General features: G+C 70.7%; 107 protein-coding genes and 6 pseudogenes (2 of these 113 running past the window's edge). 59 read left to right on the forward strand and 54 right to left on the reverse strand.

Annotation, left to right across the window (positions count from 1 at the left end):
• Positions 1-95, reverse strand: partial view of a MarR family winged helix-turn-helix transcriptional regulator gene (locus ABFX55_RS18540; RefSeq protein WP_346122633.1) — the start only. The gene continues 370 nt to the left of window position 1, outside the view; the window shows 95 of its 465 coding nt (coding positions 1-95); it begins with the start codon at positions 93-95; its stop codon lies off the left edge, out of view.
• Positions 96-181: 86 nt separating this feature from the next.
• Here ABFX55_RS18540 and ABFX55_RS18545 point away from each other — a divergent pair, with 86 nt between their 5' ends.
• Entirely contained in the window at positions 182-748 is a 567-nt protein-coding gene (locus ABFX55_RS18545; RefSeq protein WP_346122635.1) for an NADPH-dependent FMN reductase, read from the forward strand.
• 75 nt (positions 749-823) lie between these two features.
• Positions 824-1309 carry a redoxin domain-containing protein gene (locus ABFX55_RS49830; protein WP_379478981.1) on the forward strand — a complete coding sequence of 162 codons (486 nt, stop codon included), beginning with the start codon at positions 824-826 and terminating at the stop codon, positions 1307-1309.
• A gap of 523 nt (positions 1310-1832) precedes the next feature.
• Here the strand turns inward: ABFX55_RS49830 and ABFX55_RS18560 are convergent.
• Complete coding sequence (locus ABFX55_RS18560; RefSeq protein WP_183644839.1) at positions 1833-2699, reverse strand: exodeoxyribonuclease III; 867 nt, start codon at positions 2697-2699, stop codon at positions 1833-1835.
• A 170-nt stretch (positions 2700-2869) separates the two neighbouring features.
• Between ABFX55_RS18560 and ABFX55_RS18565 the strand changes: the two genes are divergently transcribed.
• A complete protein-coding gene (locus ABFX55_RS18565; protein ID WP_346122639.1) occupies positions 2870-3436 on the forward strand; it encodes a hypothetical protein in 567 nt (188 codons plus the stop codon).
• A gap of 94 nt (positions 3437-3530) precedes the next feature.
• Here ABFX55_RS18565 and ABFX55_RS18570 read toward each other — a convergent pair whose 3' ends face one another.
• Positions 3531-4133, reverse strand: a complete 603-nt coding sequence (locus ABFX55_RS18570; RefSeq protein WP_346122641.1) for a CGNR zinc finger domain-containing protein — start codon at positions 4131-4133, stop codon at positions 3531-3533.
• 66 nt (positions 4134-4199) lie between these two features.
• On the opposite strand from ABFX55_RS18570, the gene ABFX55_RS18575 reads away from it, so the two are divergent.
• Positions 4200-4592, forward strand: coding sequence for a RidA family protein (locus tag ABFX55_RS18575; protein ID WP_346122643.1), 393 nt, complete (start codon positions 4200-4202; stop codon positions 4590-4592).
• A 157-nt stretch (positions 4593-4749) separates the two neighbouring features.
• Here the strand turns inward: ABFX55_RS18575 and ABFX55_RS18580 are convergent, their stop codons facing one another.
• Positions 4750-5532, reverse strand: a complete 783-nt coding sequence (locus tag ABFX55_RS18580) for a DUF899 domain-containing protein (protein WP_346122645.1) — start codon at positions 5530-5532, stop codon at positions 4750-4752.
• 179 nt (positions 5533-5711) lie between these two features.
• On the opposite strand from ABFX55_RS18580, the gene ABFX55_RS18585 reads away from it, so the two are divergent.
• The 6 genes from ABFX55_RS18585 to ABFX55_RS18610 all read left to right on the forward strand — a co-directional run bounded on the left by ABFX55_RS18585 (position 5712) and on the right by ABFX55_RS18610 (position 10413).
• Entirely contained in the window at positions 5712-6071 is a 360-nt protein-coding gene (locus tag ABFX55_RS18585; RefSeq protein WP_346122646.1) for a 5-carboxymethyl-2-hydroxymuconate Delta-isomerase, read from the forward strand.
• An 86-nt stretch (positions 6072-6157) separates the two neighbouring features.
• A complete protein-coding gene (locus ABFX55_RS18590; protein WP_346122648.1) occupies positions 6158-6757 on the forward strand; it encodes an RNA polymerase sigma factor in 600 nt (199 codons plus the stop codon).
• Positions 6750-7781, forward strand: a complete 1032-nt coding sequence (locus ABFX55_RS18595) for a CU044_5270 family protein (protein ID WP_346122650.1) — start codon at positions 6750-6752, stop codon at positions 7779-7781. The genes ABFX55_RS18590 and ABFX55_RS18595 overlap by 8 nt, the downstream gene beginning before the upstream one ends.
• A 273-nt stretch (positions 7782-8054) precedes the next feature.
• Positions 8055-8336 (forward strand): alpha/beta hydrolase fold domain-containing protein, encoded by a 282-nt coding sequence (locus ABFX55_RS18600; protein ID WP_346122652.1) that lies wholly within the window; start codon positions 8055-8057, stop codon positions 8334-8336.
• Between the two features lie 511 nt (positions 8337-8847).
• Complete coding sequence (locus ABFX55_RS18605) at positions 8848-9729, forward strand: glycosyltransferase family 2 protein (protein ID WP_346122654.1); 882 nt, start codon at positions 8848-8850, stop codon at positions 9727-9729.
• Between the two features lie 45 nt (positions 9730-9774).
• On the forward strand, positions 9775-10413 hold the full coding sequence (locus ABFX55_RS18610; protein WP_346122656.1) for a nucleotidyltransferase domain-containing protein: 639 nt from the start codon (positions 9775-9777) through the stop codon (positions 10411-10413).
• 205 nt (positions 10414-10618) lie between these two features.
• On the opposite strand, the gene ABFX55_RS18615 is transcribed toward ABFX55_RS18610, so the two are convergent.
• The 4 genes from ABFX55_RS18615 to ABFX55_RS18630 form a co-directional block, all read right to left on the reverse strand.
• Complete coding sequence (locus tag ABFX55_RS18615; protein ID WP_346122657.1) at positions 10619-12409, reverse strand: ABC transporter permease; 1791 nt, start codon at positions 12407-12409, stop codon at positions 10619-10621.
• A gap of 5 nt (positions 12410-12414) precedes the next feature.
• Positions 12415-13155 (reverse strand): ABC transporter ATP-binding protein, encoded by a 741-nt coding sequence (locus ABFX55_RS18620; RefSeq protein ID WP_346122659.1) that lies wholly within the window; start codon positions 13153-13155, stop codon positions 12415-12417.
• A complete protein-coding gene (locus tag ABFX55_RS18625; RefSeq protein WP_346122661.1) occupies positions 13152-13685 on the reverse strand; it encodes a PadR family transcriptional regulator in 534 nt (177 codons plus the stop codon). The genes ABFX55_RS18620 and ABFX55_RS18625 overlap by 4 nt, the downstream gene beginning before the upstream one ends.
• Before the next feature lie 139 nt (positions 13686-13824).
• Positions 13825-14091 carry a hypothetical protein gene (locus ABFX55_RS18630; protein ID WP_346122663.1) on the reverse strand — a complete coding sequence of 89 codons (267 nt, stop codon included), beginning with the start codon at positions 14089-14091 and terminating at the stop codon, positions 13825-13827.
• Between the two features lie 86 nt (positions 14092-14177).
• On the opposite strand from ABFX55_RS18630, the pseudogene ABFX55_RS49835 reads away from it, so the two are divergent.
• A pseudogene (locus ABFX55_RS49835) lies at positions 14178-14321 on the forward strand (helix-turn-helix domain-containing protein); the annotation flags it as partial.
• Between the two features lie 187 nt (positions 14322-14508).
• Here ABFX55_RS49835 and ABFX55_RS18635 read toward each other — a convergent pair.
• A complete protein-coding gene (locus tag ABFX55_RS18635) occupies positions 14509-14694 on the reverse strand; it encodes a hypothetical protein (protein WP_346122664.1) in 186 nt (61 codons plus the stop codon).
• Positions 14695-14914: 220 nt separating this feature from the next.
• On the opposite strand from ABFX55_RS18635, the gene ABFX55_RS18640 reads away from it, so the two are divergent.
• Positions 14915-15589: a phosphotransferase gene (locus ABFX55_RS18640; RefSeq protein WP_346122666.1), complete on the forward strand. Its 675-nt coding sequence runs from the start codon at positions 14915-14917 to the stop codon at positions 15587-15589.
• On the opposite strand, the gene ABFX55_RS18645 is transcribed toward ABFX55_RS18640, so the two are convergent.
• Together ABFX55_RS18645 and ABFX55_RS18650 are read right to left on the reverse strand one after the other, a co-directional pair.
• Positions 15580-16467, reverse strand: a complete 888-nt coding sequence (locus ABFX55_RS18645) for an MBL fold metallo-hydrolase (RefSeq protein ID WP_346122667.1) — start codon at positions 16465-16467, stop codon at positions 15580-15582. The genes ABFX55_RS18640 and ABFX55_RS18645 overlap by 10 nt on opposite strands.
• A gap of 124 nt (positions 16468-16591) precedes the next feature.
• Positions 16592-17416, reverse strand: a complete 825-nt coding sequence (locus tag ABFX55_RS18650) for a helix-turn-helix domain-containing protein (RefSeq protein ID WP_346122669.1) — start codon at positions 17414-17416, stop codon at positions 16592-16594.
• Positions 17417-17496: 80 nt separating this feature from the next.
• Here ABFX55_RS18650 and ABFX55_RS18655 point away from each other — a divergent pair, with 80 nt between their 5' ends.
• Complete coding sequence (locus ABFX55_RS18655; protein ID WP_346122671.1) at positions 17497-17913, forward strand: VOC family protein; 417 nt, start codon at positions 17497-17499, stop codon at positions 17911-17913.
• Positions 17914-17926: 13 nt separating this feature from the next.
• Here the strand turns inward: ABFX55_RS18655 and ABFX55_RS18660 are convergent, their stop codons facing one another.
• Positions 17927-18892: a TetR/AcrR family transcriptional regulator C-terminal domain-containing protein gene (locus ABFX55_RS18660; RefSeq protein WP_346122673.1), complete on the reverse strand. Its 966-nt coding sequence runs from the start codon at positions 18890-18892 to the stop codon at positions 17927-17929.
• A gap of 137 nt (positions 18893-19029) precedes the next feature.
• On the opposite strand from ABFX55_RS18660, the gene ABFX55_RS18665 reads away from it, so the two are divergent.
• The 4 genes from ABFX55_RS18665 (at position 19030) to ABFX55_RS18680 (ending at position 21504) form a co-directional block, all read left to right on the forward strand.
• Positions 19030-19323 carry a hypothetical protein gene (locus ABFX55_RS18665; RefSeq protein WP_346122674.1) on the forward strand — a complete coding sequence of 98 codons (294 nt, stop codon included), beginning with the start codon at positions 19030-19032 and terminating at the stop codon, positions 19321-19323.
• A gap of 80 nt (positions 19324-19403) precedes the next feature.
• Positions 19404-20381, forward strand: coding sequence for a hypothetical protein (locus tag ABFX55_RS18670; protein ID WP_346122676.1), 978 nt, complete (start codon positions 19404-19406; stop codon positions 20379-20381).
• A 294-nt stretch (positions 20382-20675) separates the two neighbouring features.
• The gene (locus ABFX55_RS18675; protein WP_346122677.1) at positions 20676-21236 is read left to right on the forward strand and encodes an RNA polymerase sigma factor; all 561 of its coding nucleotides are present in this window, start codon (positions 20676-20678) and stop codon (positions 21234-21236) included.
• Positions 21229-21504 carry a hypothetical protein gene (locus ABFX55_RS18680; RefSeq protein ID WP_346122679.1) on the forward strand — a complete coding sequence of 92 codons (276 nt, stop codon included), beginning with the start codon at positions 21229-21231 and terminating at the stop codon, positions 21502-21504. The genes ABFX55_RS18675 and ABFX55_RS18680 overlap by 8 nt, the downstream gene beginning before the upstream one ends.
• Positions 21505-21509: 5 nt before the next feature.
• Here ABFX55_RS18680 and ABFX55_RS18685 read toward each other — a convergent pair whose 3' ends face one another.
• From ABFX55_RS18685 to ABFX55_RS18695, 3 genes are all read right to left on the reverse strand, one after another.
• On the reverse strand, positions 21510-23120 hold the full coding sequence (locus ABFX55_RS18685) for a hypothetical protein (protein ID WP_346122681.1): 1611 nt from the start codon (positions 23118-23120) through the stop codon (positions 21510-21512).
• Positions 23121-23433: 313 nt separating this feature from the next.
• The gene (locus ABFX55_RS18690; RefSeq protein ID WP_346122683.1) at positions 23434-23742 is read right to left on the reverse strand and encodes a hypothetical protein; all 309 of its coding nucleotides are present in this window, start codon (positions 23740-23742) and stop codon (positions 23434-23436) included.
• Positions 23743-24411: 669 nt separating this feature from the next.
• The gene (locus tag ABFX55_RS18695) at positions 24412-27444 is read right to left on the reverse strand and encodes an ATP-binding protein (protein WP_346122685.1); all 3033 of its coding nucleotides are present in this window, start codon (positions 27442-27444) and stop codon (positions 24412-24414) included.
• A 312-nt stretch (positions 27445-27756) separates the two neighbouring features.
• Here ABFX55_RS18695 and ABFX55_RS18700 point away from each other — a divergent pair, with 312 nt between their 5' ends.
• Complete coding sequence (locus tag ABFX55_RS18700) at positions 27757-29304, forward strand: MFS transporter (protein WP_346122687.1); 1548 nt, start codon at positions 27757-27759, stop codon at positions 29302-29304.
• Here the strand turns inward: ABFX55_RS18700 and ABFX55_RS18705 are convergent.
• Entirely contained in the window at positions 29282-31888 is a 2607-nt protein-coding gene (locus tag ABFX55_RS18705; RefSeq protein WP_346122689.1) for an ATP-binding protein, read from the reverse strand. The two genes, ABFX55_RS18700 and ABFX55_RS18705, sit on opposite strands and share 23 nt — an antisense overlap.
• Positions 31889-31962: 74 nt before the next feature.
• Here ABFX55_RS18705 and ABFX55_RS18710 point away from each other — a divergent pair, with 74 nt between their 5' ends.
• From ABFX55_RS18710 to ABFX55_RS18725, 4 genes are all read left to right on the forward strand, one after another.
• Positions 31963-33039, forward strand: a complete 1077-nt coding sequence (locus tag ABFX55_RS18710) for an alkene reductase (protein WP_346122691.1) — start codon at positions 31963-31965, stop codon at positions 33037-33039.
• Complete coding sequence (locus ABFX55_RS18715) at positions 33036-34217, forward strand: MFS transporter (RefSeq protein ID WP_346122693.1); 1182 nt, start codon at positions 33036-33038, stop codon at positions 34215-34217. The genes ABFX55_RS18710 and ABFX55_RS18715 overlap by 4 nt, the downstream gene beginning before the upstream one ends.
• 17 nt (positions 34218-34234) lie before the next feature.
• Positions 34235-35314: an LLM class flavin-dependent oxidoreductase gene (locus tag ABFX55_RS18720; protein WP_346122695.1), complete on the forward strand. Its 1080-nt coding sequence runs from the start codon at positions 34235-34237 to the stop codon at positions 35312-35314.
• Between the two features lie 683 nt (positions 35315-35997).
• On the forward strand, positions 35998-36687 hold the full coding sequence (locus tag ABFX55_RS18725) for a hypothetical protein (protein WP_346122697.1): 690 nt from the start codon (positions 35998-36000) through the stop codon (positions 36685-36687).
• A 68-nt stretch (positions 36688-36755) separates the two neighbouring features.
• On the opposite strand, the gene ABFX55_RS18730 is transcribed toward ABFX55_RS18725, so the two are convergent.
• Positions 36756-37034, reverse strand: coding sequence for a hypothetical protein (locus ABFX55_RS18730; RefSeq protein ID WP_346122699.1), 279 nt, complete (start codon positions 37032-37034; stop codon positions 36756-36758).
• Positions 37035-37606: 572 nt separating this feature from the next.
• A complete protein-coding gene (locus tag ABFX55_RS18735; RefSeq protein WP_346122701.1) occupies positions 37607-37732 on the reverse strand; it encodes a chromate resistance protein ChrB domain-containing protein in 126 nt (41 codons plus the stop codon).
• A 270-nt stretch (positions 37733-38002) separates the two neighbouring features.
• Between ABFX55_RS18735 and ABFX55_RS18740 the strand changes: the two genes are divergently transcribed.
• Entirely contained in the window at positions 38003-38311 is a 309-nt protein-coding gene (locus tag ABFX55_RS18740; protein WP_346122703.1) for a carboxymuconolactone decarboxylase family protein, read from the forward strand.
• Here ABFX55_RS18740 and ABFX55_RS18745 read toward each other — a convergent pair.
• Entirely contained in the window at positions 38280-38663 is a 384-nt protein-coding gene (locus tag ABFX55_RS18745) for a hypothetical protein (protein ID WP_346122704.1), read from the reverse strand. The two genes, ABFX55_RS18740 and ABFX55_RS18745, sit on opposite strands and share 32 nt — an antisense overlap.
• Before the next feature lie 298 nt (positions 38664-38961).
• Between ABFX55_RS18745 and ABFX55_RS18750 the strand changes: the two genes are divergently transcribed.
• Positions 38962-39309, forward strand: a complete 348-nt coding sequence (locus tag ABFX55_RS18750) for a hypothetical protein (protein WP_346122706.1) — start codon at positions 38962-38964, stop codon at positions 39307-39309.
• 98 nt (positions 39310-39407) lie between these two features.
• Here ABFX55_RS18750 and ABFX55_RS18755 read toward each other — a convergent pair whose 3' ends face one another.
• The 4 genes from ABFX55_RS18755 to ABFX55_RS18770 form a co-directional block, all read right to left on the reverse strand.
• Positions 39408-40406 carry a DUF6924 domain-containing protein gene (locus ABFX55_RS18755; RefSeq protein WP_346122708.1) on the reverse strand — a complete coding sequence of 333 codons (999 nt, stop codon included), beginning with the start codon at positions 40404-40406 and terminating at the stop codon, positions 39408-39410.
• 78 nt (positions 40407-40484) lie between these two features.
• Positions 40485-40886: a hypothetical protein gene (locus ABFX55_RS18760; RefSeq protein ID WP_346122709.1), complete on the reverse strand. Its 402-nt coding sequence runs from the start codon at positions 40884-40886 to the stop codon at positions 40485-40487.
• 191 nt (positions 40887-41077) lie between these two features.
• Positions 41078-42247 carry a PQQ-binding-like beta-propeller repeat protein gene (locus tag ABFX55_RS18765; protein WP_346122711.1) on the reverse strand — a complete coding sequence of 390 codons (1170 nt, stop codon included), beginning with the start codon at positions 42245-42247 and terminating at the stop codon, positions 41078-41080.
• Positions 42248-42321: 74 nt separating this feature from the next.
• Positions 42322-43272: a fumarylacetoacetate hydrolase family protein gene (locus tag ABFX55_RS18770; RefSeq protein ID WP_346122712.1), complete on the reverse strand. Its 951-nt coding sequence runs from the start codon at positions 43270-43272 to the stop codon at positions 42322-42324.
• Positions 43273-43346: 74 nt separating this feature from the next.
• Between ABFX55_RS18770 and ABFX55_RS18775 the strand changes: the two genes are divergently transcribed.
• The 5 genes from ABFX55_RS18775 to ABFX55_RS18795 are packed head-to-tail and all read left to right on the forward strand — an operon-like array spanning position 43347 to position 48875.
• A complete protein-coding gene (locus tag ABFX55_RS18775; protein WP_346122714.1) occupies positions 43347-44660 on the forward strand; it encodes a carboxylesterase family protein in 1314 nt (437 codons plus the stop codon).
• Positions 44657-45268, forward strand: coding sequence for a nuclear transport factor 2 family protein (locus ABFX55_RS18780; RefSeq protein ID WP_346122716.1), 612 nt, complete (start codon positions 44657-44659; stop codon positions 45266-45268). Before ABFX55_RS18775 ends, ABFX55_RS18780 begins: the two co-directional genes overlap by 4 nt.
• Positions 45261-45947, forward strand: coding sequence for a GntR family transcriptional regulator (locus ABFX55_RS18785; protein WP_346122718.1), 687 nt, complete (start codon positions 45261-45263; stop codon positions 45945-45947). Before ABFX55_RS18780 ends, ABFX55_RS18785 begins: the two co-directional genes overlap by 8 nt.
• A complete protein-coding gene (locus ABFX55_RS18790) occupies positions 45940-47445 on the forward strand; it encodes a class I adenylate-forming enzyme family protein (RefSeq protein ID WP_346122720.1) in 1506 nt (501 codons plus the stop codon). The genes ABFX55_RS18785 and ABFX55_RS18790 overlap by 8 nt, the downstream gene beginning before the upstream one ends.
• Before the next feature lie 35 nt (positions 47446-47480).
• Entirely contained in the window at positions 47481-48875 is a 1395-nt protein-coding gene (locus ABFX55_RS18795) for an AMP-binding protein (protein WP_346122722.1), read from the forward strand.
• Between the two features lie 26 nt (positions 48876-48901).
• Here the strand turns inward: ABFX55_RS18795 and ABFX55_RS18800 are convergent, their stop codons facing one another.
• The 3 genes from ABFX55_RS18800 to ABFX55_RS18810 form a co-directional block, all read right to left on the reverse strand.
• The gene (locus tag ABFX55_RS18800; protein WP_346124091.1) at positions 48902-49123 is read right to left on the reverse strand and encodes an integrase core domain-containing protein; all 222 of its coding nucleotides are present in this window, start codon (positions 49121-49123) and stop codon (positions 48902-48904) included.
• Positions 49124-49557: 434 nt separating this feature from the next.
• A complete protein-coding gene (locus ABFX55_RS18805) occupies positions 49558-50733 on the reverse strand; it encodes a hypothetical protein (RefSeq protein WP_346122723.1) in 1176 nt (391 codons plus the stop codon).
• 312 nt (positions 50734-51045) lie between these two features.
• A complete protein-coding gene (locus ABFX55_RS18810) occupies positions 51046-51678 on the reverse strand; it encodes a LysE family translocator (RefSeq protein ID WP_346122725.1) in 633 nt (210 codons plus the stop codon).
• Between the two features lie 9 nt (positions 51679-51687).
• Between ABFX55_RS18810 and pdxR the strand changes: the two genes are divergently transcribed.
• Positions 51688-53166, forward strand: coding sequence for a MocR-like pyridoxine biosynthesis transcription factor PdxR (gene pdxR / locus ABFX55_RS18815; protein WP_346122727.1), 1479 nt, complete (start codon positions 51688-51690; stop codon positions 53164-53166).
• Between the two features lie 342 nt (positions 53167-53508).
• Here the strand turns inward: pdxR and ABFX55_RS18820 are convergent, their stop codons facing one another.
• A complete protein-coding gene (locus tag ABFX55_RS18820; protein WP_346122729.1) occupies positions 53509-54027 on the reverse strand; it encodes a cupin domain-containing protein in 519 nt (172 codons plus the stop codon).
• A gap of 120 nt (positions 54028-54147) precedes the next feature.
• Between ABFX55_RS18820 and ABFX55_RS18825 the strand changes: the two genes are divergently transcribed.
• Complete coding sequence (locus tag ABFX55_RS18825) at positions 54148-54699, forward strand: TetR/AcrR family transcriptional regulator (protein WP_346122731.1); 552 nt, start codon at positions 54148-54150, stop codon at positions 54697-54699.
• A gap of 109 nt (positions 54700-54808) precedes the next feature.
• Here ABFX55_RS18825 and ABFX55_RS18830 read toward each other — a convergent pair whose 3' ends face one another.
• The 3 genes from ABFX55_RS18830 to ABFX55_RS18840 form a co-directional block, all read right to left on the reverse strand.
• Positions 54809-55273 (reverse strand): PQQ-binding-like beta-propeller repeat protein, encoded by a 465-nt coding sequence (locus tag ABFX55_RS18830; RefSeq protein ID WP_346122733.1) that lies wholly within the window; start codon positions 55271-55273, stop codon positions 54809-54811.
• 273 nt (positions 55274-55546) lie between these two features.
• The gene (locus ABFX55_RS18835) at positions 55547-56380 is read right to left on the reverse strand and encodes an aminotransferase class V-fold PLP-dependent enzyme (protein WP_346122735.1); all 834 of its coding nucleotides are present in this window, start codon (positions 56378-56380) and stop codon (positions 55547-55549) included.
• Positions 56381-56664: 284 nt separating this feature from the next.
• Positions 56665-57936: a monodechloroaminopyrrolnitrin synthase PrnB family protein gene (locus tag ABFX55_RS18840; RefSeq protein ID WP_346122737.1), complete on the reverse strand. Its 1272-nt coding sequence runs from the start codon at positions 57934-57936 to the stop codon at positions 56665-56667.
• Positions 57937-58315: 379 nt separating this feature from the next.
• Here ABFX55_RS18840 and ABFX55_RS18845 point away from each other — a divergent pair, with 379 nt between their 5' ends.
• From ABFX55_RS18845 to ABFX55_RS18875, 7 genes and pseudogenes are all read left to right on the forward strand, one after another.
• Positions 58316-59110, forward strand: coding sequence for an inositol monophosphatase family protein (locus ABFX55_RS18845; RefSeq protein ID WP_346122738.1), 795 nt, complete (start codon positions 58316-58318; stop codon positions 59108-59110).
• A 64-nt stretch (positions 59111-59174) separates the two neighbouring features.
• A pseudogene (locus tag ABFX55_RS49840) lies at positions 59175-59339 on the forward strand (helix-turn-helix domain-containing protein); the annotation flags it as partial.
• A gap of 238 nt (positions 59340-59577) precedes the next feature.
• Positions 59578-59988: a transposase family protein gene (locus ABFX55_RS18855; protein WP_346122740.1), complete on the forward strand. Its 411-nt coding sequence runs from the start codon at positions 59578-59580 to the stop codon at positions 59986-59988.
• Between the two features lie 229 nt (positions 59989-60217).
• Positions 60218-60736, forward strand: coding sequence for a protein kinase domain-containing protein (locus ABFX55_RS18860; protein WP_346122742.1), 519 nt, complete (start codon positions 60218-60220; stop codon positions 60734-60736).
• A 185-nt stretch (positions 60737-60921) separates the two neighbouring features.
• Positions 60922-61776 carry an SCO6745 family protein gene (locus tag ABFX55_RS18865; RefSeq protein WP_346122744.1) on the forward strand — a complete coding sequence of 285 codons (855 nt, stop codon included), beginning with the start codon at positions 60922-60924 and terminating at the stop codon, positions 61774-61776.
• A gap of 49 nt (positions 61777-61825) precedes the next feature.
• Positions 61826-61984, forward strand: coding sequence for a hypothetical protein (locus tag ABFX55_RS18870; RefSeq protein ID WP_346122746.1), 159 nt, complete (start codon positions 61826-61828; stop codon positions 61982-61984).
• 207 nt (positions 61985-62191) lie between these two features.
• Positions 62192-62431 carry a hypothetical protein gene (locus ABFX55_RS18875; protein ID WP_346122747.1) on the forward strand — a complete coding sequence of 80 codons (240 nt, stop codon included), beginning with the start codon at positions 62192-62194 and terminating at the stop codon, positions 62429-62431.
• 207 nt (positions 62432-62638) lie between these two features.
• On the opposite strand, the gene ABFX55_RS18880 is transcribed toward ABFX55_RS18875, so the two are convergent.
• From ABFX55_RS18880 to ABFX55_RS18895, 5 genes and pseudogenes are all read right to left on the reverse strand, one after another.
• Positions 62639-63232, reverse strand: coding sequence for a TIGR03086 family metal-binding protein (locus tag ABFX55_RS18880; protein ID WP_346122748.1), 594 nt, complete (start codon positions 63230-63232; stop codon positions 62639-62641).
• A gap of 188 nt (positions 63233-63420) precedes the next feature.
• Positions 63421-63732, reverse strand: a pseudogene (locus ABFX55_RS49845) (SRPBCC family protein); the annotation flags it as partial.
• On the reverse strand, positions 63729-64070 hold the full coding sequence (locus ABFX55_RS18885) for an ArsR/SmtB family transcription factor (RefSeq protein ID WP_346122750.1): 342 nt from the start codon (positions 64068-64070) through the stop codon (positions 63729-63731). The pseudogene ABFX55_RS49845 and the gene ABFX55_RS18885, both read right to left, overlap by 4 nt.
• A gap of 7 nt (positions 64071-64077) precedes the next feature.
• On the reverse strand, positions 64078-64239 hold the full coding sequence (locus ABFX55_RS18890) for a VOC family protein (protein WP_346122752.1): 162 nt from the start codon (positions 64237-64239) through the stop codon (positions 64078-64080).
• 269 nt (positions 64240-64508) lie between these two features.
• Positions 64509-64730 carry a hypothetical protein gene (locus ABFX55_RS18895; protein ID WP_346122754.1) on the reverse strand — a complete coding sequence of 74 codons (222 nt, stop codon included), beginning with the start codon at positions 64728-64730 and terminating at the stop codon, positions 64509-64511.
• Between the two features lie 149 nt (positions 64731-64879).
• Here ABFX55_RS18895 and ABFX55_RS18900 point away from each other — a divergent pair, with 149 nt between their 5' ends.
• A complete protein-coding gene (locus tag ABFX55_RS18900) occupies positions 64880-65257 on the forward strand; it encodes a hypothetical protein (protein WP_346122756.1) in 378 nt (125 codons plus the stop codon).
• Between the two features lie 183 nt (positions 65258-65440).
• Here the strand turns inward: ABFX55_RS18900 and ABFX55_RS18905 are convergent, their stop codons facing one another.
• Positions 65441-66508 (reverse strand): hypothetical protein, encoded by a 1068-nt coding sequence (locus ABFX55_RS18905; RefSeq protein ID WP_346122758.1) that lies wholly within the window; start codon positions 66506-66508, stop codon positions 65441-65443.
• Positions 66509-66611: 103 nt separating this feature from the next.
• Here ABFX55_RS18905 and ABFX55_RS18910 point away from each other — a divergent pair.
• A pseudogene (locus ABFX55_RS18910) lies at positions 66612-66751 on the forward strand (IS630 family transposase); the annotation flags it as partial.
• A gap of 43 nt (positions 66752-66794) precedes the next feature.
• On the opposite strand, the gene ABFX55_RS18915 reads toward ABFX55_RS18910, so the two are convergent.
• Positions 66795-67742 carry a LysR family transcriptional regulator gene (locus ABFX55_RS18915; protein ID WP_346122760.1) on the reverse strand — a complete coding sequence of 316 codons (948 nt, stop codon included), beginning with the start codon at positions 67740-67742 and terminating at the stop codon, positions 66795-66797.
• A 102-nt stretch (positions 67743-67844) separates the two neighbouring features.
• Here ABFX55_RS18915 and ABFX55_RS18920 point away from each other — a divergent pair, with 102 nt between their 5' ends.
• On the forward strand, positions 67845-68228 hold the full coding sequence (locus tag ABFX55_RS18920; protein ID WP_346122761.1) for a nuclear transport factor 2 family protein: 384 nt from the start codon (positions 67845-67847) through the stop codon (positions 68226-68228).
• A gap of 470 nt (positions 68229-68698) precedes the next feature.
• Here ABFX55_RS18920 and ABFX55_RS18925 read toward each other — a convergent pair.
• Positions 68699-68854, reverse strand: a pseudogene (locus tag ABFX55_RS18925) (IS5/IS1182 family transposase); the annotation flags it as partial.
• Positions 68855-68906: 52 nt separating this feature from the next.
• Between ABFX55_RS18925 and ABFX55_RS18930 the strand changes: the two are divergent.
• Positions 68907-69206: pseudogene (locus tag ABFX55_RS18930) on the forward strand (transposase); the annotation flags it as partial.
• Positions 69207-69340: 134 nt separating this feature from the next.
• On the opposite strand, the gene ABFX55_RS18935 reads toward ABFX55_RS18930, so the two are convergent.
• Both ABFX55_RS18935 and ABFX55_RS18940 read right to left on the reverse strand, forming a co-directional pair.
• A complete protein-coding gene (locus tag ABFX55_RS18935; RefSeq protein WP_346122763.1) occupies positions 69341-70453 on the reverse strand; it encodes a hypothetical protein in 1113 nt (370 codons plus the stop codon).
• Between the two features lie 228 nt (positions 70454-70681).
• Positions 70682-71149, reverse strand: coding sequence for a winged helix-turn-helix transcriptional regulator (locus tag ABFX55_RS18940; protein ID WP_346122765.1), 468 nt, complete (start codon positions 71147-71149; stop codon positions 70682-70684).
• A 62-nt stretch (positions 71150-71211) separates the two neighbouring features.
• Here ABFX55_RS18940 and ABFX55_RS18945 point away from each other — a divergent pair, with 62 nt between their 5' ends.
• Positions 71212-72111 carry a diacylglycerol/lipid kinase family protein gene (locus ABFX55_RS18945; RefSeq protein ID WP_346122766.1) on the forward strand — a complete coding sequence of 300 codons (900 nt, stop codon included), beginning with the start codon at positions 71212-71214 and terminating at the stop codon, positions 72109-72111.
• Here ABFX55_RS18945 and ABFX55_RS18950 read toward each other — a convergent pair.
• A complete protein-coding gene (locus tag ABFX55_RS18950; protein WP_346122768.1) occupies positions 72101-72451 on the reverse strand; it encodes an ArsR/SmtB family transcription factor in 351 nt (116 codons plus the stop codon). The genes ABFX55_RS18945 and ABFX55_RS18950 overlap by 11 nt on opposite strands.
• Before the next feature lie 337 nt (positions 72452-72788).
• Between ABFX55_RS18950 and ABFX55_RS18955 the strand changes: the two genes are divergently transcribed.
• The 3 genes from ABFX55_RS18955 (at position 72789) to ABFX55_RS18965 (ending at position 75020) form a co-directional block, all read left to right on the forward strand.
• Positions 72789-74015, forward strand: coding sequence for an MFS transporter (locus ABFX55_RS18955; RefSeq protein WP_346122770.1), 1227 nt, complete (start codon positions 72789-72791; stop codon positions 74013-74015).
• A 125-nt stretch (positions 74016-74140) separates the two neighbouring features.
• Positions 74141-74515, forward strand: coding sequence for a hypothetical protein (locus tag ABFX55_RS18960; RefSeq protein ID WP_346122772.1), 375 nt, complete (start codon positions 74141-74143; stop codon positions 74513-74515).
• Between the two features lie 190 nt (positions 74516-74705).
• Positions 74706-75020, forward strand: coding sequence for a TraR/DksA family transcriptional regulator (locus ABFX55_RS18965; RefSeq protein WP_346122774.1), 315 nt, complete (start codon positions 74706-74708; stop codon positions 75018-75020).
• A gap of 70 nt (positions 75021-75090) precedes the next feature.
• On the opposite strand, the gene ABFX55_RS18970 is transcribed toward ABFX55_RS18965, so the two are convergent.
• Positions 75091-75924 (reverse strand): PhzF family phenazine biosynthesis protein, encoded by an 834-nt coding sequence (locus ABFX55_RS18970; protein ID WP_346122776.1) that lies wholly within the window; start codon positions 75922-75924, stop codon positions 75091-75093.
• A 191-nt stretch (positions 75925-76115) separates the two neighbouring features.
• Here ABFX55_RS18970 and ABFX55_RS18975 point away from each other — a divergent pair, with 191 nt between their 5' ends.
• Positions 76116-78092 carry a glycosyl hydrolase family 18 protein gene (locus ABFX55_RS18975; protein WP_346122778.1) on the forward strand — a complete coding sequence of 659 codons (1977 nt, stop codon included), beginning with the start codon at positions 76116-76118 and terminating at the stop codon, positions 78090-78092.
• 55 nt (positions 78093-78147) lie between these two features.
• Here ABFX55_RS18975 and ABFX55_RS18980 read toward each other — a convergent pair whose 3' ends face one another.
• The 3 genes from ABFX55_RS18980 to ABFX55_RS18990 all read right to left on the reverse strand — a co-directional run bounded on the left by ABFX55_RS18980 (position 78148) and on the right by ABFX55_RS18990 (position 81532).
• Positions 78148-79077 carry a discoidin domain-containing protein gene (locus ABFX55_RS18980; protein WP_346122780.1) on the reverse strand — a complete coding sequence of 310 codons (930 nt, stop codon included), beginning with the start codon at positions 79075-79077 and terminating at the stop codon, positions 78148-78150.
• 13 nt (positions 79078-79090) lie between these two features.
• Positions 79091-80656 carry an alkaline phosphatase D family protein gene (locus tag ABFX55_RS18985; RefSeq protein WP_346122782.1) on the reverse strand — a complete coding sequence of 522 codons (1566 nt, stop codon included), beginning with the start codon at positions 80654-80656 and terminating at the stop codon, positions 79091-79093.
• Between the two features lie 90 nt (positions 80657-80746).
• Complete coding sequence (locus ABFX55_RS18990) at positions 80747-81532, reverse strand: DeoR/GlpR family DNA-binding transcription regulator (protein ID WP_312895394.1); 786 nt, start codon at positions 81530-81532, stop codon at positions 80747-80749.
• Positions 81533-81698: 166 nt separating this feature from the next.
• Between ABFX55_RS18990 and ABFX55_RS18995 the strand changes: the two genes are divergently transcribed.
• The 6 genes from ABFX55_RS18995 to ABFX55_RS19020 are packed head-to-tail and all read left to right on the forward strand — an operon-like array spanning position 81699 to position 92175.
• Positions 81699-84227: a glycoside hydrolase family 78 protein gene (locus ABFX55_RS18995; protein WP_346122784.1), complete on the forward strand. Its 2529-nt coding sequence runs from the start codon at positions 81699-81701 to the stop codon at positions 84225-84227.
• Positions 84224-85534 carry an extracellular solute-binding protein gene (locus ABFX55_RS19000; protein ID WP_346122786.1) on the forward strand — a complete coding sequence of 437 codons (1311 nt, stop codon included), beginning with the start codon at positions 84224-84226 and terminating at the stop codon, positions 85532-85534. Before ABFX55_RS18995 ends, ABFX55_RS19000 begins: the two co-directional genes overlap by 4 nt.
• Complete coding sequence (locus ABFX55_RS19005) at positions 85531-86400, forward strand: carbohydrate ABC transporter permease (protein WP_346122788.1); 870 nt, start codon at positions 85531-85533, stop codon at positions 86398-86400. Before ABFX55_RS19000 ends, ABFX55_RS19005 begins: the two co-directional genes overlap by 4 nt.
• A complete protein-coding gene (locus ABFX55_RS19010) occupies positions 86397-87209 on the forward strand; it encodes a carbohydrate ABC transporter permease (protein WP_346122790.1) in 813 nt (270 codons plus the stop codon). Before ABFX55_RS19005 ends, ABFX55_RS19010 begins: the two co-directional genes overlap by 4 nt.
• On the forward strand, positions 87206-90787 hold the full coding sequence (locus ABFX55_RS19015) for a hypothetical protein (protein WP_346122792.1): 3582 nt from the start codon (positions 87206-87208) through the stop codon (positions 90785-90787). Before ABFX55_RS19010 ends, ABFX55_RS19015 begins: the two co-directional genes overlap by 4 nt.
• Positions 90784-92175, forward strand: coding sequence for an L-fucose/L-arabinose isomerase family protein (locus ABFX55_RS19020; RefSeq protein WP_183644976.1), 1392 nt, complete (start codon positions 90784-90786; stop codon positions 92173-92175). The genes ABFX55_RS19015 and ABFX55_RS19020 overlap by 4 nt, the downstream gene beginning before the upstream one ends.
• Before the next feature lie 60 nt (positions 92176-92235).
• Here ABFX55_RS19020 and ABFX55_RS19025 read toward each other — a convergent pair whose 3' ends face one another.
• Positions 92236-95616, reverse strand: coding sequence for a phosphodiester glycosidase family protein (locus tag ABFX55_RS19025; protein WP_346122794.1), 3381 nt, complete (start codon positions 95614-95616; stop codon positions 92236-92238).
• Positions 95617-95777: 161 nt separating this feature from the next.
• Between ABFX55_RS19025 and ABFX55_RS19030 the strand changes: the two genes are divergently transcribed.
• Positions 95778-96479, forward strand: a complete 702-nt coding sequence (locus tag ABFX55_RS19030) for a hypothetical protein (protein WP_346122796.1) — start codon at positions 95778-95780, stop codon at positions 96477-96479.
• A gap of 36 nt (positions 96480-96515) precedes the next feature.
• Here the strand turns inward: ABFX55_RS19030 and ABFX55_RS19035 are convergent, their stop codons facing one another.
• Positions 96516-96866 carry a spore germination protein GerW family protein gene (locus ABFX55_RS19035; RefSeq protein ID WP_346122798.1) on the reverse strand — a complete coding sequence of 117 codons (351 nt, stop codon included), beginning with the start codon at positions 96864-96866 and terminating at the stop codon, positions 96516-96518.
• A 10-nt stretch (positions 96867-96876) separates the two neighbouring features.
• Positions 96877-98985, reverse strand: coding sequence for an alpha-galactosidase (locus tag ABFX55_RS19040; RefSeq protein ID WP_346122800.1), 2109 nt, complete (start codon positions 98983-98985; stop codon positions 96877-96879).
• A 66-nt stretch (positions 98986-99051) separates the two neighbouring features.
• Between ABFX55_RS19040 and ABFX55_RS19045 the strand changes: the two genes are divergently transcribed.
• Complete coding sequence (locus ABFX55_RS19045) at positions 99052-100170, forward strand: ROK family protein (protein WP_346122802.1); 1119 nt, start codon at positions 99052-99054, stop codon at positions 100168-100170.
• Between the two features lie 7 nt (positions 100171-100177).
• On the opposite strand, the gene ABFX55_RS19050 is transcribed toward ABFX55_RS19045, so the two are convergent.
• On the reverse strand, positions 100178-101347 hold the full coding sequence (locus tag ABFX55_RS19050) for an MFS transporter (protein ID WP_346122804.1): 1170 nt from the start codon (positions 101345-101347) through the stop codon (positions 100178-100180).
• Positions 101348-101419: 72 nt separating this feature from the next.
• Here ABFX55_RS19050 and ABFX55_RS19055 point away from each other — a divergent pair, with 72 nt between their 5' ends.
• On the forward strand, positions 101420-102451 hold the full coding sequence (locus ABFX55_RS19055) for an ROK family transcriptional regulator (protein WP_346122806.1): 1032 nt from the start codon (positions 101420-101422) through the stop codon (positions 102449-102451).
• Between the two features lie 3 nt (positions 102452-102454).
• Positions 102455-103141 carry a phosphotransferase gene (locus ABFX55_RS19060; RefSeq protein WP_346122808.1) on the forward strand — a complete coding sequence of 229 codons (687 nt, stop codon included), beginning with the start codon at positions 102455-102457 and terminating at the stop codon, positions 103139-103141.
• A gap of 12 nt (positions 103142-103153) precedes the next feature.
• Here ABFX55_RS19060 and zwf read toward each other — a convergent pair whose 3' ends face one another.
• The 5 genes from zwf to ABFX55_RS19085 form a co-directional block, all read right to left on the reverse strand.
• Complete coding sequence (gene zwf, locus ABFX55_RS19065; protein ID WP_346122809.1) at positions 103154-104488, reverse strand: glucose-6-phosphate dehydrogenase; 1335 nt, start codon at positions 104486-104488, stop codon at positions 103154-103156.
• A gap of 3 nt (positions 104489-104491) precedes the next feature.
• The gene (pgi, locus tag ABFX55_RS19070) at positions 104492-106117 is read right to left on the reverse strand and encodes a glucose-6-phosphate isomerase (protein WP_379478959.1); all 1626 of its coding nucleotides are present in this window, start codon (positions 106115-106117) and stop codon (positions 104492-104494) included.
• Positions 106118-106186: 69 nt separating this feature from the next.
• A complete protein-coding gene (locus ABFX55_RS19075; RefSeq protein WP_346122811.1) occupies positions 106187-107143 on the reverse strand; it encodes an acetylxylan esterase in 957 nt (318 codons plus the stop codon).
• A 24-nt stretch (positions 107144-107167) separates the two neighbouring features.
• A complete protein-coding gene (locus ABFX55_RS19080; RefSeq protein WP_346122812.1) occupies positions 107168-107887 on the reverse strand; it encodes a PDC sensor domain-containing protein in 720 nt (239 codons plus the stop codon).
• Entirely contained in the window at positions 107884-108639 is a 756-nt protein-coding gene (locus ABFX55_RS19085; protein ID WP_183645004.1) for an FCD domain-containing protein, read from the reverse strand. Before ABFX55_RS19085 ends, ABFX55_RS19080 begins: the two co-directional genes overlap by 4 nt.
• 73 nt (positions 108640-108712) lie before the next feature.
• Between ABFX55_RS19085 and ABFX55_RS19090 the strand changes: the two genes are divergently transcribed.
• Positions 108713-109897, forward strand: a complete 1185-nt coding sequence (locus ABFX55_RS19090; protein ID WP_346122814.1) for a (Fe-S)-binding protein — start codon at positions 108713-108715, stop codon at positions 109895-109897.
• A protein-coding gene (locus ABFX55_RS19095; protein WP_346122815.1) for an FAD-binding oxidoreductase crosses the window boundary here: on the forward strand, positions 109894-111334 show its 5' portion. Its footprint extends 68 nt past the window's final position; 1441 of the gene's 1509 nt are visible here — the first part of the coding sequence; its start codon is at positions 109894-109896; its stop codon lies off the right edge, out of view. The genes ABFX55_RS19090 and ABFX55_RS19095 overlap by 4 nt, the downstream gene beginning before the upstream one ends.

Genomic DNA, 111334 nt, shown 5'->3' on the forward strand with positions numbered 1-111334 from the left:
TCGCGGGAGATCTGGGCGTCGAGCAGCAGGCGCATCCGGCGGTAGCCGAGCCAGGCCCGGAACTGTCGATCGTCGAGCCAGCGTGGTTCGGCCATGGCGTCCACCCTAGCGCTCGTTGACATGTAAACCAAGTTAGTGGCAGTGTGGTTTACACGTAACCAAACATGGAGGAGCGCAGGTCATGCCGAGCCTGAAGATCATCGTCGCCAGCACCAGGCCGACCCGCATCGGACGCACCATCGGCGACTGGGTCAACGCCCACGCCGTCCGTCACGGCGGCTTCGACGTCGAACTCCTCGATCTGGCGGAGGTCGGGCTGCCGTTCCTCGACGAGCCCGAGGACGCCACCACCGGGCGGTACGTGCACCAGCACACCAAGCTGTGGAGCGCGGCGATCGACGCCGCCGACGCGTTCGTGTTCGTGATGCCCGAGTACAACTACTGTTTCAACGCGCCGCTGAAGAACGCCCTGGACTTCCTCTACAGGGAATGGGCGCACAAGCCCGTGGGCTTCGTCAGCTACGGAGGCATGTCGGGCGGCATGCGCGCGGTCGAGATGATCAAGCCGGTGGTGGTCAAGCTGCGCATGGTCCCCGCGGGCAACGCCGTGACGATCTTCCGCCGCACGATGCTGGACGCCGAGGGCCGGATGATCGCCGATCAGAACCTGGCGGACTCGGCCGACGGCATGCTCGACGAGCTCGGCCGGCTCACCGCGGCGCTCTCGGCGATGCGCGTCCCCGCATGACCAGGCGCGGCCGTCCCCTCCGCCCTCGACTTCTCGGCGACGACGCTGAAGGGGCAGCGCTTCGACGGCGCGAGCCTGGCGGGCAAGCCCGTGGTCTTCTGGTTCTGGGTGCCGTGGTGCCCCAGGTGCCGTTCGGAGGCGCCCGCCGTCAAGGCAGCCGCCGCCACGTACGACCACGTCGCGTTCGTCGGCGTGGCCGGGCTGGACACCGAGGCGGCCCTGCGGGAGTTCGTCCAGCGCACCGGCACAGGCGACGTCACCCACCTGGCGGACGCCAAGGGCGCGGTGTGGACGAGGCTCGGCGTCAGCGAGCAGCCTGACGGCTCCACGACGAAGGCCACGGGCCCCTCAGCCAGGGCGACCTGGACGGCCACGTGCAGCGACTCCTCGGCCGTTAGGCGCGAGACATGCCGGTATCCGAGCTTCCACTGGCCCTGGCGTTCGCCGCCGGCACGGTGGCCGCCTTCAACCCGTGCGGTTTCGCGATGCCGCTGGCCTATCTCGCCCTGCTGGTGGCCGACGGCGGAACGGCGCGCGGCGGCCCCTTCACCAGGGCGCTGAGCCTGTCGGCCGCCATGACCGCAGGATTCGTCACGGTCTTCGGCCTGTTCGGGCTGCTGATCACGGCGCTGGCGGTGTCGGTCGGCCGCTACCTGCCCTGGGTGACGCTCGCCGTCGGAGCGCTCCTGATCGGGCTGGGCCTCTGGTTGCTGACAGGGCGCGAGCTGCTGCTGCGCCTCCCCGGCCTGGGCACGGGCCGTCCCACCACCTCACCGCTGTCCCTGTACGCCTACGGCGTGTCGTACGCGGTCGCCTCCCTGTCGTGCACGGTCGGGCCGTTCCTCGCGGTCACCTCGGCCTCCCTGTCGGGGGCAGGGGTGCTGGGCGGCGTGGCGGCCTTCGTCGCCTACGCGCTGGGCATGGGCGTGGCGGTCGGCGTGCTGTCCATGGCGGTGGCGCCGGCTGGGTGGCGGTCGGCGTGCTCCTGCTCGCCGGCGGCGCGCTCGCGCTGCGCGGGGTACGGCGGCGCGCCCGGTCCACCCGCTGAGCCCCGGCCCCGAGGCGCGCTCAGGCGCGGGTCGGGTCACGGCGACTGCGGCAGCTTCCTGCCGGAGCCTCTCCTGCCGGCGGGCGCGGACGGCGGCGGCACGACGGGCCCGATGTCCCCGTCGGGCGCCACGTCGAGATCGACGATGACGGGGGCGTGGTCGCTGGGCCCCGTGCCCTTGCGCGCGTGCCGATCGACCCATGCCGCCCGCACTCTGTCGGCCACCGGGCCCGAGGCCAGCACCAGGTCGATCCGCATGCCGAGGTCCTTGTGGAACATGCCGGCCCGGTAGTCCCAGTAGGTGAACACCCGCTCGGCCGGCCAGCGCTCCCTCACGACGTCGCGCAGGCCGAGCGCCTCCAGCTCGGCCAGGGCCGCCCGCTCCCTCGGGGTGACGTGGGTCTGGCCGATGTAGGCGTCGGGGTCGAAGACGTCCGCGTCGGCGGGGGCGATGTTCACGTCCCCGCACACGAGCGCGCTCTCGGGACCCGCGCTCACCACGTCACGCAGCGCGGCCAGCCAGGCGAGCTTGTAGTGGTAGTGGTCGGAGTCGGGCGTGCGCCCGTTCGGCACGTACACCGAGTGGACCCTGACCCCGCCGCACGTCGCGGCCACCGCCCGCGCCTCGGGATGGGGGAACCCCGGCGCGTCCGCGAGGCCCTTCACCACGTCGTCGAGCCCGACCCTGGAAAGGAGCGCCACCCCGTTCCACTGCACCTCGCCGTGGAGGGCGACCTCGTAGCCCCTGCGCCCGAGCTCCTGCCCGAGCAGCTCGGTGAACGCCTGGTCGGCCAGCTTGGTCTCCTGCAGGCAGAGGACGTCGGGCTGCCGCTCGTCGAGCCACGGCAGCAGCCGCGGCATCCGCTGCTTGACCGAGTTCACGTTCCAGGTCGCTACCCGCACCAGCCCCACAATAGCCGCAGGCCGATCGGAGCGGTGGAGCCACGGCCCAGGCCGGCCGAGACCTCCCCGTGGGCTCCGGTCACTCGACCGAGCGGACGGCACCGCCGTCCCCTCCCGGGCATACGATCACTGACGCACCCACCACGGCTCTCCAGACGGGATGCGGTCACATGAGGCGCGTCAGAGGAAGGCCCGCGGCGATCGTCGCGGCAGTCGTGGCGGTCGCCGCGCTCGTGGGCTGGCAGGAGTCGTGGCGGTTCTGGCCACGGCCGCCCCACATCGACGGCGCGCTCGCCGCGACGGCCGTCCCGATCATCGACAGGCACCTGGAGACCTCACCCGAGCTCACCTGGAAGACCATCCCCGGCGAACTGGGGCCACGCTGGTTCTGCACCGAGAGCGTCATCGAGACCACGCGGGCCGGCTCTTCCACGCGGATCGGCCTCGTGGCCGCCTGCGGGGAGTACGCCAGGCGCGGCGGCGACCTGCTGATGGGCGGCGGCCGATCGGGCCCCCTCGTCGTGACGCTCGACAGCGGAAAGGTCACCGGCGTCGAGCAGCCTGCCGACGGGGCGGGTTTCGCGCCCTCGGTGAATCGGATGCTCTCCGAGAGGGGCGCCGCCGAGTACTGGCGCCGTTCTCGCCTGCGCAGCGACGACCTGGCCGACCCCGAGGACGAGGCCCGCCGCGCGTTCGGCCTGCCGCCGGGCACCGAAGCCGAGCCCTTTACAAAGTAGATCAACTACCGTCACCCCTCTGCCCGACGGGCACGGGTGGGTGCACTCGTTCGCCTTCACCCCTGCAGCAGGCGCGGGAACGGGCGGGCGGGCGTCACGGGTCCGTCGCCTGCCGGGCGCGGAGAGCCCGGAGCTTGTGGCGGTTGCCGCAGCGCTCCATCGCGCACCAGCGCCGGGCGCCGGGACGGGACGTGTCGACGAACACCAGCGGACAGTCGTCGCTCGCGCACTCACGGATGCGCGCGGCGAGCGGCCCGGACAGCAGCTCGATCACCTCCCGCGCCAGCGTCGACAACGCCTGCGTCGCCCGCACCGGCGGCGCCCATCGCGCGGTCGCGCCGTCGGCGGCGAGTTCGGGGACCAGCGGCGCCACGGCCGCGGCCCGGTTGATGGTCGCGACCGCTTCGTCGGGCAGGGGGCGACGCGCAGCCTGGGCGTGCGCCGCGTCCCAGATCGCCTGGCGGAGGGCCTTGGCCGCGGTCAGCTCGCGGGCCGTCACGGGGACCGTCATGACCGCGGCCAGCGGCGGCTGGGCCAGCCATTCGCCGAGGTCGGCAGGCTCGTGGAGGGTCTCGAACACCGCGTACCGGCCCTCGCCGCCCGTGTGGGCGAAGTCCAGGCAGACGGCGCCGGCGTCGAACCTGAACGACCCGCCCTTGGGATCGTGCAGTACCCGTCCGATTGCGTTCGCTCGCATGAAACCAGTATAACTGGTGTCGTGCGAAACCGCTTTAACAGGTTTCATCATCGGAGGAGGCAGCACATGGGTGTACGGCACATCAACCCCGAGGGGCTCCATCGCAGCCCGGCTTTCAGCCAGGCCGTCGTGGTCGAACAGCCGACGAAGACGATCTACGTCGGCGGGCAGAACGGCGTCGGCGCCGACGGTAAGGTCGTCGGTCCCACGGTCGGCGAGCAGGCCAGGCAGGCGTTCCGCAACCTCGCGGCCATCTTGGAGAGCGAGGGGGCGAGCCTGGCGAACATCGTGCACTGGCGCATCGCCGTGGTGGACGGCAACACCTTCGACGAGGGCGTGGCCGCCTTCCAGGAGGTGTGGAACCGGGCCGACCCGCCCCCGGCCATCACGGTCCACGTCGTGGCCGGCCTGGGCGGCCCCGGGTTCCTCGTCGAGATCGACGCCGTCGCCGTCGTGTGACTCCCCTGCCCGGTCGTCGCTGTCGGGTCGCACCCAGCGTCAAGGCGGGCCAACCCGACGACCGGTGGACGGGCCCGCCCGCGCGGGCGGGCGCGCATCGTCCTGAGGCTCCGCCCGGGCACCTGACACCTTTGCCGACGCCGTCGACGAAGGCTGGTCAGTGGTGGTCGCCGTGCCGGCCGAGGGTCTCCACGGGGGTCGCGCCGGGGCGGGTCCACTGCGGCACGGGGCGGCTGGTCGGGCCCCAGGTGGCGTTCCCGTCCGCGTCCGAGCGCCAGAACCAGCACGAGTGGCGCCCCTCGGGCCAGCCCTCGGGGTTGTCCTCCCAGGCCTCACCGCGGCCGTAAGGCGTCATGTCGAGCAGGCCGAGGGAGCCGTTGACCGGCTCGTTGCCACGGCCCGTCGTGGAGTAGGTGAGGAACACGCGGTCGCCGTCGCGCAGGAAGCAGGTGATGAAACCCATGCTGCCGCCGACCGGCGCCCCCACGTCACGCACCGAGTACCAGGGCTGGGTGTAGCCCACGAACTCGACGTAGGAGGCCACCTCGTCCCACCGGCCCGTGGTCAGGATGGCGAACGAGACGCCGCGGGCGTTGAGGTAGACGGCGTCCTTCATGTGCCAGGCCGTGGTGGTGCAGCCCTCGCACTGCCCCTGGTGCGGCGCGCCGTCGTACCACATGTGCTTGTAGACCACGAGCTCGTCGCGGCCCTGGAACAGGTCCAGGAACGGGACCGGGCCGTCGGGTCCGACGACCTCGACCGTTCCGTCGAGCTCCACCATCGGCAGCCGGCGGCGGGCCGCGGCGAGGGCGTCGCCCTCGCGGGTGTGGGCCTTCTCGCGGACCAGAAGCTCGTCACGGGCGGCCTGCCAGGTGGCCAGGTCGACGACGGGCGGGCGGCCGGGCAGCGCGGTGGTCGGGTCGTCCGGCGTGGTCGTCATGGTGTCCTCCGTGGTGTCGCCACGATCGATCTCCTGCTGTCTCGATCCAACCATCTCGACGTGCTGTAGACCCGGCATGGCGGCGACGCTCGTCTAGGCCCGCCCTTTTCGACACCTGCCCGAGACCCTGCGTCCGCTACGGTGCCGAGCAACCATCCGCCACCTGACAAGGACCGCCCATGCCACAGATCACCGTCGAGTACTCCGCGGCGCTGGACGACGCGTTCGAGCGCCGCGCGTTCGCGCTCGCCGTCCACACGACGGCCGGCGCGCTCATCGACTCCGACCCCGACAGCTTCAAGACGCGCTTCCACCGGATCGACGAGGGCGTCATCGGTGACGGGGCGGCCTCCCACACCATGATCCACGTGGAGGTGGCGATCCTCCCAGGCCGCAGCGAGGAGACCAGGAGGCTGCTGGGTCAGACCGTTCTCGACCTGGCCGTCCGGCATCGCAAGGACGTCGAGGAGACCGTCCAGACGACGGTGGAGGTCCGCGAGCTCACCGCCGGCCACTATCACAAGCACGTCTCTCCCTGAGGCCGGCCGCTCCCTGTGGTGGAGGGAACCACTCACGCTCGAATCGGCAACAACGGGTGACCCGATCCAGAGCCGAGAGGCCGAGAATGAGTGAAACGAGCGGGCCCGAGGGCGATGACGCCTCCGTCATCGCCAGGTCCCTGCACGAGCCTGAGGCCTTCGCCGAGGTCTTCCGCCGGCACGCGCCGGACATCACCCGCTATGTCACCCGCAGGCTGGGCGAGGACGCGGCCGACGACGTGGCGGCGGAGACCTTCCTCGCGGCCTTCAGGCAGCGGAACTCCTACGACCTGGCGCGCCCGAACGCGCGGCCGTGGCTGTACGGGATCGCGACCAACCTGATGAGCCGGCACGTGCGCACCGAGGTGCGCCAGCTGCGCGTGGTGGAGCGCACCGGGGCCGACCCGGTGACGGCCTCGTTCGCCGACCGCAGCGACGAGCGGGTCAGCGCGGAGGCCGCCCGCCGCAATCTGGCGGGCGCGCTGGCGGCGCTGCCCAAAGGGCAGCGCGACACGCTGCTGCTGGTGGCGTGGGCGGGCCTGAGCTATCCCGAGACGGCCGAGGCGCTGGGCGTCCGCCTCGGCACGGTGCGCTCGCGCGTCAACCGCGCCCGGCTCAGACTCCGCAAGGCGCTCGGCGAGCTCGACCCGATGGCCACCGTCAGTGAGGAGCCGGTCTATGAATGAGATGACCCAGCTGGAGAGGTTCCGCTCGGAGATCCCCCTGCCCCGCCTGGACGACCTCCGTGGTCAGGAGGACCGGCTGCTGGCGGCAATCGCCGATCCGATCCCGTCGGGCCCTGCGCGGAGACGGCGCGTCCCCGGCAGGCTCAGGCTCGGACTCGCGGCGGGGCTGGTCGCCGTCGCGGCGAGCGCGGCGGCCGTGGCCGTCATCACGCCCGAGCCGAGCGCGCCAACAGTGATCCACACCATGCCCGCGAGCGCGGAGGAGGTGCTCACCACGGCCGCGAGGCGGGTGGACGAGTTCCCCGAGCTGCGCCCGAAGCCAGGACAGTTCCTGGTCTTCGAGTCGCGGACGATGGATCCCGCCGAGGTCAACGACGCCGGCGGCCATCACCGGTACCTGTCGCGCTCTGAGCGCAAGGTGTGGCTTCCCGTGGAGGGCGACTCGACGGGCGGCTTCATCGAGAGCGAGGCCCTGGAGCCCCGGCCCTACCCGGGCTGGCCGATCCCCTCGCACGCCGTGGCGAGCCCTGGCCGCAGCGGGCCCGAGAAGCTCGCCGACTTCGACCAGCGCGCCGAGCACCTGCGCACCGACTACGCCTATCTGAGCCGCCTTCCCACGCAGCCCGAGCAGATGTACCGGCACCTCTACACCGGGCTCGGCAGCGGCCCCGAGGCCGACGCCGAAGCGTGGAACCGGGTCGGCGGCATGCTCGCGGAGGCGTACCTGCCCAAGGCGCAGCGCGCCGCGCTGTTCAGGGCGGCGGCGGCCATCCGGGGGGTCACCACCGTCGACAGCGCCGTCGACGCGGCGGGCCGCACGGGGGTCGCCGCGGCGCGGGCCAACCCGGGGCTCGGCATCCAGGAGGAGTACATCTTCGACCCCTCGACCTACCGCTACCTCGGCAGGCGCAGCGTCGTCTCGGACGCCGCCGCGGCCGAGGCGCCACTGGGCACCGTGCTGACCTCCTCCGCGCTGCTGAAGGTCACGGTCGCCGGCCAGGCTCCGGAGGTGGCGGGACAATGAGCCCGGGGAGGGCCGCGCGGACCGGACGGCTCGCTGGCGATCCCCTCGGACACCGCAACGAGGGAGGACGGACATGTCGGTTCTCGGCACGCCATGGGTCGCCGCCGCTGTGGCGCGGGTGATGCAGGGCCTCGCCACGGTCACCTCCGACATGGTCGCCCGGCGCAGGGGGATGATGTTGCCGGAGTTCGCGGGGAACACGGACGACATCACGATCCCGACGTCGATCGCGCCGGCGCGTGCGGTCGTCTACCGCCCTGCCGGCCAGGACCCGTGCCCCGCCTGGTCTCGCCCGCCAACCCGGCGGACACGGCGGACCTTACGGGGATCGCGCCCGCTCTGGTCCTCACACCCGAATTCGACCGCCTCCGTGCGGAGGGCGAGCGGTACGCGCAGCGCCTGCGGCAGGCCGGCGCGCTGGTCGAGCACCGTGACGTGCAGCAGGCCGACCACGGCTACGACATGAACGACGCCGGCAAGGCCCGCCAGACGTACGCGGTGATCGCCCGCTGCGTCAGGCAGGCCACGCAGTCCTCGCCACCGGTGCCTGACTAGTACGGCCACCGAGGACCGCACCAGGGCTTTCCGGCTCTCGGACACCTCAGGTGCCGAGAGCTACGCGGCGGCAGTGTCGCGGGCCCCGCCCAGCGCGCGCACCGCGCCGGACGGAGGGGCATAAGGCGGGCAGCGGCTCCCGATGGGTCCTCGAGCCGCTACCCGCCACATCGCGTCTGGCCTCTGCCAACCCCGGAAAGAGTGGCCACGTCGTCCGCTCGCCGAATCTCGCCGGTCAGTCGTTCCCACACTGGGACAGGCGCGACAGGCCTCACCGTACGGGCACATCCAGGTATCCGTCACCGATCGTTACGGCGTGTCTTGCTGCCGTTGGCCCGCGCTGATCAGCGGTCGCGGCCCGTCCGCGCACCGTTCCTGCGGCGACCTGGCTGGTCCGACGTTAGGGTGATCCAAATTAAGGCGACGAGAACAGCACGCGAAGAGACCACCTCCCTCGTCCCCAGCAGGTGGCGCCGCTCCCGCCTGCGGAGCGTTACACCCGGGAGACACGATGACTGCAAAACCCACCATCGACGTGGTGGTCCTCACCATGAATGACCGCCCTGCCGACTTCCCGCGCGCCATGGCGTCCCTCCTTGAGCAACAGAACGTCGAACTGCGGGTGGTCATCGTGGGCAACGGGGTGGAACCCGATCATGTGCCCGCCGGCGTGCGAGCCGTGACGTTGCCGGTCAACGAAGGCATCCCGCAAGGCCGCAACGCCGGCGCCGACGCACTGGCCGGCGCCGACGCCGGCGAGTTCATCTTCTTCTTCGACAACGACGCCGTCCTCCCGGCTCCAGATACTCTTGCCCAGCTCGTCGAGGAAGGCCGTCACCACCCCGAAGCGGCCTACATCCAGCCTCGTATCGCCGACCCTCTCACCGGCATCACCATGCGCCGCTGGGTTCCACGCCTACGCGCCGGCGACGCCACCAGGCCCGGCACGATCACAGTCATGGCCGAGGGCGTGGTTCTTGTGCGCCGTGCCGATTACGAGCGGGCCGGTGGCTGGCCTGGCCACTTCTTCCTCTTTCACGAGGGCATCGACTTGAGTTGGAGGCTGTGGGACCTCGGTCGCACCGGCTGGTACGCGCCCGACATCGTCATTCACCACCCCGCGACCGACCCCGCACGACACGCGGGCTTCCACCGGCTCATCGCACGCAACCGTGTCTGGCTCGCCTACCGCCGCCTGCCTGCACCTCTGATCCCCATCTACCTTGTGATCTGGACGCTGCTCAGCGCCGCTCGGATCCGCTCCCGCGCCAACCTGGCCGTCTGGTTCGCTGGTCTTCGGGAAGGGCTCAAAGGCGGCCATGGACAGCGCCGGCCGATGTCGTGGAGCACCGTGCTGCGGCTGACTCGTGCCGGCCGCCCGCCAATCGTTTGAGAGCTCTGGCGTTGCGGCGTCGGGTCGCGGCAGTAAGTTGTGCCGATGACCGAATATCTGCCACCCGGCGGCGCCGTGCTCGATGCCGACGAACTGCATACCCGGTGGGCGGACGCCTGGCGGCCGGAACAGGTCACGGAGCGGTTGGGTGAGATCGGTGCACCCTGGTGCGTCGCGGCCGGGTGGGCGCTGGATCTGTTCTGCGGGCGGCGATCACGGCCGCACGGCGATCTGGAGATCGCCGTGCCCGCGGCGGGCTTCCCTGAGATTCGGGACTGCTTCCCCGAGTATGTGTTTGACGCGGTGGGTTCGGGACGGGTCTGGCCCGGGGCGGGAGCTGAGGCGCTATCGGCCACGCACCAAACCTGGCTACGGGATCCGGCGAGCGGTCAGTTCCTGTTCGACGTCTTCCGCGAACCACATGAGGGCGAGACGTGGATCTGCCGACGTGACGAGGGGCTGCGGCTGCCCTACGACGCGATCATCGAGCGGACGGCAGACGGGATCCCGTACCTGGTGCCGGAGTTGGTGCTGCTGTTCAAAGCCAAGGCATCGCGGCCCAAGGATCAGGCGGACTTCGACCGGGTGTTGCCGCTGCTGGGCCGGGCACGGCGGGACCTCCTTGGTGAGTGGCTGGAGCGCGTGCACCCCGGGCATCCGTGGCTGGCGGAGCTGGCGGGGTGAGTGCGCGGGCCACTTACGTTCGCCTCCCTGCCCCACGGCGGGCCGTGCACTTCCGCTACGTGGCCGCCTGGTCGCGGCGGACCTTCCTGCTGCTACTGACCTACGGCTGGGGCTGCTCGGCGGCGTCTGCGGCCTCCCGGAGGACCGTCTACACCGCCCCGGCGGTACGCCGCTCCCCCGGAAAAGGTCCGCGGAGCGGGGCCGCTCACGCTGTTTCGGCGCTGAGGGCCTGCGCCACGGGCCGGCGCGCCGCCAGGCGTGCGGGCAGGGCGGTGAGTGCCGCCGTCGCCAGCAGAGTCGCGAGCGCGGCGCCGAGCAGCCAGGAGGAGGGGGGTTCCGCCGAATTCCTGGCGGCGAAGAGCGAGAGCAGGCCGATGCCCAGAGGGACGCCGATGATGGCGCCGGGCAGGCTGGGCAGGAGCTGGGCGGTGGACAGCCCCGCGGAGATCTGCCCTGGGGTGGCGCCGAGCGTACGTGCGATGGCCATGTTCTCCCGGGCCTCTACGGCAGTGGTCCAGGTCAAGGTGATGGTGTTCACGACGGCGAGTGCGATCAGCAGGATGGTGACGGCGAGCATCAGCCGGCGGTCGTGCTCGCCCCGCAGGTTGGGCAGGGCGGAGGAGCCGTCCAGGCCGTAGCCCCTCTCCTGCTGGGCGTGGAGGGTGAGCAGGGCGACGATCGCGATCATGGTGGTGGCGGTGGAGCACGCCTGCAGCACGGCGCGGCCGGGCCGGCGGGCGGTCAGCCGCAGCCCGAGCAGCAGCGGCGTGGGCAGCAGCGCGGACAGCGCGGTGAGCCAGGGTCGGTGACGGGGCTGGTGCGCGGTGGCGGACAGCGCCGTGACGGTCGCCGTACGCATGGCCCACAGTGTGGGACGCAGCGTGGACAGCACCGCCACCGCCACGGCGAGGACGGTCGCCGCGGCAACGGTGGCGCCGCCGGGTCCGACCGCGTCGCCGATCCGGCTGGCGGTGGGGCTGGCGATGGCGGGCACGGTCAGGCGGGCGATCACCAGCCCCAGCGCGTCGCCGGCCAGCGCCAGCGCCAGGTACTCGGTGAGCAGGACGGCGGCGATCAGACCCGGGGCGGCGCCGACGGCCTTGAGCAGCCCGGCCCGGCGCGTCTGCTCGATGGAGCGTCCGGCGGCCAGCGCCGCCACTCCGGTGATGGCCAGGAAGCTGAGCAGCCAGCTACCGACGACCAGGATCGGCTGGGTGTTCCTGAGGATGACCATGTCGTGCTCGGCCATGAACTGCCAGGTATGGAAGTTCACCCTGAGGGTGGAGACGCGGTGGGCGTCCAGGAAGGCCTGCGCCGTGGCGGGGTCACGCAGCTTGAGGTCCAGGGCCAAGGTCACTGGGAGATCGTGGGACGACGCCAGGGCCCGGGCATCTGATCGGGTCATCCAGGCCAGGCCGCTGTAGTCGCTGGGGCCACCGCCCGGCCCGATCTGCGCCGCCCAGGGGTAGATGGAGGTGGCCGCGGTCACGGCGATCCCGACGACGGGGTACGACCGGCCGGCGATGGTGACGCGGTCGCCGACGCCGACGCCCAGCGCTGTGGCGAAGCCGCGTTCGAGGACCGTGCCGCCGGAGCGTACCCACTGACCCGAGGTCAGCAGCGGCCGGTTGACCGCGCCGGGCGTCTCGCGGAAACCTTGCACCACCACCGGGGACGACGTGGAATCGCGCGTGGTGAGGTCGGCATAGACGATGCGATAGGGGCCATGGTGGGCAATGACTTCTGGCTCGTTCGCCAGCGAGGCCAGGGCCGAGGTCACGGCGGAGCCCGTGTCGCCGGAGAGTGCCACCACGTCCGGCCCGGCGGTGGCCGCGCGGGTCTGCTCGTACAGCGCGTCGCTCACGCCGCGCAGGGACAGGCCCAGTGCCATCGTGGCGGTGGCCACGGTCACCGCGAGCAGGAGCATCACGGCCTGGACCTTGTGCCGCCGCACGTCAGCCAGCACCAGACGCATGACGAGCACGATGGAGCTCATGACGTTCAGCCCTCCAGCCCGATCAGCCCGCCGAGCCCGCTCGGGTGGGAGCCGGCCAGCCAGGTGTCGTCGACGAACATCCCGTCGCGCATCGACACCAGCCGATCCGCCGTGGCCGCCACCCGCTCGTCATGCGTGACGATCACGAAGGTCTGCCCCGCGGAACGCAGCTCCTCGAAGATCCTCAGCACATCGAGGGTCGCCGCGGTGTCGAGGTTGCCGGTCGGCTCGTCGGCCAGGACGACCAGCGGGTCGTTGACCAGCGCGCGAGCGACGGCGACCCGCTGACGCTGCCCACCCGACAGTTGCGACGGCAGGTGCCGGGCGCGAGCGGCGAGCCCGACCCGTTCCAGCAGCATGCTCGCGCGCCGCCTGGCCTGGCGGCGCGAGCGCCCGGCCAGCAGCGCGGGAAGCTCCACGTTCTCGGCCGCCGACAACTCCTCCATCAGATGGAAGGCCTGGAAGACGAACCCCACCGACCGGCGCCGCATGCGCGCCAGAGCTCGCTCGCTCAGCGTGTCGATGCGCCGCCCGGCCACCCACACCTCTCCATCGCTGGGCCGCTCCAGGCCGCCCAGCAGGTGCAGCAGAGTGGATTTCCCGCAGCCGCTGGGCCCCATCACCGCCAGCATCTGCCCCTGAGGCACCTCCAGGTCGACCTCGTCCACCGCGCGGACCCGGCTCTGCCCCTGACCATGCGTCTTCACCAGGCCGCAGGCTCGGATCGCGGCACTTGACACGTTCATCCACCCTCGACTTCGTCATCGACCTTGGACCAGGCCCGCTCACAGGCATCCAGCCAACGCAGGTCCGCCTGCAACCGCAGCACGACCCCTTCCAGCAGCAGGCCGGCGCCCGACCCCGCCGGCTCGGCCAGCGCCGCCTGCTGCGCCTCACGCAAGCGGCGCAGCAGCTCACGGCGCTGCGCCGCCACCAGCTCCACCGGGTCGGCCAGCCGGGCCGCGGCGGCAGCGGCGAGCTTGAGATGAAACTCCGCCAGGTCCGGTTTCGGCCAGCCCACCTCGGCCAGCCAGGCGGCCACCCGTTGCTGCCCGGCAGGCGTCAGCGCATAGACCTTGCGCTCCGGCCGCTCGGGCAGGCCGTCCGCCCGCTCACAGACAACGAGCCCCGCGCGCTCCAACCGGGCCAACGTCACATAGATCTGACCACGGTTCATCGACTCGCCCAGCGGACCAAGACTCCGCCGCAGCCGAGCGTGCAAGTGGTACCCGTGCGACGGCTCCTTTGCGAGCATCGCCAGCACTGCGTCCTGCATTCCACCCCCTAACGGTTGGCCAATAGATAGCGGTTACCCATGGGAGGTGTCAAAACGCTTACCCTGGCGATCTCCGGGGACGAGCCGGTGGACCTGTCCCGGCGAGGACGGTGAACCCGCGTGGAAGGCTCCATGATTCTCATGAACGGACGTCCCCCGGCCCGGCGAAACCGGCATGTCCGCCGCTGATGCCGGCACCGCCGACGACGTCACCAGTGACCGCGGTGAGGTGGAACGTCAGGAACTCCAGTCCGAGCTGGACGCCCCGGAGGCGCACGACACTCCACCCGCCGTCGAGGGGCGCTGTCGACGTGGATTCGCTGCCTTTCAACGGCAGCGAGAAGGTGGACAAGCTCGCCGGCGCGCTCGGCCTTCGCGCTGACCGCGCCCCGGTGTTGCCGATCACCCAGTATGTGAGAGCGCCAGGTCACGCACACCGTCGTCGTGTGATGATCGTGCCTCGGCGGATCACCACGGAGGTAGGGGCGGACAGTGACCGGGCAGGAGTTCGGCTCCCTACTGCGGCAGCTTCGCACGGCTGCGCGGATGACGGTAGAGGACCTGTCGGAGTCCTCCGGGGTGAGCGTGCGGGCGATCGGCGACATGGAACGCGGCAGGTTCAGCTCGCCGCAGCGCCAGACCGCCGAGCAAGACGACGCTCGCCCTGCGCTGGGCTCACCGCGTCGCCGCCCACGGCGCCCGCAGCCTGACGCTGGATGTCTGGACACCCGCCGAGGCCCGGACAGCCTTCTCCTGGTCCTACCGGGCCCTGACCATGGACGCCCGGACGACCCGGAGCCCCGACGGGGCTCCGGGTCATCGATCACAGGTAGTGGCCGCACTGGCCGAAGAAGCCGTCCTCCCAGTCGAAACACCACTCCCAGACGATGTAGCCGTCGTTGGGCTGCGCATGGGCGGGGGCGGCGGTGGCGCCGCTGATCATGACCGCGGCGACAGCGCCGAGCATCACGGCCACGGCCCGCTTACCCGCCCTGGAGAAACGCGACATCGATGACTCCTCCTCGTTCGTCGGAACGTTGATGAGTCCATCGCGACGGGCCTGTGTATCACCTGGAGCCCGGCTGTAGGTCAGTTGGAGGTGGATATGACCCGAGGTGGGCCAGGATGGGACCGTGATGGAAGAACAACGCCTCCCCGGCGGGAACACAGGCGGCGCGGTTCGGGCAGGCGACACCGTCCGCCGTACCCGTGGCCCGTGGGCGTCCTCGGTGCATGCGCTTCTCCGGCACCTGGAGGACGTCGGCTTCGACGGAGCTCCACGCGCGCTGGGGTTCGACGACCAGGACCGAGAGGTGCTCTCGTTCCTGCCAGGCGACGTGGTCGGGACCGCGCGGCCATGGCCCACGTGGGTACACAGCCAGGACGCGCTGTGCCAGGTGGCTCGTTGGCTGCGCGACTTCCACGCCGCCGTGGCGAGTTTCGTCCCCCCTGCGGACGCGGTGTGGCGCGAGGGAGGGACCTGGCGACCCGGCCTCATCGTCGGCCACAATGATGCCGCCCCCTACAACGCGGCCTGGGCCGACGGACGCCTCGTCGGCTTCTTCGACTGGGACTTCGCCGCTCCGGTGACCCTGGAGTGGGACCTCGCCTTCACCGCCTTCGCCTGGGTGCCGCTGCACGCTCGCCACGTCGTGGCGGCGGAAGGATTCACCGCGCTCGCCGACCGACCCGAAAGACTGCGGCTGTTCCTCGACACCTACGGCTGGAGCGGCCCCGTCGGGCAGTTCGTCGAGATCGTCCGCGAACGCGTCAGCGCCTCGGCCGAAGGCATCAGGCGCACTGCGGCAGCAGGCGACCCGGCCTATCAGACCATGGTCGAACGCGGCGTCGATGCGGCACTGGAGACGGCCGTGGACGAGCTGGCCGGCTTCGCTCAGTCGTGAACCGATCCGTCCAGGGGCCGCCAGGCGGGGCCGTCGCCGTCCCGGTGGACCTGCCCGAACACGACGTCGGCGAAATGGATGCCGAAACCGATCGTGTCCGGCTCCTCCAGTTCGGCGACGAGACGATGGCGGTGGTCGGCGGCGCCGGCACGGTCGTGGTCGTAGACGCAGGACCATTCGGGGTGGTCCACCTGGATCGGTGAATGCAGGGCATCGCCGAAGGCGATCAGCCGGGTTCCGCCCCCTGTGATGACGCACTGCGCGTGCCCGGCCGTGTGGCCACCGGTGATCTGTACCTCGACACCGGGGAAGATCTCCTGGCCGCCGCTCACCGTACGGATGCGCGGTGCCAGCGCGGCGACGACCTCGTTGGCCGTGTCCCTCGCCTCGGCCCATTCCAGCTCGGTCACCACATACTCGGCTTGGGCGAACACCGGCCGGTCACCGCCAGGGGCGGGCTGCAGGGCCCAGCCGTGGTGGTCGGGATGCAGGTGGGTGAAGGCCGCGGCCTCGATCTCCTCTGGCCTGCGGCCGAGTGCGGCCAGACTGTCCAGCAGCGCGCCACCGTAGATGGCGCCGTTCGGACTCCCCGGCTCGGCCGGCAGCGACTGCGGGCCGAACCCCGCGTCTATCAGCAGCGCGCGGCCGCCGTTCTCCACCAGGAGGCCGCCGATGCTCGCCACAAGATGGCCGGAGGCATCCAGGTACTCCGGATGAGCGGCCCAGATCTCATCGGTGGTGTCGGGCAGCCAGTCGCGCGGCCTGCCCTGCACAGCCCCGTCCGGCACGAAGGACACCTTCGTGTCGCCGAGGCGTACCGAGCGGATACCCGCAGGCCGCCGCAGCCGCTCGTCCCGTTCTGCCGCGAAGTGCGCCATGGTTCCCTCTCCCTTTCACTCCGTCAGGTCGTCACCGCCGTCCCGCGCCGGCGACACGGCAACGACGAGCGCGGCGAGGTGTGTGAGGTGACCGCCGGCTCGCCGCCGACCCCACCCGGCAGGATCAGCTGATGAGCGCGGTGAGCGCCTCGCGGCTGCGCTCGTCGGCGGGGGTGTGCGCGAAGACGTAGAGGCCGTGCTCGGCGACGGGCCGCAGCAGGGAGAAGGTCAGCCGCAGGCCCGGCTGTGCCCCCTCGACGGCGGCGGTGATCGGCGCGAAGTCCTGCACCGCCCTGCACTCCCACCAGTGCGCCGCGTCCGGGCGCTCCTTGGTGAGCAGGGCGACGATCTCGGCGGCGCGCTCGTCGTCGGGCCAGTGCGCGGTGTCGGCGCGGAACTGCTCGTACAGCCCGCGCAGCAGCGGCTCCTCCTCCACCACCCGGTACGGCCCGCCGCCGACGTGTGGCGCGGCGAGCAGCAGCAGGGCGTTGCGCCATTGGGCGGGCGCCGCATCGGGATCGCCCCAGACGAGACGGTAGGCCCGGTTGGCGGCCAGGACGTCGAACCGCTCGTCCAGGACGGCCGCCGGAGTCGTCGCCCAGCCGTCGACCAGCGCCCGCGTCGCCTCCCCCACCACGATCGGCGCCCGGCCCGCTCGCGGCGCCGCCGGCAGAAACCCGGCCAGCGACAGCGTGTGCCGGTGGGCCGCCGCGTCCATGACGAGCACGCGGCAGATCGCGTCGAGCACCTGCCTGGTCGTGCTCGCCCTGCCCTGCTCCAGCCACGTGTACCAGGCCACGCTCACCCCCGCCAGCGCCGCGACCTCCTCGCGGCGCAGCCCGGGTGTGCGCCGCCTGCCGCCGCCGCCCAGCCCGGCCTGTGCGGGGGTGACCTGCTCTCTGGCCGCGCGCAGGTGCGCGCCCAGCTCGCGGCGCAGTGAGGCGTCCATGGGCAGGAATCCTATGAGTACGGCTACCACCATCGATCCTCACCTGCCTGCGCCCGCGGTTCTCCGCGATGCTCGATCACATGACACGGCTATGGCGAAAGCAGACCGACTCCTCCACCCTCACCGAGCCCCGCGTGCTGATCCGCGTGTTCGTGCCGCAGGGGAGGCTGGAGGCGAGCGTCGAGTTCTACCAGCGGTTGCAGCACGTCGAGGCCGACGCGCGCTTCGACTTCCCCGAGGCGGGCCTGTGCCTCGCGACGGTCGGGGCGTTCCTGGTCATCGAGGGCGACGCCGAGGCGCTGGCCCCCTTCCGCAGCACCACGGGCACGCTGCTGGTCGACGACGTCGTGCCGTACCACGACAGGCTGGTGGCGGAGGGCGCCGAGATCATCTTCCCGTTGCAGCAGGTGCCCACAGGCGCGGGCTTCAACGCACGCCACCCGGACGGGACGGTCGTGGAGTACGTGCACCACCGTCCCACCTCCGAAGGCCGTTGACGGGCGGCGCCGATCATGACCGCGTTCGGGATCCTCCCTCCACCATGGCGGCGAAACCGTCGAGATGGCGAGCGAGGCTGTACTCGAACAGTCCGTCCAGGTCCGACACCGTTTCTTCGGAAACCGTGGCCAGTAGGGGGAATCGTCCGCTGCCGAGAAGTTCGTCGGCCCGTTCCCGCTGGGCGAGCCACCATCCGGTGAGCGTCACACCGGTCTCCTGCTCGGCTTCGAGTTCGTCGGCCATGGACAGGGCAACGGTGACGACCAGGGCGTGCAGTGTGAGCGCCTCTCGAATCCGTGTCGCCATGGGCAGCCCGAGCCCGTCGAGCGCGCGCAGGGTCCACTCGGTGTGGGCCATCATGTTGGGGACGAGCAACGGGCGGGTGAACGAGACGGCTCTGGGCAGCCACAGGTGTCGCCGCCCCAGCTCCCATTGCCGGCGGGAGATCAGTTCGAGCTTGGCTCGCCACCCCTCCGGCCCGGGGGTGGGCAGCTCCTGTCCGCCGAAGACCTCGTCGACCATCTGCGTCACCAGTTCGTCCTTGTGGGCCACGTGCCGGTACAGCGACATGGGGCCGACGCCGAGTTCGGCCGCGAGCCGTCGCATGGACACGGCGTCGAGCCCCTCGGTGTCGGCGATCGCGATGGCGGCGCGCAGCACGTGCTCGCGCCGCAGTGCCCGCTTGGGGACGCCGGCCTGCCGCGGTCTCGGTGACGTGGCAGGGCCGGCCGGCTGCCTGTGACCCGCGCGGGCGCTGACCACCGTGCCGGCGCCGACCTTCGCCTCGACCAGCCCCTCGTCACGCAGAGCCGCCATCACCTTGGTCGCGGTCGCGACCGCGACGCCCCGTCGCTGGGCGATCTGCCGGATGGAGGGCATGCGATCGCCTGGCCGCAGGTCGCCGGCGAGAATCCGCGCACGGAACTCCGCGGCGATCCGCCGGTACGGCGGATCCGGCCGTTGCGTTGACGACGGCATGGGAGCCCCCGATTCCTTGGTGGTGTCGTCTGCCGACCGCAAGTGTACTAGTTCAATTTCGGCAGTACTAGTTCACTTTGTCAGCCTCACAGCCCCATTCACCATGACTTGTTTCATGGTCTGGCTACGATGGGCGCATGACATTAGATACACCGTACGCGTCCATTCGGCGGGCGGTTCTGAGCGTCTTCACCGACGCGTTCACGACCGGTCCCGTCGGTGTTGAGCTCTTGCTCGAAACGGGCGACCACCGCCGCCAGTTCGATTTCACCCGTCCCGCCGACGAGGCCGACATCGCCGGACGTCACCAGGGCGCCTCGGCATGGCCGGCGTGGGCCGCAGGCCGGGTGCCCCACGAGGAGTGGCTCGCTCCCATGATGCTCGGCACAGCCTCCACCAGCGTGGGCGGCGCGGGATCGGAGATCGCATGAGCCGGCGGGGCGACTCGTGGTCCATGTCGTCCGCCGAAGTGCGGTCGTGGCACCGACCGTTGATGACCATGGTGGCGGCGATGTCCGCGCTCGTCGTCGTCGCGAGCTTCGGTCTCCTCATGGACGGTCGTGAGCTCATGCAGCAGTCGATCTGGGCGAAGCCGTTGAAGTTCGGAGTGTCGTTCGTCATCTACGGCGCGACGCTCGCATGGCTGTTGCCGAAGCTGCGCCGGGCGAGGCGCACGATGTGGACCCTCGGAACGGCCTTCGCCGTCGCCGGGCTGGTCGACGTCGGGTTCATCACGGTGCAGGCCGCCCGCGGCACCTACAGCCACTTCAACGCCGACACCGATCCGTTCAACCAGATCGGCCAGCAGGTCTTCTCCTCGGGCGTGATCGGGTTGTTCGGGGTGAGCCTGGTCATCGCCGTCATGCTGCTGTTCCAGCGGGTCGGTGACACGGCACTCACCTGGGCTCTGCGGGCCGGGATCGGGCTGGCCGTCCTCGGCATGGCGTTGGCGTCCTTCTGGGTCGGGTGGGCCGCGAGCGGACCCCGGACGGTCGAGGACGCCTACGGCAACCCGGTCTCGCTGGTGGGCCAGCACGGGGTGGGGGCACCGGACGGCGGCGGCATGCCGATCACGAACTGGAGCACCGTGGGTGGCGACCTGCGCGTTCCGCACTTCATCGGCTTGCACTCCATCCAGGTGTTCGTCCTCGCGGTGCTGGTTCTCACCGCCCTCGCGGCCCGGATCGGCTGGCTGCGCGGCGAACGCGTGCGCGCCCGGCTGACCGGGGTCGTCATCCTGGGGTACACCGCGCTGTTCGCCGTCACGGCGTGGCAGGCGCTGCGTGGTCAGTCGCTGGTCCACCCGGACGCAGCCACCTGGACCGCGCTCGCGGTGACGGCTGTCGTGACCGCGCTGCCTGCGGCCATGACCATCTCGGCGGCCCGCCGCAGCGAGGCGGCGCCCACCGGCGACGGGCACTCGCCTGGCGCGCTGCCGACTCGTGGGCTCGTCGGATCCTCGGGGCGGGGCGACACCGCGCTCCGGTGAGAACGAGGACTCAGCTCACGGCGCGCGGGGCGCCCGCACAGCGCGGGTCAAGGCCACCGAGCTGATCGGCCTGGACGACTTCTCCTTCACCGGGCGCGGCGAGGAGACCCTGGCCGCCGTCAACGGCCCGGATAAGGTCGTGAATCCTTTGGGGGTCTTCGCGCCTCTTATACGTGTCGGCGACAATGCCGGCACAGGATCCGGAGGTTGTCATGATCGTTGGTGCCGTGGTCATCGTCGCGGCCGCGCTCGTCTGCACGTGCGCTGTCGTGCTGCGCCGGCGGAGGCGCTCGCGTGGCTGATACGACCTGGCCTGGAAGGCAGCTGATCGTCGCCGCGCAGGGCGGTGACGTCGAGTCGATCGCCGCGCTGGTGTCGGGCGCGCACCCGCACGTACGGCGGTTCGCGCACGCGCTGTGCGCCTCGCCGGAGGACGCGGAGGACGCCGCGCAGGAGGCGATGATCATCCTCTATCGCAAGATCGGGATGTTGCGGGCCTCGGGCGCGCTGGCCTCGTGGATGTTCCGCATCGTCCGCAACGAGTGCCTGCGCAGGTCGCGGCTCGTGCTGCACCACCACGTCCTGATGGAGGACACGCCCACGCTGTCGGCCGAGGACGAGGTGGTGCGACGGCTGGAGGCCGGGAGGGTGGCGACGGCGATCGCCGCCCTGCCCGCCGACCAGCGGCACGTGCTGATCATGCGGGACGTCCAGGGGTACAGCGGGCGGATGGTCGCCGACGCGCTCGGCCTCAGCGTCCCCGCGATGAAGTCGCGGTTGCACCGCGCCCGCGCGACGGTCAACCGCACCCTGCACGGCGCACAGGACCAGGCTGTAGGAGGCGACGATGTCTGATGATCGAAGGAGCTTCGCCAGCGCCTCGCTCCCCCGGCACCTGGTTCGGGGCGTGGTGGGGTTCGGCGCGCTGATCGCCTCGGTGGCGCTGCTGCCCACGCTGGGGCTCGTGAGTCTGGTGCTCGCCCCTGTCGGCCTGCTCGCCCTGCGCGGGTGCCCCACCTGCTGGGCGATCGGGCTGGTGGAGACCATCTCGATGGGCAGGCTGCGGCGTTCGTGCGTTGACGGCCGGTGCGAGCTGACCGACGGCCATGCGGCGAAGCCCTGACAGGATCAGGTGGCGGGCGAGGGCGCACGGCGCCATGCCACCCAGTTCCCCGCGTGGTTCTGGTTGCTGATCACAGGCCACCAGCCCTTGGGCGCTGCGGGCCAGGTGCTCTGGCTCGGCGTTCCCGCCCGCCACGGGACCACGACGAGGGTCACGTCGGGCGGGAGCCAGTCGGGCCTGCGCAGGTCGACGGGGACCAGCCTGGTCGGCACCTGGACCGCGTGCGAGACCCAGATGCGCCAGTGCAGCCCCTCGTAGCTGATGCCCACCCTGTCCTCCGGACGTAGGCCCGCGGGGGTGAGGTCGGTGGCGAAACTCAGCACGTTGCCCCACGGCGCGGAGACCTTCGCCACGGTCACTCCCGCGATCGCGCACTCGGCCGCCACGCACGCCGCGGCGATGACGGCCAGCCCCTTTCTCCGAGGCAGCGTGGCCCTCACCAGCGCGGCCAGCGTGAGCGCGAGCACAGCGGTCAGCGTGGCCAGGCCGAGGTTGAGCGACTCCCAGTTCCAGGTGAGAAAGGAGATCTCGGGGAAGTCGAACACGCCGAAGAAGTCGCGGGCCAGTCGCTCGCCCGCGTGCATCCTGACGATCGCCATCGTCGCCAGGGTGAGGGCCGCGGTCGCGAGCACCGCCCTGAGCGCCACCGCGCGGCGGGCGCGGGTCAGCACCGTCAGCCCCACGACGAGGAGCACGGGCGTCAGGCAGGCCAGATACCTGCCGTAGGCGAGGTTGGCGACGGTGCCCTCGCTCGGCAGAGCGGCCGCCGTGGCCAGGGCGACACCGGCCACCGCGGCCACCGTGGCGCCCGCCACCAGCCGGTCCGCCGAAGGCGCGCCCCGCCGCAGCACGAGGGCGGCCAGCGCGACCAGGCCGACGCCCGCCAGTCCCCAGGTCGCGACGATCGCGTGCCAGAGCTGGCCCGTGGCCACCGACAGCGTCCACGCCAGGCCGTCCCAGCTGGTCAGCCGGGTGGTGAGCCAGTCCCCGAGCGGCGCGACGCCGCTCGGGTAGATCTGGTGCCGCACCCACGTGTTCAGCGCCCAGCCGAGGCCGGCTCCTGCCGCCGCGACGGCGGCCGCAGGCCAGAGGTCACGTCGGGCCGTACGGCCACGCAGGGCGGCCACAAGGGCGAGCAGGCAGGCGTGCACGCCGAGGAGGATGAGCCCGCGCGCGTGCGTGCTGTAGGCGAAGGCGACCGTCGCGCTCGCCGCGACGGCGTGGGACCTGCCGCCGCCGTCCAGCCAGGTGTGCAGCAGGAGCAGCCAGCCGAGGACGATCACCGGCAGGACGGCGTCGGTGAGCGCGAACTGGGAGTAGTACACCGCGGAGGGAATGAGCGCGGTGACGTGGGCGAGCACATAGGCCCTGCCCTTCGGCAGCCCGATCCGCCGGAGCGCGAGATAGGCCAGGACCAGCAGCCCCGCCCCGACCATCGCGTTGATGACGATGACCAGGCGATAGACGGTTGCGGGATCGTCGCTGAGCCAGTACGCCGGGGCGATGAGCAGCGGATAGCCGCCCTGGTAGAACGTCCGCCAGGACAGATCGCTCGCGGCGCCGCCCGACAGCAGCCGCGCGGCCAGCAGATATCCGGACTCATCGGGAATCAGCAAGGGCACCGCGTGCTGAAATCCGAGGATGACGCGAAGAGCGGCCTGGGCCAGCCACCCTGCCACGAGAGCGGAGATCCACGACCGCTCCCTGACGGGCGAAGGAGTGAGAATCGACGGGATACTGACGCTCGCTGGTCCCACAATGGCCCCTGAGGAAAAGACACGACTGGCTGGTGACGGCCGCACCATATCCCCGGAGGTTCGCCCTGACGGCGCCGGAACATATGGGTCGCGTATTCACGTGGCAATGAGTGAGTGAGCGGCCGTGCCCGGGATGTCCCGGACACGGTGCCGCGACTACTCCTACCGCCCGTCAGCCGACCGGCGGCGTGTTGTTGACGAAGGGCCTGCAGTTCGTGGGCCAGGTGTAGGTGCCTGTGATGACGCACGAGGTCTGGTAGACGTCCCCGTCCTCGGTGAGGATGGAGATGTGGATGTCGTTGCTGGGCGGCTCGCCCTGGTCCACGATCGTGGCCGCGACGACCGTCTCACCTCCGGGAATGAGCGGCGTCAGATCCTGCCAGGTCGGCGTCTTGCTCGAGTCCCTGACGAACAGGCCTCCGGAGACCGGGACGAGCAGGGTGAAGTACTTGTTGTTGGCCTGCGCGCTGTCGAGGCCCACACCGGGCCCCTGCGCTCCGGTCTCACCCGCGGGGCCTGTCGGGCCGGTCGGGCCGGTGACGCCTGTGGAAGGTCCTGCGGGGCCGGTCGGGCCGATCGGGCCGGTCGGACCGGTGCTGCCCGTGGAAGGTCCGGCAGGGCCGGTCGGACCGGTCGCACCTGCGGGTCCTCGCGGCCCCTCGGGGCCCCTCGGCCCCGGCGGGCACTTGCAGCCGCGGATGTGGCAGCGCCTCTTGCAGGGATCAGGAAAGGACTCCGAGAACTGCGTGAGGTGTCCCGGAGAAGCGGTTCCGACACCCGAGGACGACGCGCCACCGAGCCACTCCGAGCGGAAGGTGTCGGCCGAGGCGCCCCCGGACGTACTGAGGGATGAAGCGAGGACGATCGTCGCCGTGGCCCACGCCAAAGCTCGACCACCGAAGCGGAGATGATTCGCCCGCTTGGCACTAATTATGGACATCTTGCTTCCATCTGACGTCGAGGTTTCCGAAGAATCCATTTCACTACCGCGCCACAACGGCAGCGGCACGCAGGAGATACCCCTCGACTCGATAGAAAACCCGTGGTTTCTCGCCATTTGCAGGCAAAGGTACTTCAAGTCCGAATTAGCCGCCCGCGACGCCGCCTTTCCGCGTCGGCCCTACCATTCTTCATAAATTGTCCTATTTCATCACTTAATAGCGTCGGCGGGGAGGAGTCCGCCGCCGACGGCGAACTCCGCGGCGAACCGCGTCTCACCGATGGCCTCGACCGCTCCAGCGGCGATCCTGTCGACGTCCAGCCGCTCACCCCGTGGCAGCGGCACCCCCACCGACCGCCTGGCCGCCGCGGCTGCCCCCAGCAGCCTGGCGGCGTGGCCGGGGTGGCCCGCCAGCAGCCTGGCCCCCGCCAGCCCCTCCAGCGCCAGCGCGACCGCCCGCGGATCGCCCGTCGCCTCGGCGGCGGAGAAGCCGTCCAGCTGCAGGGCCGTGGCGGTGTCCGCCTGGCCCCTGTGCTCGGCGACGAAGCCCAGCTCGGCCAGGATCAGCGCGGGCAGGCCCGGCTCGTAGCCCATCCGGCGGTGCAGGTCGAGGACGCTGCGCAGATGCGCCTGCGCGGTGTCGAGGTCGCCCTCCCTGCGCGCCCCCATGCCGAGCCCGATCTCGGCGAACTGCTCGCCGAAGGTGTCCGACTGCTCGACGGCCAGCCGCCGCGCGCGCTCGTGGAACTGCCTGGCCTTCGGGTAGTCCCGCATCAGCAGGGCGATCCTGCCCAGCCCCGCCAGCTTGAAGGACACCTCCCGCCAGAGGCCGAGGTCCTCGGCCATCCGCAGTCCGTCGCGGTGGAGCCTCGCGGCGCGCTCGTAGTCGCCCAGGACCTCGGCCTCGGTGGCCAGCGGCGTCATGGCCTGGAGCTGGCCCCACTGGTCGCCGAGGTCCCTGAACAGCTCGAGGCTCCGCTCGCTGTCCTGCCGTACCGCGCCGAAGTCGCCGCGCAGCTTGGCGTGGAAGCTCCTGCTGCTCAGGGCGGCGGCGGTGCCCCAGCGGTCGCCGAGGGAGCCGAAGGTGGCCAGCGCGCGGTCGATGAGGTCCTCGCTCCGCGAGGGGTCGCCGATGCCGTAGGTGTGCGATCCGAGGAACCACTCCATCCTGGCGCGCCCGCCGGGATCGTCGACCTGCTCGTACGGCTGCAGCGCGGCGAAATGGGCGGCGAAATGGGCGGCGCCGCCGCCGAGCAGCAGCCTGATGCCGCCCAGCCAGGCCGTGGCCTTGGCCACCTCGGTGTCCGAGCCGCCCTGCCCCGCCGACAGCGCCATGGCGAGCAACCGCTCGGCCTCGCTGATCCTGCCGCGCAGGTACCAGTACCAGGTCAGCGCGTTGACCAGGCGCAGAGCCGGATCGGCCGCGCCGGAGCGCGCCGCGCTCTCCAGGGCGGCGCGCAGGTTGGCGCTCTCGGTGTCCAGCCGCCGCAGCCACTGCCGCTGGCCGTGGCCCCTCAGGTGCGGCTCCGCACGTTCGGCCATGCGCGTGTAGTACTCGAGGTGCCCTCGCCTGAGAGCTTCGAGCTCGCCCGCCTCGCTGAGGCGTTCGACGCAGTAGGCCGTGACCGACTCGAGCAGCCGGTAGCGGGGACCGTCCTGGCCGTCGGAGACGACGACCAGCGAGCAGTCGACCAGGCGGGCGAGCAGGTCGACGATCGTCGCGGGATCCAGGTCGCCTGCGGCGCAGACCTCCTCGGCGGCGGCCAGCGTGCAGCCGCCGGCGTGCACGGCCAGCCGTCTCAGCACCGCGCGCTCGTCGTCGCCGAGCAGTGACCAGGACCAGTCGATCACCGCGCGCAGGGTCCGCTGCCGTTCAGGGGCCCCTCGCGCTCCTGCGGCCAGCAGGCGGAACCGGTCGTCGAGGCGGGCCGCCACCTCGTGCACGCCCAGCGCCCTGACCCTGGTGGCGGCCATCTCCAGCGCGAGGGGGATGCCGTCCAGGCGTTCGCAGATCGACACGACCGCCTCGACGGTGCTCTCGTCGAGGGTGAAGGAGGGGGCCCCGGCGCTCGCCCTCGCCACGAACAGCTCCACCGCGCCGAAGCGGCGCGCGTCCTCGGGGCCGGGGCCGGCCCCAGGGGCGGGCAGCAGCAGGGGCGGCACCGGTCGCACGTGCTCTCCCGTGATGCCGAGGTGCTCCTGGCCCGTCGCGAGGATCTTCAGCAGGGGCGCCGCCTTGAGCAGGTGCTCGGCCAGCTCGGCGACCGGTTCGACCACGTGCTCGCAGTTGTCGAAGACCAGCAGGGCGGGCCTGTCGCCCAGCGCGTGGACGATCCGGTCGACCGGCGACAGCGGCCCGCTCACGTCGTCGCGCACACCGAGGACGCCGCCGACCGCCTGGTGCACCTCGGCGGAGGCGCGTGAGCCGCGCGACGGGGGCAGCGCGGCGAACTCGACCAGCCGTACTCCGCCGGGAAAGGCGCCGCCGGCCTGCGCGGCGACCGCCAGCGCGAGCCGGGTCTTGCCGACCCCTCCCGCGCCGGTGAGTGTGACCAGTCTGGCGGTCTCCAGCAGGGCGCGCAGCTCCCCGACCGCCTCGGCCCTGCCGATCAGGTCGGTGAGCGGGCTCGGCACGTTCGTCAGCGGGCGGACGGAGGTCGTGGCGGGAGTGGGCGCGGCGGTCAGCGCGGGGTCCTGGGTCAGGATCGCCTGGTGCAGCGCGGCCAGCTCGGGGGTGGGATCCAGACCGAGGCTCTCGGCCAGCAGGTCGCGCAGTTCGGCGTAGCTGCTCAGGGCGGCGCTCTGCCGCCCCGCGAGGTAGAGCGCGCGCACGTGCGCGGCGCGCAGCCGCTCGCGCAGCGGGTGGACGGCGACCAGGTCGCCGAGCTCGTCGGCCAGCAGCGCGTGCTCGCCCAGCCGCAGCCGCGCCTCGGCCTGCTCCTCCAGCGCGGTCAGCCGCTGCTCCTCCAGCCGCGCAGTCGCCGCCCTGGTGAACTCCTCGTCGGCGAAGTCGGCGAAGGCGGGGCCGCGCCACACCGCGAGGGCGTCGGCCAGGAGGGCGGCACGCTCTCCTGGATGCTCGCTCGCCCGCGCCCGAGCCGTCAGTTCCTGGAAGCGGGCCTCGTCGACCACGTCGGCCTCGACGCGCAACTGGTATCCCGACGGGCGGGACACGATCAGCTCCCTGCCGCCGGGCTCGGCCTCCTCCAGCACCCGGCGCAGCTGCCAGATCTTGCTCTGCAAGGCGCCGGTCGGGTTGTTCGGCGGCTTCGCGCCCCCACACGTCGTCGATCAGCCTGTCGGCCGGCACCGGCCGTCCCCTGTGCACGAGCAGGTCGGCCAGCAGGGCGCGGACCTTGAGCTCGGGAACCCTGACCGCTCGCCCGTCCTCCGTCCACACCCCCAGCGGGCCGAGTACCCCGAAACGCATGCGGTCACGGTAGCCCATCGCGCCCCTCAGGCCAGGGCCGGGTGGGCGGCAGAGGACCGGGAGAAGTCCGGGAGAACATCCACAGCGCTCCCCGCGACGCTGGAGCCCTCTACGGAAGGAATCCCATGTCATCGAAGAGAGCGGGAAGCAGGGAGTGGATCGGGCTGGCCGTGCTGGCCCTGCCCACCCTGCTGATGTCCCTCGACCAGAGCGTGCTGTTCCTGGCGCTGCCGCCCCTGGCCGAGACGCTGCGGCCCAGCGGCACGCAGACCTTGTGGATCATGGACGTCTACGGGTTCATGATGGCCGGCTTCCTGGTCACCATGGGCACGCTCGGAGACAGGATCGGCCGCAGGAGACTGCTGATGATCGGCGCCGTCGTGGTCGGCGTCACCTCCTTGCTGGCGGCCTACTCCACGAGCGCCGAGATGCTCATCGTCAGCCGCGCGCTGCTGGGGATCGCCGCGGCCACGCTCATGCCGTCCACGCTGGCCCTGATCAGCAACATGTTCCAGGACCCCGGGCAGCGCGGCAGGGCCATCGCGCTGTGGGCAGGCTGCTTCATGGCAGGCACCGCGCTCGGCCCGGTGATCGGCGGGGTGCTGCTCGAGTTCTTCTGGTGGGGCTCGGTGTTCCTCCTGGGCGTGCCCGTGATGCTGGTCCTGCTGGTGACAGCCCCTTTCCTGCTTCCTGAGTACCGCGACCCGGCGGCCGGCAGGCTCGACCTGTTCAGCGTGGCCCTCTCGCTGGCCGCCGTCCTGCCGTTCGTCTACGGGCTCAAGGAGATCACCCGGTACGGCTGGCAGCCGCTGCCGATCCTGATCGCGCTGGCCGGGCTGGCCGTCGGCGCGGTGTTCGTGGCCAGGCAGCGCGGGCTGGCCCATCCGGTGCTGGACGTCCGCCTGTTCCGCTCCCCCGCCTTCACCGCCTCGCTGCTGATCTCCACGCTCATCATGGTCGCCGTGTCGGGCAGCTACCTGTTCGTCACCGGCTTCCTCCAGATGGTCGAGGGGCTCTCCCCCGCCCAGGCGGGCCTGTGGATGGTGCCGTCGGCGATCGCCTCCATCGTCTCGGCGCAGCTGGCGCCCACCCTGGCCAAACGCTTCTCGATGGGGATCGTCATCGGCGCGGGACTGGCCATCACGGCGGCCGGTTACGTGATGATCGCCTTCGCCGGTCCCGTCGGCGGGCTGCCGTTGCTGGTCACCGGCTTCGTGGTCAGCTTCTTCGGCACCGGCCCCATCGGGGCGCTGGGCACCCACCTGGTGGTCAGCTCAGCCCCTCCCGAGCAGGGCGGGTCGGCGGCCTCGCTGCAGGAGACCAGCGGCCATCTCGGTGTCGCGGTGGGCATCGCCGCCCTCGGCAGCCTCGGCGCCGCCGTCTACCGCGAGAAGGTCGTCATCCCGGCCGGGGCCTCCTTCGAGGCCGCCCGCGACAACCTCGAGGGCGCGCTGGCGCTGGCGGGGCGGCTTCCCGCGGAGGTCCTGGCCGCCGCCAGGGCCGCCTACACCAGCGGGTTGAACACCGTCGCGGTCGTGTGCGCGGTGTTCGCCGCCGCCGCCGCGCTCGTCGCGATCGCCGCCCTGCGGCGGGTCGGCGCCGGCGGTGTGGCGCGGGAGAAGGAGCGGCCGCTCGAGCCCTCGGCGGCCGTCAGGCGAGGTTCAGCCGGCTGAGCTCGCGGCGGGAGCTGACGCCCAGCTTGGGATAGGCCTTGTACAGGTGGTACTCGACCGTGCGGGGGCTGAGGAAGAGCTGGGCGGCGATCTCGCGGCTGCTGTGTCCCGTGGCGGCCAGCCGTACGACGTGGAGCTCCTGCGGGGTGAGCTCCGCGACGGGGGCGGGGTGGGCGGCTCTCGGTGTCTCCCCCGTGGCGTGCAGCTCGGATCTGGCGCGCTCGACCCACGGGGCGGCGCCCAGCCGGGCGAAGGTCTCCATGGCCGCGTGCAGCGGGGCGCGGGCGTCGCCAGGACGGCGGGCGCGGCGCAGCCACTCGCCGTGGAGCAGCTGGGTGCGGGCGCGCTCGAAGGGACGGCCGCCCTGCGCGTGCAGGCGGAGCGCCTCCAGGTAGAGGCTCTCGTCGTCGCTCGTCAGCGCCCGGCAGCGCAGGGCCACGGCCTGTGCCCATGGCTGCCGGGAGGCGTCCGCCCAGGCCACCAGGCGGCGCAGCGGCTCCTGCGCCCTGTGCGGCTGCGCCAGCCGTACGGCGGCCTCGATCTGGTCGGGGGCGGAGGACAGCAGCACCGCGGCGTTGCGCCCCGGCCCCGACCAGGCGGCCTCCAGGCGGTCCAGAGCGGACTCGTGGTCACCGAGCGACAGCTCCAGCAGGCCCAGTACCGCCTCGCCCGTCGCCCGGTAGGCGCCGGGCGTCTCGCCTGCCAGGCGCCGGCAGCGGTCCTCGTCCCCCTCGATCGCGGCGATCCTGGCGCTGACCCCGTTGATCCACGCGATGCGCTGCTGCAGGCCGGTGTCGCAGGCGATCCCGACGGCCTCGGCGACCGAGGCCTCGGCGTCGCGGTGCAGTCCTGCCCACACCTGGGTCTGGGCCAGGATCTGCAGGACCTGGGGCAGCGCGCCGATGAGACCGTTCTCGCGGCAGCGCGCCGCCTCGGCGGCGGCCAGCGCCATGGTGGTGGCGTCGTCCCCGATGATCATTCCGGTGTAGAGGGCGCGCTCGGTGTCGGAAGAGGTGGACAGGAACTCCACCAGCAGCGGCAGGCCGCGCGCGTAGTCGGCGCGCATGAGGTGGGACAGGCCCTCGGCCATGGGGTCGGGCGTGCCGAGCGCGGCCAGCTTCCTGGCCGCGGCTGAGACCGCGCCCTCGTCGCCTGTGAACCAGGCGTAGGTCGCGCCGGTGCGCAGCATGGCGGCGCCCTGACACGGATCGGCCAGGTCGGCGCGTTCCTGGAGCAGGTGGACGGCCTGCTCCTCCTCGCCGAGCTCGAACATCGCCGCCGCGCGCGCCATGGTGAGCTCCGCGTCGGGAAGGCCGGGCTCGACGAGGCTCTCGGCCCTCTCGGCGAGGGCGGCCGCCTGGTCGGGATGCCCGCCCGACAGCGCGCAGGCCGCCGCCCTGGACAGCCAGCCGACCTGCTGCCGCACGTCGGTGCCGAGCCTGGCGGCCTGCTCGTACAGGCGGGCGGCGGCGACGTAGGCGGTACGGGAGGCCGCTCGCTCGGCCGCGGCGGCCAGTTCGGCCGCCACACCCGCGTCGGGCTCCATCGTGGCGGCGGGCAGGTGGTGCGCCCGGCAGTCGGCGGTCTCGGCGACCTCGGCCAGAGCCCTGTGCACGGCCACCCGCCTGGCCAGCGCCGCGCCCTGGTAGGCGGCGGTGGCGACCAGCGGATGCCTGAAGGCCACCCCCGACTCGCTCACCTGCATCAGCCCGGCCCTCTCGGCCTCCTCGAGGTCGTCGAGGCCGACGCCGAGCGCCTGCGCAGCCTTCAGCTGGAGCGGCAGGTCGCCCCTGCCCTCGGCCGCCGCGATCAGCGCCATGAGCCTGGTCCGCTCTGGCAGGCGGCCGATCTGGGCCCTGAACGACGAGAGCACCCTGTCGGCCACCCGCAGGTGCGGCTGCCCCGCCGCCCGGCCGCGCCTGGCCGCGGCGAACTCGATCAGCGCCAGCGGGTTGCCTTTCGACTCAGCGATGACCTGCTCGCGCAGGACCGGCGCGACCCCGTGCTCGGCCAGCAGGCTGATCGCGCTCCTGCCGTCGAGCCTGGAGGGGCGCAGCTCGGTCAGGCCGGGGGCGGCGAAGCCGTCCTCCCTCGTGGCGAAGACCATCGCCACGCCCTCGGCGGCCAGCCGTCTCGCGGCGAACAGCAGGGGCTCGGCGCTGGCGTCGTCGAGCCACTGGGCATCGTCGACCAGGCACAGCACGGGGCCCTCCTCCGCCAGGTCGGCCAGGAGGGTGAGGACGGCGAGCCCGGTGAGGAAGCGGTCATGCCCGCGTGCGAGGTCGGCCCCGAGCACCGCCTTGAGCGCGGCGGCCTGCGGCCCTGGCAGCGCGTCGAGGCGGTCCTGCAGCGGCCACAGCAGCTGCGTCAGCGCGCCGAAGGCGAGGTCGGCCTCGGGCTCGATGCCCGTCACGCGCAGCACGCGCAGGCCGAGCGCGGCCGCGCCGCCCGCCGCCCAGTCCAGCAGCGCGGTCTTGCCGATGCCCGCCTCGCCGCGCACCACCAGCGCGCCGCTGTGCCCCTGCCGCGCCGAGGTGATCAGGCCTTCGAGCTCGGCCTGTTCCGTGGACCGCCCGTAGAGCACGACACCTCCAAGTACCTGTGACCAGTAGATCCTACTGATGCGCCGAAACATTCCCCGCTCGTACGTTCGTCGGCATGAACGAACTATTCGAGCAGGTCACCCTGGGCAAGCTGGACCTTCCCAACCGCCTGGTGATGGCGCCGATGACGCGCAGCCGCGCCGCCGGCGGGCTGGTGACGGACCTGACGGCCGAGTACTACGCGCAGCGGGCCGGCGCCGGGTTGATCATCACGGAGGGCACCCAGCCCTCGGTGATCGGCCAGGGCTACATCGACACTCCCGGGTTGCACTCGCGTGAGCAGGCCGAGGAGTGGCGCAGGGTCACCGACGCCGTCCACGGGCGCGGCGGCCGGATCTTCGTCCAGTTGATGCACTCGGGCCGGGTCGGCCACCCCTGTCTCTACCCTGACGGCGCGCTGCCGGTGGCGCCCTCGGCGATCGCCTCCGGCGGGCAGATCTACACCCAGGACGGCATGCTCGACCATCCCACGCCCCGCCCGATGACGCTGGAAGACATCGCCTCGACGGTCGAGGACTTCGTCACGGCGGCCACGTACGCGATGGAGGCCGGGTTCGACGGGGTGGAGCTGCACGCCGCCAACGGCTACCTGCTCCACCAGTTCCTGTGCGGCAGCGCCAACGCCCGCTCCGACGCCTACGGCGGCTCGGTCGAGAACAGGATCCGCTTCGCGGTGGAGGTCGCGCAGGCGGTCTCCGACGCGATCGGGCCCGAGCGGGTCGGCATGCGCATCTCCCCCGCCAACGGCAACAACGGGATCAACGAGCGGGACTCCGCCGACGTCTACCCTGCCCTGATGCGCGCCCTGGCGCCGTACGAGCTGGCCTACGTGCACATCATGGAGTTCGGCAGCAGGGAGATCACCAAACTGGTCAGGGCCGCCTGGCCGGGAACCCTCATTCTCAACCCGCACGCGACAGGCCAGGATGCGAAGGTCACGCCTGAGGCCGCGGCCGCGGTGCTGCGCGAGGGCCTGTGCGACGCGGTCAGCCTCGCCTCCCTGTGGCTGGCAAATCCCGACCTGCCCGAGCGCATCAGGGCGGGGGGCCCGTACAACGAGGCCGACCCCTCCACCTTCTACGGCGGCGACCACCGCGGCTACACCGACTACCCGACGGTGGCCGCCCGATGAGCCTCCATGTACGGCACGCCAGGCTCTCGGCGCTCTCGCTGGCCGTGCTGGCAGGGCCGATGTCGTTCGGCATCGCGGGCCCCGCGCTCATCCTGGGCGACGTCGCCGAGGGCCTCGGCGTCTCGCCCGCGACGGCGACCTGGCTGGTGACGGTGTTCGGCTGGGGCATCGCGGTGGGAACGCCGCTGATGTCGGGGCTGGTCGGCCACCGCGGGGTGCGCGCCACGGCGGCGCTGTGCGGTCTGCTCGTCCTGGTGGGTTCGGCCCTCGCGCTCGTCGCGCCCTCCTTCCCCCTCCTGCTGGCCGGCAGCGCCGCGCAGGCGCTCGGCGCCGCCGGGCTGACGGGTCTGGCCATGCACCTGGCCGACTCCCCACGCAGGATGGGCGTGGCCACGTCCTCGCTCGCCGTGGTCGGCTCGGTGTCGCCACTCGTGGGGTCGCTGGTCAGTGATCTGCTGTCGTGGCGCGTCGTGCTCGCGCTGCCGGTGGTGGCAGTGCTGGCGGTGCCCGCCGTCCTCGGTCATGCGCGCCAGGAGCCTTCGCCCGGCCGGTTCGACGCGGCGGGCGCCGTAGTCCTGACCGCGCTGGTCACCGCGCTGGTGTTCGTCCCTCACCAGCCCGTGGTGGCGGGGATCGCCGCAGTCGTCGTGGCGGCGGCGTTCGCGCTGCACCTGCGGCGCAGGCCCGACGGCTTCGTGCCCGCCGTCCTGGTGCGCTCGCCCGCGTTCCTGGGCGCGGCGGGGCTCGCCTTCGCCCTGGCCGTCGGCAACTTCGCGCTGATCTACGCCCTTCCCGCCCGGCTGACGGAGCTGACGACCTGGACGTCCGCGCAGATCGGCGTGGCCATGGTGTGGCCGCTGCTGTTCGGCGGCGGCCTGTCGTGGTTCGTCGTGGCGGCCTCCGCCCGGATGCGACCGCGCCCGGTCATCGCGGCGCTGGTCGTCGCGGGTGTCGCGGCCGCGCTGACCGCGGCCTTCACCGGGTGGGCGTTCGGCCTGCTGGCCGCGCAGGCGGCCGCCTCGATCGCGGCCGCCTCGGGACAGGGGGTGCTGGCGGTCCGCGCCACCTCCGCCGCCCCCGAGGAGCACAGGGCGGCCGCGATCGGCCTGTTCAACCTGTGCTACCTGCTGGGAACCGCCTTCGGCCCCGCCATCGTGGCGCTGCTCGTTTCCGCCTGACAGAAGGGGCGACCATCATGCAGTTCGGAGTCTTCACCGTCGGCGACGTGGCGACCGATCCGGTCACCGGGCGCACGCCGACCGAGTACGAGCGCATCAAGGCGATGACCACCATCGCGATCAAGGCCGAGGAGGTGGGCATGGACGTCTTCGCGACCGGCGAGCACCACAACCCGCCGTTCGTGCCGTCGTCGCCGACGACCCTGCTCGGCTATGTCGCCGCCAGGACCGAGCGGCTGATCCTGTCCACCTCCACGACGCTGATCACCACGAACGATCCCGTGAAGATCGCCGAGGACTACGCGATGCTGCAGCACCTGGCCGACGGCCGGGTGGACCTGATGATGGGCAGGGGCAACACCGGCCCCGTCTACCCGTGGTTCGGCAAGGACATCCGCGACGGCATCCCCCTGGCCATCGAGAACTACGCGCTGCTGCGCAGGCTGTGGCGCGAGGAGGCGGTCGACTGGACGGGCCGCTTCCGCACGCCGCTGCAGGGCTTCACCTCCACGCCGCGCCCGCTCGAAGGGGTGCCGCCGTTCGTCTGGCACGGCTCCATCCGCTCGCCCGAGATCGCCGAGCAGGCGGCCTACTACGGCGACGGGTTCTTCGCCAACCACATCTACTGGCCGAAGGACCACTTCCAGCGCCTGATCGGCCTCTACCGCGAGCGGTACGCCCACTACGGGCACGGCACCCCCGAACAGGCGATCGTCGGCCTCGGCGGCCAGGTCTACATGCACAGGAACTCGCAGGAGGCGGTGCGGGAGTTCCGCCCCTACTTCGACAACTCCTCCGTGTACGGCCACGGCCCCTCGCTGGAGGAGATGACCGAGCAGACGCCGCTGACGGTCGGCAGCCCGCAGGAGGTCATCGACAAGACCCTGACCTTCCGCGAGCACTTCGGCGACTACCAGCGCCAGCTGTTCTTCATGGACGGCGCGGGGCTGCCGCTGAAGACCGTTCTCGAGCAGCTCGACATCCTGGGCGAGGAGGTGGTGCCCGTACTCCGCAAGGAGTTCTCCGCCCGCCGTGCCGCCGGCGTGCCCGACGCCCCCGTCCACCCGGCCCTCGGTGTCACCGGCGCCGGTGCGTGACCACCAGCGGTGGCGGCATCCGGCCCCCGCGCCGGCTCGACGAATCGCCCGCTCCGGCCGCAGCGACGACGACGCGGCCCAGAGGTCGTAGGCGATAAAACCTGCCCAACATGGGCACGGTGGCGATCGGCATCGGGCTACTCGCCGCTGCGACCGTGCCCTTCCCTCTCGGCTAGAACATGCCTGCATGACTGATGAGCGCGATTGACGCACCGCGATGAATCGCCGTCATGACGGTGACAACTCGGACGAATATCCCGGTCCCGTCTCGAAGGTGACGACGTCGAGCCGCGCATGAAAAACTCGGGGCGACATGACGGTCACCTTCGTCCACATTCGAGGGAATGGACAGGGGCCCATCGTGCCCGGCGGGAGGGCTGGGCGGCCCGTCGAGCGTCGTCGATTCACCGCGGAGTGGCCACTCCCGTCATGCGCGCGTTCACCCCACGAAATTCCGCTTGTCGGTGCATCTTTGGAAATAGCGGCTTCGCATAAGGTCCTCATCGCCGCCATTTAGACCCTTTGCAGCGCCATGCCCTCCTTTCTGTTCGAGCAACAAGTCTTGGCCTTTCCGTGGACGGCGGGCGGGCCTGTCCATTTCTGCCACTGGGTACATTGCCGACTGTCGCGGCCTGTCGCGAATTCACAGCTTCTTCAGATCGACCGACAGAAAACGGAAAGAAATGACGACAGAGACCATCCTTTCCCGGCACGGCGGACGTGTACGCAATCTGGCCCTCGCCACTCTCTTCACCAGCGCCCTCCTCGTGCCCGCCGGACAGGCGGTGAGCGAGGTCGGCTCGCAGGCCACGGCCGGTCAGCCGGCGGCCGCCGTCGCCGTCGCCGTCGGGGAGAAGTCGCTGCTGAGCTGCCGCCGCTGCCGCCACGACCGTCACGACCCCGACGACCGCCACGACCGCGACGACGAGCACTCCTGCAACTGTCCTGCGGGCCCTCGTGGACCGCAGGGTCCGCGGGGCGAGAAGGGTGAAAAGGGCGAAAAGGGCGAGAAGGGCGACAGGGGTCCCGCGGGTCCCGCGAGCGGCTCCGCGGCGAGCATCGACTCGGCCTTCCATAAGAACTACAAGTACGTCGTGACCGCGCCGGGCGACGGAAGCACACTCGTCCGCGACCCGCGCACCACGCCCAGGTGGCACGACCTGTCGGATGTGGCGGGCTACCCCGGCGACGTGGTGGCGGTGTCGGCCGCGGTCATGAGCATGGGCGGCGACCTGCATGTGACCGTGCGCAACCAGACCGGGGAGATCGCGCAGACCTCCTGCAAGATCAACCCCGTACCCGGCCAGTACGCCGCCAACCCCGCGTGGCCGGACAACTGCGCCCCGTTCGAGAACCTGACTCCGCCGAAATAGCTCCCGCGCGGCTCATCCTCCGCGTGTGAACGCAGGGCCACCGCGTGATCGCCGGCAGGAGCCGGCGATCACGCGGTGGCCGCCGCCGTGATGTGGCTCAGCACGCACAGCCAGCGGCCCTGCCTTCTGACGAACACGTCGGTCGTCCACTCGTCGGCGTCGAAGCGTCTGCCCAGGTGGTGCGCGGTGTTCGTGACCCGTCCCGTGAAGAGCGCCGTGTCGCCGTAGCCCTGATCCTGGCCGGGCTCACGAGCTCCATGGTCGGGACTCGATCTGTCGGAACGCGTTCGCCACCGGCCCGCGCTCGGGATCCTGGACCAGACAGAAAGCCTCGCCCGACCCCACATCCTCCGCGTAGTGGAACGTCGTGGTGTCGTCGACAGCCCACATAACCTCGTACGCCTCGCTGGCACCACCACCACGAGCGGCATCGTACCGGCAGCTTCGACGCGGGCTGCCCGACGTCCCGGGGGATCCCCACCGTGATGTTCGGAGTACCGGAAGAGGGGGACCTTCTCGGCGACCGACTATGTCCGCCTGTCCGAGGTGCGCCGACAGGCCGCCATCCTCCGCGACACCGTCACCCACTTCTTCCAGTTCGCAGGGAGCGTCTGAGCTCCGTCTGGTCAGCGCGCTGTTTTGTCGTGTCCGGGGCCGGTAGAAGGGGACGACCCTTCGTGACCTGGTCGAGCGCGTCCTGGAGCGGTTCGCCGTACGACGTTGAGCTGGCACCCACCGGGACCGGCCCGTGAGCCAGGCCATTTCCGGGCTTTCCGGACCGGTCTACGTGCGCGGGCGCGAAGCCGGGTTTCGGGAGTTTCGGGACCCTCCATGCGCGCGGGCGTGTGCGGGACGGAGCCGCCGAGTGTGACCTGCAGCGCTCGTTGGCCGGGAATCTGCAACATTATCTGGCCGCATGTCACGGACAGCGATGTGTTGAGTTGGTCCTATCACGAGGGCGTTGGATCTCGGCGTCAGGGTCGATGAAGCGGCGGATCATCCAGGGGCAGGCGATCCGGTCGGTCTCGGGCCGGGCCCTGGTCACCTAGATCACGATGGGCCTCCGGTGGGGAGTTCGACGCGGCGGAAGATCCGCCACAGGGTCTGCAGTTCGATCCGCTCGGTTCGCTCCAGTCGGGTCCGCAGCATGCTGCGGTCTAGTAGTACGTCATGGCGATCGTTGACGGCAGGTGGGGCATCGGCCGGCCCAGGTGGCTAACAGCACCTGGAGCATGTTGAGAATCTTGTAGAAAGTCAGGCCGCCCCAGCCGCTTTTGGGCAGGTCAAGCGCAGTTCAGTGAGGAACAGACCCGAATTGGCGCTGCTGGCGAGTGTCATGCACGGCGTTTCCGCCGCCAAGATCGAAGCGGTGAGCGCCTGGCGTGACAGCGACCTGTTCAGCGACGTCGAACGCCTGATCCTCGCCTACGCCGAGGCGATGACCGACACCTCGCCCACCGTCACCGACAACATGATCTCCGGCCTGCTCGTCCATCTCACCGAACCGCAACTGGTGGAACTCACGACGGCCATCGCGTTCGAGAACCAGCGGGCGCGGACCTTCGCCGCCCTCGGCCTGACCGCGCAAGGCTTCAAAGAACATTGCGACGTTCGCCGTCGTTGACAAGAAGCGACATAGGCCGATGCGCCGCTACGGCCCACCGCAGCCCCTCGCGCAAGCCGGCTTCGTCAACAGGGGCGTACTCGACCAGCACGATCCCGGGATTGGCCCGCTCGGCGTCATCGAGCAACGCGACCCGTGCCGGTCCGATCCGCGCTGCGGGAATCACCGAGCACAGCGAGACCCGCCCCGGGCGGGGACGGGCACCGCGCCGGTAGGCAACCACGGTTGGCCCCAGCACCAGCGCGCAAGGATGCGGATCGGCCAATTCGGCGAGGTCGAGTCGGCCGAGCAGATCGGTCCCCAGCAGCCTCAGCCATGGGTACGCGGCGAGCAGATCATCCAGCCTTGCCATTGGGCCACTCTACGATGAGGCGTGCCTGCGTCGGCCTCGAGAGGGCCAGTCGCACCTCCTGGCCACGTACGCGTCCTCCCAGGACAATGAGGCCGTGTCGAGACTCGCGAACAGCCCCTGGTGGAGTGTGCTTGCGCGTTCGGTACCGGCGGTACCGCCGCCGCTGCCGCAAGTCGCTGCCGACGGGGTTCTCCCGGACCAGACGCAGGATAAGCGTGCGGATAGAGCGGACCGTGGGCGGGCGCCCAGGCCGCTTCGACTGGCACGTACGGGCATGCCGCCGTCTCATCAGATCGCGGTGCCAGCGCAGGACGGTATCCGGGCGGACGAGGAGCCGCAGCCGGCACAGAACCTCGCGGGGCAACGATGTCAGCAGGGCAGCCAGGAAGACTCGGTCCTCGGGCGCGAATCTCACCCTGGTGCCGGCACCGAGCTGTCGTTCGAGAACGGTGATCTGGTGACGCAGGACGAGGATCTCGACGTCCTTGTCTCGAGCGCCCATCGGCAGCAACCGCAGCGCGGCGAACGTGTTCGTGACGGCGAGGTAGGCCAGACGAAAGAGCACGGTCGATCATCATGCCGCACTTATCTCCTTCTCCTGGCGGCCGAATCTCGCACACGCAAGGCGAAGCCTGCAAGGCTATGACCTGGGCGGATGACATTGTCGGCAGGCGCAGTGCCGGCATCCGCGGCGCCGAGCGACGACAGCCTTATCTCACCGTGAGATCACCGCGAATATCCCTTTCAGGAGCCCTCCCACCACGGCTCCGTGCCCTCCTCGGCGACGAACTCGTGGAAGTCCATGTTGCTGATCTCCAGGTTGCACGCCATCGATCCGACCACGCGGCAGGGAAGGACGGCGGGCTGCCCCGGAGTGTCGTACAGGTCGACGACGGTCAGCGGTTGGCCGGGCTCAGCAAAGGTCCTGGCGTCGGCGAGCGCGACCAGCGTGGTGTGCTCCTCGGGCGGGACCAGCGCCGGGACCTGGCTCGGCAGGAGGCCCTCGAAGGCCCGGTCGTCGACGATCAGCGCTTCCAACGGGTAGTGCGCCACGTCGATCTCGTCCGGGTCCAGGTCTGCGCCGATCCAGCCATCCTCGTCGGCTCCACCCAGCTCGTCGAGCAGGACGCGCCAGCCCTCCTCGTCGTGGAAGGCGGTCCGGAGCAGCAGGGCCGCGGCGGTGGAGGGCAGTGCCGGGAAGGACCGGTGCGGCGGCGCCGTCGGCGCGGGGAAGGCCGGCCGGCCACCGTCTCCCCGGTACATGCCGCCCGTGTCCATGTTGCGCACCAGGTCGTCGAACGCGAGTGCGCCGCCCAGCAGGGCGGCCAGGATCTCGCCGAGCCGGACCGATGGGACCCGGACGCCGCGCCCGGGTATCGCCGCCAGGTCCACCAGCAACGGCCCATCCCCGCCGTACACCACCGGAATGTCCGCCAAGACGACGACCGGCGGCACAGGGCCGCCGTTCGCGACAAGCGCCGGGACGTTTCCGCCGTGCAGGTAGTTCCACCCGCAGTCCTCGATCGGGCGGAGTCGCACCCCGCTTCCCCCGACGACGAGCACACCGCCTTCCCCGCGGCCCCCGATCTCGTCAAGCAGCCCGCCCCAGAGTGCCGTGCCGTCCTCGTAGCACGTGCAGACCAACAACACTTCACCGGGCTCCGGCTGGGGAAGCTTGGGAAAGGACATGATTTTCCTCCGAAAGGCTGCTGTGGTCGCCTCGTCGTATTTGGTCCTGACCATGGTGATGCCTTCTGGATGCGGCAGAGATCAACAACCCTCGCACCAGGCCCTCTACCTCGACATCACCGCAGGTAGCGGCTATATCCGACTGAAGGCGCGGCGATCGGCCAGGCCCGCACCGGCCGCCCGGCCCGCTACTGCGCAACCCCTTGCCACCAAGCCGCCCACCGGGCCCGCCGCCGGACCACCGAGACCGCCTCGCGCGCGGCGCGGCTGCGCGAGCGCCTGGCCGGCGACGCCACTGACGTCTGCCAGCTGGCCGACGAACTCGCCGTGGCGATCGCCGCGATTCCCGCCGTCGACGGCGGCCAGTTGGCCCACCGCCTGACTAGGATCACCACCGCTATCAGCGCCACCGCCCGCGAGCACCAGGCCGTCGCCGCCGACTGGCGCCACGCCGCCCGCCTCCCGGACCCCGATTCGTCGCTCGCCGTCGCCCACCGCGGCGGGCGACGAAAGCCCCCGGTGCCGCCATCCCATGGTGAGATCTCACCGCGAGATTTCCGACTTTCCCGACACCCTTACGCGCGCGCACGCACGGCCCTCTACGACTCCTCCTGTCAGACAAGCCTGGCCGGCTGACGCCTATGAAACACGGCATCGTCCATTCCAGCGTGTCTCGTCCCGGTCGCCCATCGTCGTGAGACCGTGCGCCTCCCTCACCACGTCCGTCATCGCAGCGCCACGACCCCGGCATCGGTGCGGACGTAGAGCATCTCGTCTGCCTTCAGAACGGCTGCGCCACCCTCGTCATAGCTGTCGGACGGCTCCTCGACGAAGGCGTGCGGATGAGAGATCTTCGCGCCCGTCTCGGCAGCCCACAGGACGTCTCCGGTGGCGGCGTCGAGCGCGCTGACCTCGCCGAGGTCCGTGGCGGTGTACACGACCCCGCCGTCCACCTCAGGCGCCGCCGCGAGCCCTTGGAGAACCCGCGTCCAGCGCGTCGTGTTCGAGGGGATGTCGATCGCGTGCAGAACCAGGGTCGCGTCCGACTCCATGGAAGGGGTCGGCTCGCCACACAGCGCCGCACCGAGATAGACGGTGCCGTCTGCCACCGCGACGGCGCCGGCCGCATACGACTCCAGCGTGGGGTCGAGCCGGTGGCACCAGCGATCCTCACCCGTGCGCGGATCCAGGCCGACGATCTCCAACGCGTTCCAGGGCCCCGGATCGTGGCCCTCGTCCGAGTGGCCCCGGTCGCGTGGTAACCACACCAGCCCCTCCCCGACGACCGGATGGACCGGGGAGAAGGTCAGCCAGTCCTCGGCCCCCTCGATCTGGCGGAGCGGGCAGCCCTCGTAGGCGTCGTTCCGGTGGAACATCTCCTCGCCGGTCGCCGGGTCGAACGCGAGGAGCCCGCCGTGCGTGTGCTGCTCCTCGAACCCCAGGGCCGCGTAGGCCGTGCCCTCCTCGGAGATCGCCGGGCTCACGCGCATCCACCCGCTCCAGCCCTTTGACCAGACCAGCGTCAGGTCCGGGAGGCGGAACGCTCTGATCCCGGCGTTGAGTCCGTGGACAAGGAGAAGGTTTCCGACCACGGTCGGGCAGCCGTCGTCGTCGAGCCCCCGGACTAGATCTCCCGAACGCACATCGTGGACCTGAAGACCGCGCGCCGCCTCGACGAAGACCCAGTCATTCCAGACCGCCGGGGGGAGACAGAACGCCGCACCGTGCTCCCTCCACTGTTCGATGGGGTCGGCCCTTCGCCAGCGCTCGTCACCGGTCCGCGCGTCGAAGCAGTACACGCTGCCCCCCGCATCGGCCACGATCAAGGCGCCGTTCACCAGGAGCGGCGAGGCGACCACCGGGGCCGCCGTGCGAGCCGTCCATGCCTTCTTCATCGCAGCGCCACCACTCCGGCGCTCATGGGGGCCGTCCGCCGACTTCGAAAACTCATGTCATCCACACAAGATCATCATGACTGATTGAGAGCGACAGAGAGCGACGGATGGCCGGGGCGGGGCGGTAGCGGGTGTGGGTCGGGACCGCGCCGGATGGTCTGCCGGGTCTCACCCAGGCGGCCGCCGGACAGGGTGACCACGTCCCCGTCGGTGAGCCAGCCGGGGAAGCTTCCTCCGGCGAAGTGCTCCACCAGGCTGCAGCCGGGCAGCGTGCCCGAGCCGAACAAGTCGCCCGGCTGCAGCTCGACGCCTCGGGAGGCGTAGGAGATGACCTCGCCGAAGGACCAGTCCATGGCCGCCGGAGAGCCGGAGCCGATGCGCCGGCCGTTCAGCGAGACGGTGAGCTCCGCCGCGAACTCGAACTCGTCGGGGGTCACCAGGAACGGGCCGAGGGTGGTCGCGCTGTCCTTGCCCTTGGCCTGGCCGATACGCAGCTCGCCTTCCAGCATCTGCAGGTCGCGGGCGCTCCAGTCACACATGAGCATGTAGCCGGCGATGCTCCGCTGTGCCTCGTCCGGGGTGAGATCACGGCCTGGACGCCCGATCACGGCGGCCACCTCGAGCTCGAAGTCGAACCAGGCGCTGCCCGGAGCGATCGGAACGTCGTCGTACGCGCCGAGCACGCTGGAGGGACAGGCGAAGTAGAAGGCGGGGATCTCGTACCAGACCGGGCCCAGGCCGCCCGGGGCGCCAGCCGCCTTGAGGCAGTTGCGCATGTGATCGAGAAAGCACAGGCAGTCCCGGATCGACGGCGGCCGGGGAATCGGCGCCAGCAGACTGACCTCCTCGAGCCGCGCGACGGCGGCGGGGGCGGTCAGCGCCCGGTCGGCGGCCTCTCGAAGCTTGTCGCCATCGTCGCCGAGCAGGCCCAGCACGCTCTCGCCCGGTGGTAGCGCGTGGATGCGGCCGTCGTGTACGAGGCCGGTCCGCGCGCCCTCCGAAGACGCATATGTCGCCCAACGCATGACAGGAATCTATATTTTCTAAAATCTGAACGCAAGGCTTGCCGGATCGATTTTCGAAAATATAGAGTCCTCGCATGACACTGGTCCACGTGCCGCAAGGCACGCTGCGCGGCGTCGCCGCTCAGGGCATCTACTTCTTCGGCAGCGTGCCGTACGCGGCCGACCCCATCGGGCCCCTACGCTTCCGGCCGCCCGCGCCACCACCGTCGTGGGACGGCGAGCGCCCGGCGACCGCACCCGGCCCCGCGGCCCCCCAGGTTCCGTGCTACGGCGCGGTCGGCGAGGTCTTCGGCACCGTCCTGCCACAGGACGAAGCCTGCCTGACCCTGACGATCCGCACCCCCGACCTGGGCGCGGCCAAGCTGCCCGTGCTGGTGTGGTTGCACGGCGGCGGGTTCGTCCTCGGCTCGGGCGGCGAGCCGCTCTACCAGAGCGGCGCCTTCGCCCGCGACGGCGTGATCGAGGTGAGCATCACCCACCGGCTGGGCGTGGACGGCTATGCGGTCGTGGGCCCGGCGGCCAACCTCGGACTGCGCGACCAGCTGGCAGCGCTGGCCTGGGTGCGCGAGAACATCCACCTGTTCGGCGGCGATCCGGAGCGCATCACGCTGGCCGGGCATTCGGCCGGCGCGATGGCGGTCGCCTGCCTGCTGGCCTCGCCACTGGCCCAGGGCATGGTGGCCGGTGCGATCGTGCAGTCGGCCACGGCACCGCTGGCCGTACCCCTCGCGACCGCGGCCCGGATCGGCCGTCGGCTCGCCGACGCGCTCGCCATCCCGCCCGATGACCTCCTCGCGCTGACCGCGGTGCCGCGCGCCCGGCTGCTGGAGGCGCAGCGCGTCGTGTGCGACGACGCCTTCGAGAGCAGAGATGTCGAGCGGTACGGCGAGGCCGCCATGGCAGGGATGGCCTTCTTCCCGGTGTGGGGGGACGAAGTGCTGCCGCAGGAGCCGCTGGCCGCTCTGGCGGCCGGCGCCGCGCGGGACGTGCCGCTGCTGGCCGGTACCACCCGGCAGGAGACGCTGCTCATGATGGCCCACGCGGTCGGCAGCAGGACGCCGCCCCCCGAGGTCGGCGCGCTGGTGCTGGAGGCGGTCACCGCCGAGATGGGGCGCCCGGCCCCGGAGCCGCAGGGACGCTCGGCCTTCGAGCTCGCGGTCGAGCTGACGACCGAGGCGGGCTTCCGGCGGCCGACCCTGGCCGTGGCCGAGGCGCACGCGCCGCACGCCGAGGTCTTCACCTACCTGTTCGACGGGCCGGACCCCGTGCACGGCGCCGAACTCCGGCACGTCTTCGGTTCCGGTGACGTCCACGACGCGTGGGTCGCCTTCATCGCCAAGGGCCGCCCGCCGTTCTCCACATCGACCGTTCTGAGAGGGACGCCATGACGACCGAGGAGATTCTGCGCAGGCTGACCATACTGGAGGATCGCGAGGCGATCCGCGACGTGCTCCACCGCTACGCCAGGGGCGCCGACCGCTGCGAGCTGGAACTGTTCAAGTCCTGCTACTGGCCGGACGCCACGGACGTGCACTGGTTCTACAACGGCAACGCCCACGCCTTCGCCGACTACGTGATCCCCCTGCTGGCCGAGATCGACAACTCCCAGCACTCGATCACCAACCCGGTCATCGACCTGGACGGCGAGCGCGCTTTCGTGGAGAGCCAGTTCTACGTCATGCACCACATCCCGCTGGGCGACGGCCGCCACGTCGACCAGCAGCTCGAAGGCCGCTACATCGACGTCTTCGAACGACGCGAGGGCCAGTGGCGGATTCTGCACCGGCAGACGGTTGTCGAGGCGGGCCGCGAGTTCGTCGTCGAGGACATGCACCGGGACGTGCCCGAGGAACTGCCCCTGCGCGGCAGGCGTGCGCCCGACGACCTCGTCTACGCGGGTGTGACCATCCTGGACGAGAAGATCGTCCCGATCGACGGCATGGACCTGTGGGAGCAGGCCCGGGCCCGCCACCGGGAACCGGCCACCCGTGGCTGACCTGGTCACCGGCCGCCCGCCGATGACCCGCACGGAATGGGTCGACAGGCAGCTGCGTGAGGCCATTCTGTCCGGCGAGCTCAAGCCGGGAGAGCGTTTGCTGACCGCGGCCCTGACCGAGCGGTTCTCGGTCAGCCCGAGCCCGTTGCGCGAGGCGCTGGCCAGGCTCGCCGGCGAGGGCCTGGTCGATGTCTCGCCGCAACGCGGCGCCAGGGTCGCGCCGCTGTCGCTGCGGGCCTGCAGGGAACTGCACCAGCTGCTCACCGTCCTGGGGCCGTACGCGCTGGAACTGGCGCTGGCCGACCGCGACGCGGCCTGGCTGGAGGCGGTGGAGGAGGCGGCCGCCGCCTTCGCCGCCGCCTGGGTGCCTGGGACGCCGCCGCCGCAGGCCGAACGCGCCTTCGCGCACCTGCATCTGACGCTGGTGTCCGCCTGCGGGTCGGAGTGGATGATCAAATTTGTCCGGACCCTGGTCGAGAACTCCGGCCGATACCGGGTGGCCTGCCTGAAGCACGCCGACCGCGCGCCGTTCGCCGCCGTCCACCGCGACCTGGTCGCCGCCTGCCGCGGCGGCGACGTCGCGGCCGCGCGGGCCGCCATGACGTCGGCCTTCACCCGTACGGTCACCGTCACCGAAGAGCTGGTCGACGCCGGACTGCTGGAGGTCGAAGATGGCTGAGATCACCCTGTCCCCCGCTTCGGGGCTGACCCTGCCCGGCTACCTGCGGCACGTCGCGGCGGGCACGCCGGCCGCGACGTTCGTGCGCGAGCCGGACGGCGCCGAACTCGGCTATGCCGCGGCGCTGGAAGAGGCGACCGCCATCGCCTCGGGCCTGATCGCGCTCGGCGTCGGGCGCGGCGACCGGGTCCACCTCCACCTGCCCAACAGCGCCGCCTTCCTGACGCACCTGCTCGCCGTCGCCGAGATCGGCGCCGTGGCCGTGCCGACCAGCCCCGAGTCCAGCAGCGACGAGCTGGCCTACGTGCTGTCGCACAGCGGATGCGTCGTGTCGGTCAGCTCCCTGCTCGGCCGGCCCGCCGTCGAGGAGGCCCGCGACCTGTGCCCCGACTTGCGCGACATCCGCGGCCCGGGCGAACTGGCCACGCTGGGCCAGCACCGGACCGCCGCCGGATGGCCGCCTCCCGACTCGCTCGACCCGGTGGCGATCCTCTACACCTCGGGCACGACGGGCTGGCCGAAGGGCGTCGTGATCACCCACGCGAACCTGCTCATCGCCGGCGAGGTCGTCGCCGGACACCTGCGCCTGCGCCCCGACGACCGATGGCTGGTCACCCTGCCGCTCTCGCACGGCAACGCGCTGTTCTACTCCGCCATGTCCGCCCTGGTCACCGGCGCCTCCATGGTCGTCTGCGACGGCCTGGACCCGGCCGGCTGGGTGGAGCTGGCAGGCGGCCACGGCGTCACCGTGACCAGCTTCTTCGCCTCCGGCATCCGGCGGCTGCTGGCCTCCCCCGCTCATCCGGCCGACCGCGACCACACGATCAGGGCCGCGCTGTTCGGCCAGCCGCTGACCCCTGCGCAGCTGAGCGCCTTCGAGACGCGGTTCGGCCTGCCGCTGCTGCAGATCTACGGCATGACCGAGACCGTGAGCCCCGTCCTGATGAACCCGCTATACGGCCAGCGGCGCAACGACACGCTCGGCCTGCCGGTGCTCGGCTACCCGTTGCGCGTGGCAGGTTCCCCGGATGCCCCCGGCGAACTCCTTGTTGGCGGCACGCCGGGGGTGACCCTCATGGCCGGCTACTACAACGCGCCCCAGCTCACCTCCCGCGTCATAGACGACGGCTGGCTGCACACCGGCGACCAGGTACGCCTCGAGCCTGACGGCTACGTGTCCTTCGTGGACCGGCAAGCCGACATCCTCAAACCCGACACAGAGAACGTCTCCGCGGGAGAGGTCGAGCGGGTCCTCGCCGAGCATCCGTCCGTGCTGGAGGCCGCCGTGACCGGCGCGGCCGACGACGACGGCGGGCAGCACGTGGTGGCCTACGTCGCCGTCCGCCCCGGCGAGGACGTCACCGCCGAGGAACTGCTCGACCACTGCAGGGTACGGCTGTCACCGTACAAGGTGCCCAAGGACCTGCACATGGTTGCCGACCTGCCGCGCACGCCCACGGGCAAGGTTCGCAGGCACGCGCTGGGCGGCGAGCGATGAGCGGGCACGAGTTACTGCCGACAGGTCGGCAGAGCGTGGCCTCGCTGCTGACCGAGCGGGCCGCGGCCACGCCGCACGCGCCGTTCCTGCTGTTCGAGGAGGGCGCCTACAGCTACGCCGACACCCTGGACTTGGCGCGCAGCGGCGCCGGCGCCCTCGCCGCCGCCGGTGTAGGACGTGGCGAGCGCGTGGCGCTGGTGCTGGGCAACGTTCCCGAGTACTTCGCCTGCTGGTTCGGCGCGGCCCTGCTCGGCGCCGTCGTCGTGCCCATCGGCCCGCAGGCCGGCGCGGACGAGCTGCGGTACGCCGTCGGGCACGCGGGCTGCCGGGTGGCCGTAGGCCCGCCGGGCTCCGCCGTACCCCCGGAAGTGGACCTGATCACCGGCCTCGGCGATCCCACGGCAGTCCCGCCCGGCCCGGCGCCCTCCCCGCTCGACCCGCTCGCCGTCCTGTACACCTCCGGGACCACCAGCAGGCCCAAAGGCGTCGTCGTCACCCACGCCAACTATCTGGTCGCCGGCGAGGTCGTCGCCCGTCACCTGCGGATGCGCCCCGAGGATCGCTGGCTGGTGACGCTGCCGCTGTTCCACGCCAACGCGCAGTACTACTGTGTGATGTCGGCGCTGGTCACCGGCGCCTCCGTGGCGGTGATGCCGCGCTTTTCCGCCTCACGCTGGGCCGAACAGGCCCGCCACCACGGGGCGACGCTGGCCAGCCTCTTCGCCGCGCCCCTGCGGATGATCCTGGCCCAGCCGCTCGGCGACGAGGACGCCGCCACCTGCCTGCGCGCGACGCTGTTCGCGCAGAACCTGACCCCGGCGCAGCTGAGCGCCTTCGAACAGCGCTTCGGCTGCCCGCTCCTGCAGATCTACGGCATGACGGAGACCATCGCGCCGCCGCTGATGAACCCGCTGTACGGCCGGCGCGACAACATGACGATCGGCCGCCCCTCGCTGCCCGGAGGCGTGAGAGTCGTGGCCGGCGAGTTGCGGGTCCCGGGCCGGCCCGGCGTCACGCTGATGTCCGGCTACTTCGACGACCCCGCCGCCACCCGGTCGGCCATGGACGGCGGCCTGCTGCGCACCGGTGACATGGTCACGCTCGAACCCGGCGGCCTGCTCGCTTTCCACGACCGGGCCAAGGACATGATCAAACGCTCGGGCGAAAACGTGGCCGCCGCCGAGGTGGAACGCGTCGTCAACGAGCATCCCCTGGTGTTCGAGTCAGCGGCGGTCGGCGTGCCCGACCCGGTCCGCGACGAGGCCATCAAGGTGTTCGTCGTCCTGCGGCCCGGCGCTTCGGCGGACGCCGGTGAGATCATCGCGTTCTGCGCCGACCGCCTGGCCTCCTTCAAGGTTCCCACCTTCGTCGAGTTCATCGACGCCCTCCCCCGCACCTCGGTCGGCAAGGTCCGCAAACACCTGCTGTAGCAGGTGGGTGCCAGAACTCGGCCACACTACGCGACCTGCGCATACTCGTGGATCAGCCCATCGAGACGATCGCGGCGGATGACCTCGATATCGACTCCGACCGAGGCGGGCGAGGCTCGTAACGGAGCAGCCTGCCCCAGGGACCGGTGCGGACGGTGCTGGTTGAAATGAGCCTCGTACGCGGCCAGCACCCGGCGCAGATGGCGAGCGTTGACGATCAGCATCCGGTCGAGAACCTGCCAGCGCAGGCCGCCACGACAGTCGCGGTCGGGCCACCTGACGACGCAGCACCGCGAGTTGTTGGCGCAGCATCAGGATCTCGACGTCCTTCGACGTCTCGGAACGGACCAGTAGCATCAGCCAGCCTGCGAGTCTGAGGAAGATCAGATAGAGCAGCCGCAGCGCCATGAGCAACGATCATGCATAGTGAAGCCACACACGGCCAGCCCGACATACACCTTCGGGAGTGCTCCCGCAGAAGAGGCGACAGATCGTGCCGATGGCACCGGCACCAGGGACCAGGGCCAGGTAGAACAAGGGTCAACCTCAGGGGCCAACACATCCTGCCTCTGCAACTCCATCCGCAGCAGCAGTCGTTGCCCGCAACGTACGAGCTCGAGCGTCGAGGCTATCTTCGTCCTGCAACTAATCGATAAGGGCCGCTACTCAGGATGAGAAAGGCTCATTCGTTCTGTTCCTCCTTGAACACGATGTACATCGCCTCGTCTGGACCCAGGATTAAGAGTCTGCGCCCATGGCCGCACCGAAAGATACCGTCTGATACATCCCGCCAGAAGCGGCCGTCCTCGTCGGCATCGGCCCACACGCGCAACCGTCGTTCCGGGCCGCCCATGCGGCGGATGGGGCCGTCGAGGAGCTCATCCAAGAGATGAGAGACAAGCTCGCTCGATTCGTTGCCGGTGGCCTCTTCAAGGCAGGCGGCGCGAAATGCCTCGACCTCCGTGAGGAACTCCATTGTTTCCAAAGACTGGAGCCCGCCCCCCACTGTTCCTCCCCACCACGCGTGGTCGTTCGCAGGGTCGCCCAGTTCGAGTGGATGAGGTTCCTTGATCGCGTCGACCCGGTCGTCCGGATCGTCATCCTGAGCTTGCGGGTCGTCGGGCACGGAGAGCTCGTCCAGGAGATAATCGTTGACGTATCGCTGACTCCACGCAGTGCTGCTCCACCACTCTCGGACGGCACCCATGTCGGCAGAGGAGGGCAGCTCATGTTGCATCCACCCGACCTTGAACGAGGCGTAGCCGTAAAGATCCAGCGGGGCACGGAGGGCGGCTCCGGCGCAGATGGCGCGCAACCTGGCCTCGGCCAGCGCGTGGCTCTCACGCTCGAGCCGAGGATCGCTTTCGCACCAATGCCCCGCGAAGGAGCAGGCCGGGTCATGGCCGATCCCGCGATCACCTACGCGAGCGACACTGACGCGGATCAGTCTGGAAAAGAATGTGAAAACGACATGCGTCTCATCCGGGACGCCGCCGCCGGCGGGGTCGGTGACAGTCACCAGCACCGCCTCCTCGGCCCAGTCGTGGATTAAAGCACGAAGAGCGGCGTACATCAGTCCGACGCGCCTCGACGCCGGTGTGCCGAACAGGGCACGCTCGATAGCTGTGGCCGCCTCGGAGACGGGGATCGGCACACAGGAGAGCGGCTCACGCGTTGGCCCGTCCGGAGACAGGGCGGGGAACACTCCGGAGTTCAGGAGGGAGGTGATCCCTAACACGGCGGGATGATCTGTTCTCTCGCGAAGATCGACAAGGAGACGCGCGTCACGCGCCTCATGCTCGGGAGCGTCTTCCTCCAGCCACTGGTTCAGCAGATGAGCACAAGCCGCCACCTGCATCTCCGCGTGCCAGAGGGGTGAGTCTCGGCCGTCCTCGCACGCGTGTCCAAGGAACTCGCAGATCGTAAAATCCAATGAAGCCCTCTCACGAGTTTCTGCTGCGGATGGAGTTGCAGAGGCAGGATGTGTTCTCCCGCACGATCTGTCGCCTCTTCTTGGGGGAGCCACTCCCGAAGGTGTGTCGGGCTGGCCGTCTGTGGCTCAATAGAAGCCTCGGCGAGAGAACCCGTCCCGTCACTGGTCTGCCTGCTCGGCTACCCCGGCGCGCGGCTGGAGGAGACCGGCGACCCCATCGACGCAATCCAGAACTCTCTACTGGTCGACGAAGGCGAGTCTGGCTCCGAGTGCGACGAAGGATCCGGCGAAGACTCGGCCGATCCAGGCCATCACCCGAGGCCGCGAGGTCACATGGTCGCGTACAGAGGCGGCGAACAAGCCGTACGCGGCAAAGACAACGAGGGTGAGCAGCATGAAGACCGCGCTCAGTTCGAGCATCCGTGGCAAGGAGTCAGGCTCGTCGGCCGTCACGAACTGCGGCAGGAACGCGACGAAGAACATGGTCAGCTTCGGGTTGAGGATGTTGATCAGGATGCCGGACATGATCACCCGGGTCGCCGGGCGGGACGTGGCCAGCGTTTCCACAGCGATCACGTTCTTGTCCTTGAGCGTGGCCCATGCCATGTACAGGAGATATGCCACACCGAGATATTTCAGGGTCTGGAAGGCCGGCGCGCTGGTGTGCAGGACCGCCGCAAGCCCGGTGATCGTCGCCGCCATGTGCGGAACGATGCCCAACGTGCACCCGATCGCCGCGACGAGGCTCGCCCGGCGTCCCCGGGAGAGTCCTTCTGACAGCGTGTAGATGACACCGGTGCCTGGCGTGGCGACCACGACCAGCGTGGTCACGAGAAATGCGATGCTCACACCGGAGAACCATGCCGCCATAATGGCTCGATGGAAAGGTCCAAAGATGGCGGATCTCATGGGTCCAAAGCGTCGGGGTCGGATTTCCTGCAGCTCGATGTCGACCGCGCGCCCGTGGGCGGGATGGCGGACTGGTTGACGCAGCACCTCAGGCAGGCGATGGCGGACGGGCGTTTGCCGGTGGGCAGCCGGCTCCCGGCCTCGCGGACACTGGCCAAGGAACTGGGCGTGTCACGTGGCGTCGTCACCGAGGCCTACCAGCGGCTAAGCGAAGGCGGACAGGTCGCAGGACGCGGCCGGTCCGGAACGATCGTGGTTGCCGCTCCAGTGGAGACGCGATCCGCCACGCCCACGCCTGCCGTACCGGCTGTGCTGTTCGCCTCAGAGCCTCGCGCGGAGGTCTTCGACACCCTGCGCGCGGTGCCCGCGCGCATCGACCTGTCGCCGGGACTGCCCGATCTGACGGCATTTCCGCGTACGGCGTGGCTGCGCACGGAGCGCGCGATGTTCGACGAGCTTTCGGCGGCTGACCTCGGCTACGGGGATCCTCGCGGCGCGCCGCGGCTACGGGCGGCCGTGGCGAACTGGCTCGCGCGCAATCGCGGGATCATCGCGGACCCCAGCCAGGTGATCATCATGGCCGGCATCGCGCAGATGCTCAGCCTGCTCGCACAGGTGCTCTACCAGGAGGGGGTACGCGAGGTGGCCGTGGAAGATCCGGGATCGCTGGGGGCGCGCCAGCATCTGCGCAGCCGGCAGCTGGAAACCCCGCCGATCCCGGTCGACGCCGACGGGCTTCGCGTGGACGAACTGTGGGCGCGGGGGGCAGCGGCCGCGCTGGTGACGCCGGCCCATCAGTTCCCGACCGGGGTGGTGCTGGGCGGCCGCCGGCGTCGAGAACTGCTGCGATGGGCCGGCGAGGGCGGGCTGATCATCGAGGACGACTACGACGCCGAACACCGCTATGACCGGCCGCCGGTCCCGGCGCTGCGGGCGATGCTCGCTGAGCAGGTCTGCTACGCCGGGAGCGTGTCCAAGCTGCTGGCCCCCGGGCTGCGGGTGGGCTGGGTGCTCGCGCCGCCCAAGTACCACGACGCGCTGACCGAGGCCAAGCGGTTCGCCGACCTCGGCAACGCCGTACTGCCGCAACTTGTACTCGCCCGGCTCATGGAATCGGGCGAGATGGAACGCCACCTGCGGTTCCTGCGCAGGCGGCATCGCCGCCGCCGGGACGCGATGATCGAGGCGATCGCACGGTACCTTCCCGGCGCGACCGTCCACGGCGCGTCCGCAGGACTGCACTTGATGATCACCTTCGACGCCGGCTTCGCCGACACCGACCTCGCCAAGGTCGCGCTCGCCCGCGGCGTGAAGGTGCAGCCGCTGTCGTGGCACGCCCAGCGCCCGCAGCGGCCCGGGCTGGTCCTGGGCTATGCGGCAAACACCTCGACCGACATCGCCGAGGGCGTAACCGTCCTCGGCGAAGTTCTGCGTCGGCTCCATCGGTGAATGCCCGGCCAGCGCCGCGGAGCAGCAGGTCGCCGGCAGGCGTGCATGAAGTACGGCTGTGGGACAGCCACCTGCCGTCCGCTGGGCACCCCGCTGACCGTTGCGACCGCGGCGCGTTCGCGGGCCGGAGTCTTCCAGCGTGGTCATCACGGTGCCGCGGGCGGGCGGGAAAGCGGTGCGTAATCTCGTGCAATCTCCGGACCTTTCGCGCTGAGGCTTCTCGTTGGTGATCCAGCCGTCAGAACCACAGACCGCAGTCGTGAGCGTTCTTCATGTTGATCGGTCGTACCGCTTCTGGAGCGAGTTCACTTCTCGGTGCCGCCCACACCTGTAGCGGCGTGGCTACTGGGCGCCCGATGGCGGGTTCAGCCCGTACCGGGCGATGATGTCCGGCAGCCACTCGGCGTTGCCGAACTGCAGGCCGTAGTCGGCTGCGAGTGCGGCCATCTTGTCCATTGGGGGCGGGCCGCCCGCCACCAGGTCGGCCATATCGCGGAAGAAGCCTTCGAAGCCCGCCGGGCTGATCACCTCGATCATCCGCGCGGGCACCGTGCCCGCGTTCCACATCGCGTGCAGCTCGCCGCGTGGCTTGGTGATGTATCCGCCGGGGCCGAGCACGACCTCACGGTCACCGGAGCGGAAGCCGATCTCCCCCTCGGTCACGATCGAGTACTCGTCCTCGCGGGTGTGCAGGTGCGGCGGGACCAGCGCGCCGACTGGGAACGGGTGCTCCACGATCGACACCGCTCCCCCGGTGTCCTGACCCCAGAGCTTGAAGACCACCCCGATCGACCCGAGGTTCCCCTCGCGGCCCTGGCCTGGCTGCACGATCGTCAACGGTGGGGGCACGACGTCACTCATGGCGACTCTCTCCATTAATATTCGGTGTACAGTTCTGTACTCTAAAATTGTTCGGGATGGAAGGCTGGCCGTCAAGAGTTGAGTGAACAGCCCCGTACCACCAAATCCAGGTCGTACGAGATGCGCAAGAGGGCCGACCAGGTCGCGCAGACCCGGGAGCGGATCGTCGAAGCGGCGGTCCACCTGCACGGCACCGTGGGCCCGGCGGCGACGACCGTGGCCGGAATCGCGGCGGTGGCTGGCGTCACCAGGCTCACCGTCTACCGGCACTTTCCGGACGAGGAAGCGATCTTCGCGGCCTGCTCGGCGCACTGGCTGTCCCGACGGGTCCCCCCGAACCCGAGCGCCTGGGCACAGGTGGCCGACCCCGCCGAGCGCCTGCGGGTGGGCCTCACCGACCTGTACCAGTTCTATCGCGACGGTCGGGAGATGCTCACCCACGTCTACAGGGATATGGCGGTGCTACCCGATACCCACCGACGAACCCTGGAAGATCGCCAAGAGCTGTTCCACACTCTGCTGGCGGAACCATTCCCCGCAGACCAGCGGATCCGCGCCGTGATCGGGCATGCCATCTCCTTCTGGACCTGGCGATCCCTGTGCCTGGACAACGGGCTCTCAAACGCAGAGGCCGTGGAGCTGATGAGCGCCCTGGCGGACCTGGGCCGTTAGACAGTCAGAGCTCCGCGGAGTCCTCTTCACACTGGCAGACGAGGTAGGAGTACAGCCACGCTCCTTGGCCTCGTCGCAGGTCAGCGTCTCCAGGTCATCGGCTCCTCCCCTATCCCTTTAATGAGCGGTAGGTGTCACCCAGCTCGCGAAGCTTCGCACCGGTGTCTACATCGAACACCACCACACCACCATGGGTGTGACTGGCCTCGAACCCCAGCGCAGCCACCCCCACCCCGTCATGGAACGCCGGGGTCACCTGCACCCCACCGCTGAGATCCTTGTTACGCCACCGCTCCCGCAGCGTCACCGCGTCGACCGCCCACACATCGTTCAGGCCGCACACCACCAGCGGGTCACCATGTAGGGCCGGACCTGGGTCCGCGTCGAACTCCTGCTGCAACGCGCCGGTCTGCCGGTCGCGGACCGCGATCCCCTGGCTGTCAGCGACGAACAGGCGGTCACCGACGACCACCGGCGCGGTTGTGATCGCGGGTTCGTCGTCCTCGTCGTCGAGCGGTTCGAATCGTGGATCCGAGCGCCACACGAACGGTGCCGGTGCGAGCGTCGACCGCAAAGACGGCACCCACGGCGGCGCCGAAGTACAGCGTGTCGTCGGCGAGGGTCGGCCCACCCACTACCGGCCGGCGGCTGCCCGCCCTAAATTAGAGTCGCGAACTCGGTGGCCCACATGTTCTGCAGGTCTATCGCAACTCTGTCGACGCGGATCGCCAGATGCAGGTAGCGGCCCGACGATGCACAGAGCCGACGTGACACATCGTCCACCGGCCCCCAGAGCCGGTAGACGGTCGCCCAAGGACGCCAGTCGGAAACGCGCCGCCGCTCTCGGCTACCGACCGGACCGGTACTCGTGGATCGCCTCGACGACAGCCTCCACATCGGCATCATTGTTGTAGTAATGGACTGCTATCCGCAGCAGGCCCGACCGTGGGCTGGTGACGATCTTGCGCGCGGCCAAGAACCGGGCCAGGCGGTCCGGTGCCGGATCATGGACGGCCACCATCGGTCCACAGTCGTCCTCGGATGCTGGTGAGGCGAGCCTCTCACCCATCCCGGCCAGCCCCGCCCGTAGGTGGCTGGTCAGCCCGCGCACGTGGGCGCGCGCGACTCCGGCGTCGAGGGTGGCCAGCAGCTTCAGCCCCGCCACGGCGCCGTAGGCGGCGACCACCGGAGGGGTACCGACCTCGTAGCGCCGGGCGGTGGACGGGAAGTCGAGCTCCCGGGGGTTGAACTCGAACGGGTCCACTCGCCCGAACCACCCCGTGAGCTGCGGGTCGAGCTCGCGGTTCACACCTCGGCGCACGTAGAGGAACGCCAGCCCGGGGAGCCCCAGCAGGTATTTGTGCGTGCCGGACACCAGGTAGTCGCATCCGAGCTTGCGAACGTCGACCGGCTCGACGCCTAGGCCCTGGTAGGCGTCCACGAAGACCTGCGCCCCACGATCGCGCGCGAGCTCCGCGATCCGCTCGACCGGCAGGCGCTGCCCATGACGGTAACTGACCAGGGGGACGGACACGAGACGGGCCGGGCCGTCCATCGCCTTCTCGTAACCCTCGGCGGTGGCGAATCCGCCTTCGGTCTCCGCGTATCGGACGGTCGCGCCGTTGGCGCGTTGTGCGAGCCATACGTGCGCGATCGACGGGAACTCCAGTTCGGTCGTCACGACCGCTTCCGCACTTCCACCGGAAGCCCGAGGCGACCTGATAGGCGCCCTCAGAAGCGCTGGAGACCACCGCGACGTCGTCGACATCCGCCTGGATCAGCGCTGCAAAGTGCCTGCGCGCTTCATCGACGCGGGAGGTCCACCATTCCCAGGGGCTGCCGTGCTCGAACATGGTGGATTGAAACTCGGTCAGCGCCGCGGTGAGCGCGTCTGACATCGCGCCAAGGCTGCAGGAAGCGAGATAGACCGTCCGCTCCAGCACCGGGAACCGGCAACGGAAGGACTCACTGCTCAGACTCACCGTTGGCTCCTCCATCGTGCGCCAGCAGGTTTCCGAGCCGGTTCAGCGAGGCCCGTGCGGTGCTCAGTCCAGACCGGTCACGGGCCGCGCGAAGATCGCTCAGGCGTGCCAGCCCGCTGATCACGGCCTCCAGAGGAGGCCCGCTCGCGGTGATGCCCCTCGCCTGGCCCTGCGGCTCGGTCCCGGCCGGCGCTTCGAGAAAGGGCTTGACGAGCTTGTGGTGGTGGAAAGTGTAAGCGGCGCCGTGGGCTCGGCAGATCGCCAGGAAGAGTTCCGCATTGTGCCGGAACTGCGGCGTGAGAGGGCCCAGGGTAGCTTCGCGCAGGAAGGAGTCCAGCAGCGTTCCGCCGCTCACGGCCGACCTCAGCCGGCTCTGGTCTTCGGGCGGCACGTAAGCGTACTTCTCCGCCAGGACGTGCTGGTAGAAGGGATCCCGCGCGCTGCATACGCCGAGCAGCAGGTCGATCTCATTGATGGCGGCGAAGTCTCCGGCGTTCGCGCCGCGGTACTCCGCGTCGCCGACGCGGTATGTCTTGAAATAGGGCCGGATGTTGAAAAAGAAGCGGTCCACGTCGAGCGTCTCGCTGAGCGTGCGGTTGAAGCGCAACACGTCGTCGAGCGCCGCCCGGGCGTCCTCGAACAGGTACGTTGCCAGCGGGCTCGAGACGCCCATCGCGGGTATCCGCCGTAGCGCGGCGGCCGCGCGCTGGTAGGCCAGCACGGCAAGCCCGTTGGTGGTGATGAAGAGGCGCTCATCGTCGAGCGCGGTGAAGGTCCGGTAGGTGTCCCGGACGGACGGGTTGAAGAGGGATTGGTGCGCGAAAACGTACCGGGGGGCGACCCCGAGCGAGGCGCCGAGCAGGCCGGCGAGCGACCAGGCGGGCGACAACGCCCCGGCGTTCACGCCTCCCGGCAGGTCGGCCTCGTGCCGGCGGCATGCCGCCAGGTAGAACCCCACGAGGCCCAGGAGTTCGTACCTCTCCTGCGGACTCACGGGTGGCTTACCCTCATCGGCGATCTGGGAGATCAGCCTGGAGCCCTCCCGCACGATCGCCTGCTTGAGTTTGTCTAGGTCTGGGCGGTCGGTCAGGACCTCGCTCCGGGCGGAGAAGTACGCCTCTTCGAGCTTGGTGTTGAGGTCGACGAACTCGCCTCTGATCCACTGATCGAGCAGGTCGATGGCGGTGTTCGCGCGTCCGCCGGGCGCGATCGCCGCCTCGCCTTGCGTGCCGGGGATCGTCGTTCCTGTGTTCACCTTTCCATCCTGGCTATCTAATGGCTCCCCCTAACAGGTCCAAACCCACTGCATCTCACAGGTCCATAACGTTGGCACCGGCTTCGAAAGCGTCGCGCCTTCCTTCCCCTCACGACTTGAGGGAAGCGACGTCGCGGAGCACGTTCAAGTGTCCGCCGTGGAGCTCGACTTCAGGTCCCGCGTTCAGATCGCTGCATGGGTGGTCGAACGGTGGCCACGGTCGAAGCAGTGGCGGACTCGGCTGAACGGACAGATCGATCAGCGGACCGACTATGGCACGGCTGGGTACGCCGATCGGCCCGCACGTCGCTTCCCGCGGGCCATGACGAGGCTGGATCCAGCCGCGGCCGGCAACGGACAGTGGCCTACGATGGTGATCATGCAGGTCGACAAAGTGACCGAGATCCTACGTGAAACCGCGCAAGCCATCATCCTGCCTCGATACAGAGCGCTGGCACTCGGCGACGTGATGGAGAAGTCGCCCGGCGAGGTCGTCACCACTGCCGACCGCGAAGCCGAGGACCTGATCACGTGCCGGCTCCGTGGCGTGCTCGACGCCCCCGTTGTCGGTGAGGAAGCAGTGGCGGCCAACCCCCGGCTCATCGACGCACTTTCTGCGGCCGACACCGTCTGGCTGGTCGATCCGCTGGACGGAACCGCCAACTTCGTTGCGGGCAGCCCCGACTATGCCGTTATGGCGGCACTGGTCCGAAACGGACACACCGTGGCTTCGTGGATCGTCCGCCCTGTCTGCGACCGCGCTTATGTCGCCGAACACGGCGCCGGCGCCTGGCGTGACGGCGTCCGGGTGAGCCGAGTCCCGGCATCGGACGATCCCGCCAGGCTGCGCGGTGCCGTCCTCACCAGATTCCTGACACCCGCGGCCAGGACCCGCGTCGAGGGCGTGGCGTCCCGATTCGCCGCGCTGGAGCCCGGGGCGCAATGCTCAGGCGTCGACTATCCCCGTCTGGTCGACGGGGAACTTGACTTCGTCGCGTTCCGGCGCATCCTCCCCTGGGACCATGCCCCCGGTGCTTTCTTGCTCACCGAGGCCGGAGGTGTTGTCCGTCACTTCGACCACACGACCTACCGCCCCACTGACACTCGGCCAGGACTGCTGACCGCCGCCGGCGCCTCCTGTTGGCAGGCCGTCCGGTCGGTCTTGCACCTCTGACCTCGCTTACGACCTCGTGCATGGTTAGCCGTGGCCTGCGGCGTGAGTGATCGTTGATCTACGTATGGCGAGGATTGTCAGGCGTTCGATCGTGGTGAACAACAGTCGACGCCGGATCGGCGCAGGCGCCCGACACAAGCTGGTCTTCGTTGACCGGCTCCTGGCCACGCTGGTCCACCTGCGCCATGGCGTCACCCATGATGTGCTGGGCTGCTGGTTCGGCGTTGATCGCTCCACCATCACCCGCGCCATCGGGCAGATCCGGCCGCTGCTTGCTCAGCGTGGATGCCGCATCGCCCCCGGCCGCAGACTCACCACGTTGGCCGAGGTGATCGCCTACCTGGGCGACAACGACCAGACGGCCATCTTGGACACGGGCCGAGATCCGTGTGGCCGCCCGGCGGCCGGCACCGTGGACCGTGCTCGTTTCGTCTCGGGCAAAAGCAGGATCAACACGGGTGAAGGCGATGGTGCTCACCGACGCCCACGGCGCGGTGCTCTACTGCGGTCAGGTCTGTGCCGGATCGGTCGCCGACATCACCCAGGCGCGACAATCAGGACTGGTGGAGCTGCTGTCCGATACCCGGAACTTGGAGATCTTGGCCGATGCCGGCTATCAGGGCCTGGGCAGCCAAACCGGAGGCCAGATCGTTACTCCACCGCGCAAACGCCGCGGCAAACACCTCGATGACCTGCAGTGGTTGATGGCCCATCATGACGCGGCCCGCCACGCCCACGCCGCCCGCCGGCGACCGGTCGAGCACGGCATCGCTCACCTGAAGAACTGGCGAGCCCTGGCCCGTCACGGCCGCCGCGACCACCTGCCCGAGATCATCACCGCCATCGCGGGACTTCTGTCCGACCAGCAGACCGCATAGAAGGCCTCATCACAGGCCGCCGCGCCTCAATCCCAACGCGGCCATACCGAGCGCGGCGAGCGAGCGACTCTGCCGCATGCCCTGAGGGACGCCGGCGCCCTGGGAGATCCCGGGGATGTCGGGGGTGTCGGCGTCGCCGTACCCCCAGGCCAGCAGCTGGGTGACGTCGAACAGCCAGGCAGCGTGAACGAGCCATTACTGGAGGACGACCCGCGACAGCTGGGCCCCTATGACATCGTGGGCCGCCTCGGCAAGGCGGCCATGGCGTCGTCTACCTAGGACGAACCGAATCCGGCGAACAAGTCGCCGTCAAACTCCTCCATCCCGGCCTGCTGACCGACTCCGACGCCAGAAGCAGATTCCTGCGCAGGTGGACATCGCCCGACGCGTAGCCAGATTCTCCACCGTCCCCGTACTCCACGCCGACTTCGCCGGCCAACGACCCTACATCGTCAGCGAGTACGTCCCAGGACCCTCCCTGCACACCCTCGTCACCCTCGAAGGACCACGCCGCGGTGCCGCACTCGACCGCCTGGCCATCAGCACCGCCACCGCACTGGCCGCCATCCACCGCGCCGGAGTCCTGCACCGCGACCTCAAACCCGCCAACATCCTCTCGACCCCCGACCCACCTCGGGCACCACCCCGCAACCAGCCCCTGAACCCTCCACTGCCACACCCCCGACGTTTTGGACCCCGCCCGAAAATCCCTTCACCTGCATTCCCTCGACGTGCTGACACCGTCTGACGGCAGGTGCTTGTCCTCGGACGGTGAGGCCGAGTCCGCCCCGAAGAGCTTCGGGGCAGCCCGGCGTCACCCCGTCAACGGACACACCAGGCATCCGGCACCATGAACCAAGGCGCGATATGCGCCCTCGAACGCTTTCCAGATCGCCACGATCATGACGATCGCTCAGCCTGTAGCCTGACGCCGTGGAGGAGATCTGGCGTCGGCTCGAGGGTTATCACGCGATCGTCTACTTTGCCCCAGAGACCGAGGCGGTCTACACCGCGGCGGGACTCAAAGGCTTTTGGATGGGCTACTTCGCCACTCGTTCGGCCGTACTCGGGGCCGTCTCCGCTGACGTGGTGACCGCATCCTTCTACAACTTCGCCCCTGCGCGGGTTGCCCGCGCCCTCCCCGACGCCTGGGCGTTCTGCTCGCCTGACACCGCTTTGAAAGCCCGGCTCAAGGTGGTCGATCAGTCGCTCCGACGCCTGGTCGGCGACCTCGTCGCCGACCAGCTGACCGCCGAGGCCGCCGCACTCGCCCGGCGCGCGGTCGAAGCCTCCCCGCGCGCAGGACGGACCCTGTTCGCCGCGCATGCCGTGCTGCCCGTCCCCGCCGAGCCGCATTTGGAGCTGTGGTGGGCGGCGACCGCTCTACGAGAGTTCCGCGGTGATGGGCACATCGCGGCGCTAATGGCGGCCGGACTGGACGGGTGTGAGGCAAACGTGATGTCGGTGGCGATGGGAGTGGCCCCGCAGCAGCAACGCGATTACCGCGGCTGGACCGAACAGGAGTGGACCGCGGCCACGGACCGTCTGCGCGATCGCGGCTGGCTCGCCGCTGACGGAACCCTCAGCGCCGAAGGGCGCCGCAGGCGTGACGCGGTCGAGGCCACGACCGAGGAGCTCGCCAAGCCCGCCCTGGCCGCCCTCGGACCGGAGGGGATCAGTCGGCTCACCGAATGCCTTCATCCCCTCATCCAGCGGATCGTCGACGGGGACGCCATCCCTTTCCCCAACGCGATGGGCCTCCCGCGAATCCGGCTCAACTCCGGCTGAGACAGGCTTTCTCGGCCTGCTGCCGTTACCGGCCGACGCGACGGAGAGCATGAAGGCGGTCGATGCCTCCTTCGCGATCTGGGCGGAGTTGTCGAGCGAGGCTGGCAACGGCTCGGGCAACATCCCGGAGCTGAGACCGGAGGCGGTCACCAGGCTGGCCAGCATCTCGTGGTGCACACGGGTCAAGCCCGCGTGCGGCCCACGGTAGCCGCGCAATTCGCGGGCGGCGCGGCGATCAACTCTCCCGGCCGGCAGCTGCGGAGCCCGCCCAGCGCGCCACGGTGACGTCGCTGACCGCGGGGCGGCTGGCCCAGCTTCCGCCCGATAACCGGCCGCTGCCTTCGGTTGCGGTCTATGACCAGCTACTGCGGCGCCGATCCAGCGGTCGGGGCTCCTCCAATAAGGGAGAGACGCAATGACGTTCAACCGCAATCGCGGACTGGCCGAGCAGGCCGCGGAGACTGCTGCGGACACCGCCTGCCGGATGCTGCGGCTGCCAACTATTCGGGCGAAGTTCCCCGAACTCGCCGAGGCCTCCGCCCGCGAGCAGATGTCCTACCGCGGGTTCCTCGCCGAGCTGCTGATGGTCGAATGCGACGACCGAGCACGACGAATACAGCAGAGGAGGGCCGTGGGGTTGACGCTTGATCGTTAGGGTGATCGTCGTCGTGTTGGTGGCGGTGTCGGAGGTTGCGTGTGACGTCGGGCGATCGGACCGCGTTTCCGCTGTCTGGTCGAGTGGTGTCGGCGCGAAAGTTGGCGGAGGCGTTCACGCCGACCGATGCTGAGGCGGACTGGGCGCGAGGCCTGCTTTTCTGCAGACCGGATCGAACGGCCGTTATGTGCGAGATGCCATGGCCTCTCAGGGCCGGCGGCCGGTGAAGCAGAGGAACTCCGTCTGTGGGTCGGCATCGGCGGGGGGCGCGACCCTCGGCCCGAAAGCGCCGGTGGCCTGAAGCGCGGCGTAGTGGGGTTGCAAGGTCTGGTAGGTCCTGGCGACGGCGTCGCCATCCAGGCTCTCGTCCCCGCCGACAGCGCGGGCCAGGTCCCAGGTGTGCACGAGCAACTCCAGGGCGCCGATCGCGTCGGCGGCCTCCTCCACGGCGACGATCCTCCCGATGGGGGCAGGGAAGGTCTTGGTAGCCAGCCGCGGATCGGTGAGGATGCCGAACATGCCCGCGCGGCATTCGGCGAACGCAGCGGCCAGATCGGCGTCCAGGGCCACCTGCGGGGCATCGGCCATGCTGGAGACGCCGACGCCGTGCGCCGCCTGCGGCCGGGTACCGCGCACTGCTGCGATGACCCCGCGGTGCCCGTTGATGACGTGAGCGACGACATCACGGGCCGTCCACCCCTGGCAGGGGCTGGCACAGTCCCATCTGTCGTCTGGTGTCGCCTCGATCCGGGCCAGGAATGTGCCGGCGAGGCGAGCGTACCGTTCTGGGATGTCCGACATGAGATGACCACGCCTCTCGTATATCCAGTCAGGGGTGCGGTGGGTGGTTCAGATGCGGTTGAGGATGCCTTCCAGGGCGCGCATGACGCCGGTTTTCCAACCGCCGCCATGATCGTGCGGGCCCGCTGCTGGGCTGGGTTATCCGGGTCGAAGCCCTCGTGCACTAGGAACAAACGGGTGCCGGTGCCTTCCGGCTGCAGGGTCCAGGTGATCGTCCAGTCCGCGCCGTTTCCGCCCGTGGGATTGGCCTCCTGCCATCCGATCCGGAGCATCTTCTCGGTCTCGAAGGCCAGCACATCGGCCTGGACCGTGCCCGAGAAGCCGGTGGTGGGCATCGCAACGGCCTGCATGGCGTACCGGTGGCCAACCTTGAGCCGGAAGTCGCCGGGCATCAGCCACTGGGCGATCAGCTCCGGCTCAGTCAGTGCCCGCCACACCTTGGCCGGCGGGTGCGCCAAGAACTGGTCGGGGCGGACCGCGGTCAGATCGTCACTGCTCATGACGCATCGTCGTCCATGGAATCGAGCAGATCGCGCAGCCCAGTGAGCTTCTCGCGCCAGAACCGCTCGAACGGGCTGAGCCACTCCTGCACCTCGTTCAGCGGAACCGCCTCCAGCCGGTAGAGCCGCTGCCGGCCTACCTTCCGCTCGCTGACCAGCCCGGCCTCCCGCAACGCCTTCAGGTGCTCGGAGAAGCTGGGGCGGGCCATGTCGAAGTGGCCGGCCAACCGCTGGACAGGCTGCGACCCCTCCTCGCACAGCAGCCGCAGCACCTCCCGGCGCACCGGGCTGGCCAGGGCGGCGAAGATTCGGTCCTCGGGTGCTTCTATAGCGGCCATCGGCGGATCAGAAGTCCGCGAGGGCCGGCGCGGACAGGACGAAACTGTTTCCATCCGGGTCGGTGAGGGTGGCCTGCCGGCCCCAGGGCAGGTCCGTGGGGCCCTCGATCGCGCCACCAGCCTTCGCGAGCTGCGCGCAGTCGGCGTCGAGGTCGGTGGTCTCCAGCATGATCCCCCTCGCGCTGCCCCGGGGTGAAGCCCTGCTCGGCGGTGGACAGCGCGAAGCTGGTCTGCGCGCCTTTGGGTGCCACCTGGAGCCAGCGCACTGGCCCCATCTGGCGGTCGACGAGTACGTCGAAGCCGAGGGCGCCGACCTAGAAGTCCTTGGCCAAGTCCTGATCGGCGACGGGCAGCGTAACGAGCCTGGCGTGCGTGATGTTCATGAGCCCACTATATGTAGGAAATTTCCTACCTGTCACATGGATCGGCCAGCGGGCTTCAGCGGGACGGCCCGACCAGGCTGCCGCGTACGTCATCGATGCCTTGACCGAGACCTTGGAGGGTTCCGGACCGCTCGACCGACACGTCCGGCCGCTGGTCGGCTTCCTTGCCGGTGTGCTGACCGAGTGGGCCTGCGAACACCTGCTGAGGATCCACGTCGCCACCGAGCCAGACGACGCTCCGCTTCACGACGAACTGCACCTCCTCGTGCGCGATCACGATGGAAGAGCGTGCCGGCTATCCGTGGCTCCGAGCGCCGCAGTGCCGCCGGTCGGCGAACCCGCCGGACTGGACGCACGGATCACCTGGGACACGACACTGCTCAGCGAGTTCCTCTGGGTCACAACAACAACGAGGTCGGCTTTGAGGTGACCGTCGAGCCACACGGCCTCGTTCTGGACACCGACGCGGACGCCACCTTCCGCACCTGGAAAGGGCTCAAAGATGACGACTTTCAACTCCTGGACGGTATGGCCTTGGCCACCGTACTTGCCAAGACCGAGCAAGCCACCGCCGACCTGGCCTTATCCGTGTGCTTGAGCGAGGACGACAGCTGGGATGACCCCCAGCCACCCGCAGAGCAACTCGTCATCCCTGTCCTCCGCGATCTCATCGACACGCTCACCAAACGGGTCGCCGGCGGTGACAAGAAGCCGCTGACGCTTCTCGGTGAAAGCGCCCAACTGGTTCTCGTTGGCCCCGTGACTGTGAACGCAAGAAGCAGCAACGTTTGTTCGCTGGTTTGAGCGACGGTTGCGGGGGCGTCGAGGCGGTGATGTCGATGAGATTTAGTGACGGTGTCGCGGAGATGGAGGTCTTCTCCCGAACGTGGGCCCCAGCCGCCAACTAGGCCAACATCGTGGTGCGGTACGGCTGGGTCTCACGCGATGGCCTGCCTCGAAGGCCCTGGGTGAACTCGCTGGCGGCGATCAGCCGCTGATGTAGACGAGGGCAGTGCGTTCCGGGCCGACCAAGAGGAGGCAGGAATCCCCTTCACCGCACAGAACCTCATCGAGGGGGAACTTCTTGGCGAAGGCGAGCAGGGTTCCGGATGGACCGGTGACCTCGGTGGCGATCGTCCCGTAGAGGTCGCGGGCCAGCCAGGAGACGAGTTCGTCGCCGGGAATCTCAGGGGTCGTATCGTCGAATTCCCAGAGCATGGTCGCGGCCCGGGCCGCTTGGACGATGTTCCGTTCCGAATCGATCAGCGCGGCCTCCAAGGAGGCCGCGTCCAGCGCCCAGAGGACGTCGTCATCCTCGTCGTCTCCCTCCTCGGCGATCAGCCAGTGCCCGTCTCCTGTCCAGCCTGTCCGGAAGGCGTCGTAGGGATCAGGGACGTCGAGGTCGACATCGTGGGTTCCGAAGCTCACCTCGAAGTTCACCTCGTCGGTGTTGTTGATTCTGAGGAATTCGCTCAATAGGGCCGTGACGCAGGCGATTCGGTACTCGGCCTCAACGGGGGCATCGGGGACGATCGGGGCGGAGGCCAGAGACAGCCGCCACGTGGTCATCCAACTGCGCACCAGTAGGTGCAGCTCATCGTCGAGTGCGGGGCTGCCTGGTTCGGCTGTGACCGCGATCCGCAGCAGGTCTGTGGCGTCTGCGGCGAGGTAGCCAGCGGCGTATCCGGCCAGCGCCCGGCCTCGCCGGTTTAGGCTGCCACCGGATTCCAATACTCCGATGAGGAACTCGTATGCCTGTTCCGCACCCTCGGTGGGCAGCCCCCAGGACGCGCATAGGGGGCTGTCGGACGTCTCGTCTGGGTCATGGATGTCGAACCGCTCGACGGCCAGCGGGTGGCGCTGCCCACCGGGGCCGTCGAACGTTCCCGGGAACGCCCCGTACTCCGTCACCTCAGTCAGAGAAGGCGTGGAGGTCCACTTCTCCTCGGGAGCCTTGCCTCCGACGAGTGCGAGCCGCCATCCCGGCAACCACAACCTGAACAGGCACTCTACGGTTTCGAATGGGCCGACCCAGCGAGGCTCTGTAGCCGTCAACGCTCATCTCCAAGGTCCAGCTTTAGGTCAAGATCAAGAATAGCCAAGACCGGAAATTTCCCACCGGATCATTCGGCAACTACGACCGGGAAGCCGCCTGCCCGGCCGCACCCTCACCATCGGCCGGGAAGCCTTACGCACCCTGCTGGCCCGCCACGCATCACCTTCCAGCGCACCAAGACCTGGAAAGACTCACCAGACCCGGACGTCGAGGCCAAGCTGGACCGCATCGAGTACGCCCTCACCCAACGGGAGGCCCCCTCTCCTCCAATACGGTCACGGCGTCTCAGGCGATTTCGGCGAGCTTGCCGCCGTCCTGGCCTGCCGTGAGTTCGACCGCGGTCCGGACCAAGCGGGCGGTCCAGTAGGCACGGGTGCAGTCGCGCCAGGCGATCGCGATGGAGTATGGGCTGGCGTCGTGCACCGGCCGGTAGGCGACGTCGTCGCGGAGGTTGCGCTCGGCGAGGGACGTCGGGATCAGAGCGACGGCTTGGCCTAGAGCCACAGCCTCTAGAAGCTGTGAGCTGTCGTGCACGACTGGACCCGACACGGGCACGTCGGGCCGCCGCTCGGCGGACTCGTTCGCCTGGGAGGCGTAGCAGTCTCGCCCCGCCCAGTAGTCGCGCTCGGAGGCAGTCGACCCCGGGCACTGTGGCATCGGCAGGCCGGCGAGGTCGCGGCAGCTCAGGGCCGTACGGTGAGCGAGTTCGTGGCCGGACGGAAGGGCGGCCACCCTCGGTTCGGAGATCAGCGGCTCGATGTCGAGCCCTCGGCGGTCGAATGGTGAACCCAGCAGAGCCAGGTCCGCGCGCCCGTCGCGCAACATGTCCGCCTGTTCGCCGTAGCCACTGACGGCGATCTCTACTCGCGGGGCGTCGGGCAGTGCGCCGTATGCCTCCACGATCCGCCGCAGCAGATCCGTCGCCACACCCGCTTTCGCCGTCACGACCAGGGTGGGTGTGGTCAGCGCCGCCCGGCGAGTGCGGCGAGCGGCCGCGGACATCGCGTCAAGCGCGCGTTCTGCCTCGTCGAACAGGGTCAGACCGGCGACGGTTAGCGTGACGTGGTGGGTGGTGCGTTCGAAAAGCTGGACGCCGAGCCGTCGCTCTAGCTGGCGGATCGCCCGGGACAGCGGCGGCTGCGCCATCCCCAGCCGCTCGGCGGCCCGAGAGAAGTTGAGCTCCTCGGCCACAGCGCGGAAGTAACGCAGCTCCCGTACCTCGAAATCGATCATACCTGGAGGGTATAGCCCGAGATCGAACAGGTCTTTCCCTGTCGAGGGGCTTGGCTGCTGAGATAGCTGCGAACGTCCGGCTCCCCTGAGAGGAACGACACCATGGCTGATCTCGAACAGAACAAGCAGACCGCACAGACCTTCTTCAACCTGGCCTTCAACGACAAACAGCCGGCCGAGGCGGTCGCGAGGTATCTCGGGTCCAGCTACACCCAGCACAACCCGCAGGCGCCGGACGGCTCTGAGGCATTCGTCCAGTTCGTCTCCGGGTTCGCCTCCCAGTTCCCACAGCTCAGCCTTGACATCAAGCGCGTTGTCGCCGAGGGCGACCTGGTCGTCATGCACAGTCTGATGAAGACCTCACCCGATGACCGGGGAACCGCCATCGTGGACATCGTCAGGGTCCAGGACGGCAAGATCGTCGAGCACTGGGACGTCCTGCAGCCGGTGCCCGAGACTGCGGCGAATGACAACACGATGTTCTGAAGAATTCAGCGGTGCGGCGCGTCATGGCCCGGCGAGCACTCGCAACGCCGCCCGGACTTCGAAAGGGCCGGACGGGGCGTTCACACGTTGACGCGGCTCAGCACTCCTCGACGCCCCCAAGCCGTAGAACTGACGCCCGTAGCCGATTGCGAGCTGGTCGACAGCACCGACGCCCCGCTCAGGCCACCTGGGGGGAAACTGACCCATCCCCTCCTAAAGGTGCGGCAGGCCGCTTGGCCATCCCGGCGGGGCGCCTGCCGCATCTCTGGGGGCTCTGAGGAGGTCGATGGCCCCGCGATGACCTCCTCCAGCAACCGCGCGATCTTGGGGATCGCCGCAGCGGGGAGACCGTGCCTGGAGGGAGCGCGATAGCACATCGATGCTCCCGTCGCACGACTGTCCCCTGGGTCCACTTCTGCCGAATACCAACCCCCAATCCCTTGGGTGGGGCCAGAGATCTTGAGCGCTTTTCATCGTGAGCGGCGGCCGTCTTCGACGGTTTGCAGAACGAGGATCGTCTGAACGATCGCAGTCGCGCGGTGCGGGCAGCAGCGCAGGCGGGTCAGGATCTTCCAGGCCTTGAGCGTGGCAACAGCTCGCTCGCCGACGGCGCGGTTGCGGGCGTGGGTGAAGCGCTCCGGCGTCGTTGGAGGCTCGTTCCCTTGAAAGGATCAAGTCATGGCAGCCAAGTCCCCTACCCGCCGGAAGCGCGCGGTGCGGATGGTCGCTGAGGTCCGCCCGGACTACCCGACCGAGTGGGCCGCGATCAACGCGGTCGCCGCCAAGCTCGGCATCGGCACGGCCGAGACACTGCGCAAATGGGTCCGCCAAGCCCCGATCGATGAAGGACAGCGGCCGGGCACCACCACCGATGAGGCCGAAGAGTTGAAGCGGCTGCGGCGGGAGCACGCCGAGCTACGGCGGGCCAACGAGATCCTGAAGGCCGCCTCGGTGCACTCAACACATCAGCGCAACCCCATTCGGGATGATGATCGCGGAGGTGTTGCGTGGCGAGGATGGTTGGAGACGATCGCGGCCGCCCAGTCGTCGGCCACGGCCATGAGCCGGGCCGTGTCGCCGTCGGAGCTCGTGTCGTGGTGCACCGCCCGATTTTACCGGGCGGCCGTCCGGCGGCCCTGCTCGCCCGCGACGGCGCAGACGGGGTGGGTGCGGGAGGCGTAGGAGCGGGCGGCGACCACGAGACCGAGGCCCAGCCCCGCGAAGGCCAGCCCGCCGAACGCGATCATCCAGGTGAGTCCCGCACGGGTGAAGCCGCCCGACGGCTCGATCGCCGGCAGCACGCCGATGGCGGTGAGCGGGGCGTAGACCGTGAGCCCGATCCCGTACATCGAGAGGCTGGCGGCGGTCAGCCAGGCGGGGACCAGCGGCAGCAGCCTGGGGACGCGCCTGCTGGAGAGGAACAGCGTCCAGCGGGGGAACACCATGCCCCACCGGTACATCAGGCCGAGGAGCAGGAAGATCGCCAGCAGCGCGGCCAGCACGGTGATGTCGATCCCCACCGAGGCCAGCGCCCTGGCCGAGGCCGGCGCGGCGGCGTTGGCCCGATCCCATTCCTCGGCGGTGAGTCCGAGCGCGTCGCCGCCCAGCGTCCAGACGGTCTTGACCCCTGCCCATGGCACGATGCCGCACATCAGCGCGTAGACCGCCACCCGCGTCCGCCGCGACGCGGTGGAGGCGTCGGGATGGAGCAGCGGACCGGTTCCCGCGCCCCTGTGAGCCTGCCCGCAGCGGACGCACCGTCCGCGCAGGCGGCGGCGATGGCCTGCCGCGGTCAGGGCCAGCAGACCCGCGCCCGCCGTGTCGAGCAGGACATGGGCCAGGCCCGTGGCGCTCTCCACCCCCGATCCCGACACCAGGGTCACGAACTGGAGAGGCAGACTGATCATCCCCACCACGAAGACCGGGACGGCCACGGCCAGGACGGCCGTCACCGCCGTCGCGCCCGCACGGGTCAGCGGCCTGGTGGTGGCCAGACAGGCCGCCGCCGCGACGACGGCGAGCAGGGCCAGCAGGAGCTGGGCCACAGGGGCGTAGGGCGTGCCGGGCGTCCATGGCACGGTGGCGCCCGTCACCGCCCACGTGAGCTGCACGGTCGCGTACAGCGCGCCCCACGTCGCGGCGGCGGAGGGCGCCCACCTCGGCCAGCTCTGCGCCCAGGACTCCGGTCCCGGCTCCGCGCCGACAGGTGCTTCACTGACGCTCATGAGAGGTCCTTCGGTGTCGAGGGCATCCGCTGCCCGGCCTCCACCGAAGATCGCAGCCGCCTCGCCCCCGCTCCTCCCCCGCGGAAGGGAGCCCGCTCCCCCTGAGGGGGGAACCGGCCTCGTCAGGGGAAACCGCCCCCGCAGGGGCAAGGCACCCTCTCCAGACAAGGCACCGTCTCAGGGCGAGGCGCCCTCTGAGGGGAGTGGCCGCCTGCGGAGAGCGGCCCGCTACGCCTTGTTCGTCGCGGGGGCGGCGCCCGCGGCCGTCCAGCCCGGATCGCGGAAGCGGGCGGTGAGGCTGCCCTCCGTCGGCTCCTCGCCGCACGCGCGGCAGACGACCCTGGGTTCGAGCTCGGCCCCGCACGCGTGCTCGAACACCACAGGAGGAACGTCGGCCAGGTGGCGGTCGCCCCACTGCATCAGGGTGAGAAGAACAGGGCGCAGCTCCCGTCCTGCGTCGGTGAGGTGGTACTCGAAGCGAGGGGGATGCTCCTGGTAGGACACCTTCTCCAGGACGCCTGCCTCGACCAGCCGCCGCAGCCGGGCGGCGAGGATGTCGCGAGGGGCGCCGATGTTGGCCACGAGCCCGTCGAACCTGCGCACGCCGTAGAACACCTCGCGCAGCACCAGCAAGGAGTGCTTCTCGCCGATGACGGCGAGCGCGTCGGCGATCGAGCACGGACGTGGTCTCTTCATGACCTCCACCCTATGCGCGTCAGTTGGATTATCTGACTCACCCGGGGGCAGGGAGGAGCGTTGTGAAGCTGCTGGTGATCTGCAACTCGTCCGCCGGTGGGGCCGACGACGACGCCCTCCGCACGGTGCTGCGCACCCTCGAGGAGGGAGCCGACGTCCTGACCTGCGAGGATCCTGACGACCTCGCGAGCGCGCTGGCGGCGCACCCCGATCGCCTCCCGGTGGCGGTGGGCGGCGACGGCAGCCTGCACGCGCTGGTGGCGGCGCTGGCCGCGCGAGGCGAGCTGGGCGACAGGCCGGTCGGGCTGGTGCCGCTCGGCACCGGCAACGACCTGGCCAGGGGGCTGGGCATCCCCCTCGACCCGCGCGAGGCGGCTCGCGTCGTCCTGGACGGGCACACGCGCGCGCTGGACCTGCTCACCGACGACAGGGGCGGCATCGTGGTCAACGCCGTGCACGTCGGGGTGGGCGCGCAGGCCTCCGAGCAGGCCACGCCGCTCAAGCCGTTCCTGCGCAGGACGGCCTACGCCGTCGGCGCGGTGCTCGCGGGGCTGCGGGCGCGCGGGTGGCGGCTGCGGATCGCCGTGGACGGCACGCCGGTGGCCGACGGCCGCCGCAGGGTCCTGATGGCCGGCATCGGCAACGGCACCACGATCGGCGGTGGCACCCCGCTGACCCCCGCCGCCCGGCCCGACGACGGCCTGGCCGACGTGGTGGTCTCCTTCGCCGTCAGCCTGCCGGCCCGCCTGGGCTTCGCCCTCCTGCTGCGCAGGGGCGAGCACCGTTCACGCGCTGACGTGCGCACCTACCGGGGCGGCGAGATCACGATCGCGGGCGAGGCCGTGCCGGTCAACGCCGACGGGGAACTGGGCGCGGCGGTCACCCGCCGCACCTGGACGGTCCTGCCCGGAGCCTGGCGCATCCTGGCCCCCGAAGCGGGAGGGGCCGGCGTCACGCGCTGAGCGGGGAGGGCTCTGCCGAGTCGGAGCCGTCGCGGACGGCGCCCGCCAGTATCGCGTCGAGCAGGCCGGGATAGCGCGCGTCGAGGTCGTCCCTGCGTAGCGTGAGCAGGTTCTCCCTGCCCGATGGCTGCTGCCAGATCACGCCGCTGTCGCGCAGCACGCGCCAGTGGTGCGTCATCGTCGACTTCGACGTCACCCCCAGGAGGTTCAGCACCCCGCCGCAGTTGTGCTCCCCTCCGGCGTCGAGCACCCGGATGACGGCGAGCCGCAGCGGGTTCCCCAGCGCCGACAGGACGTTCTCGATCCGGATCTGATCGCGGTCGGGGTGGCGGAAGCTCATGGTCCCACTGTACCGCGACAGTCGAACATTCTGGCTTGCCTCACGGTACGAATGTACGTAAGGATACGTACGATTCCTGGAACCTGAGAGAGGCCTTCTCGTATGCCCATGTCATCCGCGCCTGCCAGGCGACGGCACGGCTGGATCCTCGCGCTCCTGGCCCTCGCGCAGCTCGTCTACGCGCTCGACCTCAACATCGTCTTCGTCGCCCTCCCCGAGATCGGCTCCGAGCTGGGCTTCCCCGGCCAGACCCAGCAACTGGTCGTGAGCGCGTACGTCGTCTTCGCGGGCGGCTTCCTGCTGTTCGGCGGACGCGCGGCCGACCTGCTCTGTCTTCGTGCTCGCCCTCGTGCTCTACGCCGTCTCCTCGCTGGCGGGAGGGCTGGCGCCCAACGCGACGGTCATCATCGTCGCCCGCGCCGTCCAGGGCATCGGCGGCGCGCTGCTGCTGCCCGCCACCCTGTCGCTGATCAACACCATCTTCGAGGAGGGGCCCAGGCGGAACAGGGCGCTGGCGGTGTGGGGCGGCGCGGGCGCCAGCGGCCTGACCATCGGCGCCCTGCTCGGCGGCGTCCTCACCGAGAACTTCGGCTGGCCCGCCGTGTTCTTCGTCAACGTCCCGCTGGCCGGGCTCGTCGCGCTGGCCTCCCTGTTCGTCATCCCGCGCGACAGCGCGCAGGGTGTGCGCCGCAGGTTCGACCTGCCCGGCGCGCTCAGCGTCACGGCCGGAGCAACGCTGCTGGTCTTCGGCCTGGTCGAGGGGCCCGAGCTGGGCTGGGGCAGCCCGCCGGTGATCGGCGCCTTCGTCCTGGCCGTGGCGCTGCTGGCGCTCTTCGCGCTCGTCGAGGCCCGAAGCGCCGACCCGCTGATGCCGTTCAGGCTGTTCCGCAACCGCAGCCTCACCGTCGGCATGACAGTCACCTTCGTCTACATGGCGACCTTCGGCGTCCTGCCGTACTTCCTCACCGTCCTGATGCAGAGCGTGCACGGCTACAGCGCCCTGCAGACCGGGCTCGCCTTTCTCATCCCCTCGATCGCCATCGCCATCGGCACGCAGCTCGGCGAGCGCTTCGCCACCCGCGTCGGCACCAGGAGCACACTGCTGACCGGCTTCGCCGTCGGCGTCCTGGGCACGGCCGTCCTCGCCTTCGGCTTCGACTCCGAGGCCGGGTACGGCCTGCTCGTGCCGGGGCTCATGGTCTCGGGCGTCGGGCAGGGCATCGTCTGGACCTCCATGTGGATCGCCGCCGCCACCGGCACCCCCGCCCACGAGCAGGGCATCGCCAACGGCATCGCCTCCACCACGCTCAACATCGGCAACGCCATCGGCCTCGCGGTGTTCACCGCGCTCGCCGACCTCGGCATGGAGGGACTGACCGGCCAGGCCCTGCGCGCCGCCACCGCCGAAGGCGAGTTCCTGGTGGTGCTGCTGACGGCGGCGGGCATGGTCGCCGGCCTGCTCGTCACGCTCATACTGCGCCGCCGTCCCGCCCCTCCCGCCGGACCGGACGACGGCGCGCCCGCCGGGCCGGCCGACGGTGAGGAGGCCCTCGCCGCGCGCTGAACGCGGTTCGAGACCATCCCAGCACCCCGCTCGCCCCGCGAAGGCGAGCGGGGTGCTCGTCGTGCGAGTGAGCGGGGCCCTCTCCCGAGTTCTGGGTCCGTACGGCGTGGGCTATGGTCGGCTGCATGGTCACGTGGCGGGTTCCGCGCGGGTCCACCGCCTTCTCCCTGGTGGTGGGCCTGGTGCTGCTCGCCTTCATGCTGGTCGGCTCGACGCCGGCCTGGTACGGCAGCGACCCCGCGCAGCGGGCGAGCGCCGTGTCCGACGAGGCATGGGCGCCCGGCGCGTGGATCGCGCAGTCGTCGAACCTGCCGCCGGCCGCCGCGGGAGTGCGCGAGCACGTGCTGCCCCTGTGGCCGCCACCGCGTCACGCCGCTCACGACAGTGACGCCGATCCCTCGCCTTCTCAGCAGGCCGGCTGGCCGGAGCCGAACCCCGCGCGCAGCCCACGGCAGAGCGCGCACGGCACGGCGGGGCCGCGAAGCCCGCCGGCGATCTAGCCGATCCGCATGTCACCCCGGCCGCCGGGGTCTCTCGCCGCGGCCGGCTGAGCCGTACCCCGGCTCCCTTTTCTCCACGTCAAGGAGTCGATGCCGCCATGTCCGGCCTCGACGGGGCCTTCGCGCCCTGCGGCGGCGCGGGAGCCGTATCGCCCGGCGCCGCCCGCCCCCATTCGGAAGGACCGACCACATGACCACCGGACTCAGCTCCGTGCAGCTCCAGATTCTGCGCGAGGAGCTCGAAGAGCACCTGCGCTGGCGCGTCGCCCAGCTCGCCGACCTCAAGGCGGCCTCGGACGGCGACGTGGACCTGCGGGACCTGCTCGCCTCCGTCGCCGCCGCCGACCACGCGATCGCCGAGGCCAGGGAGGGTCTGGACCGCCTGGCCGAGGGGAGCTACGGCACGTGCGGCGGCTGCGGGGCACCCATCCCGTTCGAGCGGCTGAAGGTGCGCCCGCTGGCGCGGTACTGCATGACCTGCCAGCGCCGCCGCGAAGCGGCCTGACCCGCGGGGCCGGCCGCCTGACCGCGGCCGGCCCTCGCCGGGCGGCCTCACGACGATCGGCGGGCGAGGGTCAGCCGATCGGAACGGCCGCGCCCGAGACCCGGACGCGGGTGTCGCCGGGGACGGGCGTCGTGGTCAGGAGGCTCGGGCGGCCCATGTCGGCGCCCTGGTGGATGGTGACCACCTCCCCGTCGTCGAGACGGCCCAGGTGGCGGAGGTAGCCGGTGAAGGCGGCCGCCGCCGCGCCGGTGGCCGGGTCCTCCACGACGCCACCCGGAGGGAAGGGGTCGCGGGCGTGGAAGACGGTGCGCGACTCGGCCCAGAACAGGTGGACCGTGGTCCAGCCGCCCTCGGCCATCAGCTCGGCGAGGGCGTCGAAGTCGTAGTCGAGGTCGGCTAGGCGCTCGCGGGTGGCAGCGGCCAGCACGAGGTGGTCGTTGCCCGCGTTGGCCACGTGCGGAGGGTAGGCGGGGTCGAGGTCGTCGGCGGACCAGCGCAGCGCCTCGAGCGCCCGTCGCAGCTCCTCGCCGGTGGCGGGGCGGGTCGAGGAGGGCGGGCTGGTCAGCGTGGCGGTGATGCCGTCCCCCTTGGTGATCTCCACCTGGACCGGGCCCGCCTGGGTGAGCAGGTCCACGATCGCGGGGCCGATGCGCTCACCGAGGGCGACGGCGGCCGCGATGGTGGCGTGGCCGCAGAAGGCGACCTCGGCCAGGGGGCTGAAGTAGCGGATCCGGTAGGCGTGGCCACCCTCGGGGAAGAGGAAGGCGCTCTCGGAGTAGCCGAGGTCCGCGGCGATGGCGAGCATCTGGCCGTCGGACAGGCCGTGGGCGTCCAGGACCACTCCGGCGGCGTTGCCGCCCGAAGCCGTGCTGGTGAAGGCGACATATTTCAGGACGTCATGCACCCGGCCATCATGACGCACGCGCCCGGCCAGGGCCCATCGAGGTCACCCGTCAGCCACCACCCGAATTCACGTATTGACGCTGTAGCGGTCAGAGGTTAACGTCAACTCAAATTAAAAGGAAACCTTACTAATAGTTTCCTCGCTGACCTCCCCTCCCACCCCCTACACCCCCTACCGGATGGCGGAGCATCATGAAGAACACCCTCCTGAGCAAGGCCCTCGCGGGGCTGGCGGCATTACTCCTGCCGCTCACCGCGGCGGTCGTCACCCCACCCGGCGCGTACGGCGCCGCCCTCTCCGGCACCTCCAGCGCCTCGGCGGCCTTCGCCGACTGGGCCCCGTGGACCGCCTATGCCGCGGGCGCCCGTGTCACCTACAACGGTGTCGAGTACGAGTGCCGCCAGAGCCACACCTCCCAGCCCGGCTGGGAGCCGCCCAACGTCCCGGCGCTGTGGAAGACCACCGGCGGCGGGGGCGGCGACACCACGGCGCCGTCGGTGCCTGCCAACCTGCGCTCCACCGGCGTCACCTCCAGCACCGTCGCCCTGGCCTGGAACGCCTCCACCGACAACGTCGCCGTCACCGGCTACGAGGTCTACCGCGGCACCACCCTGATCACCACCGTCACCGGCACCACCCACACCGACACCGGCCTGAGCGCCAACACCGCCTACACCTACACCGTCCGCGCCAGAGACGCCGCAGGCAACCGCTCTGCCGCCAGCACCGCCGTCACCGCGACCACCACGGGCGGCGGCGGAGGCGACACCACCGCGCCGTCGGTGCCTGCCAACCTGCGCTCCACCGGCGTCACCTCCAGCACCGTCGCCCTGGCCTGGAACGCCTCCACCGACAACGTCGCCGTCACCGGCTACGAGGTCTACCGCGGCACCACCCTGATCACCACCGTCACCGGCACCACCCACACCGACACCGGCCTGAGCGCCAACACCGCCTACACCTACACCGTCCGCGCCAGAGACGCCGCAGGCAACCGCTCTGCCGCCAGCACCGCCGTCACCGCGACCACCACGGGCGGCGGCGGAGGCGGGGGCGACAAGGTGCTCGGCTACTTCGTGCAGTGGGGCGTCTACCAGCGCGGCTACCACGTCAAGAACATCGACACCAGCGGCTCGGCCGCCAAGCTGACCCACATCAACTACGCCTTCGGCAACGTGCAGAACGGCCAGTGCACCATCGGCGACAGCTACGCCGACTACGACCGCTTCTACCAGGCGGGCGAGAGCGTGGACGGCGTCGCCGACACCTGGGACGCCGGCGCCCTGCGCGGCAACTTCAACCAGCTGCGCAAGCTCAAGAAGAAGTACCCCAACATCAAGGTGCTCTTCTCCTTCGGCGGCTGGACCTGGTCGGGCGGCTTCGGCCAGGCCGCGCAGAACCCCGCGGCCTTCGCGGAGTCGTGCTACCGCCTGGTGGAGGACCCGCGCTGGGCGGACGTCTTCGACGGCATCGACATCGACTGGGAGTACCCGAACGCCTGCGGCCTCACCTGCGACACCAGCGGCCCCGCCGCGTTCAGGAACATGATGTCGGCCCTGCGCACGCGCTTCGGCTCGGGCAACCTGGTCACCGCGGCCATCACCGCCGACGGCACCGACGGCGGCAAGATCGACGCGGCCGACTACGGAGGCGCCGCCCAGTACGTCGACTGGTACAACGTCATGACCTACGACTTCTTCGGCGCGTGGGCGGCGCAGGGACCGACCGCCCCGCACTCCCCCCTCACCTCCTACTCCGGCATCCCGATCGCGGGCTTCCACTCCGACGCCGCCATCCAGAAGCTCAAGAGCAAGGGCATCCCGGCGAGCAAGCTGCTGCTCGGCATCGGCTTCTACGGCAGGGGCTGGACCGGCGTCACCCAGGCCGCGCCGGGCGGCACGGCCACGGGCCCCGCGCCCGGCACCTACGAACAGGGCATCGAGGACTACAAGGTGCTCAAGACCCGCTGCCCCGCCACGGGCACCGTCGCGGGCACGGCCTACGCCCACTGCGGCAACCAGTGGTGGAGCTACGACACGCCGAGCACGATCGGCGGCAAGATGGGCTACTCGAAGAGCCAGGGCCTCGGCGGCGCGTTCTTCTGGGAGCTCAGCGGCGACACCGCCAACGGTGAGCTGATCACCGCGATGAGGAACGGCCTGGGCTGACCCCCGGCTGCCCCCGTCAGGGCCGGCCCCGCACCCGGGCCGGCCCTGACGGGCGTCAGAAGACCTCCACCTCGATGATGCGCGTGTAGTCGTTGGCGCCGTTGGAGGCCAGCGCCGAGACGCGGATCGCGTCGGTGGTGACGGCGGCGAAGTCGGAGCGCGCGCTGCCCCTGGTGTTGCCGCGCACCTGGGCGACCGTCCGCCACTGGCCCTCCACCCTGGCCTGGACGTCCCAGTCGCGCAGGCCCACCGAGGAGGCCGGATAGCGTTCGGTGTCCAGGGTGTGTAGGTCGACGCGCGTCACGCTCCTGGCGCCGCCCAGCGCGATGTCGACCGTGTCGGGCCAGACCCTGCCTGTGGCGTCGTTCCAGCCGTTGCCGCCGGCCCAGCCGTTGGAGCTGCGGTCGCCGTCGACGACGCTGCAGGCCGGATAGTTGGCGTTGGTGTGCTGCGAGGAGGCGGTGACGGGCCGCCTGAGCGCGAGGTTGCCGCCGTTGTCGAGCTCGTCCACGCCGACCACCCGCACCGGTACGGCCAGCCGCTCCTTGCCCGCTTCGAGCCGCAGGCCGTACTCCCCCTTGGGGGTGGAGGGCGGGACGGCGACCAGCAGTTTCGCGCCGAGCTCGTAGCCGGGCGGCAGGTAGCTGGACAGCATCGAGCGCGAAGCGGTCAGCGGCGCGTCGATCTCGACGGACATGTCGGCGTAGCGAGGTTTGCCCGCGTCGCTGCGCATGCCGATCTCGATCTTGGCGGGGCAGGCGGCGTCCACGCCCAGGGGCGCGACGAGCAGGCCGGCCCCCGCGATCGGGATCAGCCTGCCCGTTCCCTTGCTGGTGCCGGGGGTGACCTTCAGCGAGGAGACCGACGGCAGATCCTGCTCGGGCGCCTGGACGGCCGGCTCGGGGTCGTCCCTGTCGGCCAGGGCGGCGGCGCCCGTGGTGAGCGTGAGGGCGGCGACGGTCAGCGCCGCGGCGAGATGTCTCATGTGCCGCTCCTTCCTAGAGCGCGTGCAGGCCGGGCACGCCGTCGAGCGCCACCAGGCCGGCCCTGGTCGAGACGGGGGCGCCCGGCCTGGTGACGTAGGGGACCACCTTGAAGTCCGACCGCCACTGGCTCCTGGTGACCGAGCAGGAGACGTAGCCGCGCTGGTAGCTGGAGAACCTGATGTGCGGGTTGACGGGGTCGGAGCCGCCAGGGGGCAGCCCCGTCGCCGGATTGCCGTTGCCGCCGCTGCTGATGGAGGTGCCGACGAACTCCACGCCGACGGTGGGGGCGGAGGGGTCGTCGAAGTCGGTTTTCAGCTCCCCCGCGAGGTTGTAATGGATGTCGCCGGTGAGCACGACGGGGTTGCGCACCTTCCGCTCGACCATGCCGTTGAGCACGCGGTCCTTGGCCGCCTTGTAGCCGTCCCAGAGGTCCATGCTGAGCCGCTGCGCGGGGGCGGGGTCGTAGTCGAGCCGGCACATGGCGATCTGCTGGGCCAGCACGTTCCATCTGGCCCTCGACTTCCCCAGGCCGTCGAGCAGCCACTTCTCCTGCTCGGCGCCGAGCATCTGGCGCGCGGGGTCGAGCCTTTCCGCGCAGTCGTACTGCTGGCCGTCGCCGCAGACCTGGTCGTCACGGTACTGACGGGTGTCGAGCACGTTGAACTCGGCCAGGTCGCCGAAGGTGAACCTGCGGTGGACGCGGGCGTCGGGGCCCTGCACGACCGGCACCCTGATGGGCAGGTTCTCCCAGTAGGCGCGGAAGGCGTTGGCCCTGATGACCAGGTAGTCCTGCTCGGTGACCTCGCCACCGGGGCCGTGGACCCCCGCCCAGTTGTCGAGCACCTCGTGGTCGTCCCAGGTGACGATCCACGGCGCCGCCGCGTGGGCGGCCATCAGGTCGGGATCGCTCTTGTAGAGGCCGTACTGGATGCGGTAGCGGTCGAGGGTGTCGCACTGCACCCTGAACTGGTCGGGCACGGGCGTCGCGCGGTTGCCTCCGCTCGCGACGATCCCGTACTCGTAGATGTAGTCGCCGAGGTGGAAGACGACGTCTGGCCGTTCGGCGGCCAGGTGACCGTAGGCGGTGTAGAAGCCGTCCTGCCACGAGGCGCAGGAGGCGAAGGCCAGCGTCAGCGCCTCGGGACTGCTGCCCAGGGCGGGCGCGGTCCTGGTCCTGCCGACCGGGCTGAGCTCGTCGCCTGTCCTGAACCGGTAGAAGTAGTCGCGGCCCGGCCGCAGGCCCTTCACGTCGACGTGGACGGAGTGGCCGTACTCGGGAAGGGCCCACGCGGCGCCGTGCTTGGCGCGCCGGGTGAACCCCTCGTCCTCGGCTAGCTCCCACTCGACTCTGATCTTGCGGTACGGCATGCCGCCCAGCGGTTCGAGCGGTCTGGAGGCCAGCCTGGTCCAGAGGATCACGCTGTCGGGCAGGGGGTCGCCTGACGCGACGCCGAGCTGGAAGGGGTAGTCGGCCGATCGGGCGGCGGCCGACTCGGCCGTCCAGGGATCGGCCAGGTTCGTGGTGAAGGCCAGGGCCATGGCGGCCCCGCCTAATCCGAAGAAGGAGCGGCGGTCCATGGGTCTCCCAGGGGGGAGGGGACGGGAGCCCACACTTTGTAGCAAGAGTGATGTTGATTTAACAAGACCTAAGTTAAATTCACAGCCTCTTCACACCTGTGCCACCTCGACGTTGTGGTGGCGTTCGCGCAGCCGCCGCACGGCGTCGTCAGGCGTGCGCGAGTCGACCACGACGAGGTCGAAGTCGTCGAGAGGGGCCACCCTGTGCAGCGCCACCCGTTCGAGCTTGGAGTGGTCGACGGCGAGGATGCTGCGGGAGGCCGAGCGCAGCATCGCCCGCTTCACCAGCACGATCTCCTGCTCCTGGTGGAAGGCGTAGCTGTCGGAGATCGCCGAGGTCGACACCACGAGCAGGTCGGTGCTCATCGCCTCGACCGCGTCGACGCAGGCCACGCCGAGGAAGGAGTCGTGGGAGGCGTGGTACTCGCCGCCGAGCGCCATGAGCCTGATGCCGGGAGCGCCCGCCAGCAGCCTGATGGCCTCGAGGAAGTTCGTCACGACGGTCAGCGGGGCCGCCTCGCCGAGGTGACGGGCCACGGCCAGCGCGGTCGTGGAGTCGTCGATCATGACCGAGCTGCCGGGCTCGATCAGCCCCGCGACGTGCCTGCCGATCGCCTCCTTCTCGGCCAGGTGGGCGGTGAGCCGGTAGGCGATGTTGCTCTCGAAGACGTTCGAGGCCTGCGCCGTCACCCCGCCGCGGAACTTGCGCACCATCCCCTGCCGCTCCAGCTCGTCGAGGTCGCGGTGGACCGTCATCACGCTCACCCCGAAGCTCTCGGCGAGTTCGGCCACCGACGCCGTCCCCCTGCGCACCACGAGCTCGGCCATCGCCTGCCGCCTGGCCGCGCCCGCGTTGACGCGCTGACGTGAACTCACCTGTGCACTCTCCCGTCCGCCGCCCCTCCGCTGCGAATATCCCAGACCATCGGGCGTCTCGCGCGAAAGGGACTCTTGACACCCGTGGAGGCGACTCGTAGCCTCCCGGTAATCACAACATCACAAGAACTCAAGTTAGATTTAACACACTTGAGAGGAGGTGACCATGGGATCAGCTCTGCCTCACGACCTGCGCTGCGACCACCGCACCACGCCGCTCGGCGTGGCGGGCGCGCCGCTGCTGGCCTGGCGGCTCGAAGGGGCCGACCCCGTCGCGTACCAGGTCGAGATCGGCGATCTGTGGTCGACAGGGCGCGTCGACGACCCCGCCGCGATCAGCCACCTCTACGACGGGCCACGGCTGCGCCCCAGGACGCGCCACACCTGGCGGGTCACGCTCTGGGACGCGGCCGGCTCCACCAGCTCGGCCGAGTCCTGGTTCGAGACCGCCCACGACGCATGGACCGCCTCGTGGATCGCGCCGGACCCCGACGCGGTCGAGCACGTGGACCCGCCCACCGAGGGCGACAGGGCGCTGAGCGCGCACGGGCTGCTCCCCTGCCCGCAGCTGCGCAGGAGCTTCCAGGCGCCCGCCGCCGTCACGGCGGCCCGCCTCTACGTCAGCGCCAAGGGTCTCTACGACGCCAGGATCAACGGCCAGAGGGCGGCCGACGCCGAACTCGCCCCCGGCTGGACCGACTACCGGCGGCGCATCCCGTACCAGGTCCACGACGTGACGCGGCTGGTCGGCGAGGGCGAGAACGTGCTGGCCTTCACGATCGCCGACGGCTGGTGGAGCGGCTTCACCGGCTTCGACCCGCGCAGGCCCGGCTACCACTACGGCCGCTTCCCCGAGCTCATCGCCGAGCTGCACCTGACCCTCGCCAACGGCTCGGCAAGAGTCGTGATGACCGACGGGACCTGGCGCACCACGCAGGGGCACATCCGCCACGGCGACCTGCTCAAGGGCGAGTGCCACGACCTGCGCGCCACCACGCCGGGCTGGGACTCCCCCGGCTTCGACGACTCCTCATGGAGTCCCGTCACCGTGAGGGGAGCCGATCACCGCCTGCTCGTGCCCTCGTGCGACGAGCCGGTCAGGGCGCTACGCGAGCTGCCGCCCCTCTCGATCACCAGGACGGGCCCCCGCACGCACCTGGTGGACTTCGGGCAGAACCTCGCCGGCAGGGTCCGCCTGGCCGTACCCGCCCAGGACCCGGGCACCCGCGTCACTGTCAGGCACGGGGAGAGGCTCGAGGACGACGGCGGCCTGCACACCGCGAACCTGCGCACCGCAGACGCCACCGACGTGCTGATCACGGCAGGCGTCGAGACGCTGTTCGAGCCGCGCTTCACCTACCACGGCTTCCGCTACGCCGAGATCGACGGGCTGGAGAGCCTGGGCGAGGTCAGAGCGGTGGTCCTGCACAGCGACACCCGGTGGACGGGCGTGTTCGAGTGCTCGGACCCCGAGATCAACCAGTTGCAGAGCAACATCGAGTGGGGCCAGCGCGGCAACTTCGTCAGCGTCCCCACCGACTGCCCCCAGCGCGACGAGCGGCTCGGCTGGATGGCCGACGCGCAGGTGTTCCTGCCGACGGCCTGCCTCAACGCCGACGTGGCCGCCTTCTTCACCAAGTGGCTGCGCGACGTGCGCGACGCGCAGACCCCCGAGGGCGGCTTCCCCAACGTCGCGCCCCGACTGACAGGGGTCGCCGAGGAGGGCGCGCCGGGCTGGGCGGACGCCGGTGTGCTCGTTCCATGGCACCTGTACGAGGTGTACGGCGACGCCAGGTTCCTCGACGTCGACTCGATGGGCGCCTGGCTCGGCTTCGTGCTGCGTCACAACCCCGACCTGATCTGGAGGCAGCGGACAGGACCGCACTACGCCGACTGGCTGGCTCCCGGCCCCGCCACGCCTCGCGAGGTCGTGGCCACCGCGTTCTTCCACCGCAGCGCCGACCTGACAGCCAGGGCCGCGCGGGTACGGGGCAGGCATGCCGACGCGGAGCGCTTCGAGCGACTCGCCGCCGACATTCGCACAGCCTTTATTAAAACGTTCGCACACCCCGACGGCACGGTCTCGGGCGACACCCAGACCGGCTACCTGCTCGCACTCGCCTTCGGTCTGCTGCCCTCGTCGCTCGCCCCCGGGGCGGCGCGGCGGCTGGCCGAGCTGGTGGAGGAGCACGGCCCTCAGGCCGGCTTCCTCGGGGTCAACCTGCTGTGCCCCGTGCTGTCGGCGACCGGCAGGCCGGACCTGGCGCACGCGCTGCTGCGCCGTACGGACCCGCCGTCCTGGCTCTACCAGGTGCGCCACGGGGCCACGACGGTGTGGGAGCGGTGGGACGGCGAAGGAGCGCCCTCGATGAACTCCTTCAACCACTACGCGTTCGGATCGGTCGGCGAGTGGCTCTACTCCGGCGTGGCGGGGATCGGCCAGGCGCGGGGCTCGGTGGCCTATCGCGACCTGGTGATCCGTCCTCTTCCCGGAGACCTGACCTGGGCGCGGGCCTCCTACGAATCCGTGCGGGGACGGATCGCCGTCTCATGGGAGCGCACGAGCCAGGGCTTCGTCCTGGACGTGAGCATCCCGCCCGGCGCCTCGGCGACCGTGCACCTGCCCGATGGACAGACCCATCGGGTGCCCTCGGGGGACCACCATTTCGCATCAGTCCGAGGAGACACACCATGACCGACCTCCAGCGCGCCAGGATGAGCCGCGGCCAGTTCTTCCGCATGATGGGAGGGCTCGCGGTGGCCACCGCGGCGACCGCCTGCTCGACCAGGCCGCAGACCACCACGGCGACCAGCAGCGGCACAGGCGCCGCCGCCGCCGTCGACCTGAAGTTCGTGGGAGTGGCCGACCAGAAGGCGCCCATGGACGCGCTGCTGGCGGCCTACCAGAAGGTGAAGCCCGGCGTGCGGCTCAGCGCGTCGTACGCCCCGACCGACCAGGTGCAGACCTCGCTGCGCACCCAGCTCGGTGCGGGCAACGCGCCCGACCTGCACGTCGTCTACCCCGGCAACGGCAGCGCGATGTCGATGTCGCAGATCGCGGGAGCCGGGCTGCTGGCCGACCTGTCGGCCCAGTCGTGGACCGGCACGATCCCCACCGGCTTCAAGCCCGCCCTCCAGATGGACGGCAAGACCATGATGTACTCGGCCGGCTCGTCGGTCATCGGCGCGATCTACAACAAGAAGGTCTTCGAGAAGGCAGGGGTCGAGGCGCCCCCGACCACCTGGACGGAGTTCCTGGCGCTCTGCGACAAGCTGAAGAAGGCGGGGGTCACACCCATCGCGCTGGGCGCGCAGACCCCGTGGGTCACCCAGCTCATCACCTACGCGCTGGTCCCCTCGACCGTCTACGCCAAGGACCCCGCCTTCGACGACAAGCAGCTGGCGGGGCAGACCAGCTTCGCCCGGTCCGGCTGGCGGCAGGCCATGGAGATGTACCTGGAGCTGAGCGAGCGGGGCTTCTTCAACGACAAGCCGAACGGGACCACCTTCGAGCAGCAGATCTCCATGGTGGCGACGGGCAGGGCCGCCATGGCCGTCCAGGTGTCGGCCGTGCTGCCCGACTTCCGCAAGTCGGCCTCCAGCCCTGATGACCTGTCGATGTTCCCCGTGCCCGGCGCCGACAGCGCCGACCAGGTGTGGATCCCCGCGGGTGTCGTGGTCGGCCTCGGCGCCGCCGCGAAGGGCAGGAACGTCGAGGAGGCCAAGGCCTTCATCGACTTCCTCGGCAGGCAGGAGAGCATCAACAGCTGGGCCAAGACGATCTCGGCCATCCCGCTCACCCAGGACGCAGGCTCGACGATCGACCCCGCGGTGGAGTCCTTCCTGCCGTTCACCAAGGACAGGGCGGTGCCGTTCATGGACCAGCGGTGGCCCAACGCCGAGGTGCAGCCTGTGCACTTCGCGGTCGTCCAGGAGCTGCTTGCCGGCAAGGCGACGATCGACGAGGCGCTGAAGAAGATGGACGAGGCGTACCAGAAGTGATCAAGCGATTCTCCGCGCTGTCCCCTTCCTGGCTGTTCGCCGCGCCCGCGCTGCTGGTCTACGCGGTGGTGGTGCTCTATCCGAGCGTCGCGGGCGTGCTCTACGCCTTCACCGACTGGAGCGGCATCGGCGAGGGCATGTCCTTCGTGGGGGCGGCGAACTTCCGGGCCATCCTGGAGGACGAGCAGGCCATGGGCTCGCTCGGCAACACGCTCCTGCTGACGCTGGCGATCGTGGTCGTGCAGAACGGCCTGGGCCTGCTCCTGGCCCTCGGCGTGCACGCGAAGCTGAGGAGCCGCGCGCTGCTCAGGGTGGTCTTCTTCGCGCCCGTCGTCGTCAGCCCCGTCATGGTCGCCTTCCTGTGGAAGTACGTCTACAACCCGGACCCGTCGGCAGGTCTGAACGGCCTGCTCGGCCTGGAGGTCGATTGGCTGGGCGACCCGTCGGTGGCGCTGTGGTCGATCGCGGGGATGGTCGTGTGGCAGTACGCCGGCTACTCGATGGTCATCTTCCTCGCGGGTCTCGAGGGCATCCCCGCCGAGCTGCACGAGGCGGCCATGATCGACGGCGCGGGCACGCTCCAGCGCTTCAGGTACGTGACCTGGCCGCTGCTCGCCCCCGCGCTCACGATCAACCTGATGCTCTCCACGATCGGCGGGCTCAAGCTGTTCGACCAGGTCTTCGCCGCCACGAACGGCGGCCCCGGCTACGCGACGGAGACCCTGTCGACCGTGCTGTACAAGCAGGCCTTCGTGTTCGGCAAGTTCGGCTACAGCACGGCGATCGCACTGGTGCTGGCGCTGTTCGTGGCCGCGGTCTCGCTCGTCCAGATCTACTACCTGCGCTCCAGGGAGGTGGCCCAGTGAGGAGGACCTTCCTGCTGGAGATCGTGATGATCGCGGCGGCCGTGGCGTTCATGTTCCCCGTCTACGCGCTGGTCACGCTGTCGCTGAAGGATCCGGCCCAGCTCTCGCAGACGCCGCTGGCGCTGCCGAATCCGCCGACGGGCGACAACTTCGCCAAGGCCTGGTCGGCCGCGGCGCTCGCCCCCTCGCTGGTGAACAGCACCGTGATCACCGTGGTCAGCCTGGTCGCGCTGATCGGGCTCGGCTCCTTCGCCGCCTACTTCCTGGCCCGCGCGCACACCCGCCTGGGCTACGGGCTCTACGTGCTGTTCCTGCTCGGCATCGTGCTGCCGTTCCAGCTGGGCATGATCCCGCTCTACCGGCTGGTCACCGACCTCGGACTGATCGGCACGCACGCGGGGATGATCCTCTTCTACACCGGTGTGCAGCTGCCGTTCACGGTCTTCCTCTACACCGGCTTCATCCGCGCGCTCCCCCGTGAGTACGCCAGCGCTGCCCAGATCGACGGCGCCTCCCATCTGACCGCGTTCACCAGGGTCGTCTTCCCCCTGCTGCGGCCGATCACCGGCACCGTGCTGATCCTCAACGCTGTGTTCATCTGGAACGACTTCTTCACGCCCCTGCTGTATCTCGGCGGCTCCGGCTTCGAGACCGTTCCCGTCAGCGTCTTCTCCTTCGTCGGGCAGTACGTCTCCGACTACGGCCTCGTGTTCGCGGGACTGGTCATGGGCGCGCTGCCGATCGTGCTGGTCTTCCTCGTGCTCCAGCGTTACGTGATCAAGGGCTTCTCCTCGGGACTCAAGGGATGAGCCTCTTCGACGTGCTGGCCGAGCCACCGCGCAGCCACTCCCCTGCCGCCATCTGGTGGTGGAGCGGCGAGCCGCTGCGCCGCGACCGGCTGCGCTGGCAGATGGAGCGCCTGGTGAGCGGCGGGGTGCACAACCTGGTCGTGCTGAACCTCGCCCCCTCAGGCCCGCTGTTCGGCGCCGACGCCGACGACCCGCCGTTCCTGTCGGAGGCGTGGTGGGAGCTGTTCGACGGCGTCTGCGAGGACGCCTCGGAGCTCGGCGCCTACCTGTGGTTCTACGACCAGCTCGGCTTCTCGGGCGCGGACCTGCAGGCCCGCCTGGTGCAGGAGCATCCCGAGTTCGCCGGTCAGTGGCTGGCCGCCGACGGCACGGTGAGCACGCGCGGCTTCGACTACCTGTCCCGTACGGCCTGCGCCGTCCTGCTCGACCGGGTGCACGGCGAGTTCGAGCGACGTCTCGGCCACTGGTTCGGCCGCGTGATCGTCGGCTCGTTCCAGGACGAGCTGCCGTCGATGCCGACCTGGTCGGCCTCCTTCGCCGAGGAGTTCAGGGCCCGCAGGGGGCACGAGTTCCGCCTGGAGGAGCCCGACTGGCACGGCTACCACAGGACCAGGGCCGAGCTGGCCGAGGAGGCCTTCTTCAGGCCGCTGGCCGAGTGGCACGAAAGGCACGGGCTGCTCAGCGGCTGCGACCAGCAGGACCCTGCCAGGGCAGGGCACCCGCTCGAGGGCGTCGAGCTCTACGCCGACTACACCCGCACGCACCGCTGGTTCAGCGCCCCGGGCTCCGACCACCACGGCGACGCCCGCCTTCACTCCTCCCTCGCCCACCTGTACGGCAGGCCGCGCACGTGGATCGAGGCGTTCCACTCCAGCGGATGGGGAGGCACCCTCGAGGAGACCCTCGACTGGCTGCTGCCATGGCTGCGGGCGGGGGCGAACCTGTACAACCCGCACGCCGTCTACTACACGACCAGGGCCGGATGGTGGGAGTGGGCACCGCCCTCGACGGACTGGCGGCAGCCGTACTGGCGGCATCACAGGGTCTTCGCCGACGCGGTGACCCGCATGTGCGCGGCGCTGTCCCTGGGCCGTCACGTGTGCGACATCGCGGTGCTGTTCCCGACGACCACCGTCCAGCGGGGCGTGTCGCTCGGCGGGGCCACGCGGGAGGCCGAGCGGGCGCAGCGGGTCTACAGGGAGCTCGTCGGGGACATGGCCTGGTTCCAGACGGTGCCCGGCGCTCTGGACCTGCTCGGCCTGGACGCCGACGTGATCGACGAGGACTCCGTCGAGCGCGCCGTCGTCGAGGACGGCCGGCTGAAGGTGTCGACGGAGTCGTACGGCGTGATCATCCTGCCCGCGCTCACCGCCCTGGACGAGGAGTGCACCGCGCGTCTGGAGGCCTTCGCCGAGGACGGCGGCCTGCTGATCGCCGTCGGCGAACCCTTCGGCAAGGCGCGGTTCGTGGCCTCCGCCGACGCGTTGGGCGAGGCGCTGGCCGGATTCGAACCCAGAGTGGAGGCGGAGGTCCCTCCGCTGGTGCGCGAGGTGGACGGCACGACGCTCGTCTTCCTGACCGCCGCCTTTCCCAGGGCGAGCGAGATCGGGGTGGGACGGCCGCAGGAGCGCGGCGTCGAGCTCGGCTGGCTGGACGCCACCGTCGACTTCGACCAGGACCGCTATCGCAGGCGCATGCGGGTCAGGGTCAGGGACGTCACCGGCACGCCGCTGCTGGCGAGCCCGTTCGGCGGGACGCCGCGCCCGCTGCCGCACACCGTCGTGGACGGCGTCGTGGAGGTGGTCGTCCCGTTCGACGAGGGCCCCGCCGCGATGCTGCTGTTCACCGGCGAGGACGTGCCCGTCGAGCGGGCGCGCGAGCCGTACCCGCACGAGGTGGACCTCGGCGCCGAGTGGGCCGTCGACCTGGTGCCGACCATGGACGACACGTGGGGCGACTTCGCCACCGGCGCGGCCGTCGAGCGGTGGACGCTGGCGACACCTGAAGGCGAGCCGGTGCACGCGACGTTCGGCCCGCGAGGCGAGCAGCGGACCGGCTCCGGCGCATGGCGGCCGTCGGTCTGGTCGGACTCCAGAGGGCTGCGCAAGGATCGCGTCCACCGCGACACACTGGGCCCGAAGGGGCACGTACCCGAGGAGTTCCTCGACTTCGGCCGCGTGGAGGCGGGCACGGAATGCCGCTTCCACGCGCTGGTCACCACGCCAGGCGAGGCGTGGCTGGTCGTGGGCGCGGCGGCGGCGAAAGCGGTCCTGCTGGACGGCGTGGAGCTGCCCCTCGACGACGCCGGCTACCTCGCCGTGAGCGCCCTGCCCGTCGCGGGAGGTGAGCACCTCCTGGAGGTGCGCCTCGTCCCCGACGAGGAGCTCACCCTGCGCGCCCACGTCTCCTTCACCGCCGACCCCGCCCTTGCCCGCAGGCCCGAGTGGATCGCGGGCCCCGTGGTGGAGACGGTCGTGGACGGCGAGACCGGCGGCGGCGTCCTCCAGGTCGCCTCCACCTCGCCCTGCCTGGTGCTGGTGAACGGGCGGGAGGCGGGCCGCCAGGGCGGCTTCGACCCCTACGCCGAGGCCGACATCCCGCGGGTGCGCCGCTACGACCTCACACCCCTGCTGCGCCCTGGGCCGAACACCGTCAGGCTGGAGTGCCAGGGCGTGGTCCTGGTGGACGGCCTGGCCGTGTCAGGTCCCGGCTGGACGAGACCGGAGGGCGGCCAAGGCCCGCTCGTACGGCGGCGCCAGCACGGCGACCCCGCCGCGCTGCATCTGTCGCCCCGGCCGCATCCGCTGCCCTGCGCGGGCTGGATCGACGGCCGCGACACCGCGCTGCCCGCCGGTTTCGCCCGCCCGCGCGAAGCCGCCGCCCGGATCGATCGCCGGACCGATGCCCGGACCGCTCCCCCGGCCGATGCCGGGATCGATCCCGGGGCAGGAGCGCAGGCGGCTCCGGCCGGTGAAGGGCCGGTCTCCGAGCACGCCTCCGTGCGGCGCTTCCTGCTGGACCTGCCGCCCGGAGCCGTCCGCGTGGACGTCGACACGCACGGCCCTGCCCAGCTCGTCGTCGACGGCGTGGCCCACGACCTGCCCGCCGTCCTGGACGGCCTGGCCACGCGGGCCGAGCTCACCGTCGCGGCGAGGCCGGGCCTCGAGGGCGGCGCCGCGCTGGCGGGGCCGGTCAGGTTCGCGTGCGGACCGGGCCGGATGCCGCTGGGCGACTGGGAGTCGCACGGCCTGTCCGGGTACAGCGGCGGCGTCCGCTACACGACGACCGTCCACGCGCCCGCCGCCACGCCGGCCGTTCTCGACCTCGGCCGGGTACGGGGCACCACGGAGGTCACCGTCAACGGCGGCACGGTGGGCGTGCGGATCTGCGCGCCGTACACATTCGAGGTCAGCCTCGGCGAGGGCGCGAACACGATCGAGATCCTCGTGCTCGGCACCCTGGCCCCCTACCTCGACTCCGTCAGCCCCACGCACTTCGTCTTCCCCGGTCAGCGGGCGACGGGCTTGTTCGGCCCCGTACGCCTGCGCACCGTCCACCCCCTGGAGGAATCGTCATGAGAATCGGACTCGTCGCGGGCGGGCTCGGCGCCTACTGGCCCCAGTTCCCCGATCTGCTCCCCCAGCTCCAGCGCTCGGCCGCGCGCGTGTCCGAACGGATGCGCACGTTCGGGTGCGAGGTCGTCGACGTCGGCTTCATCTCCGACGCGCAGGAGGGCGCGGCGGCCGCCGAGCGGCTGCGCGCGGCGGGATGCGACCTGATCGTGGGGTTCCTGACCACCTACATGACCGCCACGATGCTGCTGCCGGTGGCCCAGCGCAGTGGCGCGCCGGTGCTGCTGATCAACCTGCAGCCCACCGAGGCGATGGATCACGACAGCTTCGACACCGGCCAGTGGCTGGCCTACTGTGGAGCCTGCCCGCTGCCTGAGATGGCCAACACGTTCACCCGCGCGGGCATCCCCTTCCGTTCGGTCTCCGGCTACCTGGAGGACGAGCGCGCGTGGGCGCGCATCGAGCGCTGGGTGAAGGCGGCGGGGGTGCGCGCGGCGCTGCGCCACGGCAGGCACGGCCTGATGGGACACCTCTACCCCGGCATGCTGGACGTCTCGACCGACCTGACGCTGGTGCCCGCCAACTTCGGCGGGCACGTTGAGGTGCTGGAATTCGACGACCTGCGGGTACGGGTGGAGAAGGTCACCGAGGCCGAGACGGCGGCGAGGGCGCGCGAGGCGGCGGAGATCTTCGACGTGGACGCCTCGGTCGTGGACGAGGACTTCAACTGGGCGGCGAAGGTCTCCGTCGGCCTCGACCGCCTGGTGGCCGACTTCGAGCTCGACAGCCTGGCCTACTACCATCGCGGGCTGGAGGGCGAGGTCCACGAGCGGCTGGGCGCGGGCATGATCCTCGGCGCCTCGCTGCTGACGGCGCGCGGCGTGCCCGCGGCGGGCGAGTACGAGCTGCGCACCTCGCTGGCCATGCTGATCATGGACAGGCTGGGCGCCGGCGGGTCGTTCACGGAGCTGCAGGCGCTGGACTTCCTGCGCGGTCATGTGGAGATGGGGCACGACGGCCCCGCCCACCTGGCGATCAGCGCCAAGCGGCCGCTGCTGCGCGGCCTCGGCGTCTACCACGGCAAGCGCGGCTGGGGCGTGTCGGTGGAGTTCGACGTCGCGCACGGCCCCGTGACCGCCTTCGGCCTGCTGCAGCGGCGCGACGGCCGGTTCGGGTTCGTCGCCTCCGAGGGCGTCACCGTGGACGGCCCGCACCTGAAGATCGGTAACACGACCTCCAGGGTGGACTTCGGCCGCGACCCCGGCGAGTGGACCGACGCGTGGAGCGCGACCGGCATCTCGCATCACTGGGCGCTCGGCACCGGGCACCGCGTCGCCGAGCTGCGCGCCCTGGCCGACCTGCTCGACGTCGAACTCGTCGAGGTCACCGCGTAGCGACGCGCCGAGGGGGCCGCGAGGAGCGGCCCTCTCGGCGCGTCGGCCGAGGCGAGGGAGTCAGGCGGCGGCGCGGGCCGCCGTGGCGACCGTCGCCTCCTTCTTGACCCCGTTCACCGTCACCGCGACCACGACCTGCCCGTCGCGCAGCGCCGTGAGCGTCCCCTTGGCGGGGTCGAGCACCGCGACGTGCCAGGGCTTGGCACCTCTCACCGAGCCGATGTGCAGGTTGGGCGAGCCCGACCACTCGGCGGAGACCGGGTAGGCGACGGGCACCGTACGCTCGCCCTGCTGGAGCGTGGCCGTCACCTTGCCAGGCGAGCCGGCGGCCACCGACGAGGGAGCGGTCAGCGTCAGCGTGTCCACGTGCGGCCGCACCTGGGCGCCGATCCAGTCCGGCGCGTCCACGAACCAGTTGCGCCGCACGTGCTCGGCCTCCTTCGGCGTCACGGGGTCCACGCCCCACAGCGACCACCCGGTGAAGCCGCCGTCGTCGGCGGCCGTGGCCGGGTTCTTGCCCGAGTTGCCGTTGATGAAGTACGGCACCGCGTCCACATGGGAGGCGTTGAACGTGCCCACGTGCGCGCCGAGGTAGGCCGCGCCCTTGCCGGTGGTGCGCTGGAAGTCGGCCAGCCACCCTTCGACGAGAGCCGCCTCCTTCCTGTCACCGAGCTGGCTGCCCTTGCCGGGGGTCGGGTCGCGCGGCGGCACGTGGAAGACCACCACCACCGAGCCCACCGAGCTGTCCTGCGCCGCCGCGCTCAGCTGGTCGCGCAGCATGGCGATCTGGTCGAACCCGCCGCCTCGCAGGTTCAGCCTCGAGGTGTCGAGGGTGACGAACCTCGTGCCCTTGTGGTCGAAGACCCTGGTGGTGTCGCCGAAGACCGCCTTGAAGTTGTCGATCTTGCCGCCCATCACCTCGTGGTTGCCGGGCACGTAGTAGTAGGGCAGGGAACCGCCGAGCTCCTCGTCCAGGATCCGCTTGGCCAGCGCGAAGTCCTCGGGCGAGGCCTCGTCCACGAGGTCGCCGTTGATCAGCAGGAAGTCCGGGTCCGCGGCCTTCAGCTCGCGCAGCGTCCTGCGGGCGTTCTTGACGATGTCGCTGTCGGGCTGCCTGGCGACGAACTGGGCGTCGGACATCACCGCGAACCGCCACGGCATCGCCCCGACGGCCGGCTTGACCACCGGGTCGGCGAGCTTCGCGACAGGGGGCGCCTGCACCGACGGCGGCACCCTGGCCACCAGCCCGTCGATGGTGATCTGGCCGGTGTACTTGGCGTCGCCGCGCGTCTCGGCGACGTAGAAGCGGCGCAGCTTCAGCGGGTAGCTCACCCCTGGCGGCACCGCGAACTCGACGTACTTCCAGCCCGTCCAGGTCAGGTAGGGACCGCGCAGGATCTGCGACTGCCCGTTGGCGTCGTAGAACTCCAGGCTGGGCCACTCCCCCTTGCCCGAGGAGTTGATCCACAGCCCGAAGGCCTGCGGCTGCCCCGGCACGACGAGCTGCTGCGGCGGCGAGGCGTAGGCGGCCCTGGTCGCGGTCGACTGGGTGAAGTCGTAGGAGAGCCTGAGCCCGCCGCCGCTCTGCCCGGGGCCCGCCGCGAGCGAGCCGGTCGCGCGGGCGGCCGCGAAGGTCCACGACGCCGCGTTCTCGAAGTCGGCGACCGCGACGTCCTCGAAGCCGACCGTCACGGGCACGGCCACGCTCAGCGCGCCCACGCGGGCGGTGACCAGCCCCGAGCCCACGCCCTTGAGCGCCTTGACGGTGAAGTAGCCGTGCTGGGCGGGGGTGACGGACAGCAGCGAGGCGTCGTAGTCGAGTTTGAGGTCGCCCGGCTCGATGGGGGCCGAGTTGCCGTTGCGGTCGTAGCCGACGACGCCGAAGGTGCCCGTCGCGTCGGCGCCGGCGAGCCCGACCCTGTCGGAGGTGGCGCCCAGGCGGGTCAGCGGCTGGAGCACGGTCAGCTCGATGCTGCCCTTCGCCCCGCCCCTGGTGGCCTTGACCGTGGTCCGGCCGGGCAGGAGGGCGCGGAAGACGCCGTCCTTGCCGATGAGCCCGTGGTCGGCGTGCCAGGTGGGCCTGCCCTCCGCCGGGCCGTACGTCTCGTCGTAGCCTGCGGCGGTCAGCCGCCGGGTGAGGCCGGGGAAGACGCGTTCGGGCCGGCCACCGGCGACGGGGCCGACGCCCGGCGCCTTGGCCGGGTCGCTGGCGGTCTCGAGCCAGAAGCCCTTCAGCGTGCCGCTGCCCTGCGGGGCGTAGAGGGCCAGGCCGTTGGGGACGTGCCGCTCCCCTCCGTCGGAGGGGCTGTTCTCGACCTGCACCTCGGGCGCGCCGGGCTCGCGCGCCAGCATCGTGGAGGAGCCGCCGCCGTCGAGTTCGAGCGCGCTGTGGGCGCCGAGCTCGACCATCAGCGCGGCCATCTCGCCGAGCGTGAGCCCGCGGCTGTCGGCCTGCCGGCCGTCCACCGTGAGCAGGTACATCTTTCTGCCGTCGGCGGAGAAGCCGACAGAGGTGCGAGGGTGGCTGTCGGTGTCGGTGAACGGCTGCGCCTTGCCCTCCTTGACCAGGACGTTCCTGCCGCCGAGCGCGGTCTGGACGGCACCGCCGTCCGACGGCTTGGGCAGGTACTTCACCTCGACGCGGTCGCCCTGCTTCAGCGCGGCCAGCGCGTCGGCGCCCGCCTCCCTGCCGACGAGGATCGTGGTGCCGGCGGGGATGGCGCCCTGTCCCGCGGTGGTGCGGACCTCGGTGACCGCGCCGTCGACGAGCACCACCTCGGTGACCTTGGCGGCGTCCGAGCGCCGGTAGGCGCCCCACAGCGGGGTAAACAGGCCGACGCCGCCCGCCTGCACGTTCTGGTTGAACTGCGTGATCGTGACCGGCGCGCCGCCCGAGGGGGTGGCGGTGCCCTCGAAGTGCATCTGCAGGACGCGGCCCACGCCCTCGTTCAGCGCGATGGCGTTGTTCCAGCCCTGGACGGGCGACTGGACGAGTTCGCCGTCCTTCACGCCGACGCCGAGGGCGGCGCCCGAGCGGTTGATGTCGAAGTAGTCGCCGTTGACGGCGGCCACGGCGCGCGCCCGCCTGGCGGGCCCCGACAGCGCCTCGGTCTTCGACACCTCACCCGAGTTGAGGTAGCCGGTGGTGACGCCGCCCGACAGGTCTGCCGACAGCGCGTCGGCGCGCAGCCACCCTGCGGAGTCGAAGCGGTCGAAGGAGGTGAGTGTGATGCCCGGCGCGACGGGCCTGACCTTCTTGGCCGTCTCCAGCGTCCGCCCCGCGGGGGCGTTGAGCAGCAGCGTGGAGTCGGACCTGTAGGACGACGCGGCGGGCGCGTCCTCTGCGGGAACGGGCGGATCAGCCTGCGCGGGGCTGGTGAGAAGAGCTAAGGCGAGCGCGGCGGAGGCCATGTAGCGGAGGGTCTGCACGACCGAACTCAATCGCGCAATGGTGACAAGTTTCAAGACTTTGCAATGAACTAAAAGATAATTTCAGATCGACCCCGAGGGGATCTACCGTGGTCACGTCTTAACCTCTGGCTTTCGGGTAGACGGGAACGCAGACTGAAAGGGCAGATCAACGCAGAACGCGTGGAGCAGCCGTGGACACTCTGTACGATCACATGCCGATCCTGTCGCGAGGCAGGCACCGCAACCCGCGCAAGGGCGCCTGCTTCATGGAGCTGGCCTCCTATCTGGCGGGCGAACGGTGGAGCGACCATCCCGCGTGCACACACCCGCTCCTCGCGGGCCTGGCCCGCCTGGTCAACGACCACACCACCGACGAGGGCAGAGGCAGGCTCGTCCCGCTGGTCCCTTCGATCATCGGGCTGAGGGGTGACGACCTGCGGATCGACGCCAGGCTCGCCCTGCGCGCCGTGACCACCGCACTGCCCGTCGCCGCCGCCGACCGACAGCTCGCGCTGGCCGTGTCGGTGCTGGCCGCCGAGGAGATGCTGGCCAGGCTGGACGGCAGGCCCGCCGCGCTCGAGGAGCGCAGCAGGTGGGCCTTCGCCCAGGCTCCGCACGCCGCCGAGGCGGCCAGACGCTTCAGCCGCGCCTCGAAGATCACCGAGAAGGGCTTCCGCAGGTACGCGGCGCCCAACGCGGTGCAGCTGTCCGTGGTCGGCATCGCGCAGGCGTGCGTGCCCGACCCCGACGGGATGCTGCACGATCTCCTCGTCGCCGCGATCGCCGAGTGCGAAGCGCTGATCCCCCGCGCTCACCCGCGGGCCGACAGCGCGACGGCCCCGAGCAGGCCGGCCGCGAGCGCCGGCGCCGCGGGCGGGCCCAGCCGGAGGTGATGCAGGCCGCCGCACAGCGCGGCCGGGCACGAGAGGTCAGCGCCGTCCCTTGCGCCAGCGCTTGACGACGGCCCTGATGGTGAGCAGCAGGACGACGGCCACGACCTGGCCGCCGAGGACGATGCGGTTGACGTCGACCGCGGGCTGCCAGCGGACCTCGCCGTTCTTGATGACGAAGACGCCCGCGGGGGTCGCGCCGAGGCCGTAGCCGCCGCCCGACCCCTGGCCGCCGTGGTCGCCCTCCGACGCGCCTGATCCACCGCCCCCGCCCTGGGCGACCCTCGCGACGGGGATGACGGTGACGTCACCCCGCGTGATCGGCTCGCCGAAGACGCGCTGGACCGTGGCGCCGTCCTTGGTCTTCTCCACCAGTTCCATGATGTCCATACCGTCATCTCTATCCGCTGACGCGGCGCAGCACCACCATCTCGCTGCGATAGTCGGGTCCGGTGATGAACCAGGTCGGCAGCTCGAGGCCGTGCGACATGAGCGTCTGCCCGTGCCAGCGCTCGCCCTCGGCGCTCTCGTAGAGCGCGGAGGGGTCGAGCCCGGCCAGCCGTACCCTGCGAGGGGGCCGCTTGGCCAGGGCGAAGGGGTTGTAGGCGAGCACGACCACCCGGTCCTCGTGGCTGTACTGCACGGCCGAGGCGGTGACGCCCGGGTCGCCGGCCAGGCGGTGCAGGCGGCCGTGCTGGATGACAGGCCGTACCGCCTTGTAGGCGGCGACGAGCGAGCGGGCCTGCGCCAGCTCCTCCGCCGACCACCTGGTCAGGTCGCCGCCGATGCCCAGCGCGCCGGCCATGGCCACGTGGAAGCGGTAGGCGAGCGGCACCTCGCGGCGGGTGTGCGGGTTGGGGCTGTCGGTCACCCACGCCGACATCGCGCCGGCCGGATAGAGGTAGGAGTAGCCCTCCTGGATGGCCTGCCGGTCGCGGGCGTCGGTGTTGTCGGAGGTCCACACCTCGTCGGTGCGGCGCAGGATGCCGAAGTCGACGCGTCCGCCGCCACCCGAGCACGACTCGATACGCAGATCGGGGTGGCGCTCACGCAGGGTGTCAAGGACGGCGTAGACGCCGCGGGTGTGCTCGATCCAGAGCAGGTCGGCCCGCTCCCCCGCCTCCGGCCAGCCCGCCTGGGTGAAGCTGCGGTTCATGTCCCATTTGAAGTAGTCGAGCCCGTACTCCGACACCAGCCCCGACAGCCAGCCGATCGCCCATTCGCGCACGTCGGCGCGGCCGTAGTTGAGCACGAGCTGGTGGCGCAGCGTGTCACGACGGCGGCCTGGATAGTGCAGCACCCAGTCGGGGTGCTCGCGGTAGAGGTCGCTGTCGGGGTTGACCATCTCGGGCTCGACCCAGAGGCCGGCCCGCATGCCGAGCTCGCGGACGGCGTCGAAGAGCTTGGACAGACCGCGGGGGAAGCGGTCGGGGTTGGGCCACCAGTCGCCGAGGCCGCGCCTGTCGTCGACGCGCCCGCCGAACCAGCCGTCGTCCACCACGAACAGCTCCACGCCCAGGTCGGCGGCGCGGCGGGCGAGCTCGATCTGGCCCTCCTCGTGGACGTCGAACCAGGTCGCCTCCCACGAGTTGTAGAGGACGGGCCGCTCCTCGAACGGCGTGGGGAGCACGTGGCGGCGGGCGTAGTCGTGCCAGGCCCTGCTGGCCGCGCCGTACCCGCCGGAGGTGCGCAGCCCGAGGACGGGCGGGGTGTGCAGGCTCTCCCCCGGGGCGAGAAGCCAGGTGGGGCCGTCGTGACCGAATCCGGCGGTGACGGCGACGTCGCCCTCGGGACGGCGCTGCGCGGTCAGCCGCCACGAGCCGCTCCAGGCCAGCGCGACGGACCAGACCTCGCCCAGCTCCTCGGTGGCGTCACCGGCGTCGATCATGATCCAGGGGTTGGCGCGGTGCGAGGTGGTGCCCGTCCTGCTGGTGAAGGTGGTCTCGCCGACCGCCAGCTCGGCCCTGTGCACCTGCGTCTCCTGCGCCCACGCGCCCGCCACTCCGGTGTAGCGGTAGCCGGCCCGCTCGGGGATCACCCAGCTGCCCGAGTCGACCCTGCCCAGCCGGACGGCGTGCTCGCCCTCGTTGGTCAGGCTGACCCAGCGCTCGACGACCTCGGAGGCGACCCTGACGTGCAGGCCCACCCTCAGCCCCAGCGGGTCGCGCAGCACCAGCTCGATCTCAGAGTCGGCGACCACGGCCTCGGCGAACGCCAGCTCGACCGAGCGGACCCCGCCCTCGTAGGTGACCTGCAGCGACGGCACGCCCCATCGCCTGCCGCCCTCGACGGGCAGCAGCTCGTCCACGTCGCGGGGGTCGTGGAAGCCGGAGTGGATGCGCCTGGGCGCCTGCCGTACGACCTCGGCCAGTGCCTCGTCCGGCAGTCTCGGACCCCAGTACCACTGCACGACGCGGCTGTCCTCGCCGGCGGCCTCGAGGCCGAAGACGAAAGCGGAGCTCTTCGTGACAGCGGCCCACGCGCTGTCGCCCACCCGGAGTATATTCACGCTAGACACAAACTCCATGAGATCAGATCCCATCGTCCATCGCCAGAGGGGAAATTTGTTCACCTCATGAATCTTTCTCCCGCTGCGCGTGCGGTCTTCGTGGAGTTGCTGGTGCACGGGCCGCTGTCCAGGGCCGAGGTGGCCAGGCGGCTGGAGCTGTCGCCCTCGGCGCTGACCAAGCTGACCAGGCCGCTGCTCGCGGAGGGCTTCCTGGTCGAGGAGCCCGGCCCGGCGGGGGCGCCGGGGCGCCCCTCGGTGCCGCTGCGGGTCGAGCCCGCCCGAAGGGCCTACGCGGGGGTCAAGCTGACCGACTCGGAGCTGTTCGCCGTCCGCACCGACCTGGGCGGCGCGGTCACCGCCGAGGTACGGCTGCCGCTCGAAGGCCACGAGGTCGGGCGGGTCGTCGGCAGGATCGCCGAGGCCGTGGCGCTGCTGCCGGGAGACGAGCCGCCCGCCGCGGTCGGGGTGAGCCTGGCAGGGCCCGTCTCGCGCGCCGACGCGCTCGTGCGCCACTCGCCCTTCCTGGGCTGGCGCGAGGTTCCCCTGGCCGGCCTGGTGACGGCGGCGACCGGGCTGCCCGCCGTCCTGGAGAACGACGTGCGGGCGCTGACGGCGGCGGTGCACTGGTTCGGCGCGGCGGCGGGGCGCGGGACCTTCGCCCTGGTCACCATCGGAGAGGGGCTCGGCTGCGGGATCGTGGTCGACGACCGCCTCGTCGTGGGCACGGCGGGGATGAGCGGGCAGATCGGGCACCTGGCGATCGACGACAGGGGTCCGATCTGCGAGCGCGGCCACCGCGGCTGCGCCCGCGCCTACCTGGCCTCTCCCTCGATCAGGCGGACGGCCAGGGCGGCGCTCGACCGTCCCTCGCTCACCTTCGAGCAGGCGCTCGACCTCGCCAGGCAGGGCGACCCGGTGGCCAGGCGGATCTTCGACGAGGCCGGCCTGGCGCTGGGCAGGATCGTGGCGACGATCGCCAACCTGATCGGGCCCGAGGTGGTGGTGCTGTCGGGCGAGGCGGTGCACATGCACGAGGTGTGCGAGGCGGCGTTCGAGACGGCGCTGGGCGAGCACACTCACTGGACCAGCGAGCCCGTGGAGGTGCGGGTGCAGCCCTTCGCCTTCACCGAATGGGCGCGGGGCGCGGCCGTGGTGGCGCTCCGCCACGACCTCGGGGTCGCCTGACGGCCGCTCATCCGGCCACCCGCTCGAGCCGTCTCCCCTCCTCTGCGCCTGCCTGCGGCCGGGGACGCAGCGCCCCCGCGAGCAGCGTCATCACCGCCACGATCGCCGTGATCATCGCGAACGCGGCCGGGTACGACAGCGCTCCGGCCGCCCATCCCGTCACCGCGGGCGCGATGAGCCCCGACAGGTAGGTGATGGTCGCCACCCCCGCGATGCCCTCACCCGGCGTGTCGCCCACGTCGCCCGCGGCGGCGAACACGAGCGGCACCACGACCGCCACCCCCACACCGACCAGGGCGAAGCCCGCCATGCACAGCCACGGCGTCCGGCCCGCCACCACCAGCACGCCACCGGCGGCGGCCACGACCCCGCCCACTCTGACGACGGCGACGGCACCCATCCTGCGCACGAACCGATCTCCGATCAGCCGGGTCGCGGCCATGCAGAGCATGAAGACGGTGTAGGTCGCCGCCGCGACGCCGGGGCCCGCCGAGGCGACCGCCGTCACGTAGACGGCCGCCCAGTTGGCCGAGGCCCCTTCGGCGAACGTGCCGCAGAAGCCGACCAGGCCGACCGCGAGGATGGCGCGCGAGGGCAGGGCGAACCTGCGCGGCGCCGGGACGCCCTCGGACGACTCGTTCGCCAGGAGGCCGCGTCCGGCGAGGCCGCCCAGTCCGAGCAGGACCACCGAGACGACCGCCAGGTGCACCCTGGCGTCGATGCCCAGGTGCGCGGCGAGCACGCCCACGCCTCCCGCGGCGAGGCTGCCGACGCACCACATGCCGTGCAGCCCGGCGATGATGGAGCGGCCGAGGCGGCGCTCCAGCACCAGCGCCTGGGAGTTCATGACCACGTCACAGGTGCCCGCCGCCATGCCGAACAGCAGGAAGACCCCGGCCAGCCACACCGGTGAGGGCGCCAGGGCGGGCAGCGCGAGACAGGCGCACCAGAGGGCGAGCAGGAGCCGCGTGGCGGTGCGCCCTCCGAGACGGTGGGCCATGCGGGTGGCCATGGGCATGGCCACGAAGGCGCCCACCGGCTGACACAGCAGGATCAGTCCGAGCACGGCGGGGGTCAGGTCGAGGTGCCCCTGCAACCAGGGGATGCGGGTCGACAGGCTGCCCGCGACCGCTCCGTGGAAGGCGAAGACAAGCGCGATGGCGCGGTGGTTCGTCACGCCCTTGAAATTAACAGGCAGGCTTCCTGATGAAAAGAGGTATCAGGCAGGCTTCCTGATTAATATGGGGGTGTGAAGACCGCGACCCCTGCCATGGCCCGCGCCATCAACGACCGGCTCGCCCTCGACCTGCTCCTCGAACAGGGCCCGCTCACCGCTCCTCAGCTGCGCGAACTCACCGGCCTGTCCAGGCCGACGGTCGCCGACCTGATCGAGCGGCTGCGCGCGGCGGGGCTGATCGAGGCGGCCGGCGAGTACGGCGAGGACCGCAGAGGCCCGAACGCCAAGCTGTACGCAGTGGTCACCGACCGCGCCCATGTCGCGGGGGTGGACATCCGGCGCACAGGGATCGCCGTCACTGTCGCCGACCTCGCGGGGCGCACCGTCGGCTCCGCCGTCCGCGCCCTTCCCGGGCCGCTGCCCGAGCTCATCGTCCAGTCGGTGGCCGAGGCGGCGGGCGGGCGCCCGATCGAGGCGGTCACGCTGGGCGCGCCCGGCCTGGTGCACCCGCACACCAGCGGCCTGACCGGCGACAACGGCGTGCCGGGGTGGCGGCCCGACCTGCTCGAGGAGGTACGGCGAGGGCTCGGCGTCCAGGTGGGGCTGGAGAACGAGGTCAACCTCGCCGCGATCGCCGAGCACCGGCTCGGCGCGGCCGTGGGTCACGCCGACTTCGTGCTGCTCTGGCTCGACGACGGCGTCGGCGGAGCGGTCGTCCTGGGCGGGCAGCTGCGCCGCGGCAGGTCGGGCGGCGCGGGAGAGATCGGCTTGTTGGAGATGGCGGGCACCTCGTTCTGCTGCGCGGTCGAACCGGCGGTGGCAAGGCGACTGTCCAGGGCCGAGCTGGTCGAGCGCATCGCCGCAGGCGCCTTCACGGTCGCGGCCGTCCTCGACCCGGGACTGATCGTGCTGGGCGGCATGATGGGCAGGGAGGGCGGCGCCGAACTGGCCGCCGAGGTCGAGGAGCGGGTCGCCGCCAGGTCCTTCGCGCCGACGGAGATCAGGGCGAGCACGGTCGAGGGCAACGCCGTCCTGCAGGGCGCCGTCCTGACCGCCCTCGACCTGGCCCGCGACGCCGTCTTCGGCGAACCGAGCATGGCCTGAGCCATGCGGATCGGCCGGCTGCTGGGGTCGGGGCGCAGCGCGGACGTGTTCGCGCTCGACGACGGGCGCGTACTGCGCCGCTACCGCGACGGGCACGACGCGACCGAGGAGGCCGCGCTGATGAGCTATCTGGCCGACAGGGGCTTCCCCGTCCCCGTGATCCATCCGGTCCCTGCCGCGCCGCCGCGCGGTGATCTGGTGATGCAACGGCTCTCGGGCCCGACGATGCTCCAGGCGCTGGCCGGCGGCGCGTTGACGCCGCAACAGGCCGGGCGGATCCTCGCGCGGCTGCTCCATCGCCTGCACGGGATCCCGGCCAGGATCTCGCGCGCGGCCGACCAGCGCGTCCTCCATCTCGACCTGCACCCGGACAACGTGGTGCTGACGCCGCAGGGCCCGGTGGTGATCGACTGGTGCAACGCCGTCGAGGGAGCGCCGGGGCTGGACTGGGCCATGTCGGCCCTGATCCTGGCGCAGGTGGCCGTCGACCCCGACGGCGGCCCTGCGCCGCTCGCCCACTCGACGCTCTCCTCGTTGCTGAAGGGCCTTGGAGGGAGCGTGGATCTCGGTGACGAGAAGGCGGGCTTTCTCCGGCAGGCCCGTGAGAGGCGAGCGGGCGACCCGGGGCTGAGCCGGCGCGAGGTGGGCCTGCTCGACGCGGCGACGGCGCTGGTGCTGGGACGGTTGTAGGAAGCCTTCGGGTCAGCCGACCGGGTGCCAGCCGCCGGGGGCGATGCGGGCCGCGCTCGGCGGACCGAACTCGCCCTTCCTGTACGGCTCGGGCCGCTCGTCGTACTCCAGGATGTCCTGGACGATCCGCCACGACTCCTCGACCAGGTCGAACCGGACGAAATGTCGGGGGTCGCCCGCGAGCGCGTCCTGCAGCACCTGCTCGTAGGCCGCGTCCATCGGCCCCAGGACCTTGGCGAAGTCGACCGACACCGGCACCGGCCTGGTCCTGTCCAGGACGTCGGGCTCCTTGGCCAGCAGGTCGAACGTCACGCCCGCGTCGGGGTCGAGCCTGAGCCTGACCAGGTTGGGAGCGGCCTCGCCGCCGCCGGCGGAGCGGAAGTACTCGACGGGCGGCCTGCGCAGCTCGGCGACGACCTCCAGCGCGTTCACCGGTAGGTCCTTACCGGTGCGGACGCAGAACGGCACGCCCGCCCACCGCCAGTTGTCGATGTGGAGGCGCATCGCCACGAACGTCTCCGTGCGGGAGCCCTCCGCCACCCCCTCGATGTCGAGGTAGCCCTCGTACTGCCCGCGCACCACCTCGGCCGGGTCGATCGTGCGGACCGCGCGCAGCGCCCGCCACTTCTCGTCGAGCACCGCCCTGGCCTCGCCCGAGGGCGGGGCGTCCATGGCGACGTGCGCCAGCAACTGCAGCAGGTGGTTCTGCACCACGTCGCGCAGCGCGCCGACCTCGTCGTAGAAGGCGCCCCTGCCCGACACGTCGAAGTCCTCGGCCAGGGTGATCTGCACGCTGTGCACGTACGTGCGGTTCCAGATCGGTTCCAGCAGCGTGTTGGCGAAGCGGAAGACCATCAGGTCCTCGACCGGCTCGAGGCCGAGGAAGTGGTCGACGCGGAACAGGTGCTCCTCGTCGAAGTAGCCGAGCAGCTCGGCGTTGAGCCGCCTCGCCGACTCCAGGTCGTGCCCGAACGGCTTCTCCACCACCAGCCGCGCGCCGGAGTCGAGCCCTGCCTCGGCCAGGCCCCTGGCGACCGTGGCGAACAGGCTCGGCGGCACGGCGAGGTAGTGGGTGAGGTCGCCGAGGTCTTTCACCTCTTCGCGCAGCCGCGCGTAGGTGTCCCTGTCGGTCAGGTCGCCGGTGACCAGCCGCAGGTCGAGCCGGTCGGACAGCTCTGCGCCCACGGCCTCGCGGCCCAGCGCGCGCAGGCCTTCGAGGTCGAGGTGGGTCCTGGCCACCCCGACGACCGGCACGTCGAGCCTGCCGGTCGCCGCGAGCGTGTTCAGCGCGGGCAGCAGCATCTTCCTCGCCAGATCGCCCGTGACGCCGAACAGGACCAGAGCCATGGATCAGACCTTTCTTCCGCGCATCTCCCTGTACTTGCGCACCAGCGCGGCGGTGGAGGCGTCGGGCGCCTGCGCGGGCGGCTCCTCCGAGGTGAGCGCGGGCGCCAGGTCCATCGCCATCTTCTTGCCGAGCTCGACGCCCCACTGGTCGAAGGAGTCGACGCCCCAGATCGTGCCCTCGACGAAGACGATGTGCTCGTAGAGAGCGACGAGCTGGCCGAGCGTGGAGGGCGTCAGCCTGGGAGCAAGGAGGGTGGAGGTGGGCCTGTTGCCCGGCATCACCTTGTGCGGCACGACCTCGGCGGCAGTGCCCTCGGCTGCGATCTCCTCGGCGGTCTTGCCGAACGCCAGGGCCGAGGTCTGCGCGAGCAGGTTGGCGGTGAGCAGGTCGTGCATGCCCTCGGCGTCCTCGAGGGGCTCGCCGAAGCCGAGGAAGTCGGCGGGCACCAGCCTGGTGCCCTGGTGCAGCAGCTGGTAGAAGGCGTGCTGACCGTTGGTGCCCGGCTCGCCCCAGAAGATCTCACCGGTCGGCACGGTCACCGGCGTGCCGTCCGCCTGGACGGACTTGCCGTTCGACTCCATGGTCAGCTGCTGCAGATAGGCGGGGAAGCGGTGCAGCCGCTGGCTGTACGGCAGGACCGCGCGGGTCTGGGCGTCGAAGAAGTCGGTGTACCAGATGCCGAGCAGCCCCATCAGCACCGGCATGTTGGCCTCGAAGGGCGCGGTGCGGAAGTGCTCGTCGATGGTGTGGAAGCCGTCGAGCATCTCGCGGAAGCGCTCGGGCCCGATGGCGATCATCAGCGACAGGCCGATGGCGCCGTCGTAGGAGTAGCGGCCGCCGACCCAGTCCCAGAAGCCGAACATGTTGGCCGTGTCGATGCCGAACTCGGCGACCTTCTCGGCGTTGGTGGAGACGGCCACGAAGTGCTTGGCCACGGCCTCCTCGCCGAGCGCCCCGACCAGCCACGAGCGCGCCACCTTGGCGTTGGTGAGCGTCTCGAGCGTGGTGAAGGTCTTGGAGCTGACGATGACCAGCGTGGTGGCGGGGTCGAGGTCCTTGAGCGCGCCGTGGATGTCGGCGGGGTCGATGTTGGAGACGAACCTGGCGGTGATGCCCGCGTCGGCGTAGTCGCGCAGCGCCTCGTAGGCCATGGCGGGCCCGAGGTCGGAGCCTCCGATGCCGATGTTGACCACGGTCCTGATGGCCTGGCCCGTCTGGCCCCTCCACTCGCCCGAGCGCACCCTGCCGCTGAAGTCGCTCATCTTGTCCAGCACGGCGTGCACGTCGGCGACGACGTCCTGACCGTCCACGACCAGCTTGGCGTCGGCGGGCATGCGCAGCGCCACGTGCAGGACGGCGCGGTCCTCGCTCACGTTGATGTGCTCACCGGAGAACATGGCCTCGATCCGCTCCCGCAGACCCGCCTTCTCCGCGAGCGCGAGCAGCAGCTCCATCGTCTCGGCGGTGGCACGGTGCTTGGAGTAGTCGAGGTAGAGGTCACCGGCGGTGAGGCTCATCCGCTCGGCCCTGCCGGGGTCCTCGGCGAACAGCTCACGCAGGTGCTTTCCCGCCACCGCCTCGTGGTTGGCCTCCAGCGCCGCCCACTCGCCGCTCCGACTGATGTCCACGTCTCCTCCTCGCACTCTCAACCCGACGACGTACCCGCGATGAACGATCCACCGCACCGCGGGAGGTTATCAAGCGGTCATGAACCCGTATTGCGCCTGGGTCAACGCCTCTTCCTGCGCCGCTTCTTCCGGGTGTGCGAAGTGTCCGGTTTCCATGACGAACAGCTCCTTCGGCCCGCCGAGCGCGTTGTACACGGCGAACTGGCCGGGCGGCGGCACCGCGGGGTCGAACAGCGCGGCGCCGACGTGCACGGGCCTGCGCACGAACGTGGCGGCGGTTGCCGAGTCGAAGTAGGCCAGCACGTCGAGCACCTCAGGCCGCCTGGCGTAAAGATCGCGGACCGCCTCGCCGCTGCCCGTGCACGGCAGGGTGACCCGCAGCGGGTGGTTGCCGAAGCTCGGCACGACCAGCGCGCCGCTGGCGAACCTGTCGTCGAAGGCGAGCACGAACGGGCCGATGCCGCCGCCGAAGCTGGAGCCGATGTAGTCGAGCCTGACGTCGGCCGTCTCGGGCACGAGCTCGCCCAGCGCGGTCGCCGCGCACCACATGTCGGCGACGCAGCCGCGGTGGATGTAGGTCTCACGCGAGCCGATGCCGTACAGGACGTGCTCCTGCGCGTCGGAGGGCAGGTCGGGGTGGAGGCTGCGGGTGGGCAGGCCGCGCGCGCACGGCCAGATCGTCGCCGTGCCGGGGATGCCGACCCGCACCTCGGGCCTGTCCCTGCCGCCGTAGCCGTGCGCGACCACGCGGGCCCTGGTGATCTCGCCGTCGATCGGCAGGCTCAGCCAGCCGCCGATCCTGAACCCGTCGGCCGAGGTGAAGCTCACGCCGTGGAAGCGCAGGCCGTCGGCCTCCCACTCCACCGGGCCGAGCTTGGGCGCGACGCTGACCGCGCTCGCTCGCGCGTGCGTCTCCCGCCAGAACCGCTCGAAGTCCACCGGTGCTTCGGGCGCGGGTACGGCCAGCAGCGCGTCGAGGTCGTAACCATAGGTCGGGTCGAAGGCGAAGTCGTGCCGCGGTATCAAGGCCAGCCCCTTTGTGCAAGATCGTCAGCCCAGCTTAACGGCCCTCTCCCTCGATGAGGAAACGATGCGCCACGGCGGGTCAGGCAGCCGCGCGGTGACCGCTCGCGCCTGCGCCTCGCCCTCCGGCAGCAGCGCGCCCGCCGGCAGTCGCGGGGAGTTGGCCGCCACCACCCTGCCCTCGGCGTTGACCAGCGTCACCTGCGTCGGGCACGCGGCCAGCACACCCAGCAGCAGCGCCTCGAACCTGGCCGCCCGCACGTCGGCGCCGACCACGCCGAGGAAGCGCCCGTCCACCTGGGCGGGGGCGGTGAAGGTGAGCACGTAGGTGTCGGTGCCGCCGTAGTCGACATAGGGCCCGACCACGTGGCGGCAGCGGGTGCGCTGCGGCACGGCGAACCACTCGGCGGCGGTGTAGTCGTAGAAGTCGAGGCTGTCGGGGTCGAGGTCGACGTCGAGGAAGACCGGGTCGTCCTCCGGAGGGGCCTGCCACCAGTCGAGCCAGCGCGGCCGGTCCGCCAGCACTCCGGGCGCGACGATCACACCGGTGCCAGCCGCCACGCCGCGCAGGCGGCGCAGGCAGCCGAAGATCTGTGGCCGGACCCCGGCCAGGTCCGCGGAGCTGAAGGAGGGTGAGGAGCGGTAGCACTCCTCCATGCCCACCCGGATCTCCTCCAGCGCGCGGAAGACGTCCTCGACGATCGCGTGAACCCGCTCGGCCACGTGGGCAACATGTGGATCGCTCATCGCCACTCCCGTCGGCCCTGGGTGACAAGTCGCCAATGGAACTCCATCAGACGCTCCGTGCCCCTGTCGAGGTGCTCCTCTGTCAAGGTTCGCGCACGGTCGGCCTGCCTGGCGGTAATGGCCTCGATGACCTGGCGGTGGCTGCGCACGACCTCGCCGGGGTCGACGGCCTCGCCGTAAGGCAGCCAGAGCAGCTCGCCCACCTCGGACTGGATGTCGATCTCCGCGCGGGTCAGCCTGACGGACTGGGCGGCGGCGGCGACCTCGATGTGGAAGCGGCCGTCGGCGCGACGGCGCTCGCCGACGGTGCCGGCCGCTTCGAGACGGTCGACGACGTGGTGGAGCCTGGCGACCTGGTCGGCCGAGGCGCGCAGGGCGGCGAGGCGGGCGGCCGTGCCGGCGATGGCGGCGCGGTAGTCGCCGATCTCGCGCAGCTCGGAGGTACTCAGCTCGCGCAGCCTGGTGCGCAGCCTGGCCGTGGAGGGGTCGGCGGGACCGCGCACGAACGTGCCGCCGCCCCTGCCCCGCCTGGTCTCGACCAGGCCGCGTTCGCGCAACGCGGCGAGCGCGGCCCGCAGGGTGACGGTGGAGACGTTGAGGGAGGCGGCCAGCTCGAGCTCGGCGGGCAGCTGGTCGCCGTCGGCGACGAGGCCGAGCGCGATCGCCTCGGCCAGGCGCCGGACCACGACCTCGACCCTGCCCGAGCCGTCGTCGACGGGGGCGAAGACAGCGGCGCCGGGGAGCTGATGCACAGCAGACAGCTTATTGCCTTTTGAAATATGAACTCATAGTTTTAATTGCAACCCGATCTGAGGGAGGCCTCCAGTGCCCGATCCCGAGAAGAGGTTCGCCGAGGAGTGGCGTGACGCCGCCTACAACTGTTTCTCCTCAGGCCACAAGTTCTGCCGCGAGGTCTGCCCCGTCATGCAGGTCACGCGGAACGAGTCGTGGAGCCCCACCGCCTTCCACGCCAACGTGGTGGCGATGGAGCAGGGCTCGCTCGAGGTGTCGGACGTCGCGGCCGACTACGTCAACTGCACCGGGTGCGGGGCCTGCGAGCTGCGCTGCCCGAACTCCCTGTTCACCGGCGACTTCTACCGCTTCCGCACCAGGACGGTCGACCTGGTCAAGGGCGTGCGCTCGCTGGCCGTACGGCAGGGCGTGCACCAGCCGGCCTGGCAGCGCTGGAACGGGCTGACGGCCGAGCGGACGCACGAGCCCGTGGCCGACGGGGTCTCGCAGGAGCGGGTGCGCGACTGGGCGCAGGGCCTCGACCTGACGGTGGGCGGCGAGACGATCCTGTTCGTCGACTGCGAAGCCGCCTTCTACCGCCCGTCGGTGCCGAGGTCGGTGGCGCGCGTGCTGGGACTGGCCGGATACGAGTTCGGGCTGATGAACGAGCAGTGGTGCTGCGGAGGGCCCGCCGCCGAGATGGGCTACGAGGACCAGGCGCGGCGCTTCGCCGAGCACAACCTGGCCGACTGGCGCGCCTCGGGGGTGCGGCGGGTGCTCGTGCTCGACCCGCACGACTACATCACCTTCACCGAGGACTATCCGAAGTACTTCGGCGAGGCCTTCGACATCGAGGTGGTGCTGGTGGTGGAGCTGCTGGCGGCGCTGATCAGGGAGGGACGGCTGGCCCCGCACGTGCCGGTCGAGCGGACGGTCACCTACCACGACCCCTGCAGGCTCAACAAGCGCAAGGGGATCTGGCAGGAGCCGCGCGAGATCCTGCGGGCGATCCCCGGCCTGACCTTCCACGACGTCGACAGGGTCAGCCAGTGGTCGTACTGCTCGGGCGCGGGCGGCGGGCTCGCGGTGGAGAAGCCCGAGCTGACCGCGAAGATCAGCGAGATGCGCGTGGGCAAGGCCGCCGAGCTGGGCGTGGACACCCTCGTCACCGCCTGCCCGTGGGCCGAGCGCCCGCTGACGGCGGCGGGCGAGGCCCGCTCGATCGGCGTCGTGGACCTGCACGAGCTGCTCGCCGAGTCGCTGGGGGTGGCGCCGTGACCGTCACGCTCGGCGATCCTGTGCTGGAGGAGCTGCGGCGGATCCTCGGCCACGACCACGTGCTCACCGGCAAGGCCGACCGCCTCAACAGGACGCGAGTGCCCGCGCCCTTCCCCGTGCACCGCTGGGCCGAGCGGATGCCCGACCTGATCGTCATGCCCGGCTCGACCGGCGAGGTCGCCGAGGTGCTGAGGCTCGCGCACGCCCACCGCATCCCTGTCGTGCCGCGTGACGGCGGGACGGGCCTCACCGACGGCGCGGTGCCGCTGCGCGGCGGCATCGTCGTGGATGTGAAACGACTCAACCAGATCAAGGAGATCGATCTAGACAACAGGACCTGTACGGTTGGCACCGGGATCAACGCGCTGAAGCTGAACGAGGTCCTTTCACGACACGGCCTGCTCTATCCAGACGACCCCGCGTCGTATCCGTGCTCACTCGTCGGCGGCCGCATCGGCACCAGTGGCTGGTCGCTGATCGGCTCGCGCTACGGCCACACCCGCGACCTGGTGCTGAGCTTCGACCACGTGCTGCCCACGGGGCGGGTCATCCACGTCGGCGACGGCATCGGCAGGAAGATCACCAAATCCTCGAGCGGCTACCAGCTGAAGCACCTGTTCATGGGCCACCAGGGCACGCTCGGCATCGCCACCGAGGCCACGCTGAAGCTCTTCCCCAAGCCCGAGGCGGAGTTCTCGCCGTTCTGGGCCTTCGACGACTACGACACCGCCTACCGGACCGTGGGGCAGCTGGCCAGGGCGGGCGTGGCGACGTTCGCCGGCGCGGTGCTGTTCGACGAGTGGAAGGTCGCCTACCTGCGGCGCGACGACGAGGCCTACATCCCGCAGCCCGCCTCGGTGAAGGCCCTGGTCTGCGCGGCGCTGTACGGCTACGAGGACGAGGTGCGCGCGGGCGGCGCCCGCCTGATGCGCATCGCCCGCTCGATGGGGGCGCGCTACCTCGGCGACGAGATCTCGCAGGGCGACTGGGCCGCCCGCCACGACCGCTACGCCACCCCGCTGCACGGACGTACCCGCTCGGGCCAGGTCGTGCCGATGAGCTGGCACTGCGAGGACGCCTCGATCAACTACACGAACCTGCCGGCCGTACGGCTGGCCTGGCACGAGATCGCCGACCGGCTGCGGCGCGCCTCCGACGTCTTCGACGACTGGGGGATGTTCGCCTACACCAACGGCGCCACGGGCGTGGACTACCTGACCGAGATCGACATCGGCATCTGGGAGCAGCGCCTCGACGACGCCGCCTGGGCGGCGTGGGTGTCGGCCAAGCGCGACCTGGCGGCGGTGGCGCTGGCCCACGGCGGCTCGATCAGCGCCTGCCACGGCTCGTGCCGCGAGGGCGAGGTGGACCTGGTCCCCGAGGAACTGGGCGGCGGGTTCGACGTGATGCTCGCGATCAAACGGGCGCTGGACCCGC

It is taken from the genome of Nonomuraea roseola (assembly GCF_039535395.1).
In the GTDB taxonomy this organism is placed as follows: Bacteria; Actinomycetota; Actinomycetes; order Streptosporangiales; family Streptosporangiaceae; genus Nonomuraea; species Nonomuraea roseola.

Coding starts and splice junctions, on each gene's coding strand:
- ABFX55_RS18960 (WP_346122772.1), top strand. CDS start 74,141: ATGGTCACGTGGCGGGTTCCGCGCGGGTCCACCGCCTTCTCCCTGGTG.
- ABFX55_RS18570 (WP_346122641.1), bottom strand. CDS start 4,133: ATGCGAGCGAACGCAATCGGACGGGTACTGCACGATCCCAAGGGCGGG.
- ABFX55_RS18855 (WP_346122740.1), top strand. CDS start 59,578: ATGGTGCTCACCGACGCCCACGGCGCGGTGCTCTACTGCGGTCAGGTC.
- ABFX55_RS18780 (WP_346122716.1), top strand. CDS start 44,657: ATGACGACCGAGGAGATTCTGCGCAGGCTGACCATACTGGAGGATCGC.
- ABFX55_RS18625 (WP_346122661.1), bottom strand. CDS start 13,685: ATGCAGGACGCAGTGCTGGCGATGCTCGCAAAGGAGCCGTCGCACGGG.
- ABFX55_RS18730 (WP_346122699.1), bottom strand. CDS start 37,034: ATGTGGGGTCGGGCGAGGCTTTCTGTCTGGTCCAGGATCCCGAGCGCG.
- ABFX55_RS18885 (WP_346122750.1), bottom strand. CDS start 64,070: ATGGCCGCTATAGAAGCACCCGAGGACCGAATCTTCGCCGCCCTGGCC.
- ABFX55_RS18745 (WP_346122704.1), bottom strand. CDS start 38,663: ATGGCAAGGCTGGATGATCTGCTCGCCGCGTACCCATGGCTGAGGCTG.
- ABFX55_RS18545 (WP_346122635.1), top strand. CDS start 182: ATGCCGAGCCTGAAGATCATCGTCGCCAGCACCAGGCCGACCCGCATC.
- ABFX55_RS18575 (WP_346122643.1), top strand. CDS start 4,200: ATGGGTGTACGGCACATCAACCCCGAGGGGCTCCATCGCAGCCCGGCT.
- zwf (WP_346122809.1), bottom strand. CDS start 104,488: ATGGCTCTGGTCCTGTTCGGCGTCACGGGCGATCTGGCGAGGAAGATG.
- ABFX55_RS18725 (WP_346122697.1), top strand. CDS start 35,998: ATGACGACAGAGACCATCCTTTCCCGGCACGGCGGACGTGTACGCAAT.
- ABFX55_RS18845 (WP_346122738.1), top strand. CDS start 58,316: ATGCAGGTCGACAAAGTGACCGAGATCCTACGTGAAACCGCGCAAGCC.
- ABFX55_RS18825 (WP_346122731.1), top strand. CDS start 54,148: ATGCGCAAGAGGGCCGACCAGGTCGCGCAGACCCGGGAGCGGATCGTC.
- ABFX55_RS19080 (WP_346122812.1), bottom strand. CDS start 107,887: ATGAGCGATCCACATGTTGCCCACGTGGCCGAGCGGGTTCACGCGATC.
- ABFX55_RS18985 (WP_346122782.1), bottom strand. CDS start 80,656: ATGGACCGCCGCTCCTTCTTCGGATTAGGCGGGGCCGCCATGGCCCTG.
- ABFX55_RS19045 (WP_346122802.1), top strand. CDS start 99,052: ATGAATCTTTCTCCCGCTGCGCGTGCGGTCTTCGTGGAGTTGCTGGTG.
- ABFX55_RS19020 (WP_183644976.1), top strand. CDS start 90,784: ATGAGAATCGGACTCGTCGCGGGCGGGCTCGGCGCCTACTGGCCCCAG.
- ABFX55_RS18580 (WP_346122645.1), bottom strand. CDS start 5,532: ATGACGACCACGCCGGACGACCCGACCACCGCGCTGCCCGGCCGCCCG.
- ABFX55_RS18770 (WP_346122712.1), bottom strand. CDS start 43,272: ATGCGTTGGGCGACATATGCGTCTTCGGAGGGCGCGCGGACCGGCCTC.
- ABFX55_RS18610 (WP_346122656.1), top strand. CDS start 9,775: ATGACCGAATATCTGCCACCCGGCGGCGCCGTGCTCGATGCCGACGAA.
- ABFX55_RS18805 (WP_346122723.1), bottom strand. CDS start 50,733: ATGCAGGTGGCGGCTTGTGCTCATCTGCTGAACCAGTGGCTGGAGGAA.
- ABFX55_RS19000 (WP_346122786.1), top strand. CDS start 84,224: ATGACCGACCTCCAGCGCGCCAGGATGAGCCGCGGCCAGTTCTTCCGC.
- ABFX55_RS18995 (WP_346122784.1), top strand. CDS start 81,699: ATGGGATCAGCTCTGCCTCACGACCTGCGCTGCGACCACCGCACCACG.
- ABFX55_RS19015 (WP_346122792.1), top strand. CDS start 87,206: ATGAGCCTCTTCGACGTGCTGGCCGAGCCACCGCGCAGCCACTCCCCT.
- ABFX55_RS18595 (WP_346122650.1), top strand. CDS start 6,750: ATGAATGAGATGACCCAGCTGGAGAGGTTCCGCTCGGAGATCCCCCTG.
- ABFX55_RS18565 (WP_346122639.1), top strand. CDS start 2,870: ATGAGGCGCGTCAGAGGAAGGCCCGCGGCGATCGTCGCGGCAGTCGTG.
- ABFX55_RS18940 (WP_346122765.1), bottom strand. CDS start 71,149: ATGAAGAGACCACGTCCGTGCTCGATCGCCGACGCGCTCGCCGTCATC.
- ABFX55_RS18760 (WP_346122709.1), bottom strand. CDS start 40,886: ATGGGATGGCGGCACCGGGGGCTTTCGTCGCCCGCCGCGGTGGGCGAC.
- ABFX55_RS18635 (WP_346122664.1), bottom strand. CDS start 14,694: ATGTCGCGTTTCTCCAGGGCGGGTAAGCGGGCCGTGGCCGTGATGCTC.
- ABFX55_RS18715 (WP_346122693.1), top strand. CDS start 33,036: ATGAGCCTCCATGTACGGCACGCCAGGCTCTCGGCGCTCTCGCTGGCC.
- ABFX55_RS18890 (WP_346122752.1), bottom strand. CDS start 64,239: ATGCTGGAGACCACCGACCTCGACGCCGACTGCGCGCAGCTCGCGAAG.
- ABFX55_RS18820 (WP_346122729.1), bottom strand. CDS start 54,027: ATGAGTGACGTCGTGCCCCCACCGTTGACGATCGTGCAGCCAGGCCAG.
- ABFX55_RS18965 (WP_346122774.1), top strand. CDS start 74,706: ATGACCACCGGACTCAGCTCCGTGCAGCTCCAGATTCTGCGCGAGGAG.
- ABFX55_RS18590 (WP_346122648.1), top strand. CDS start 6,158: ATGAGTGAAACGAGCGGGCCCGAGGGCGATGACGCCTCCGTCATCGCC.
- ABFX55_RS18810 (WP_346122725.1), bottom strand. CDS start 51,678: ATGGCGGCATGGTTCTCCGGTGTGAGCATCGCATTTCTCGTGACCACG.
- ABFX55_RS18775 (WP_346122714.1), top strand. CDS start 43,347: ATGACACTGGTCCACGTGCCGCAAGGCACGCTGCGCGGCGTCGCCGCT.
- ABFX55_RS18655 (WP_346122671.1), top strand. CDS start 17,497: ATGACACGGCTATGGCGAAAGCAGACCGACTCCTCCACCCTCACCGAG.
- ABFX55_RS18680 (WP_346122679.1), top strand. CDS start 21,229: ATGTCTGATGATCGAAGGAGCTTCGCCAGCGCCTCGCTCCCCCGGCAC.
- ABFX55_RS18670 (WP_346122676.1), top strand. CDS start 19,404: ATGTCCGCGCTCGTCGTCGTCGCGAGCTTCGGTCTCCTCATGGACGGT.
- ABFX55_RS18980 (WP_346122780.1), bottom strand. CDS start 79,077: ATGAGACATCTCGCCGCGGCGCTGACCGTCGCCGCCCTCACGCTCACC.
- ABFX55_RS18765 (WP_346122711.1), bottom strand. CDS start 42,247: ATGAAGAAGGCATGGACGGCTCGCACGGCGGCCCCGGTGGTCGCCTCG.
- ABFX55_RS18665 (WP_346122674.1), top strand. CDS start 19,030: ATGACATTAGATACACCGTACGCGTCCATTCGGCGGGCGGTTCTGAGC.
- ABFX55_RS18755 (WP_346122708.1), bottom strand. CDS start 40,406: ATGGTCAGGACCAAATACGACGAGGCGACCACAGCAGCCTTTCGGAGG.
- ABFX55_RS18950 (WP_346122768.1), bottom strand. CDS start 72,451: ATGAGCTTCCGCCACCCCGACCGCGATCAGATCCGGATCGAGAACGTC.
- ABFX55_RS18975 (WP_346122778.1), top strand. CDS start 76,116: ATGAAGAACACCCTCCTGAGCAAGGCCCTCGCGGGGCTGGCGGCATTA.
- ABFX55_RS18585 (WP_346122646.1), top strand. CDS start 5,712: ATGCCACAGATCACCGTCGAGTACTCCGCGGCGCTGGACGACGCGTTC.
- ABFX55_RS18915 (WP_346122760.1), bottom strand. CDS start 67,742: ATGATCGATTTCGAGGTACGGGAGCTGCGTTACTTCCGCGCTGTGGCC.
- ABFX55_RS18615 (WP_346122657.1), bottom strand. CDS start 12,409: ATGAGCTCCATCGTGCTCGTCATGCGTCTGGTGCTGGCTGACGTGCGG.
- ABFX55_RS18790 (WP_346122720.1), top strand. CDS start 45,940: ATGGCTGAGATCACCCTGTCCCCCGCTTCGGGGCTGACCCTGCCCGGC.
- pdxR (WP_346122727.1), top strand. CDS start 51,688: ATGGAAAGGTCCAAAGATGGCGGATCTCATGGGTCCAAAGCGTCGGGG.
- ABFX55_RS18860 (WP_346122742.1), top strand. CDS start 60,218: ATGACATCGTGGGCCGCCTCGGCAAGGCGGCCATGGCGTCGTCTACCT.
- ABFX55_RS18935 (WP_346122763.1), bottom strand. CDS start 70,453: ATGAGCGTCAGTGAAGCACCTGTCGGCGCGGAGCCGGGACCGGAGTCC.
- ABFX55_RS19035 (WP_346122798.1), bottom strand. CDS start 96,866: ATGGACATCATGGAACTGGTGGAGAAGACCAAGGACGGCGCCACGGTC.
- ABFX55_RS19060 (WP_346122808.1), top strand. CDS start 102,455: ATGCGGATCGGCCGGCTGCTGGGGTCGGGGCGCAGCGCGGACGTGTTC.
- ABFX55_RS18870 (WP_346122746.1), top strand. CDS start 61,826: ATGAAGGCGGTCGATGCCTCCTTCGCGATCTGGGCGGAGTTGTCGAGC.
- ABFX55_RS18880 (WP_346122748.1), bottom strand. CDS start 63,232: ATGTCGGACATCCCAGAACGGTACGCTCGCCTCGCCGGCACATTCCTG.
- ABFX55_RS18650 (WP_346122669.1), bottom strand. CDS start 17,416: ATGGACGCCTCACTGCGCCGCGAGCTGGGCGCGCACCTGCGCGCGGCC.
- ABFX55_RS18660 (WP_346122673.1), bottom strand. CDS start 18,892: ATGCCGTCGTCAACGCAACGGCCGGATCCGCCGTACCGGCGGATCGCC.
- ABFX55_RS18720 (WP_346122695.1), top strand. CDS start 34,235: ATGCAGTTCGGAGTCTTCACCGTCGGCGACGTGGCGACCGATCCGGTC.
- ABFX55_RS18875 (WP_346122747.1), top strand. CDS start 62,192: ATGACGTTCAACCGCAATCGCGGACTGGCCGAGCAGGCCGCGGAGACT.
- ABFX55_RS18645 (WP_346122667.1), bottom strand. CDS start 16,467: ATGGCGCACTTCGCGGCAGAACGGGACGAGCGGCTGCGGCGGCCTGCG.
- ABFX55_RS18920 (WP_346122761.1), top strand. CDS start 67,845: ATGGCTGATCTCGAACAGAACAAGCAGACCGCACAGACCTTCTTCAAC.
- ABFX55_RS18700 (WP_346122687.1), top strand. CDS start 27,757: ATGTCATCGAAGAGAGCGGGAAGCAGGGAGTGGATCGGGCTGGCCGTG.
- ABFX55_RS18605 (WP_346122654.1), top strand. CDS start 8,848: ATGACTGCAAAACCCACCATCGACGTGGTGGTCCTCACCATGAATGAC.
- ABFX55_RS18620 (WP_346122659.1), bottom strand. CDS start 13,155: ATGAACGTGTCAAGTGCCGCGATCCGAGCCTGCGGCCTGGTGAAGACG.
- ABFX55_RS18710 (WP_346122691.1), top strand. CDS start 31,963: ATGAACGAACTATTCGAGCAGGTCACCCTGGGCAAGCTGGACCTTCCC.